This is a genomic window from Legionella longbeachae (genome assembly GCF_004283175.1).
Classification (GTDB): Bacteria; Pseudomonadota; Gammaproteobacteria; order Legionellales; family Legionellaceae; genus Legionella; species Legionella longbeachae.
On sequence record NZ_RXNW01000001.1, the window covers coordinates 1 to 115,343 of the forward strand.

The following is a 115,343-nucleotide window of genomic DNA, read 5'->3' on the forward strand; positions in this document are numbered from 1 at the left end:
TTTTCCTGGCGACTATAGCGGTTTGGAACCACCTGAATCCATCTCGAACTCAGAAGTGAAACGAACATGCGCCAATGATAGTGTGAGGCTTCCTCATGTGAAAGTAGGTCATCGCCAGGGTCTTTTTACCAAAGCGGCTTCTTAGCCGCTTTTTTTTAAAAAAAATGCCTAGGTTCAGAGCTTGCTTTTTGCCAAAGGCTTTCGTAAGTTAACCACGATTGTGTGATGGTTAACTTGCCCGTCTATTATGCTTTTTTACTGGGGCATATTTGCAATTTTGACAGCGTTAACTACTTCCCTTATCGCAGCGCATGCCTCCTCTCCGTTCTGAAAAGTAAATTCTGTCCCATTTCCAACCAGTATAGTGCAAGGTTGATTTGCGCCATTGATAGGATCCTCTTCAACTTTTCCTATGTATTCTCTCAACGCTAAAATACCAGCATTGAGCTGTGATAATTCCTTTTCGCCAAGCTGTAACATAGAGCATCCACCATTGCAACAACTGATGACTGATTGAATTGCAGCTTTTACTGTGTCCTGGGAATAGTGTCTTAAATGATATAACACGGAGCCCACATCAAAAACTCGGTTAGTATTGAAGGTTTTTTTCATATACTTAAGGCATTCTACTTCCTCTGCAGATTTGCTTAAATCACCTATTCGTGAATCCAGACCTCTATTAAATTTCGCAATAAATTGCTCATTATCTCGATTACTAGTAATCACAAGATTAATAGTTTCTGCAACCTTGTTTGCAAATTTAAAGAAACTGACTTGTTGTTCTGGACCTATGGATTCAAAAAACTTATTTCGTACATTTTTAAACATTCTATCTCCTATTTTTTTGTGGTTTCTTGAAGCAGGCAAGTGCATCATCTTTAATTAATTAAAGACAATCTTTTTTGCTTCAATTTCGGTTTTTAAAAAGAGATTTTACCAAGGTACTATTATGGAAATCTGTTGGGAAAGAATCATATATTGCAGGGGATATGCAAAAAATGTACAGGTATGTTCATGCTTTCTTAAGCTTTATGTTGGTAATCATAAATGTTCTAGTCGATAAAAGAGACGGAGATTAAGGGATGATCGTGCTCTTGATTTATACAATAGCAATAAAAATACGTCATAAATCATGAGCAGTGAAACGAATCCCAGATTATTTTTCCAAAGAATAAAGAGCATATTTTATAGATTTTCGATTTGACAAGATAACCGCAAATTTAAAACAGTTTGGGAATAAACGTTTTTTAGGAGGCCAACTCGCCTTTTCGGGATGATTAATTTATCAGATAAATTTCTATACGCTCTTTGTTTTTGCCTATATTCAGTCTTTTTAAAGTAATATAACCTACTTCAGATGTTGATTTTACATGGGTCCCACCACACAAAACTCTAGAAAAACCGTCAATTTCCCAGTATCGTTTTTGGCGATTTATATCAGAAAATCCGGTAATAATACGTTTATCTGTTGCAATAATTTTATTATATTCATGCAAAATCTTTTCAAATATGGCCGAGATATTGTGTTGATAACTAAAATCGATTCTAGCCTTATTTTCAGCAATATGGGCACCAATTTTTCTAGCAGTAATGGTTCTTTGAACCAACTCTAAAATCAATTCAGCAGCAAAATGTAATCGCATCAATTTATAGCGGCGAGTAAAATCGATTACCATTAGGACAGCATCCCCCTTAGCGATTCCGTGCCCTGAAGGCAGGGTGTAATAAATCAAGTCCCCTTCTAGTTCAGAATGAGTTACCTCAAGACCATTGACAGTTACCCGATCGCTTTCTTGCCCACCCGAAAACGAAAATCCAATCGTCTCCTCAAAAAGCAGTCGACTCTCGTTTACTGATACCACTTTTGTCATCAATTGATGTTGATATGGATTATCCCAAAATATTTTTTTCATCGTACATACTCTTGTTTTTTAATTTATCGCTACAAAGAGCACTTTCGTTTTAGCTCGGTCACCACACTCCAATCTCCAAACAAGACAATGTCATAATATGTCACTTCATTCGCTTTGACTTGATCCGTTTTTTCAATTTGTTTCTTGATAAGTCCCCACAGTCATTGTGTCTGTAAAATCATTAGAAATGACATTTTTTGATAAAGAATTTTTCCGTAACTTACTAATTTAATTTGAATTTTAACAAAGTATAATAAACGGTATTTCGGAAATATGGGGATGAGATTGTTCATCTGCGCCAATTACAGCTCCTAAACCAATACACATATGAGCAAGGGCATTCATTACCTTACCATGCTCGATACGTTTGTTGAGAACAGCAACTAATTTATTTTTAAATAAAATCGCTGTCATAATAATCTCCTAAACTTACTTAACAATTCGTGCGTTATAACGCATAATAGCCCAGTATAGACTTGTGCGTTAAAACGCACAATCATTTCGAGAGAAATAATGCAAGAAATTTCAAAACGTATTGCAAAAACATTAAAATCATTACGACAGGAGCGAGGCTGGAGTTTGGATAGAACTGCCTTGGAAACAGGTGTCTCTAAAGCGATGTTGGGGCAAATAGAGCGGGAGGAATCAAGTCCAACCATTGCTACCTTATGGAAAATTGCCAGTGGTTTTCAAACATCCTTTTCTTCGTTTATTGAAGACACTTTGGATAGTTCAGCCAATCCCATACATCGTATAGGAAACGCGCAAACTTTACATCCCGCGGATCAAAAAATACGGGTATTTCCTTTATTTCCTTTTGATGAACAATTGTATTTTGAATTATTTGTTATTGAATTGTTACCCGGATGCGAACATTTTTCACCACCTCATAAATATGGAGTTATTGAGCATGTCATTGTTATAGAGGGAGTTATTGATGTATGGCTTAATGGATGTTGGAAAACACTTTGCCAAGGAGAGGGTTTTCGTTTTAATGCGAGTCAAACACATGGCTATCGGAATACAACCCATCATGTATCGCGAATTCATGATATTATTCATTATCCACCACAATGAGTAGCTCAATTTTAACAGTCCATCACAGCATATTGGGCGTAGTTTTACCATAGGGAATTGCCCTGAAAGATGCAGGGCTTTGTTCTTTGCCATATCCGCAGTTAACTCTGGAACGTAAAGTGATTCGGCAGCATTACTGATTGATAAATTTTTCAGCGAAAAAGGCTTTTGCTCCTCCCGTCTATTTTATGGCTTAACAGTCCCCAAAATTAGCTTATTTTAAATGTATTCCCATGTGGATTTTCAAATACATGTGCTATTGTTTCAAGAGAGATAATAGTGTCTGCTTCTTCGCATAATTGTAATATATCTTCATTTCTCTTTATAAATAGATAAGCTTCTTCAACAATCGATTTTTCAGGATCAAAATCAGTCTTCGCTGCAGGACGTGAGTGGTAATTAATGATTCCACATAGTAAATCCTGAACTTTTTCTTTATCAAGATTAGGGTGGTTTTTAACTATTTTTTCTATTGCTCTTTGCATTTTCATTCAAATTTCCTCATGTTAATGAAAAGTTAGTTGAGTTTGAATTTTGTTTACTTTTACTGGTTTCAAATTTTTCCTTAAAATCCTTGAAATTACTAACTATTGATGTACTAATTAATTTGCTTATAAGTTTTTCGTCATTATGTTCGAGTGCTTCAATCAAATTATTCACTAGGGTTATTTTGGAGTTATCTTTGCTATTATCCGCTAGGTTTTTTTTAGCTGAATCTGCTACGCTTATCAACTTTTCTATTTGTTCTATTGTTAGTTTCTTTTCAGTCGTTGCATGAATCAAGAGATATTTTTCAATAGCCACTCGTATTGCTATTACTGGATCTAGGCGAGATAATGTAGTGAATTTATTCTTCCATATTGCTTTGAGTATTAATTCACTTTTATTGAGTGGGATTATTGATTCTATCTGTTGTAAGTTATTTGGACTAGGCCTGCGAATAGGTGATTGGCCGTTCTTATACTGCCAATTGTATAAAAATAAATTTATCTGATCCTTTTCTGAAAGATCTTGGCATTTTATTCCGGATACAATATTCGCTACATTCTCCTTAAAAAAATTCTTCTCAGGAATTATCTCATTAATTTTATTTTGTATTTCTTTTCTTATTTGGAACTTATCTTCTACAGTTAACTCATTTGCTTGCTCTTTTATTGTGTTTTTAAATGTATCAGCGTACCTAATTGCCCGTGTAAGGGGCTGCTTTAAATCTTCCGTTTGCTTGATTAGATTCGCTAATGAAATAACTTGATTTAAATCTTCGAAAGCTTGCAACAACTTATGTTGCGAGGGAATTTTTAAATAGAATTCGTCAATTATTTCTTCGCGTCCGGGTATATACCTTTTTAGGGCATCTTTAGTTTTTTCCAACAAGAAGTGCGAAAACATGTCAGTTCCTAATTGCTCTGGAGTTATATTTTTGCAGGCCTCTCGAAAATTAATTGTAGTTTTTTGTAATCCTATTAAGACAATTTTTTCCATTATTTTATCGAATTGTGTGTTTTCGAGCCGATTTGAAGCTATTTCGTTTGCTTTTTCAAAGAGGACTGGGCTGGGAAAGTAATTACATTTTATTAGAAGATTCTCTATGACTTCCAAATTTCCTAAGGCAACTTGTTTGATAAAAAAATTGTCCTTTTGTTCGATTGATAAATTATCAAAGTGCTCAGGATCAGAAATTTGCTCCATTTCTGCATACACTCCTCCTGGCACACTTAGGTTTTCCAGGAATTTATCTATTTTTATAGAATCGTCACTGATTAAATGGGTGCTATCTATTGTGAGTCTATCTTTAATGGGAAGGTTAGTATTTGTACTTAAAGATACAACAAATCCACATTTCTCCAATAATTGTTTGATTAATTCATTTTGTAGTTCTTTATCTTTTTGGACAGAAATCTCTGGGCCATTTTTTTCTTTTTTGATAGTAACAAAGCTATCATCATAAGGTAATTGATGTTTTCGTACTTTTTGTATTACTTCTTGCAGATCATCGCGTATCATCTTTTCAGTGTAAATTTTGGGGCATGAAGGATCCTTTGGATCCAAAATTATAAGAGGTACGGTAATGTTATAGTTTTCTTTAATCTGTAATGCTTGTGTTGCTAGATTTAATCGATCAAATAAAGTGTTTTTGGGAGCCACTAAAGCTCGGATTGCTTCCTTTGTACCACGCAGTAATAATTCATTTTGTTTTTCAAAAGCATCCCCATTTTTTTGTTGTTTTTTTAATTCCTCTAAGCTAATTCCTTCTTTGAAAAGAGGGTGCTTATCAGCACCTAACCATCGTTTTTCCCAACTGGTAGCATTCTCTTTCCATATAAATTTTTCACCTCCCTTGTGCATATAATTCACATCAGATAATATTCCAATAGGGAAGTATAAGTGTCGTTTGTTCCTTGCTCCCAAAAATAATTCTGTTTTGCCTTCAGGATTTAACAGGGTATAAGCCGTTTTTCCAAGAAAGCGAGTGTTTTTTGCTCCACCTTGTTTGAAATAAACAGCGTTTGCGGCAAGATCAGGATGATCAAGCTCAATTAGAGCAGGTTGCTGGTAACGGGGATCAGGTGGGGAAGCTTCTAAATATTCTTTACGTACCTGATGGATTCCAGTTAGGGGAACTCGGATGTTTTTTCGCTCTTCGTATTGTTCTTTTTCAGTGAGCGTGGCGAAATGAGTTCGAGTAGCCGCAACATACCGAGAAGTGCCGGGATTGTTCATCGCGGTTAATTCAGAATCATAAGCACGTTTACCTTCATTATCCAGGATTGTATTATGTAATCGTACAACGGCTGATTGTTTTGAAATTAATTGCAAAGCACTATATTCACCGGTATTAGGATCAATTAAATTTTCTTCTTCACTATGTTTTTCGGGTATGGTTTCTAATTGAAACTTGAGATAGCGATTATCGCGTAAATATTTATAGCGCTCTAAAGGAATGACTACATTCAAACCATCACTCTGAAAATCTGAAGATTTTTTGTTTACTTCTTTATATAGATCTTGAAACTTTATTGCCTCTTCCTCGGTTGCAAAAACGAGGAGCATCTTTTTTTCTTTAGAATCATAACTCAAAGATTTAATTTCTGGCAGATCACTGGTTTTCAATGCCTCTTTTGGTTTGGGCACACTATCAATTAAACGTGCACAATTTGTCGCCTCAGCAAGATAATCTCTCTGCCTAATTCCCTCTGGAGTTTCAGCAAAGATACGAAAAGCTTGATTATTATAATTCTGCTTATTTGTTCCGTCGTAAAGCTTAGAGAGCATGTGAGCAGTAAATTTTTCGACGAATAATTGAGGATTTTTTTGATATTCACTAAAAAGTTTTTCTGTTTCAGGTAAATTAACAAAGTTTTTTAAAAAATCTTCTTTAGGGTATAGTTTAAAGTTTATACGCTCACCTGTTCTTATATGCATTTCCTGAATACTATTAAAAAAATCATAAAGTTTATCCATTTCATTCTTAAAATTATCCCAATTACCGCCACTCCTCGAAAAAATTAGGCCGACCATGCTTTGAACATTACCGAAATATTGTGATTTATGAGGTAATTGACCTGCTTTATCAGCAATAGCTAATAACAATTGACTCATCTGAAGTGTTTTAGGGGCAGTTGTTTGATTTAATAAGTCGATTAAGCTTGGGTTTTTATTTTTGTTTATTTCAGAAAATCGAATTTCTCCTCGGGAATCAAGGTGTCGAATATAAAATAAATCGTTTGCGCTTTTTATAATCACAAGGCCTTCATTTTTATCCATATCTTTTAATAAATTTTGATGCTTTTTATTTAATTCTGCTGATAAGGCACTCTCCCAATTTAAGGATCCAGGTTTAATACCTGGTGGCATAGGAATCACTTTTACGGCATATTTAGCCTCTAAAGGGTAGCATCTGGATAAGTCTAAACCATGAGCCCAATTCATGATTTCCAATTCATAATTGATTGCTTGCGTTGCATCATTAGGGAATAGAAATGGCAAAATTTGTTTGCATTTATCCTCTTCAGATAAAATTTTAGGAATTAGTGTTTTGATTACCTTTGTTTTATTTGGGGCTTGTTCAATTGCCTTGAACATATCTTTGGGAATGGCGAGTTTTTTGTAATTTTCCTCAATAAAGCGTACTAAAACTCCTGGAATTGCATCCCCAAGTATGTATCGTTCTTGCCTTGGATCCATAATCTTATTTATCAAATCTTCTACTGCTTTATCTTTATTTGGGGCTTTATTAATTTGATCTGCTTCTTCTGGGGTTAAGGTTCCCATCTCCACCAATCTTTTAGTATCTTTAAGTATCCGGTCTTTTAAACGATCTTTGTTGGTAATGGAACTTACTTTACCTGCGCTTAGCGCATGATTAATCTTAGCGAATCCCATTAATTCCACTGTCAGAGCATTACGATAATCGAGATAACGGGCTTTTTCATCAGATGTATAGATACCTTCTTTCGCTTGACAATAATCTAAATAAGCTAAGCCAGAGGTAGTACGAAATCTTTGATACGTTTCTTTTCCTATACCCCATTCCCCTGTCTCACGAAAACCAGTTTCATCTTCTCTACCCACAACGCTAAATAGCATCATAAGTTGTAATTTTTCTATTTGGGATGCTGTTTGGTTTTCTCCTAAAAATCCCAAGATTGTCGGTACCGAAGCAGCTACACGAAGGGAGTGGTGTAATCCATGATTAGGCCGATGAATCACATGATTTACAATAAGTCCTTGTTTTTCTAATGCCTCAACATTAGGCTCTACTTTGACTTTTCCTTGATTGCATGCCTTTAAAAAGGCTTCTCGTTTTTTTGGCCATTCCTTTTCTTTATTTTTATACGTAGAGGGTACGCTCAGAGGATGAAATATAGCAAAATCAGCTTCTTCATAAGTAATAGAATAGAGCAAAGGATCAGAGGGCCGCCTCACGCTTATTTTATAAATTAAGTTACCCTGCCCATATTTTGAATCTTGACCCGAATTTGTTAATTCATTCCCCAACTCATCGGTAAAAAAGGGTCCATTAGTATAGATTTTATGTCCATTGAGTGTTAACTCAAGTAAAAATCTTTGATTGAGCAAACGTTCTGGAATTGAAGTACAGCCGTAGGGGGTTCCTAAAAATTGTTTATTAACAAAGGCGGCTGCCGTAATTAAGCGTCCACTGTGTGAACGTAGTAATGAGAAATCATCTTGTGGTTCATAAGGCATTTTATTCTCCACCATATGTGTCTATTTCTTATTTTATATGGGTGAGATTAACGAGAGTTGATATAGGTATGAATATCAGGAATGACGGATTCCCTGATTAATATCTTTTTGAGGAAATTACTTGCCTATCCTTATGAAAATTAAGATAATCCTGCAAGTAAATCACGCATGGACTCATTTCAGATAGCCACTAAGACTTACTGCAGCTTATTAAGATCAGTTGCACATAATACTTCATTTTATTAAACGAAGTTTGGGATTATTTTACAGGATTTATGATTATGATTAAATTTAAGTTAATACCCTTACCTTTTCTTGTGTACTCCAATTTAATTTTTGCAGGTACAGTGGGATCTATATCTCAGTCTGAAATGCTCCCGTCGTTTCTTTTTATTGGACTTGGTGGAAGTTATAATTCGGTTAAGCTCGATCAATATCTAGATCCACTCATTGGAACTACAGATATTTATTCTGGTACTACTTTAGTGGCGTCCGGTTCTGCTAATGGCCCTGCTACTCCTTTTCACGATACACAAACTACATTTGCTCCAGAGGCACAGATAGGCTATGCTAGATTTTTTTCTAATACAGACTGGCTCTGGGGAACTAAATTTTCCTATAGATATTTATCGATAACTGCTACAGATGCAAACATTGTTGCGCCCCAGGTGGGTTCAGTTACTTCAGTGGATGGTACTACAATTGATTTTACTGGCCGTGCTACTATTGATTCAGTACAAACCCAAGTGAATCATGAATTAGATTTAATTCCATTTATTGGGCATTCATTTAAAAAGAGTTATGCCTATTTGGGTATTGGGCCATCGCTATTTGGTACAAGAACCAATATCTATAATATTACAGGATATGCAGATATCGACGGTGAACATATAAATGTTTCAGGCGCGCCCGTTAGTTTTTCAAGTTCCAAGTGGATGTGGGGTGGAGTGGCTCAAATTGGCCTGACTTATTTTATCCATCCCACCTGGTTCTTAGATATCAATTATACTTATGCGATTACACCTCATAATGAGACCAATTATTTAGCCCCATTTTCCGGGACATTATCTAATGGGGATACTAAATCAGGTACTTTATTTGGTACGTCAACTCAATATATAACAGTACAAGCGATATCCGTTTCAATGAACAAGACTTTTGCAATATAAAACTTTTATCTTCCTGGTAAGCAACTGTTTCGAGCTTAAATTTCAAGAGCGGTTGCGTCCAATTGATGCCTCAGAATTAAATTTAAGTAATGATCACTTTTATTAGAGCTCTGACATAACATCAGGAATTGAGTAATTTTTTTGAATTTTTTACAAGAATATTAAGGCGAGTTGACCATTCATCCCCACCGCGTAGATACCGCGACTTGTTCCTGAGAGATCCTCACAAAATTTAATCACAGCTCAGGGGCTCCGTGTTGTGCTTGAATAGCGCCTTGGTAAAGCATCATTAACAAATTCTGAATTGGTATTGGATATTGACCTACCTAAACCCGTTCAATAAAGTTTGTTAGTGCTAACCGCTACTTCGCTGGTACTCATTAAACTCTTTAATCTATTTTTATGAACTTGGGATAGTTGCTCTGCGAATGTTGTATGTATTAATTCAATCAAGTGCATGCTGGTGAACCTTATAAGGACGGAAACACTATTGGATCACATATCTTCATGCACTTCAAAAAGTTATGATCACTTTTTGTGACCATCTCTCAGGAACAAGTCGTGGTATCTACGCGGTGGGGATGAAAAGTCAACATGCCTGAATTGAAAATAAAGGAAAATAATCCGTATGGCCATTAAGATAGTCTTCAGCTAATGAATTTATTTCCTCCCAGGAATAGATCTTCTGTTGCGGTTCAAGAGGTGGCAGCCAGGCATTTTGTTCTGCGTAGCGAATGGCATCGTAAGCATCTGTTAAAGAGGCATAGTGAGTATGAATATAGGCATGCCATTGCATGCATGCAAGTGCACGTAAATAGGATACGTGCATACCTTCTTTCCAGCCAGCCGTAGTGAGAACTCCCGGGCGAGATAATGCTTTAATAGTTGCTTTTAATATGGGCTCACCAATAAGATCTACAAATACCGAGACTCCATAGCCATTAGTATATTCCTTGACTAGTTGTAAGAATGATTTTTCGGCTTGCACGTATTCTTCACTGAACTTTTTAGATGATGGATCCCACTCTAAATGGCTGTTTAAACGAAGAAAAGAATTTCTATCAATAGCTGTGATTCCTAATTGCTCAATGAGATTTAAACGAGAGGAATTAGATGCGATGAGAGCTGTTTTATAACCTGCAGCTTTTGCCAATTGCAGAATAGCTAATGAAACACCACCTCCCCAGCCCCAAACGGAAGGATTAGGTTCTTCTTTCTCACTAACCATAGCCCTATAGGTCTGGCTGGCCACCTTCCAATTGCCCCAGGCTGTAATATAACGTAAAGAAAAGGCGGCCCATTGAAGTAATGAAAAGCGTGTGTTTTCGGGAATAGGTAATAGTTGTTTATAATGGACTATAGTTTGTTTTGCTAATAACCCAACCGTTCCATGGCTATCATAGCCATGTGCTTTAAGAGGATAATTAAAACGAGGTAAAGAACCCGTGTCGCCACTAAATAAGATATAGATCTCTCCAGGAATAATCGAAGAAGCACTATTTCCAGTTTTTAAGGCACGTACTACACCAGCATTGCCAATAACAACCCTATCTTCATTGCGCGCGGCACAAATATCAATAGGGTTGCGTTTTAATGCATGTCCCATATTGCCTTCCCAGCAACCATATAAAGGTTCAACCAGCACAGAATCAGCATTTAAAGAAGCTAATTCAATAGTACCTTTTTTTAATAGGGCGGGTTTAGGGGCTCGTTCTAGTATCCAAGCTTCAACTTTCATTATGAGAATCCTTTTATTTTATTTATTAATAGTTTTGATAATTGGTCCACTATCGGATTTTTCAGAATGGAGTAATGATCTCCCTCTAAATCAATGCGTTGATAATCATTTAAATAAGATTCCCAACCCAAATCCGAATTAGCGCAACTCTTAATTATTCCTTCACTTGCTGAAAACAACGTGGTAGGGCAATTTAAAGCAGTATGATCTGATAATGTAGTAAAGTAGCGTTTGGTTGTGTGCACATGATTTGTAAAAATAGCCAGCAATGACTCGAATTCAGGATCTTGCTCATTAACAGGGCGCTGTACTACTTGTTCTAAATCCATTAAAAAGCGTGCTTTAGTTTCTTCTTCACTCAATTTGAACTGTGGATTGGTTGGAGATGGGATGGCCATATCAATAATAAACAAATGAGCTACAGTTTTTTGATTGGCTATGATCTGGCGAGCCATTTCATAGGCAATTAAGCCACCAAAAGACCATCCGGCAATAAAATAGGGTCCTTGTGGTTGTTGTCTATATAAACTTTGAATATAGCGCGAAGCGATTGCCGGAATTGTTTCATGATAATCAAGCGCATTACTTAGTTGAGGTGATTGTAGCGCATAAAAATTGAGGTGTTTTTCTACTTTTTTAGCTAATTCTATAAAAGAAAAAACGGTGCCCATTACGGCATGTACACAAAAAAGATTCTGCGTATGTGAAGAGTTCGTTAAGGGTACCAAAATATTATCTTTGGACTCAGGAGCTGTTTGGCTGTTTTTCAATAAAGCATCAATAGTTTGAGAACGCATAAAAACATCCAGTGTTAATTCTATCCCCAAGATTTTTTCAGTCTCAGATTTCATCTCTAAAGCTGTTAAGGAGTCACCACCCAATTCGAAAAAATTATCATCCAAACCGATTTGCTCAATCCCTAAATGGCGTTGCCAGATAAGACTTAATTGTTTTTCTAAATCTTGCTTTGGGGGGCGATAAGACGAGGACAGTATAGGTCTTGGTGTTTGAAAAGCTGGTGATGGGGGTGCTTTTTTTACAGTTAGTGCTTGCTGCAAATGATTTTGATAACGTATTTTTAATTCAGTTAGTGGATAGGGGATGGCTGCCAATTGCGGGAGGGTTGACTTTACGGCTTGATCAAATAAATTCAACGCTTCACAAATCGTTAACTCTTCCTGTGGATGGTTTGTAAGGAGGTTTTGACGCATACCTAATTTGGCCCACGCGCCCCAATTAATAGAAAGCACTTGTTGGGAGGCCGTGTTGTTTTCTAATGCGAAACAATCCATATAGTGATTGGCTGCGCAATATTCTAATTCACCTATTCCTCCTAATAAGGAACTGGCTGATGAAAACAATATAAGTTTAGGAATATTATAATGTTGCGACATTGCAGCCAGATGGCGAGTACCTTGAGTTTTGGGAGTAAGCGCTTTTTTTACTAAATGGTGATCTTTACGAATAAAGAGTTTTTCCGCTGCCTGGCCTGCTAAATGGATGATCGCTTCAATAGGTCCTGCAATGCAGGCAAAAGTTTGTTGCACTTGCTCTAAATCAGTGACATCACAGTGCATCATTTGTATGGTGCTTTGCTGAGGTAGTTTTTTGGTGCGTGATAAACACACTACTTTGCATTGGTAATTGGTCACGATATGAGTAGCAAGTGCTTGTGCAATTCCACCGCTGCCGCCACTGATGACCACAGTACTTTGTGGTGCAATCCCTGTTTTTTCGCTAACAGGATTATATGCTTGCCAAGTATAAAGCCAGAAACAACCAAACCGAAGCGCTAGCTTTTGTGTTGCTGTATTAAAATAAACTTTGCCTTGCAACCAATCCACTAATAATTGTTTATCCATTAGTGTCATATTAGCAGGTAAATCTAAAGCTTGAATAGAAATCGAAGGTATCTCTTGGGGTACGGTGAGAATGATTCCTTCTAACAATCCTGCGTCGGCTTTTATGCTATCTGTTGGTACTACTTTAGCTGAATAAGAACGGCATACCAGCAATATAATAGGATTAGTATAATGATGAATTAATGTTTGTAATAAAGACATGGGTGACAATAAACAATCGTATTCCCATTCGGCAGCATTTTTTTCACAGTTCCTACTGTAACTCCAGGCATAGACTATACGTTGAATTACTCCATAATGGTTTTTTATGTCGCGCCATAATGTTTCATAATCATTATTTTGTGCAGGATTAAGTACATAATGGGTTGGGCTTAATTTATTATATTTTGGGCCTGCATAAATAGTTATGGTGCGTGGCGATAGGGCTTGATTGAATAAATGATCGCTATTAGGTGGCATAAAAATTACGTCTATTTCGTGCGCCATAGAACTAAATTCTCGCGTTACTTGTTGCCAAGCAGGTGCATATAATTGTGCCTGTTTCTTGGGTTGATGTGCGGAAGCAGGATGCCAAAAAGAAGTGCGTGCAAAAGAGTAGTTTGGTAAAGAAATAATCTTTAAACCGGTTTTTTTTCCTTGAGTTATGATCTGTGCTTGTAACTGCTCATAGTGTTCTAATGGTTGTGTCGCTGTACTTTGAAGCTGTAGTATCAGCTCTTCTTTAGTTGCCCCCTGCACAAGCAAACGATGCTCCCAATGGGCACGAGTCAAAGCCAATGTGTATTCGACTGCGACTAAATCAATAATATTATTTTGCATAAAAGCCGCCAAACGTGTCGCATTGTCTTTTAAGGCTTGCTCTGTTTTAGCAGATAATAGAAGGTGATAGGTCTTGGCCTGAGTTAAGGTGGGTTTAGGATCTGATGAATATTCTTGTACTATCATATGTGCATTAGTACCGCCAATACCAAAACTACTTACTGCTGCAGTGCGTTTTGTGGCAATCCAGGGAGTTAATTGCTGTGGGACAGTAAAAGCTGCTTGATAAGAACACTGGTCTGGAAAACGTTCAAAATGAATTAACGGAGGAAGCATTTTATGTTGCAGTGTCATAATTACTTTAACTAAACCACATACTCCTGCCGCTGCGTCCAAATGGCCTAAATTAGCTTTGAGTGCCCCTAAAAACTTGGGATGATGTTCGTTGCCATAAGCGGTATGTAGAGCAGCTAATTCAATAGCGTCTCCTAATTGCGTTGCTGTGCCATGTGTTTCTACATAACTAATGCTGTCCTTATCTAATCCTGCATCTTGTAATGCGAGTTGAATGACTTGAGTTTGTCCGCTAATACCAGGTGCAACAAAGCCGACTTTTTCTGCCCCATCATTGTTAATTGCACTGCCTTTAATCACAGCGTAAATTCGATCGTTATCGGCAATAGCCGCTTCTAGATTTTTTAAAACAACCAGCGCCCCACCATTTCCTGCCACGGTTCCGGACGCCTTATGATCAAAAGGCTTGCAATGTCCATCTTTAGACCCAATACCGCCTTCTTCATAAAAATAGCCTTCCAGCTTTGGATTGATGCTAATACCGCCAGCGATGGCCATAGTACATTCCTGGGAGCGTATGCTTTGTATCGCTTGGTGTACGGCGACTAAAGAAGAGGAGCATGCAGTTTGAACATTGAGCGCTGGTCCTTGTAAATTTAATTTATAAGCAATACGACTAGCCGAAAAATCTTTGTCATTCCCCAATAAAAAGAGCATGGGATGGGTGTTGGCTTGTAACGTGGTGTTATTTAACAAATGAAATAATAAATAGCGATTTAGAGAAGTACTAACAAATATTCCTGTATTTTGCCTCTGCGTTATCGCGCTATAGCCTGCATCTTCTAAAGCATGGTAAGCCAGTTCTAATAAAATACGTTGTTGCGGATCAATTAATTGGGCTTCTTTAGCAGAAATATTGAAAAATTGCGCATCAAATTTATCAATGTCCTCTATCCAGGCTGTGCGAGCAATATAGGGTGCATCGGATTTGTAAGTATTTTCAGGACATTCAGGATCTGGAATATCACGTATATTTTCTTTTCCTTGAGATAAATTATCCCAGAACTGTTGCGGCGTATTTGCATCAGGTAGACGGCAGGCCATCCCAATCACCGCTACTGAGTTACTTCTAGTTGTTTTTAGAGTACTAATAACGGTGGCCTGGGTGGATGTACCCTGTAGAAATTGCGCCAGCTTTTTTATGTTTGGGTATTCAAAAAATAAAGTAATAGGCAAATCGCGTTGCAATTGTTCTTTAAGGCGCTGATGGGCTTGTACTAACAATAAAGAATGGGCGCCTACTTCAAAGAAGTTATCTTCTAAAGCTATTTTTTTATTCAGTAATTGCTCCATCACCCCAAGCAATAAGGTTTCCATTGCATTGGGTAATTGTTCCTGGTCTTGTGGCGAGGGTAAGGCTTTTTGTAAGCTATGTAAGCGTGCGTGATTTACTTTGCCATTGATAGTCAATGGCAGTGTCTCGAGAAAATAATAATGGCTTGGTACCATGTATTGAGGAAGGTGTTTACTTAATTCATAACGTAAGACTTGTTCTGATAATTGAGTATTAGGTGCTGGAACAAGATAAGCAGATAAAGAGTGGCTATTGGATAAAACGACTACTTCTTGGACTTGATCAAGATTTAGCAATGCCGTTTCAATTTCCCCTAATTCAATTCTATAACCACGAATTTTAACTTGCTTATCTATTCGACCTAGATATTCCAAGCTACCATCAGGTAATTGACGTACTAGATCTCCTGAGCGGTAGGCTAGACTATTTAATTGTGCTAGTTTTATAAACCGTTGAGCGCTTAATAGGGGATTGGCCAAATAACCTTGCGAGACTCCAGGCCCTGTAATTACCAGTTCGCCGGGGAAACCCTGTGGTAGAGGATATTGATGTTCATCAAGTATAAGTAGTTTTAGATCATCCATAGGTAGGCCTATGGGACTGTAGGAACCACTTTCTACATTCGCTTTGGTAATGTGTTGAAAGCTAACAAAAACAGTAGTCTCAGTAATACCATAGCCATTGAATAAGCGGCTTTGAGGATTACTGGCAAGCCAATTTTTTAATCCTCGAGTATTAATTGCCTCGCCTGCCAAGATAACATAGCGTAGATTAGGCTTTTTAATAAGTAAAGAGGGGGTAAGCGCGGCAAAGGCTGAGGGCGTTTGATTTAAAACAGTGACTTGTTCCTCGCATAACAACTGTGTGAAGACATCAGGATCTACTGCTGTCTCTGGCGGCACGATGACTAGAGTACCGCCATAAACTAAAGCCCCCCACAGTTCCCACACTGAAAAATCAAAAGCGTACGAATGAAATAAAGTCCACACATCTGCTGCTGTAAAATTAAAAAGGCGTTTGGTGCTATGAAAAAGGCGAACTAAATTACCGTGGGTTATGGGCACCCCATTAGGCATTCCAGTAGAACCTGAGGTATAAATGACATAGGCACAGTTTGATGCATTTAAAGGGCTTAAAATTATTTCTTGCTGGTAAGCAATGCCTTTTAAATCAGTTAGGGTAATTTTATGCTTAACAGTGAGCTCCAAGTGTGGTTCCGTAATAAGAAACTGCAGTTGAGCATTATTCAGAATATTATTGAGGCGTTCTTTGGGTGCATGGACATCGAGAGGTAGATAAGCGGCACCGATTTTAAGAAGCGCGATAAGAAGGGGAACTAAGTCTAAATTTCGTTCTAAAGCGACACCTACGAGCTGACCAGTATGTATTCCTTTAGTTTGTAAAGCATGTGCCAATCGATTAGAGTATTCATGCAATTGTCTGTAACTTAGCTTTTCTTGCCTCCATTTGAGGGCAATTTGATCAGGTTGTTCTATGACTCTTTGTTGAAAAAGTTCTACAACTGTCGGTGTCAAGGGGTAGCTTTGGTAGGTTAGGGATGAAATAAAACACGATTCCCAAGATGGATGATGGATAAAGCGTAGTTGCTGTACAGAGGTTTCTAAAGGTAAGGTATCGAGCAAAAATAAAAAGGCATTTAAAATACTTTTAGCGCTATGCGGGTGCACTATTTTTTGATGAAATTCTAAACTTAATTCTAATTCGCCCGTAGCGAAAGGAATCGCTGATAAGCATAAATCAAATTTAGCGTTGGTTGTAGCATAGGGATATAACTTAACCTTATTTTGTTCAATTTCATCAACCCGCATAGGGGTGTTTTGCATTACAAATACATGTTGGAATAATGGATTGTGTGTTGCGTTGTGGTGATGGGGAACAAAACGTACCATGTGATCAAAAGGAAATTTTTTGTGTTCCCAATCACAAAGCAGTAGTTCTTTCTGCTGTAGAATAAATTCTTTTAGCGTACAGTGCTGATCCACTTTAACGCGAAAGGGTAGCATATTAATCAAGTTACCAAAAACGGATTCGTCTTTTTGTTGCTCCCGTCCTGATATAGGGTAACCTATCACAACTTCTTCTTGTCTTGCGTATTTATGCAGCACTAAAGCAAACAAGGTACTAAGGAATTGAAAGGGAGAAACACCCAGTTGCTTAAAACACTTATTTATTTTATCCCATACTATCGCAGATAACCGCTCATGAATGGTAGCCCCTTGGTTATTTGCTTGATTATCGCTAGGTATATTTAAACGTTCCGGACAGCCTGCTAATCTCTGTTGCCAATAATCGGCATCATTTTTAAACTGAGAGTCCGATTTATAGTACCTATAATCGGCAGCAAAATCACTAAATTGATAAGCTGGTTGTTCAACCTCAACACTTAGTCCTTGGGATAATTGCCAATAATTAAAGGCTAAGTCTTTGGCCAAAATGCCGCAAGACCAAGCGTCAGCAATTAAGTGTTGAAGCACTATATGTAAATAAAATAATTCTGATTTCTCACTAATTTGATTAATAAACACTTTGGCTAAAGGCGCTGATTGAACGTCAAAAGCAGTATTCAATTGTTCTTGTAATGTGATATCTAAATTACGAGCAGCAAGTTGGTGAACCTGCAGTGGAATAGGTGTTTGGCAGTCCTCAATAAAGAATAAATCGTCATTTAGCCAAGCCGCAGAGCAGCGGAGTAATTCATGTTTTAATTGCAGTGTCGCCAGACTTTGTTGCAAGGCCTGAATATTGAGCTCTCCTTTGATTTCGTAACAACCGGCAATATTATAGGTTGCAGCCTCAGGTGCTAATTGTTGTAACAACCAAATACCCTTTTGCGAATCTAGGGAGGGGATATATTTTTGATGTGCTCGCTTTAAATGAGCAATTAATTGTTTTTTATTCGTTCGAATACGCTCTTTGGTAGGCTCATCAAGTGATTTAGGCGGCGCCTTAATGTGCAATTGATCACCAGAAACCTGGAGTTGCACCCCTAAGGCTTTTAATGTCTGTATTAATTCATGTAATTCGTTATTGATCTTCATTAGAAAGTGAGCTCCTCCCAGGCTTCAGATTGTTCTTCAGTAATTAATGTACCGACTTCTAGGGCATGTAGAAATTGATAGCGCGAATTCAATTGAGCTAATGTTTTTATTAAATCGATATTGACCTGGCCAATAGAACAGATGCCTATTTTTAGAGTGCTTGCATGCATTCGCAACAATTGTGTCATTGCACCTGCTTCAATAAGACCATATTGCAATGAGGATTCAGCATATAAAGGCTCTATAGCATCTAAGGAATTGAAAAAAAACAAAGAACAGCAGGATTGCTCACCAATGGGAATATTCATTGCCAAGTGAACTTGATCCGCTCTGGCAGTTTGTGTGTTGAGTTTAATTAGCTGGTTTTCAAGAGGATGAAAATAATAAACTCCTTGGTCAATGTCTTCTACGCTATTCTTTTTAATCATAAGATAGGTTTGTACCGGGAAGAGAGAGCCTGCGGAAGGGTAATGAGCCTTAAATTCTTGCCCCTGTTGGCTTTGACTTAAAATAGCTAATAGCTGCGTTAATTGTTGCTTGGATAAAGGTTTGCCTGCGAATTGGCGTGATGATTGAGTCTTAATCGGATGTACGGCTCCCTCAGGGTGAAGAGTAATCTGTTCGCCTACCAAAGCCCGTATCCATTTTTTACTTAATTTAAATTGCTCTCTTTCTTTACCTGCTAATAGAGACCTGTGTATGGTTTTGTTTCTGCCTTGATGTTCTTGATAATATTGAGTTAATAACTCCAAATTTTTGAGACGAAACATCTCAGACATTCCAGGAGAAAAACCAAATTGCTCTTGCAATCTATTGCTGATAAGCACTAAATCTATTGAATTAGCCCCTAGAGTTAAAAATTCTTTTTCATCTTCTAAGTCATTTATTTTCAGGATAGATTGAATAATCGTTCTTAATTGCTCTTTAACTGCCGTTTCTTTTATGGGTTGTTTAATGATAGAAGTGGTTTGAGGTTCAGGAAGTTGTTTTCTATCAATTTTTCCATTGCTATTTAAAGGCCAATATTCTTGTTTGATAAAACAACGAGGAATCATGTAAAAAGGTAAATAATGAGTCAAATACTCTGCTAAATTTAGTTCCTCCAGGTTTTGTTGCACATCATAGCATTCTATATAAGCGACCAGTGTTTTTTCTTCGCGCGGCTTACCTGAGGCTAAAACAATCGCTTCCTTAATAGCGGGACTCATTTTTAGTTGATGTTCAATTTCGCCTAATTCAATACGATATCCTTGGATTTTAACTTGGTTATCCCTTCGGCCTAAAAACTCTACAGAGAAGTCAGGTAGGTATCTCCCTCTGTCACCTGTATCGTATAAACGAATACCTTGGTGCTCAATAAATTTTTTAGAATTCATGGTAGGGTCATTAGTATATCCTAAAGACAATCCCACTCCAGCTATATACAAATTACCACTGACCAAAGGAGGGCAGAGTTCCATTTGGTTGTTGTATACCAAGACCTGCTGCCCTGGTAATGCTGTGCCATAGGGGATGCTTTGCCAGTGGGGATCTACCTTATCAATTGGGTAATAAATAGACCAGATGGATGCTTCTGTAGCCCCTCCTAAACTGATTAGACGAACATAAGGAAGCTGTGAACGAACTTGTTGGCACATTTTGACGCAGAGCCAATCACCGCTGAGCAGTACACAACGCAGGCTTGGTATTTCATATTGTTTTTGTTTTGTAGCTAACCCAAAATACATATGAAATAGGGTCGGGACTGAATTCCAAATGCTCACGGAGGCACGGCGAGCAAAAGAGGCTAATTCATCAATATTTTTGTTTTCTATCGCTTCGGGAATGGCGGTTCGAGCTTTAGCTAAAAAAGCCCCAAAAATATCATAAATAGCAAGATCAAAGCTTAAATCGGCACTGTATAAAATAGTATCTTTGGTATTCAGCTTTACTAGTTCATTGACGGCTAATAAAGTAGGCACCACGGCTTGGTGTTGTATTTGTACACCCTTGGGCATTCCGGTCGAGCCTGAAGTAAAGATAATATAGGCCAGAGATTTGGGATTAGACGAGGCTCTTGGTGTTGTACAGGGTTGGGCTTGGCTTAATTCTTTGGTCCAGTAAATAGTAATTAATTTTTCTTGCAGCGCATGTTCTTCGTGGACTAAAAGAAATCTAGCTTGCGCTTGTTTTAAAATATGATCCATTCGATGATTTGGTTGATTGAGTCCGAGAGGGACAAAACAAGCGCCTTCTGCCAAAATAGCTAATACAGCTGCAATTTGCTCTATAGACTTGGGGAGGCATAGTGCTACTTTATCACCGATTTGTATTCCATAGTGTTGCAATACAGTTCGCCCTTGTTTTACTAAATCATGCAATTTTTTATAGGTGATAGACTGAGTTGGTGTAATAAGCGCTTCTGCATCATCGTGTTCATGACGTTCAAATAGGGAATATAAATCCATATTGCTTGCTGGGACAGGAGTAAGATGAGTGGCTTGTTGTAGAGATTGACGTAACTTAGGATGGCCTATATCGAGTTTTTCCCTCTCCCATAAAGCAGCATTCTCAGCTAAACGCTCTAATAGATCGCAATAAGCCAGAAACAAATCTTCTATGGTTTTTTTGGCAAATAAAGGGGCGTTATAATCCCAGTTAAAATGTAACTCGCCTTGATATTCCGATACCTGATGGTCAAGCCATACTTGTGGGGTTTGGGTTAAGCTGTATGCTATGGTACCAAAAGGAGTTGCCTGAGTATCAAAGTCTTCACTGAGAAATGAGGTAAAGACTACCGGAAAAGGGCCTTTTCCTTGTTTATGCAACTCTCTGAGTATCCATATGCCTCCCACATCACTATGTTCTAAATTATCTAGTACTGTATCTTGAATTTCTTTCGCATACTGGATGAATGGTTGGTGGTAACTTACTGACGTACTAAAAGGTAATACAGTCGTGAAATCGCCAACTATTGAAGAAACTTCAGGATGAACCATGCGTCGATTAAACACCGTAAGCATCAAGGTAAACTCAGGGTGCTCGCTCCACCGAGCTAGAACGGTGCTAAAGGCGGTAAGTAAAACAGTCGAAGGGGATAAGTGGTGGTTTTTAGCTTGTTCTTTCAAAGCGCCCCAAATGTTTGCAGGAACGATTTTGGATTTTCGCTTAAAAACAGGCTGAGATACCACTTTATTTAAGAGCGGTAATTGGGGCGCTTGAGCAATATATGAAAGACGTTTTAACCAGTACTGCTTAGATTCTTCTTTAGGAGGTAACTGCGTTATAGTATAGATTAGATAATCTCTAAAGCTTAAGCTCAAAGGTATCAATGACTTTCCCTGATAGAGATTCCATAAATCATCTAACAATATCTTTAAGCTATGTGCATCAGCGATTAATCCATCGATATTAAAATGAATGCGGTAAAATTGCTGATAATCCGTAGAAATACTTAACCTAAATAAAGGCCATTGATTGGCGTTAAAATAATGATGTGATAAATGGTTACGTTGCTCTAAAAGCCAATTTGGGGATTGGCTAAGGTCATGAGTCTCTATAACATAGCCAGGCACTTTTTCTAAGGTATATTGTAATCCTTCGTCATTGATCAAGGTGCGCAGCATGGCATGTCGAGCAATTAAGCCATTAACTGCCTGTTGTAGATACTTTATATCTAAAGTGTGAGCGTCAATTTCTAAATAGATTTGCGCCGACACTCCACCGCCTGCGAGATCACTACGGCGGCCAATCCAATAGGCCTGCTGAATATCCGTCAATGGAAACGGTACATAGTGCTGTTCAGGGTCAGGAATCAATGCTGGGATGCGTGTTTTTTGCCTGGCCTCAATGATTTGCGCCATTTGATGCAAATTGGGGTTTGCAAATAGTTCTTTAACTGAAAGTTCAATATGAAAATGTTGCTGGATTAAGGCAATAAATTGCATTGCTAAAATAGAATTTCCACCATAAGCAAAAAAATGGCTGTCTGGAGTGATTTTTTCGTTCTTAAGTACTGTTTTTAACAAAGTTAATAAGCGATTAACAATGGTATTATTAGGATCAATGACTGATTTTTCTATGGGACATGTTTGTAAAGCCAAACGTTTTCTATCTATTTTTCCATTGGCGGTTACCGGCATTTTTTCCAATACCTGAATTAGACCAGGAACTTTATAAGGACCGAGTTGCTGTTTTATTGCTGCTTTAACATGATTAGGAATCTCTGTTATTGGCGGTGTACCAGGATGTTCTTTTAGTGTAATAAAGCAAGCTAGTTGCTTCTCTTCTAATACCAATAATTCTACTTGTTGTATATAAGGAAGAGTACTGATAATCAATTCAATTTCCGCAAGCTCAATTCGTACCCCATTAATTTTTATTTGCTGATCTCTGCGGCCCAGAAACTCAAAAAAACCATACTTGTCCTGACGTGCGAAATCACCTGTCTTATATAAAATGCCAGAACCAAAAAGATTAGGTATAAAGCTATGATTTTTATCTGGGGTGCGATAGCCTAAGCCGACACTTGGACCGGCTATATATATTTCTCCTATAAAGCCGGGAGGAACAGGTTGCTGCGCCGCATTTAATAAAAGCAAGACGTTATAGCCTATAGCTTTGCCTATCCCTGGATGAGTTGCTGTGGGCTTTTTCTTTTCAGTGAGATTTAAAGAGGAGCTGACAACAGTACATTCCGCGGGCCCATAATGATTAATTACTTGGCATGGCCAATTACTGTTTGGCCAAATACGTAGGCGATCACCACCAGTAAATACATACTCTAAATTGGATTGTCGCCAATCTAAATCACTACATAATTCGAACAAAGGAGTAGGTAAAAAGCAATGGCTAATTTGCTTTTCATGTATCCATTGATGTAAATGATGTAAATCGTGTTTTATTTCAGGATTAGGAATATGGAGTGTACTGCCTGCACTTAATGCGGTCCAAATTTCCCACAACGAGGCATCAAAACTAATTCCAGCCAACTGGCTGCATTGAGAATGCGAGGTGTTTTTATAAGTCTCAAGATGCCAGTTAACCAGATGGGCCAAAGAAGCATGCGTTATTTCTATAACCTTGGGTGTACCCGTGGTTCCCGAGGTAAGCATCAGGTAAGCTTTGTCTTCGGGAATAATTTTGCTCAATAAAAGAGGGGATTTATTCTTCGTTGCTTTTATTTTATCCCAAGAAAGCGCCGGTATCTTTACATCAGGGCATTCTGTTTGATAAATGATACAATCTGCTTTGGTAGAAGTTAAAATCTGATTAATTTGGGTAGAAGATAAATTGGGATCAATGCTAACGAAGCATGCATTGATTAACCACGAGGCCCATTGTACCGCAATAAGCTCAAGACCCGCTGGCATACATAAGGCAATTGTATGCGCTTTAATAGATGATTGTTGCAATTGATACGCACATCGCTCTGCCATTTGCTGCAGCTCATTATAAGTCCAAGAGTCAGTATCATTACTTATGGCAATAGCATCAGGGCATTGAGCTATTTGATAAGAAACATGTTGGGTAACCAAAATAGGGCAGTAATGGCTTTTGCCAGCTAATTCTTTTTTAATCGTTTGAATTCTGTGCTCTAACTTGAGCGGATCTTCTAGTGGCAAACTATCTATAGTGTATTCTGTTACTGAATTTAAAATAGCATGCAATACATTGTGAAATGCGATAAGCCAATGCTCTACTGTCGTTTGAGTAAACAAATCAGTATTATATTCTATTACGCCTTCAAGCGTTTCTTCTTTCTCAATAAAAGAAAACGAGACATCAAATTTAGCTGTTTTTAAATCAAGATCAATTAAATGTGCGGTTAACGTCGCAAATTGCTGTAAAGGAACTGGTGCATGAAAAGCAACTACTACTTGAAACAAGGGGGAATGGCTTAGACGTCTAGGAACCTCAAGAGCCTCCAATATTTTTTCTAATGGTATTTCTTGATGGGCTAATGCATTAACCACTTCTTGATTGACCAGGTTAAGTAAAGAGCTTACCGGTTCCTGAGGCTCAAATTGGAGCCTTAATGGAATCATGTTAAGCAAACAACCCACCAACTGTTCCGTTCCTGGCTCTTGTCTCCCTGCCACAGGAGTTCCTAACACTATATCGGTATGGCCTGTAGTTCTATACAGCAAAATACCAACCAAAGTAGTAAGCAACATAAAGGGTGTTATCCCTTGTGCGGTACAAAAAGCATCAATATTCTTTTTTTCTTGCTGAGTGATAATGAAAACACGTCGTTCTCCATTAAAACTTTGTTGTTCAGGGCGTGGTTCATCAAGCGCAAAACTACTTTCTATAGGGCAATTTTCTAAACGTTCTTGCCAATAATTTAATTGGTTTTCCCAGGCACCTTGTTGCCATTGTTGCTTTTGCCAAAAAGCATAATCTGAAAATTGAAAGGGAAGCGGTTTTGGAGGCGGAGTGTTCTGGTTGAGCTGATGGTTATATAAAAGAGTAAGATCATGCAGCAAAACTTTTAATCCCCAACCATCGGCAACTAAATGATGAATGGTTAAGATTAAAGTATGTCTATCTGGGTTTGTCATTAGAGTAAAGACGTGAACTCGAAGAAGCGCTTGATTGGCGTAATTAAATGGTTTTATGGCGCATTCATAAAGAGTTCTAGTTAATTCTTCTTCATTAGAAAAATCAAGCTGCTGATGATGAAAATCAAAATCAGATTGTGGCACTACTACTGCGTTAAATTGACCCTGATCTTTTTGATAAACGGTACGTAGTATTTGGTGTCTGGCTAACAAGCCTGCGAATGCTTGTTTTAAGGCTTCTATATTCAATTGACCTGTGAGTTCTATTCTAATAGGAATGTGATAAACATAAGGCTTGTCTATTAGTTGTTGTATAAATAATAGTCGTTCTTGCCCAAAAGAAAGAAGCACATTTGTTTGGTTGGGTTGCTTGGTGATTCTCAGGGCAGTTGGGGTTTCTAATAGTTTCGTTAGCACTTCTTGGGCAATATTTTTTAAACTCGGCCCACTTAGAAAAAAGGCTATAGGCATGGTAACGCCGAAATCATTTTTCAACCTATTATATAAATCCATACCAATTAATGATCCTATGCCTAGGTCTTTTAATGATTGGTCTAGTTGAATATTGGTTTGTGGAATTTTTAAAGCCTGTGCCAGTTTGTTGCTTAAGTACTCTTCAAGCCATAGAGTTTGCTTTAATTTTTCCCTTAAAGAGAGAACTGTCTGCCTTAAAGGATAATCACTATAAGAAGCACTATCTTGCTCCTGGACAGCAACTTGTGTCTTAGGCTGTTCTTTCCAATAAGAATGATGATTCCAGGGATACATAGGCAGAGCAAGCGAAGGATCTTGATAACAGGGTGGATATAGAATCTCCCAGTTAATAGAAGAATTGGCTTTATAAAGCTGGCCAAGACAATTGAGAAACGTAACTTCGTCTGTATCTTCTCGTGTTAAACAAGGAAGTAGCTCTACCTCTTCGCGAGCACCTTGAACTATAGCTAATGTGTTGGCAATTAATACAGGATGAGGACTTAATTCAATATAAATGGGCTGTTGTTCTTTTTCTAGGGAACTAATGGCTTCTAAATAATGAATAGGTCCGCTGAGGTTTTTCCACCAGTATTCTTGGTCCAGGCTATCTTGATATTTAGCCCCAGTCACTGTGGAATAAAAAGAAGTATGTGGTGTTTGAGTCGTTAATGAGCTTAGTAAATGGAAGAAATCTTTTTTAATGGGATTAATTAAAGGTGTATGTGATGGTGCTGAGCCTCCTTTAAGTTTCTTGGCATTGATTTTTTCATTTTCTAGGCGGGCAAGCAACTGATCTATGGAATTTATATCGCCAGCAATAAGCACTTGATTGGGGGCATTATGAGCTGCTAGCCATAGTTTAGGAAATTGAACTACCCACTCACTGGCTTCTTGTGGTGATAAAAAAACTACCGCTATTGCCCCTGTATCAATACGGCTTACTAATAATCGAATGCGTGTAACAAAAAGGTGCGCTGCGGTTTTTAAATCAAAATACCCGGCTGCATAGGCTGCCGCTACTTCGCCCATACTACTGCCCACAACGGCAGTGGGTTTTACCCCGAAGCATTTAAATGTTTCAAATAACGCGATTTGTATCGAAAAAATAAGGACTTGTGCTACTTCCGGATTATCTTCCGGATTCATGGAACTGTTGCCCTTAAGAATGGAATATAAAGACCAATTTAATAGTTCTTTTAGTACCTTATCGCATTGTATAATCGCCTCTCTAAAGGGGTGAATAGTTAATAAAACACGCCCCATGGCTAGTGATTGAGAACCCATCCCGGAAAATATAAAGGCAACCTTGGGTTGTGATCTCCTTTTTTTCTGCACTGCGGATGGGAGCAGTTGTTGAAGTTCTTCTTTATTGCGAAACACATAGGCGTTACGATAATTCATTTCATCATAACTCCGAACACCATTGGCAATTTGATGATGCCATTGTGACACTGGTATTTGATTCAGTGTTTGTTTCCAGCTTTCTAACCCAACCGATAAACCAGGGTTATTTTTAGCAGAAATAGGCAAAATATAACTTTTTAAAGGATAGGATTGAAAGGGTTTTTCTTGAGCTGGGGATGCTCTATCTGCTAAAGCAATGATATGAACATTAGTACCGCCAAAACCAAAGGAGCTAACACCTGCACAATAGGTGTCGCTAACCCAGGCTTCATTTTGTGTTTGAACCGCTAATTTGTATTCAGTAAAGGGAATGTAGGGGTTAGGATTAGCGAAATGTAAACTGGCTACCAGTTGTTTTTTATAAATACATAATGCTGCTTTTATGAATCCAAAAAGACCTGCAGCTGCTTCTAAATGTCCTAAGTTCGTTTTGACAGAGCCTATTTTAAGGACTTGTCCTTGAGGTCTTAGCTCACTATATACCTCAGCTAAAGCTTTAGCTTCTACAGGATCGCCAAGTAACGTCCCTGTACCATGAGTTTCAACATAGTCTATTTGGTGAGGTTTGATACCTGCTGCATTTAATGCTGCTTGAATTGCGCGCTTTTGCCCTAGAGGGTTAGGTGCGGTTAAGCCATTGGTTTGACCATCTTGTGCAACGCCCGTCCCAGCAATTACACAATAAATTCTATCTCCATCTGCTTTCGCATCCTCTAAACGTTTTAAATATACAGCAGCAACTCCTTCACCGCGCACTACACCATTAGCTCCAGCATCAAAGGCACGACACAAGCCTTCAGGCGATAATGCGGCTGCTTGTGCGTATCCTGTTTGCACATGAGGGGTTAGAATTAAATTGGCTCCAGCGACTAACGCCGCATTAGCTTCGCCATTTAATAGACTTGTTCTTGCCAGATGAAGTGCTGTTAATGAAGAAGAGCAGGCTGTGTCTATGGTTAATGCAGGACCATGCCAATCAAAAAAATAAGCGATACGATTGGAACAGATGCTGGGAGATATGCCTGTTAGGGCATAAGCATCTATCAGACTAGGGTTGGCAAAAGTGATGGCAGAATAATCGGCATTAGAAATTCCAACAAAAACGCCGATTTTTTTTCCTTTGGTGGATGATGGTTTTATGTGGGCATCATGTAGTGCTTCGACACTTACTTCCAACAGCAAACGTTGCTGAGGATCCATCGCTTGTGCTTCATTGGCAGGGATGTTAAAAAAATCTGCGTCAAATTGATCAATATTTTCTAATAAAGAATAATATTCCGCTTGCATTAATCCCGGACGAGATTTTTTGTTTACGGTGCAGATTTCCTTCGTGAGTAACTCCCAAAACGCTTCAGGATGTTTGGCTCCTGGAAGCCTTAAACCGATTCCTACTAAAGCGAGCAAATCATTGTTTGTTGAATATTTCATAAAACATCCATAAAAAACTATACTTTTTTCAATGTGTTAGCAATAATGCGCAGGGTGTGAAAAATATAAGAATTTCTTATGAACTACAAGCAAAATTATTTAAATTTAGGAGCTATACTGGCAGAGGCGGTATCTAAGGCCCCAAATCATTTATACGCTCGTTATTTAAAAGACGGAGAGCGGGAAGAAGTTTGTTTGTATTTTGAACAAATCTACAGTAAAGCTCAGGGTCTTGCCGCCTATTTGCAATCACAAATTAAACAAGGCGCAAGAGTAATATTACTTTTTAATAGTGGTTTAGAATTCCTCATTGCTTTTTGGGGCTGTATTTTAGGGGGCTTTATTGCTGTGCCCGCCAATACTCCTCGCGATGAAAGATCTTGGCGACGTATAGTCAACTTGATAAAAGACGCTCAAGCCGAGTTGGTTTTAACCACAGAAGATTTTGCGGAGAACCCTTATCTTTCTATTGTGCGTATATCGCTTGTTAACTACCATGATTCTTATCTCGGCTATTCTTTCACGCGACCCAATCTTCATTCAGACCATATTGCTTTTTTGCAATATACATCGGGTTCAACAGCTGATCCAAAAGGGGTGATTATCACGCATGATAATGTAATACATAATGCAAAAATGATTGCCACTGCTCTTAATGCAGTGCATGAAGGCCTTAATTTGGTTAGCTGGTTGCCTCATTATCATGATATGGGGCTATTGGGATGCATTATTACGCCTGCGTTGTATCAATCTACTTTAACCTTTATGTCGCCTTTGCATTTTTTACAGCGCCCAGCTCGCTGGCTAAAGGCTATTTCTCGTTATCAGGCGCGAGTCAGTGTAGGACCAAATTTTGCTTATAGGCTATGTACTAAAAAAATTAAGGCTCATGAACTAGAGGGTATTGATTTAAGTACATGGACTATTGCCTTGAATGGTGCTGAGCCAGTTTATGAAAAAACTTTAGAGCAATTTGCTGATGCTTTTGCTGCGTATGGTTTTCGTAAGCAAAGTTTTTTCCCAACATATGGTTTAGCCGAAGCTACTTTATTTGTCTCGGGAGGTCCCACAACTGAAACCCCTAAAACAATGAGCATGGTTGTAGATAATCATTCAAAAACATATGTCAGTTGTGGTAAGCCTGGCCTTGGTTTATCTCTAGCTATAATTGATCCTGAGACAAATCAATCACTAGTGGATAATCAGGTGGGTGAAATTTGCATTAGTGGTACTAATGTGACACAGGGATATTGGCGTAGGCCTGAATTAAATCATAATTTATTTATAGATTTGGCAGGTAGAGTTTTTCTCAAAACCGGCGATTTGGGTTTTATTAAAGAAGGCGAGTTATATGTATGTGGAAGAAGTAAAGACTTAATCATTATACGTGGACGGAATATCCATGCTCATGATTTAGAGCAATCTGTAATAGATTGCCATAGTTTGCTTAAAGCAGGTATTGTTGCTTTTGGTGTTACCAGGGATGAATTGGAAGAAGTTGTTTTATTAGTTGAAATGAGACCTAACACCCATCACAATGATCTTTGCGAGGTCAGAAAGGTTGTGTTGGAAACGTTGCTTAGCGAGCACGGTATAGAAGCTCAGGTAGTATTTATCGCGAAAGGCTCCTTATTAAAAACCAGTAGTGGCAAGTTAAAAAGAGCTCAATGCAAACAGCTTTATCTTGCTGGTGCTTTAGATGTGATAGGAAAATAAATGTACGACACACCATTTTTTGAAGACTGGCTAATAACGCATATTGCAGATGAGTTAGAGGTTAACCCAGATGAAATTCTCATAGATGTTCCTTTAGCCCAGTTAGGTTTAGATTCGCAAACGGCAATTACTATTTCAGGTAACTTGGAGATTTTATTAGAAACCAGGCTTGAGCCCACTCTTTTATTCGAATATCCCACCATTCAGGACTTAGCTCGGTATCTAGCAACTATCAAGCCAATTACTCCTGGAAAAAAACAAGCTTTGGATTTCACTTTATTTTTCTTTGCTTTGCAAGATCCAGTTGAAGGCAAATATGAATTAATCAAAAAAGCAGTGCAATTTGCCGATCAGCATGGCTTTAAAGCCGTCTGGATTCCTGAGCGTCATTTCAATGCAATGGGAGGAAATTTTCCCAATCCCTCAGTTATTTCTGCTGCTTTGGCGACTATGACGAAACAATTAAGTTTAAGGGCGGGGAGTGTCGTACTTCCTTTACACGATCCTTTAAGAGTAGTGGAAGAATGGTCGGTAGTGGATCAATTATCCCAAGGACGAGTGGAGCTATCTTTTGCCTCAGGTTGGCATGTGGATGATTTTGTACTGGCACCAGAAAATTATGAGCAAAGAAAGGAATATTTATTATCTCAAATTCCCATAGTGCGACAATTATGGAAAGGAGATGCAATTACACGGGTTAATGGACATGGAAATTCTATTCAAGTGCGTTCGTTTCCAAGACCCATACAAAGAGAATTGCCTGTATGGCTTACTGCTATTGGTAACCCTGATACCTTCAGACAGGCTGCCGAAATCGATGCCCACATTTTGACCTGCTTATTAACTCAGGATTTAACAGAACTAGCCAGCAAAATTAAATTATATAGAAACACCTTGGCGAGACATCATTTTAAACCCAAAAAGGTTTCTTTGTTCTTACATACTTTTGTAGGTGAATCAGTTGTTGAAGCGCGGACTTCAGTTTTAGAGCCTTTTCGGACCTACCTACGAGGTACTATTGAGTTGCTCGCTAATTACAGCCAACATGGCGATGTTGCTCTAGATGTAAATCAATTTAGTGACGAGCAAAAAGAAGAGTTATTTGATTTTGCCTTTGAACGTTACTTACAAGAACGTAGTCTGATTGGCGATATGGAGCAATGCCAAACAATGTTGAATAAGGTAAAAGAAGCGGATGTTAATGAAGTAGCGTGTATTATCGATTTTGGTTTAAGTTCTGAATCAGTGTTGGCGAGTTTAGAGCGATTGAATCAACTGCGAGAAGCAAATGCTTAGGTGTGTTTTTTTTCTATTAATTATTAGCCTAATGAATTGTTCCTGTTCTAGACAACCTTTAAAGCAGGTGAATGGGTATGTTGAAGGGCGTTATACTTATATCGCAACCAGTGTTTCAGGTCGTTTAATTAGACTTAATGTGACAAGAGGTACTCCTGTTAAACGGGGGCAGTTATTGTTCAACCTAGAGGTGGAGCCTGAATTAAAAGAAGAGCAAATCGCCCATGCGCGTGTCAAACAAGCGCAGAATGCCCGAGATGCAATAATTGCTAAACTAGCTTATGCAAAAGTTACCTATGAAAGGAACAAGAAATTAATAGAGATAAAAGCCATACAACAATCTTTACTCGATCAAGAAAAATCAAAATATGATGTTTTATTAGCACAACTTGCGCAAGCAGAGGATGATTTGTCAGCACTTAGCCTGAATTTAAAGCAGGCGCAATGGCGCCTCCAACAAAATAATAGCGTGGCACCTATAGATGGAATGGTTTTTGATATTTATTATCGAATTGGTGAATATACTCATGCCAATCAAGCAGTGCTTTCTTTATTGGCTCCAGAAGATGTAAAAGCAATTTTTTATGTTAATGGGCTTGACGTTAGTGCGCTACAATTAGGGCAGCAAATATCCGTTTTTAATGCTGGCCATAAAGAGTCATACAAGGCTCAAATCGATTATATCTCACCTTCTGTGGAGTTCACTCCACCGGTCATTTATAGTGATCAAACCCATGAGAAACTAACCTATCGTATTGAAGCCAAGTTTAGAACCCAGGATGCGTTTCATGTTCATCCAGGGCAACCTGTGACTATAAATTATGCAAGTCATGAATGAGCAATGGATTATAGATGTTTATGGTTTAAGCAAGCAATTTAACGGCAAAATGGCTGTTAATGAGCTTTCTTTACAAATAAAACAAGGTGAAATCTTTGGTTTTCTCGGGTCTAATGGAAGCGGAAAAACGACTACTATTCGTATGCTTTGCGGTTTAATTCAGCCCGATAAAGGACGCGGCACTTGTTTGGGCTATGATGTGATTTCTCAGGCTGCATTAATTAAATCCTCTTTAGGGTATGTTCCCCAGACCTTTAGTCTTTATCAAGATTTAACAGTTGAGGAAAATCTTAAATTTATTGCGCGTGCTAATAATGAAAAAAACTACCTTAATCGTATCAATGAGATCATAGGCGATCTTAACCTACATCCTTATCGCAACGTCTTGGCAGGAAATTTATCTGGTGGTTGGAAGCAGCAGGTGTCTTTAGCTGCGGCATTAATACATCAACCTAGATTATTGTTATTGGATGAACCCACTTCTGGCGTAGATCCAAAAACCAGACAAGCATTTTGGTCATACATCTCTTATTTAACCACTACGGGGATTACTGTTTTAGTGAGTACTCATTATATGGATGAGGCAGAAAAATGTAATAGATTGGCCTATATTGTCAATGGCGAATTAATGATTCAAGGTACTTTAGATCAAATGATGCAGCAAGTGAAACTATTTGCATTTTTGGTAGAGGGAAGTAACCTTGCTCATTTGGCTAATGAACTGCAAAATAAATCTCAAGTGGAGCAGGTTGTACATTGGGGTAATAGCTTAAGAGTATGCGATAGCAATGCTTTTTTATTAAAGGAATTAATAGACGCATATCCTAATTATCAATGGAATGCGGTAACAGCAAATTTAGAGGAAGTTTTTATTCACTTGGTTCACTCTAAAATAAGCAAAGGTCGGTGAATGGCTAGATTTTCATTATTTCGTCTGCATGGTTTAGTTGTTAAGGAATTTGTGCAACTTAAACGCGATCGATTTACTATGGCCCTGATTATTGGTTTACCCATTATTCAATTACTATTATTTGGATTGGCTATTAATGTAAATCCTAAACATTTGCCTACCGCTTTAATGAATTATGATCAAGGTCCTTTCGCACGTACTTTAATTCATGGATTGGAAAATACGAATTATTTTAAATTTGTTTATTTTCCACACACTGAAAAAGAAGCACAGTATTTACTTTCCACTAATCAAGTGAAATTTATCTTAACTATTCCTAGTGATTTTTCACGTAAATTGATAAGGAAAGAACACCCTGCGGCGTTGTTAGAAGCTGATGGCACGGATCCAGTATCTGTAGTTTACGCTTTATCTGCATCTAATAATTTAATGAGTACAGTATTTAATAATGATCTGATAGGTTCAATACATGAACCGATTCAACATCAAACTCCAGCAGAGTTGCGTACTCATATTAATTATAATGCCAGTGCAATCACTCAATATAATATAGTTCCAGGCTTATTAGGATTAGTTTTGAGTATGACTTTTGTCATGGTTTCAGCCATGGCATTAGCAAGAGAACGCGAAAGAGGGAATTGGGAATGTTTATTAGCTACTTCATTAAAACCTCTTGAAGTAATGATAGGCAAATCTTTGCCTTTGATTGTAATTGGATATCTGCAAGTATTTATCATCTTGATAATTGCCGTTTCGTTTTTTAGAATCCCGTTTTTGGGCAGTTTATGGTTATTCCTCCTTATCATTCTTCCTTTTATTTTAGCTAATTTATTTGTGGGTATCCTTTTTTCGACTTTTGCTAAAAATCAGCTTGAGGCGAGTCAGCTAAGTACCCTATTCATGATGCCTTCTTTATTGTTATCGGGTTTCGCTTTTCCCTTTAAGGGGATGCCCTATTGGGCTCAATTTATAGGTAATCTTTTGCCGCTGACTCATTTTAATAATATTGTTCGTGGCATGATGCTAAAAGGTATAGGTTTTCATGAGGTAATGATTGATTTAGGACCCATATTACTCTTTATGTGTGTTTCATTATTTTTAGCACTACGATTTTACAAGCAAACTTTGGATTAAAAACAAAGCCGAGCTGATAAACTATCAGCTATATGCTCTGTATAAGCCGTTCTTCTTTGGCGATACGCTGTTCGCTGCCTTCGTCCAGTAATTGAATATCTAATTGTAGGGTATGCTGATATGTATCTAATTCATCCAGTGCCTCTCTATTAAACAAATCTTGCAATGCTGCGGTAGTCTTATCACAACCATCAGCGTGATTGATTTCATCCCCATAACTAATTGGAACCAGGAGATGAACTTTGTTTGTTTGAGGGTTGATATGGATATATCGTGGTGCAGTTGGTTCGTTTGAAGAAATATACATCGTGTTCTTTTATAACTCATGCGTGGTTATGATAACTCAGATTTACTTTTAATTTCAATGCGATAAATGAATTCAAAGTATTCAAACAGTAAGCTGCAACAACGCCGAACAAGTCGCGGTACGTAAGGGGGGAGATTATCAACACGCCTTAATAAAGTTTGAACAATTGTTTATTTTTTAAAATCATAATCATTTTATGGACTTATAGATCACTCTGAAAAATAATCTTAATTATGATTGTGTTGATGAAGTAATAAAACGATAACGGATTATTCAATGAATGATAGATACAAATGACTAAATAATATTTCATAGATATTGTTAGTGGTAGTTATAAAATAGCTATAATATTTTCTTTAATTGAACCTTTGGGGAGAAGGCGTGCTGATTATGATTTTGATGAACTTTGGTGACTTAAGATGCTGATAAAACCTGATCTCAAAGACGAAGAAATCGTTAGATGTTTACGGAATGTATATGGATTGGATGTGGACAAAATCTTCTTTCTTCCTCTCGGCGCTGATCTTAATACGGCTGTATATCGTGTTACAACGAGCACGGAACGGGATTATTTTCTAAAGTTAAGGAGCGGGGAATTTAATGAAGCTTCGGTGTTGGTTCCGAAGTACCTTGCTGACTTAGGTTTCAGACAAGTGATTCCGCCTCTTACAACAACGGATGGGCAATTTTGGACAAGCTTGGCATCGTTCAAGGTAGTTATATATCCTTACGTGAAGGGACGTAACGGTGTGGAAGTGAATTTGTCAGATAAGCAGTGGATTGAATTTGGTGCAACCATGAAAAGATTTCACAGCGCTGATATTCCCCAAACAATAACAACTGGTGTACAAACGGAAACATTTTCTTCCAAATGGCACCAGACGGTAAGGGTATTCCTTGGACGCATCGATAATGAGGTTTTTGAAGAACCAATTGCAACTAAAATGGCATTGTTTTTGAAATCTCAAAAAGGGGAAATTCTTGAACTGATCAGGTGTGCCGAACATCTTGCAAGCAAGCTACAAAAACAACCTCATGAAAATATTTTATGCCACGCGGACATTCATGGATGGAACTTGTTCATTGACGAAGGAGGTGCACTGTATGTGGTTGACTGGGATACACTCCTTTTTGCTCCTAAAGAACGTGATCTAATGTTTATTGGTTCTGGTCTTGGTGATAGTGGGCGCACACCGTTTGAGGATGAGGCATTGTTTTATAATGGATATGGTCCAACGAATATAAACGATGATGCTATAGCCTACTATCGCTGCCAGCGTGTCATTGAAGATATAGGTGTGTATTGCGAACAAATTTTTCTGTCAGATGAAGGCGGGGAAGATCGGTTACAGTCTTTTAAATATTTGCAATCCAATTTTCTGCCTAATGGCACAATAGAGAGGGCTTTTCAGTCCTGCAAGTCAAGGGAAAATCAAAAATGAAAATGCATCCTGGGTATAGTCAATATATTAAAAATTTTTTGTATGATCGTTTCTTTTTTTATTAATGTTTTATTCTATGAAGTGCTTATCAGTTAGCATTTTTAATAATTTTTATCCTTTCTTTTGGGCAACCCATACTGTTGCTTCCCCGCATTCTGGATCTCTCACTTTGTGTATAAGTACTTTAAAATGACAATCTAAAAGGATTTGAGTATATTCTTCGGCAGAAAGAGATGCATGATATAAATCATGTCCTCCGTTATCACCCCAGACTTCCCCATATTCGGGGCCTGAAGTAAATAGTAATAAACCATTTTGTTCGACCAGAGATGAAAGGGATTTTAATACCATTCGCTGATCATCATGAGGTAAGTGAAATAAGCTGTGCCAAGCAATTACAGCATGAAATTTATCTTGTAAATTTAGAGTGCGCATATCAGAAAGCAACCATTTTCCATTCGGAAATCGTTTATTACATAAATCAATCATTTTTTTACTTGCATCTACACCTGTGACTTTATAACCTCTTTTAATTAAAAATTGTGCTATTGGTTCACCAGTCCCACAGCCTACGTCTAATACACTGCCTTCTGATGGAATATGATTTTGTAAAAAATCCAAATAGAATTTTTCCAAATCAAGTTCCTTATTACGATGGCTATCAAACCAGTCAATTATTTCATCATAAAGGAGGTAGACCTTATTCTTATTTTTTTCTTTATAGCTTTGGTATCTGCAATAGGATGCATGCGGTATTTCAGTTGAGTAAAACCACCGCCAATACATTTGGTTTCAAGATGTTCAAGTTCAATATCATGTACCAATCGCCCAAATAGCGAACGACCAGATCCCAGTAATACCGGAGCGATTGTTATCGTTAAATCACTGATCAGATTATCAGCAATAAAATTTTGGATGGTAATACCTCCATCAATATATAGGCGTTTAAAACCTCGTTTTGTTAACCGCTTAACTAAATCAGTTGGAGTTTCAGATGACGCGGAAACATTAGTTTTTAAGCGGTCAGGTATTTCTATGGGTTGGCTACTTAATACGATTATTGGGAGATCACCATATGGCCAAGATTCAAACGATAATACCATTTCGAAGGAATGCCGCCCCATTATCAGTCCGTCAACTGTCGATATGAATTCTTTATAGCCTCCATCCTCACCAGGCGGCACAAGAGTATTTGCTTTCATCAACCAATCAATAGACCCATTATTTCGGGCAATAAAACCATCAAGACTGGTAGCAATAAAAACAGAACATTTGGCTAGCATAATAAATTACCTTTTTCTTTCATCTGGCAACCCTAGGGGGTTGTCTCTATCTAATGAATTCACTTGATTGCTGTGTCCAATAATTATAATAAGCCTCCTTAACTGCTAACAACTCATTATGTGATCCTGATTCTACAATAGGACCATTTTCGAGCACTAAAATTTTATCCATTGCTTTTAGCGTCGATAGTCGATGTGCAATAATAAGGGCGGTTTTGTCTTTGAGTAAGGTTTCCAATGCCTCTTGTATCGCTTGCTCTGTAGCAGAGTCCAATGCAGAGGTAGCTTCGTCAAACAATAAAATAGGGGCGTTTTTTAAAATTGCGCGCGCAATCGCGATACGTTGTCGTTGACCTCCTGATAATTTTACACCTTGCTCACCGATAATTGTCTCATATTGGTGCTCTAGTGAGGTAATAAAATCATGGCATTTGGCTTTTTTGGCAGCTGCAATGACTTCCTCTTTACTCACGTGCCTACAGCCATAAGCGATATTTTCAAAAATACTGCGATGAAATAAGTTTAAGTGTTGTGGAACAATAGCAATCTGGCTGCGTAACGAATCTTTAGTAAAACAAGTAAGGTTTATGTCGTCTATCTCAACATTTCCTTTGGATATTGTATGGCTAGAAGCGCTTTTATTGTCCGCTACATCGGGTTGATGCTTCAATAAATTTAACCCATCTTGTAATAAGCCAATGTTATAAACGAACGCTAAAAAGCAATTGCCAAGGCTGCTGGTTAGGCCTGCAATGGCTGTTAACGCTGCCATTACGAATACTAGTTCGCCAATGCTCACCGGATGGTTTACGTATCAAATAATGGAACCGATAAGATAAAATGCAACGAGAGCATTCATCGCAAGATACTGTAAAAACATAACCTTATTGGAATGACGATTACGAAGGCGTTCTTTGTCAATTAAGTCATTCATATTTTTTTTGAGTAATTTTATCTCGTATTCAAAAGTGGCATTATGAATAACAGATTGAATATTCCCAATAATATCAACAATGGCTGTTATAAAAGAGTGCTATTTTATGGGCGCTGTTTTGTGCCAATAGTACTGTGGTGTATATGCCAGTTCGTTTTTTATCAGGGTTTAGTCTGTTGTGACGAATAGTATCTATAATTCGAAGAACAGTATCATCATTGTGAATTAAAGAGCCATTAGCGGCGAGTATCTCTAATGCTGGGAATACTAATAACGCACAACCAGCTAATTCTTCCATGAGTTGCCATTGGGTAGAGGAGGGAATGGGAAAACCAATGAGCGATTGAAAATATTCTTGTCGATTAAAAGGCATGGCCATGTAGTATTTTGTAAGGCTAACATGGCTTTAAAACTTGGATGATATTTTTCCTGGTGGACATGAGCTGGAATATTGGCTGAAAAAAACTCATTGCACAAAGCGCATCGTAACTTCTCAATCCAGTATTTATCAACAGATGCTAGATTTTTCCCTTTGATGTTAACGAGGATGATGTAGGCGCTATGTGGAAGGCGTCCAAGTCCTCTTGGATCTTTGGGCTCATGGCTCTCATCATTAGAAGGGCTGGTTTCGGATTCCTCTGCAGCAGTGTTATTCTGTTCTGCCTTTGGAGATTTGTCTTGTTGTTGCTTCGTGGCCTTATCTCCTTTGCTAAAGATAAGCTGCTTTAAATTGGATGCAGTGATTTTATGTTCGACCAGTGCGCGCGGGATCCAAGAGGCCAGGTGAATACAGCCAATGACAAAAGTTTTTATTCCCTCAGGTAGGTTTGATGAGTACACCAATGCAACGATCTGCTCAACTTCTTCCTGTGATTTTTCAATGACAATGGGCTATTCTTTTGCTGGTGTCATTAGCAACACAGCTCCTCTTAAGGGCAGCAAGATTATCTAGCAGTCGTAATAAAATTAATAGGTTGTGCTGAAAATAATGAATCAATGCTTTTTTGCTGCAAAGTCACAGTTGAGTAGCAAAGAAATTAGTTTGCTTCAGAACATTTTCGACAGAGCCCGAATGTTATTGCTAAATTATTTCTAATAATTCTTTATTTATTGATTTAATATTAGGAGTAGGCGAGCAGGCATGCAATCATTATTGGTACATAGCTCGTACCTCTAGGGAATTGTATTTTAAACCATATTTCACAACCATTTAATTGATTGCAGTCATATTTATTGATATGCAACGCTGTAGTTCTGTAAATTGATTACTTATGTAAGAGGAACAGGAAACAACTTGTGGGCATAATCGATCAGAAGGGACTTTATAAGTGACTCCTGAAATAGGTTTTGAAACCCGAAGCTCATCTGAAGCATCATCGATGATGCATTGCCATAGGGATGTGCTTATTTCTTCGGAAAACCTACGCAAATCTGTTTAAATCAATAAATTCTTTTGTCGATTTATTCTTTATAAAATTTGAAACCATCTTTTAGAAGCCCAAAAAGCGGAGATAAAGCTAAACAAATATTTGCGAGTAAGTAGCAATTGTATTTACCGACTGAAGAGCAACTTGAGAAGGAAATTAGAAGAGAAGTTTTAATTCTAAAACAACAATAGGGAAGAGTACCGACGTCATATTTTGATGGAACTCAATAAGGGTGAAAGTTGCCACAGTTTAGCACGCACTCTATAGGGAAAACGTGATCAAATTCATGAAAAATACCGAGAAGGATAAGAAGACTCGCTCAATGCATTGGGGTTAGCAACTAATGCTATTGTATTGTGGAATACAGTGTACATGCAGGCTGCAGTAGATTATTTACGCGCACAAGGTGAGGTGATAAATGAAGAAGATGAAAAAAGGCTATCACCATTAGGGCTGAAGTATGTTAATCTCTTGGGATACTTTTCATTTATGTTGCCTAAAGTTGTAGCAGAAGGTCAATTGAGACCACTCAATGTTGCTGAAAAGCTAGGGCTGGCGTAATGATTATTGCTTAGAGTACCTTTTCGTTCTAATGATTGTCACACCCCAATCGCTATTAACCATCAAGTTTATGTTGTTAGGATAGTGAATCTGAACCAACAATTCAACATCATTTTTTCAGTAAAAACTCGCGCTATATTATCAAAATATTTGATATGACATATAAGTAGAATTAATTGGATTGATTTGTTCAATTTGAATAAAATTTGAATAATTTGTAACTTATTGAATATACATTGAAAATAACATGTGACCTTATTTTGTCCCTTGATCGAACTGAATTGTCACCATATTTTAACTTAGAAAAACAGCAATGAGAGGCTATTAATGCTAAAAAAAAGACTGAAATCCATAACGTATTCGGAAATAATGCCAGTAACCAATGTAAGGTTATTAATGCTAAAAAAAAGACTGGAGTCCATACCTTATTCGAAAATAATACCATTAATCAATGAAGTTATCGATCAAGGTAATAAAGATGATATAGAGTTATTAAAAAAAGCAACTTTTTCTGTCAATCTTGAAACAAACACCGGTGACTTAGTGTTAGGCGGAGCCACTTTTCTCATTTATGTGGTCGCTATGAATGATGCTAAAACTCTGGAGAAAATGATAAATCATGGCTTTGATTATAATCAGGCTTTAACCCAATGGAACGGAAAAAAGGGACACATTAGTCCATTGATGCTTGCTTGCCCTTGTAATTATTTAGAGATAGTAGATATTCTTTTAAAGAATAACGCCAATTTATCAGGATATTATCCAGATAATATAGGCTTATTTGGAATAGCAGCACGAGTTTCTAGTAGAGGAATACTCGACTTATTATTGAATCATGCTAAAAACAAAGGAACAATTAAAGAGTTTTTATCAAATACAGTTATGAAAAATAACGTACTTGAAACAATCTTTGTTCCAGAGGAGGGTATGCTTAATTTAATTCAAATTATTTTAAACCCCAAATTTAATTCGGCTCTGACCCTCAAAGACTTAAGGTTTTTTTCGCCCCTAATTAAAGACTATTATCAATCTGAATATAAATCACTCCCACTGAGTACGGATAAAGCAAGTTGCAATCAAAGTTCATCTCCCTCATTTTTTCACCCTAAGGCAGCGAAGGAGCAAATCACCAAAGAAATGGCAATTACTAACACGCTCGCGGCCTATAAAAAAATCCTGGCAGATCCATTAACATGCTTCACTCTTCTACGAGAATTAGAAAATGCCATTACTTTAAAGGTACAAAATACATTCCATACACCTAATTTAAACGAGCTTGTCAGCACTGAATATACAGTCGAATCTCATTTAGCCATGCAATGGCCTATTCCTAAACGCACTTATCAGCCCTTAAAGTTGGATAGCCTATTAAGTCTCTCCATCATAGACGAGTTACAAAAATTTGGTTGTGGTCAGTCCTCTTATAAATGGTATGGATTTGTTAATGATACAACAGCAAGTTCTCATATCATTGATGGGGCGCATACCACGGAAAATACTTTGGATATCAGTGCCCTACTGCATGGAAAATATTCTCACTCCATTCAATTGCTGGTTTTAATGTACGCCATTGAAGATAATTTAATAGATGTTTCCTATGGAGATGATCAAAAACTAGAAATTCGCGATCTTTTGCGAGGACTCGTCACTCCAGCAGAGGATGGAGAAAAGCCCTGGGCAACAATCAATGATCACATTTATTTTGACCATGCATCCTTTAGTGGACCTCATTTTTTACATAGCACTCTAATGAGCGAGAGCCATAAATATGGCCTACCCAATTTAGAGCAAGCTTTGAAAAACAGTTTTTGCAAGGCATTATTGCGCTCCATGGAGTTTTACAACAAAAACCATCATGGTGAGTTTTTATCACCAAGCGATTTATGGAATAATTTGATTTCGTTACATAATCCAAGACTCTTTTTCTCATCTATAGAGAGGAAAACTCACTTTTTTAGACCTGCTAAAAACTCGATCCGGGATGAAGAACAATTAGAATCTGGAAAAGGTCTACATGTCGAAGAAACATACATAGTATCAAAAAAATTTTTAGCTCGATAATCACAAAATGGCTACTGGAGTTGTTATTCAAAATATCAACTCTATAAAAACATGTTATAGCCTCGCTTATATAAACTCCTACTTGACTGTTGGGCTATGTGCTTGCTAGCCCAACTTTTGATTACTGGGGGGTGTTTCTGTTATTGATGAATGTATTCTTCCTGGTCTTCAAACTCTTCTTTTTCTTCAGGAATAGTAGGTAACACCGTACATGCATTAGAACTACTTGGTTCAAAAATACTAAATTGAACAAGATTAGAGTTATTAGATGGATTCTCACATGATGTTACTCGATTTCCTGAGTGAGTGAGCATATCGATTTCTTTTTGAATTTGTTGTTGTCCACTGTTCATTGCCTTAATTTTGGGCGCCAATTCAGAAATTTTCGAAAGGAGATCACTTTGCTCTTCTTGCAAGGGATCAAGTTGCTTACCTAATTTTTTTTTCGCTTTCTTTTTAAGGGAATGATCTTGTTGCACTTCTTTTATAGCATCAATTTGTGCTTTTATCATGGATGCTTGCAACATATAACTTTTCATTGGGGTAGTAACCGATTTTCTGGAAGCTTCTTTCATATGTTCCAGCTGTTCACGTAAAGAATACCTTGTGTTTTCTAAATGATCTAATTTGTCTGCATGGTATTTCTTAAAATCACAGTCCCATTTTGTTTCTGCAATGTAATTTTCTAAGACAGGGGTTAGTTGACTGACATAGCTTGTCAAATCTAACAGGTTGTTGCCAGTATACAGGCTTAATTCATTAGTAAGGCCAGGTGCTATAATAATGGCAAGATTATTATAAGTCATAAAATTAATTTCCTGGTATTTACCTACTTGATGCATTAAATGGAAATAATGATAAAGAATTTCTCCTGCACGTTGATGATCTATTCTCTTTGAAAGAAGAAGATCACTAATGAAGTTATCCAATAATTGAGCCGCTATAGTGTTTTTAATGTCTTCCTCTTGATGAGATTCTAATAATGATTTCAATTTTTTAGAAAAAGATACAAGTAGATCATCTGTGGAAGCTAATATTTGACTCTCTTTTAGCATTGCAGAGATCATCCCTAAAACATTATGGAGATGTTCGTTATTAACTGTATTTTCATTCATTATGTAGTTACTCAATACTTCTACATTAAAATGATCTCCAATAAGTTGTTCAAGTAAACGCTCTATTTCCTCTTTCGAGCCTGGGATCCGAAAAATTCCTTGTGTATGTAATAACTCTTGATATTGCGATATTAACTGAACAATTGAGCGGAACACATTAACTATAGTATGTGTATTGTAAGGTCCTGCCATTAATTTTCTCCTGAATAATTAGTAACAGGTGAAATGTTAGCATGACATTATATTTTGATTGATATTTTTAAATATAGAGCAATTGAGAATCATTTTTTGGTTTTCTTGTAGTATAAACTCTCTGATAACTCACAAAATTTTGCATTTTTTATAAGAATTAAATCCGACTTTGTTCTTTAATTGTCTTCTATCGTAGCCTTGATATTACGGTATCAAGTAACTAATATTATACTAAATGATTAAAAATATACCCTAATGGTCATCGTTTTATTTCTATGACCCTGCTAAAAACGATATAGGAGATTTATATGGATACAAACATCGAGTTAAATGCAATGAATCCTTCTGAAAGCAGATCAAATGAGGAAATTGGTACAACAGATGAGGTAGTTAATGCTACGTCTGAGGATGTTTATAAATATCAAAAAATAAGCCTGCTCATACCTAAGCTAATTACAACAATAGAACAAATCGAAATGTTAGATCAAAATACTGAAATGAATATTGAATTAAAAAAATCAAGAAAAAGGCTGGCATCAATAGTTATCGATAATACAAGTCCAAATGCTGAGGATATAAAAGAGTTTACCGATTCTCTTTCAAGCGCACTTTACGGATTAAGTACAGGAATGAGTTTAATTGATATGAGAGGCATGATACCAGAAAAGAAAAATCGTGCTGTAGATTTGTTCGCTGATATTTCCTTAATCCAGGAGGATATTGTTAAGCTCGCTAGCTAAGCATGAACTATGTTGCTTTTCTTGTTATAAATTAATGGTAACTACATACCATTGTTTATCAAGCCCACGTGACGGGCAGATAACGAGCTCTCCAATATAGAACACATAAAAAATTTTTATGCATACTATTGCAAACTGTAGGTTAGGTCACTCACCACGGTGCGAAGCAATTGATTCTAGTCTATGGGAGATACAGCATGCCAACCACTAGAAAACTTGATTGGAACAAAGTGGCACTAGCTGCTAAAAAATTAGGCAAAGAAATTGGCACAGCATTGATGGGAGTTATAACCACCCCTCTCAATGCGATAGGTGCTACCGCTGAATTCGCTAAGGAAACGGGCTGGCCAGCAGTCAAAAGCGGCGCTGAAACGGCATACACAAGCACCAAAAATGCACTGGTCCAGGCAGGTAACTGGATCCAAAACACAGGCTGGCCTGCAGTCAAAAGCGGCGCTGAAACGGCATACACAAGCACCAAAAATGCACTGGTCCAGGCAGGCAACTGGATCCAAAACACGGGCTGGCCTGCAGTCAAAAGCGGCGCTGAAACGGCATACACAAGCACCAAAAATGCGCTGGTCCAGGCAGGCAACTGGATCCAAAACACGGGCTGGCCAGCAGTCAAAAGCGGCGCTGAAACGGCATACACAAGCACCAAAAATGCGCTGGTCCAGGCAGGCAACTGGCTCCAAAACACGGGCTGGCCAGCAGTCAAAAGCGGCGCTGAAACCGCATACACAAGCACCAAAAATGGGCTGGTCCAGGCAGGTAACTGGATCCAAAACACAGGCTGGCCAGCAGTCAAAAGCGGCGCTGAAACGGCATACACAAGCACCAAAAATGCGCTGGTCCAGGCAGGTAACTGGATCCAAAACACGGGCTGGCCTGCAGTTAAAAGCGGCGCTGAAACGGCATACACAAGCACCAAAAATGCGCTGGTCCAGGCAGGCAACTGGATCCAAAACACAGGCTGGCCTGATGTCAAAAGTGCAGCTCAAAATGCATTTAAGGCTGCACGTGATTTTTGCAGTAGTAAAATTTCTCAACTAAGCGATAAGGTAGCCGAGTTGCATGATAAAGCAGTCGAAAAAATAGACAAGTATTTAGATGATTATTTAGCAGATGATGGTGGTGGATTATTGTTATCTTCCCCCAAGTCAAGTTCCAGCGTAACGAATATTCTTTCGGATGATGCATATACAAGCCCAGGAACATCAAGAGACAACGTGAGTGAAAAGGATAATGACAAGGGAAACACGATAGAAAGACGACTTGGTTAAAATTCTGTTTTTATATTAACAATGGCTATCTTGATTGAATTATAATCCCCTTCAATTTTGCTGAACATTTTTATATCAGTTTCTAAACTCATTTGTTGAGCGATCATTTTTCAGCGACAGTTATAAATGTTTTTACTCCTCATTATTACGGTTACTTCAGGTCTGTTTAAACGAATAACATAATCAAAATATTATCCATGAAAGTAATTATTTTAATGAAGACATTTTTGGATAGCTAATTAAGATGGGGGTATCACTAGTATTGCACTTGGGCTATCATAGGGCTGTTTGCTAAGATGCTTTGGATAAACATGAGTAATGATAAGACCCTGAATGTAAAAGCTACTGGAACCGTAGCCCTCGCTATTATGGTTAGCCGTGTATTAGGTCTTATTCGAGAGGTTTTGTTTAATGCCTTATTTGGTAGTGCTGCTATGGGAATTTTTCTTATTGCCTTCCGTGCGCCAAACCTTTTGAGGGATTTGTTTGCAGAGGGAGCACTCTCTGTTTCCTTTATTACTGTGTTCTCTAAGAAAATTGAAACTGAAGGTGATCAGTCAGCTTGGCAACTGGCTTCAAAAATGCTGACATTAACCAGTATTTTTATGAGTGTTTTGTGTCTTTTGGGAATTATTTTTGCCAAATACATTATTTTCATATTGGCTCCTGGTTTTTCAGCAAATGATATTGAAACAACTGTTTTCCTCACTCAATTAATGTTTCCTTTTATTTTATTGGTGTCTCTTGCTGCTATTGTAATGGGGATGCTTAATTCGAAAAATGTCTTTGGTGTACCTGCATTAGCCTCGAGCTTTTTTAATATGGGTTCAATACTTGGTGGTGCTTTGTGTGGATGGCTGATTGATCCTTCTTTTGGAGAGCGGGCGTTGATTGGTTTGTCTGTTGGAACAGTGATAGGGGGACTTTTACAGCTTGGCGTTCAATTCCCAAGCCTAAGAAAGGTTGGTTTTCGTTTTAGACCCAATTTTCATTGGTATGATTCCGGGATTCGAAAAACTTTGATTTTAACTATTCCTGCTGTGATTGCTGCAAGTGCTGTACAAGTGAATGTACTTATTAATTCCGGATTTGCATCATACCTTGGTAAAGAAGCAGTAACATGGCTAAATAGCGCATTTAGACTCATGCAATTTCCACTGGGAATGTTAGGAGTGGCTATTGCTACGATTACACTACCAGTAGTATCTCGTCTTGCGGCAACAAGCAATCACTCACAACTTGGTCCCACCTTGGCGCGAGCGATTCGTTTAGCAATTTTTTTGACCATGCCAGCAGCTGTTGGACTTTGGTTTTTTGCAAACCCGATTATAAGTTTTATTTATGGGCATGGAAAATTTCATGCATCAGATTCTTTGCAAACTGCATATGCATTGCAATTTTATGCTCTTGGGCTTGTGGCATATTCCTGTATCAAGGTACTTTCACCGGCCTTTTATGCTATTGATAAAAAATGGTCTCCTATGATAGTCAGTTTTGCCACCATCATCTTAAATATTATTTTGAATTATTATTTAATTTTCAAATTGAATATGGGGCATTGTGGACTTGCATTATCAACAACAGTCTCTGCTACTGTGAACTTTTTGATTCTATATATTCTTATGAGTCGCTTGCATAATATGCAAAATCGATATCTATGCAGCACTACATTACGTTGTATTCTAGCAGCTGCAACATTAGGTTTTGTGTGTCAATTTATCTTTGCGTATGGGACTGATTTTCTTTACCATCCTTCATTTTGGGTACGCGGGGTCTCTCTTGTCATTTCTATTTCTTTTGCCGCCTCAGTCTATTTCGCTATATGTGTCCTTCTTCGAGTGGATGAGGCAAAGAGTATTTTTATAATCATTTATCAGCGATTTGGAAGCCCAGTGGACTTAAAATCAAAACAAGTTTAAAAGAAAGTTAAAAGAACTTTCTTTTTCTATTTTGATATTTGTTAAAAAAATTGCCCACCATATTTTGATTAATAAATCCTTAATAATTTATCTATAGAATATCAATAATCGATCAAATAGTGTTTATTTTGCATGGCAATCAGTAAGCGTGAATCTAAAAAAAACCTAACCCACTTTGTTGTATTTGGTGATAGCCTTTCTGACGGTAAAAACATGGGGGAAAAGTTTTCTTTTCTAGGCTCATGGGTAAAAAGTTTATGGCTCAAAGCATTAGGATTGGATAAGTCTCCTAAAGAGCGCTTTACTAATGGGTATACATGGGCTGATTCGTTTAGAGCAACTCTTATCAGTAAGTTTCTTAATGACGACAAAATAAAAAATGATTCTGATCACCGTTTTGGAAAATATAATCTGAATAATGCGGATATTAGTGATGAAGTTCTCTCCCAGTCTCCATTCATCCGAAAAAGATATACTTTGGATGACGTTATCGCTGAATCAAGAAAAGTAAAACGTAAGCAACGCGTAGAAGATAGAGAAGAAGGTCATCTATTTACTGCAAAGCAAGAAGGTACTCCGGAGGATATAATTAATCCAGGACATATAGTTGATAGCACGGATATAGCCGATGCTGCAATCGCACATCGGTATAAAACGAATGCTCAACGTGCAACTCTTCGCAACAAAATGCGGCTTCTGAACGCTTCAACTCTTCAAGAATCTTCTGATGATATATCAGATCAGATAATTACAGATCCTCGTTACAGCAAATACGTTCAAGAGTATTATTCGCTCGATGATGGGCGTACTGCTCAATATAATGGGCAAAATTTCTTCGCGAATTACAGCCAGGGTGGGGCTACATCTTATGATTACAGCTGGAAGGGTCTTTTTCTTTCTCTATTTGCCCCATTTACTTCGATAAAGCTTTTTTTTACTCGTTTAATTGTATCTAATTTGTCAAAGCAGGTGGATCAATTTCTAGTCGACCTCGAGAAACAAGAAGATTATGAGGATAAAGAAAGGACATTGATTACTGTATTTTCTGGTGCCAATGATTTAATTACGGTTAATTCAGAACCCACAAAAGAGGCAGCAAATCTTGCGGTACAAAGTAATATCGATAACATTGAGAAATTGCTTCAACAGGGCTTTAAAAATATTATGCTTTGTAATTTGCCCGATTTATCACTAACACCACGTTTTCAAGGTACATCAAGAGAAGGCCAGGCTCACGAAATAACAGAATATTTTAATACCCAACTCGAAGAGAAATATAAAAAATTAAAAGAAAAATATCCTTCCTGTTCTATTGATTTTTTCAATATTAATTCTATTTTTACTAAAATATATACTGATGTGCGAGATAACCCTCAATCAGAATATGCTCAATATTTTGATAGTAAAAAACTCAAAGAAGCTTATAAAGATTCAACAGACTATACCATGACTCCAGAGAGAACCTCTCCAGGTTCTAAACATATGTTTTGGGATGATGTGCATCCAACTGCTACAATGCACGCTTTGTTGATGTCTGAGTTTTATAAAAATATAGACGCATTAGGTAAATATAAAATCACTGCGCCAGCAGAACAAAGTCCTGAACAATTGTGTAAAAAATTCAGACAAAAATATCATGAAAAACTAGAAAACTCTTGGTTTGGATTTTTGAGTTCAAATAAAGAACTTCCCATTAATTATAAAGAACCAGCCAAAGCGCTGAATAGTATATTACGCTTTGCACTCGATAAAAATAACAAGAAAGCGGACTACATACGCAGGGCTATGATTGATTTAGGTTGGTGGGTAAATAATGAGCCAAATATGTGTATTCCTGCTCTGGCTGATGCGATGTGGGTTTTAGATCCTACTTTAGCTCGAAAGTTAGAGGCAAAATTGGATCCTCATTTAGAACAACCGCACTCTAATTCCCCTCGAATGATGATGGGGGCCTTAAATGCAGGGGTGTCTCGCCACAAAACAGTTCCTCCAGAACTTGCTTTGTCGCCAGAGGTTGAGAAAAAATTAAAAATGATGCAAAAGCTCCCTAATAAAAATAAGGAGTCAACTTTGTCTCAAGCAAAAGGAAATACAACATTTGAAACACCAAAATTATCTTCAAAGGATAATGTTTTGACTTTTGCTTAAGTATTTATTGGCCTGGGGTAAACCAACGCATATAGTATTTGACAAAGAATTACACATTTTCACTCTTATAACAAAAACGCAAGGCTTTGATTTTTTTAGTGCTGGCAATAGGAAAATATAGAAAAAATAAACAGTCTAAAGAAAATCAAAATTTAATATCATAAATCGCATTTCTTTACTCGCAATAAAAATCTATTAATACTAATAACTATTAAGGCGAGTTGACCATTCATCCCCACCGCGTAGGTATCGAAACTTGTTCCTGAGAGATCCTCACAAAATATAATCACATCTGAGGGGCTGCATGTTGTGCTTGAATAGCGCATTGATAAAGCATCATTAGCAAATTCTGAAAGTTTTCTTGAGTCAAAAGAAGCGTTTTTTTCAACACGTGTTTTCCGAGGAACACGATGAATAAAGCGAAAGCGGATTTAGCAGAATGCGCTTGAAAATCAGAAACTTTGCCTATTGATTGAATATGAAGCCCTGCAATCCATGCAGCAAAAGTAGCAATAGCAGCCACCAGTCATAAGATATTTATTTTTGTAAAACAAGTCTCGTTCCACGTGTAAATGTTCATTGCCCAATAGTCTATCTACTTTTTGAAGAGTGCTATTTTCCGTTGGTATTGGATATTAACCTACCTAAACCCGTTCAATAAAGTTTGTTAGTGCTAACCGCTACTTTGCTGGTACCCATTAAACTCTTTAATCTATTTTTATGAACTTGGGGGAGTTGCTCTGCGAATGTTTTATGTAATAATTCAATCAAGTGCATGATGGTGAACCTTAATAAGGTCGGAAACACTATTGGATCACATATCTTCATGTACTTCAAAAAATATTCATCATTCTTTTCAGAAAGTTATGCTCACTTTTTGTGACCATCTCTCAGGAGCAAGTCGCGGCACCTACGCGGCGAGGATGGATTGGCAATAGGCCTTAATTAAATGCAGGTAAAATTTAATGTATCTTGAATCGAATCAAATTGTATTCTCACCATCAGATTTAGCTCAGTTTATGGATAGCCCTTTTGCTTCATGGATGGATCATTTGGCAGTAACAAATCCTGAGTATCTTCCCTCTCCTGATGAAAACAATGAGTTGCTTAGTGTGTTGCATGATATGGGAAATCAACATGAGTCAGAAGTATTAGCCTCTTTTGAGGCAAAGGGATTAACAATTGCTAATTTGCGTAATCGGACGGATTCATACCAAGCTACCATAGATGCTATGAAAAATGGGGTAGATGTAATTTATCAGGCGCATTTGGAATTGCTTCCGTTTAAAGGATATGCTGATTTTTTGATTAAAGTCCAGGGGAAAAGTATTTTTGGAGATTATTGTTATGAAGTTTGGGATACTAAATTAGCTAAGTATGTCAAGCCGAATTTTTTGGTGCAATTGAGTTGTTATGCTGAAATGCTGGATGTGATGCAACAAGCAAGAGCGGATCATATCACCATCATCCTGGGCAACAAGGAGCAAAAACGATTCAGGCTCAATGATTATTTTTATTTCTACCAAAATCTGAAGCATCAATTTTTGTTACTACATCAACAGTTCGAGCCCTTTAAAAGCCCAGATCCCGCCTTGTCTAAAAGTTGGGGAAGATGGAGCACACATGCAAAGAATCTTCTATTAAAGGCAGATCACCTGATACAGGTTGCTACTATCACCTCGGGACAAATCAAGAAATTAAATCAAGCAGGCATCTATACTATGACTGCTTTAGCTAATTCTGATTATAAAACTGTAAAAGGAATAAAATATGAATTATTCGAGCAATTAAAAGCCCAGGCTAAAATTCAAAAAGACAGCATTGGCAAGGATGTTCCTGCTTATCAATTAATTAATCATGAAAATGGAAGAAAACAGGGGCTGGCTCTGCTACCTCCTAAATCAAAAAATGATATCTTTTTTGATATCGAGGGATTTCCTTTAGAAGACGGGGGATTGGAATATCTTTGGGGTGTGACATATTTTGATGAAAATGATCAACGCCGATATATGGATTTTTGGGCACATGACAAAGATCAGGAAAAAGAAAGCTTTAGATCGTTTGTTGAATGGGTCTATAAAAGATGGCAGCAAGATCTTTCCATGCACATTTACCATTATGCAAGCTATGAAGTTACTGCTTGCCGAAAGTTAATGAGCAGGTATGGGGTATGTGAGTATGAAATAGATCAATTGTTACGCAATGGAGTTTTTGTTGATTTATATAAAATCGTAAAATCCGCGCTCTTGATAGGGGAGCCTCGTTACTCAATTAAAAATGTGGAACATTTATACCGCGCTAAACGAGACACAGAAGTAGGATCTGGTGGCGATTCAGTAGTTGTTTATGAGCGTTGGCGGGAAAATCCTGATGGTGATACTTGGCAAACCTCAAAAATATTAAACGATATTCGCTCTTATAATATTGATGATTGTAATTCTACTCAGGAATTGGTGAGGTGGTTAAGAGAAAAACAAGAAGCCTGTGGTATTTCTTTTCTTGGCCAAACAGAGTTGATTGAACCTGAAATTAAAGAAGAAGTTAATGAGCGCATTAAACTTCGCGATAGATTACTTAAACGAGCGTTGCAATTACACAGCGAGGGCCATGAGCTGCTGTCTAAACTTCATTCCGTTATGGCTTGGTCCATCGAATTTCATAGACGTGAAGCCAAGCCTGTTTTTTGGCGGTTATTTGATAGATTAGGGTTAAGCGAAGAAGAGTTATTTGAGGATATGGATTGCCTTGCTTATTGTCAGCGAACTGAAAAACCACCTTATAAATCCACTCCAAAAGCACGAAATTTAGTTTACGAATATTCGTTTGATCCTGATCAGGAATTCAAAGCTAATGCAAAAGAATATTATCTTTTAGGGAATGAGACGCCTGATGGTAAAAACATAAAGGCAATTTGCCATAATGAAGGCAGTGATTTGGATCATGGGATTATTGCTCTGCAAATAAAAAATGAACCTGATAGTCTTATTACCTTAATTCCAAATGAATATATTGATCCCGATCCAATACCCCAGGCAATTACAAAACAGGCGGAATCCTTTGCAAATGGAATGCTCGCTCAAACTGCTATAGTTGATTTTTTAGGCAAATCTATTCCGAGAATCAAGGATCATACATCGGGTCAGGCGATAGCGCCCAGTCATGATCCAGAAAGAAGGCTGAATGAGATTATCAAGGCGGTTGTTAATTTGGATAATAGTTATCTGACTATTCAAGGTCCACCCGGCGCTGGCAAGACCTATACAGGTAAGCACTTGATTGCCGAATTGATAAAAAAAGGAAAGAAAGTAGGTGTATCTTCCAATAGCCATAAGGCCATCAATAATTTATTGATTAATACAGCCAAATATTGCCAAAAAATGGGAATTGCCGGGCATTTTTCCTGTAAAAGCAAAACGGATTCAGTTATTGATGATTTAAATATTAATGTTTTGGAAAATAAGGATATTAGTAGCTTTTTGCAGCCGGGATGCGTTGTAGGAACTACGGCTTGGGGCTTTTCCAGAGATGATCTTGAACATGCATTTGATTATCTTTTTATTGATGAGGCAGGGCAAGTGAGTGTTGCAAACTTAATTGCCATGAGCAGGTCAACATCGAATATTATTTTAATGGGGGATCAGATGCAATTGGGACAACCTTCCCAAGGGAGCCATCCTGATGATAGTGGATTGTCCATTCTAGATTACCTGTTACATTCAACTCCGACTATTCCTGATTCAATGGGCATATTTTTGGGAACAACTTATCGTATGCACTCAGCGGTCAATCAATTTATTAGTGAGGCCATATATGAAGGTAAACTTGAAACCGCGCCGGAAAATGATGAGCAATTGATAACGGTTCCCGTTGGTTATAATGGCATTTTGAACAAGGAAGCTGGAATAATCCCTGTACCAGTGATTCATGAAGGTAATACTCAGGGGAGTGATGAAGAGGTAGCGCAAATTTTTTCTTTAGCCCATGAATTGTTGGGACGTACTTTTAATGACAAAAGAGGCAGGCAAAGAACGATAGATTGGGACGATATACTTTTTGTTGCCCCTTATAATTTCCAGGTTAATAAATTTAAAGCAGCCCTTGGAGATAAAGCAAGGGTAGGGAGTGTTGACAAATTCCAGGGACAAGAAGCGCCGATTGTATTTTTAAGTATGTGCGCAAGTAGTGCTAATGAGTCACCTCGGGGGGTAAACTTTCTTTTTGATAAGAATCGTATTAATGTTGCAATCTCAAGAGCACAATGTATGGCTGTTATAGTGTATTCTCCAGCATTGTTGGATTCTGTACCAAATAATATAGAGCAAATCGCTATGATGAATATGTTTTGTCAACTAGTGAAAAATCGTTAGAAAGTGTCGTCTTATGAAAAAGGGTCAAACATTTATTTTAATTCACGGTGCCTGGCATGCTTCCTGGTGCTGGAAGCCTATTGCAAAAGAACTTATTGCGAAAGGGCATAAAGTTTTGATGCCTGATTTGCCTGGTCATGGTCAAAAAAAGCAAATAAGCAGCTCCATAGGTTTTACTGATTATGTGAATAGTGTTATTCAATTAGTACAACATCAACAAGAACAGGTTATCCTTGTCGGACATAGTATGGCTGGATTAATTATTTCCGCGGTTGCAGAAAGGATTCCCGAAGCCATTGGCGAACTTGTTTTTGTCGCAGGTTATGTTCCGCACGATCAGAAGTCTTTGTTTTCATTGGCACTCGAATCTGAATCGAATAACCTCACACCTTTTTTGATTATCGATGAACTTTTACAAGAAATTCGTCTTCAGATTTCAGCAGATTTAATCAATATTTTTTTCAATTGTTGTAAAAGGGCGGATGCTCAAAAGGCGATGTCTCGATTACAAGCGCAGCCTATTCGACCTTTTAATGAACCAGTTCAAATCGGTGAAAAATATACTCGTACTCCTAAACGCTCTTTAGTATGCCGCTATGATAAAGCGCTACTTTTAAGTGATCAATTGCGTATGAGTAGAGAAGTTACCGATAATATTATATATTTAGATGCTGACCATGCTGTCTATTATTCTGGTGCCAAACTGATTGTAGATGAGTTATTAAAATAAGAGAATTGTTTTTATGCGTGAAAAAATTTTAAAAGATCATAACGTTGCTACGACTTCTTTATTAGCAAACTATTGGAAAAATGAGGCTAAATCTAAAGAAAATTGGCTTTCATTAACCCAAATGCAAGGTACAAGAGAAAACGACTTATTTAAAGATCCTCTTATGCAGAACTTTGTTAATGAGCAAGTAAAAGAAGAGGCGGAGCAAAGACTCGACAAGAGAATGTGGTTGCCCTTAGCTACCAGAACGCGTTTTTTTAGACAGACTGTATCAGATGCCGTAAAAAATAAAGAAGTAAAGCAAGTTATCATTTTAGGTAGTGGTTTTGATACTTTGCCTGCACGCAAAATAAAGTATACGCAACAATTTGGAGTACGTTTTTTTGAGATTGACCAGCCACAAATTTTAAAATGTAAAGAACAGATTTACGCAGAACAATGTATTCATAAGAATGCTACTTACATTCCGCTCGATTATGTGAATGGTGATTTAATTGCCGCATTAACAAACAATGATATTGATTTTACAAAGCCAACCTTAATCCTATGGGAAGGTAATACATTCTATCTTGAAAAAGAAGATGTGCTGAGAATTTTACGTGATTTATCAAGTAAGTTTAGTCACATGGTTATTACGTTCGATTATATGCACACTCTGATGCAAACAAGTACGCAGCAATTAGACTCATCCGCCAAGGAAAAATGCCTCGAAAAAACTTTAGATGAGTTTGCCAGTAAAAAATCTCCTTTTAAAGCATTTTTTGAGCCAGGCGAAATAGTTTCTTTATGCACCAAGCTGGGAATACAGTGCGTTGATCATAAAACAGCAGCACAATTAGCTAAAGAATATGAAGTGGATCAGGAGCCCTACTATACAGCTGAAACTTATTCCATGGTAACGTTTGAGCATAAATAAGTACCTAAAAAAAGTGTAGATGCTGCTTTTATAGCAATAATTTTTTGCTTTAAAAGCGGCATGCTGTACTAGTCCTATGAAACCGATACAAATACTCAATAGATGAAGTATGCATACCCTAATCAAACGTTCTGTATCTGATTAAGCCCTCTTTAAGTACAAAACTCAATCGTAATTCTTAAAAAAGTACCAATTTTGCCCCATGTTCCCAATAACTTATGAGCGTTAAATAGATTACGTATACATGCTTCATATATTGCATAATACGTGTAAGTATAATTTAACTCAAATTGTTCATAATTTAATCATGTTGTTTTGTAGGAGATTCTATTATGGGCCTTGAAATTTATACTTGGAAAAGCAGTCGCAAAGGATTAGGTTTTACGACACCAGTCAAGTCTACGCTTCTCGGTGGTAATGTAGGGCATGCTGCTGTTGAATTAACCTTTCCTGCTGATGAAAAGGGAGATGAATTAGCAAAAAAATACCAGGATATCCGGGGCCTTGCGATAAGTAAACGGACAGAAATAGTTCCAGAACAACAAGCAGATGGCAATTACAAGCCCAAGGAACAGATTAATTATTTTGTCTATTTTAGTTGGTGGCCCGGAAATAGTAATGGTCATCACATTAATAGTCATAGGGATGATTTAGAAGCTGAATGGCGTCACGAACCAAGCCATAAGATTAAATCCTATACAAAAGGATATTTATATGGCGAAAATGTACCTGAAGATAATAAAACCAATGTTAAAGGAAGTTTAGTACGTGAAAAAACGATCACCAAAGTAAAAGAGTTTTCACATGCGCACCTAAAACATGACATTGAAAATGATCCTGCTTATAAGGAGTTAACAGCACGAAAAGACGCATTGCTGGCTGAGAATAAACTTTTGACAGATAAGTTAACGAACTATATGCAAGAAGTAAAACAGGCTCGAATTGAAAACAGGGAACCAAATAAAGCGCTTGATTTAACTGAAGCCGAAAATGCTCAATGTAGTATGATTCCCAAGGAAATAAGCCGAATATCTGCACAAATCGACTTGTGTAAGAGGGACTTTGAAGAAAGGCATCTTAGTGTTGGAGAGGCACCTGCAGCGATCGTTAGAATACCAACTACTTATGATCATAATGCACCGGATTTTGCACTTGATGCTGAAAAAATTCTTGAAGAGATGGCCAGTTTATCACAAAGCGCGGTCGCTTATAATTATACTAAATTTAATTGTTCCACTACTGCAACACAAGTTGTCAAGGCAGGCATCGATGATGAACTAAAGATGACAATGGAAGCTGGTGGATTTGATGTTGAAAAGGCGTCTAAAGCATATATTTCCACGCCCACATCATTTTGTGCATTTAGTAAAAAAATTCAATCAGAATTGCTTCATCTTAATACGAAACAAGATATTGTGGAACAACGCCAAAACGATGCTCCAGATAGATCACCTGCAATCGAAATCGACTTTAAAGCGCGGCTTAGAGACATAACGCAAGAATCAAGAAAAGTAGAAGAACGAAACGAAGTCGATACCGGTTTTGTCAGGAGAAGATAACATTGTTCTTTATAGAGTATTTGTTCTCTGTTTGATACTCATTTACCATCGTGATGTATCAAACAGAGACATTTTTACAGCGCAGGAAAATTGTGTCTATAAAATGCTATAAATAGAACAATTTGTGGCGTTTATCTTTGTCCACGTTTCGTTAAGTTTTTTAATAGCCAATGAAAAAAATCTCGGGCCAGTTGTCTCACTAATGTATTCTTACTCATTGTTACCAATAATGAAGGCTCTGTTGTTGCGGCTTTGTCATGTGTGGCTTGGGGGGTATCCAGTGCTGCATTTTGCTTTTTTTCAGCAAGCATTTCTGCTGCGGAATGGGAATTTTGCGGACGAAAATAGCGTTGGTACAAATGAGATGTGTTAAGAATTTGTTGTATTTCACTATCAGTTAATACACCCATTCTTGATTCTGGTGGTCTAATCAGACAGTGAATTAACGGTGTTGGTTCTCCTTCAGCATCAAGAGCACTCAAAAGAGCTTCACCAATACTTAAAGTAGTTAACATTTTTTCTGTATCATAATAAGTTGATGGCGGAAAGTTTTGTGCTACTAATTTCATTGCTTGGCGATCTTTTGCTGTAAATGCGCGTAGGGCATGTTGAATTTTTAATCCGAGCTGTCCTAAAACTGCTTCAGGGATATCGTTTGGTGTTTGAGTGCAAAAAATCAAGCCTACACCTTTGGAACGAATTAATTTAACAATAGTTTCAAGTGTATTTAATAAGGCTTTGCTGGCATTTTTGAAAATTAAATGGGCTTCGTCAATAAATAAAACTAATTTTGGTTTGTCAGGATCGCCTAATTCTGGTAATTGGCGATAAATATCGGTAAGCAACTTTAACATAAAGGTTGAAAACAATTGGGGTCGATCTTGCATGTCCATTAAACGGACAATGGAGATAATTCCCTGATCGTTTTCGTTATATCGTAATAAATCATCAATTTTAAAAGCAGGTTCACCAAAAAATTGCTGGCCACCTTGAGATTCTAATTCGACAATTTTGCGCATAATAGAACCTATTGAGGCTGAAGCAACGCTACCATATTGAGACTCTATTTCTGAGTTACCTTTTTTGCTTTGTATGTATTGCAATAGGGCCTTGAAATCCTGTAAATCAATTAGTGGCATCGAGTTATCTTTGGCATATTCAAAAATAATAGTTATAACTCCAGCCTGAGTTTCATTAATTCCTAACATTCTTGAAAATAAAAGGGCACCAAAATCAGCAACAGTGGTGCGTAAAGGAACTCCTGCAACACTGCTTAGAGTGAGTAACTCTACGGGATATCCACGAGGATTATAGGAGACTTGCAGGGATTGACATCGTGCTTCAAGATCGGGAGTAGCATCTCCTGACATTGCCAAACCTGAAATATCTCCTTTTATATCCATCACCAGGCAAGGTACCCCGGCCAGAGATAATTGCTCAGAAAGCACTTGCATGGTTTTTGTTTTTCCACTACCGGTAGCACCTGCAATTAAGCCATGCCGGTTAAATGATTTGAGTACGAGATTAACAGGAGCATTTTTTAATATTTTATCATCAATAAGAATACCTCCCAGTTGCAAGGAAGCAATGCTTTTGGGTACTTGGTAAGGGGTGCTCAGATCTTCATACATAAAAACATCCTTGTTGCAGTTCATATGCATTAATTATACTCATTAATTCAGATTATTGCTGGGCATGTGGATTAGGCGTTACGTTTTAAGAACTTCTTTAGTTTGAGGCTCAAGCTGGTGCTGAAACAGAGTGTAAACATGAGAAGCTTTTTTTTGTGCGTTTCCCGCGAAGTCTTAATCTACATGTATTTTTATCTCTGCTGTCGCACTGCTTTTTCCCCAAGATTTTTAACTTGTGACTAAAAAACAGTGCTTTCGCAGAAGGTAGGGTGATGAGATTTCTATCTTTAAGATTCAGGTTGCAAGTTGAGCTGTATTTTTTTTGCCATGTCTAAATGTTGTACTACTGTCGCACGAGTATGACTCAGAAAGCTCTTGATTGATTCAGTTTTAGCTTTTTTCATTAATTGAGTATCAATCAAGTCTAAAGCAGCTTGATGTCCATTTATCATGGCATCAATGTAAGCTTTATCAAATTGTTTGCCTTGTAAGCGCCCCAATTTCATCATTGCCTCATTACCTTCAGTGGTTAGCTTATTTGCCTGATCACTGTTTAAAGAATGGAGATGAAGGTTGTTTGCAATTTCAAGGACTTGATTCAGGTTGCTACCATGATGTTCACTCAGAAATTTAGCGAAGTCCATTACCTCTGCACTTACTTTTTTGTTGGATGCAACAGCGGCCAATATAATTTATGTTTTATCAATAACAGCAACATCTGCCAAAATGTTCATTTCATCGGATGTAATTTCAACTTGTTTGACATTTTCTGAAGCTGCAAAACAATTGGTACTGAAAAAAAATTTACCAAGGCTGCAATGAATCCTATTATGAATAAATTTTTTGATAATTTCATATGAATTTCCTTTTCAAGTGATTCAATCAAAAATATTACTCTATACTTTAACTTAAATAAAAAGGGAGGTAATGAATATGGCATCAGGAAGAACTGGCAGCGAAAAAATTGATGATACTATTATAAAAATTTTAAATACCTTATTAGAACTCGAAATGGCAGGCGTAGTGCGTTATACCCATTACTCCTTTATGATCTTTGGTTTTAATCGAATTCCTATCTGTAAATGGATGCGCGATCAAGCTCAAGAGTGTCTTAATCATGCTCACATGATAGGTGAACTTATCACTCATTTTGCGCATCACCCAACACTTAAAATTGGTAAATTATTAGAGACCCATGAACATAATATTAGCCATATTTTAGAAGAGTCACTTGAGCATGAAAAAGAAGGTTTGAATTTATATCATCAACTCCTACAACATGCGGAAAAAAAATCAGTGTTAGTTGAAGAATTTGCAAGAAAAATGATCCAGGAAGAAGAAATGCACCTTGGTGAAATCTATAAAATGCTTAACCCCCACGGGGTTTTTAAAGATTAAAAAACATAATCTGGGTAATTGATGGGATGCGGTGTGGAACTTTGTTCCCCTTTAATTTTATAATCATTCTCTGATTATTACCGATGTACTGGTGCAAAGGAGCTAGTGGGTTCGTTAATGCCTTTTGAAGATCAAAAGGGTAGGTTTTACTTGAATAGGTCGTTTATATCTATGTTACGGTTATACCGGTTGAAGTTTTTCCAGGGATTTGGTTTTTTCTCTAAGCGCTGAAAAATATTTTTTAAATGATAAGATCGAGGGGTTAATGAATTATCATTCAACTCTTCCCATTCCAAAGGGGTTGCTATAGGCGCTCCTTTTCTGGCTCGTAAAGAATAGGGTGTGATTGCTGTCATGGCATAATCATTGCGTAAAAAATCAATAAACACTTTATTGCCACGTTTGTCTTTTCTATGTTCTAGGGTGGTTATTTTAGGACATTTCTGATGTAGTCTTTCTGCAATTTTTCGTGATATAGATTTAATCTTATCGAATTTGTAGTGCGTTTTTAGTGGCAAATGAATATGAAGCCCACGAGAACCAGATGTTTTGACAAAAGCAGTGAGATCATATTCTTCAAATATTTTTTTTAAAGTAAATGCTGCCTCACGCACTTTTTCAAAATCATCATCTTGGGGATCAAAGTCAAAGATAATTTGATCAGGCTTTTCAATTGAAGATATTGTTGATAATGAAATATGTAATTCAAGAACATCTTGACCTGCCAGATAGACTAATGCTTTTTTGGAACTAATTCCCACCATGTTCATTTCAGAATTATCTTTCAGGGTGGGTACAGTATATTCTTTAATGAAATCAGGAAAATAATCGGGACGATGCTTGTTATAAAAACCATTTTCGTTGATCCCCTCAGGATATCGTTTCAGAGTAATTAGTCTTTTTTGTACAAAAGGCAAAAGGTAATCCGAGATTTTATAAAAATATTCTGCAACTTCCCCTTTTGAAATTTTGTCATCTGGATAAAGTAATTTATCTGCATGCGAGATATCAATACCAGCAATTTTCATAGTACCCTCTCCTAAATGGTTTGTCGCTATTTTGATTTATCCTCTCAGTGCACCTCTTTTGCATCCTTGTCTTTACGAAGACTTAAAAAACGGGGATGCCTTAATTTTCCATGTTGCGTCCATTACGTAAAACCGATTTCATCTAAAGAACGGCCAGTTAATACTAAATTTAGTTCTGAGCTGATTTAATTCCTTTTTTTAAAACTTTATGCATTTAGTATGTCCTAACTATAAATCTATTACTCTATTTGAGTGAATTCAATGAAAATGGTTGAAAATAGATACTGTTTTAGAGAGGGGGTATTGGCAATTAGTGAAAAATTATTTTTACATTTTTGAGACCTTACAAGCGTGGTGAAATTATGGTTTATAAAAAGTAAATCTCTTTTAATCCAGATTTATTCTGTTGCCTATAAAAAAAATAAACAAATATTCTTCAATTTAATTTTTTCTTAACAATATCGGCTTAAAATAGCGTATTTAAAATGCTTTTAAATTGATCATTATGTTTGTTTTATATTAATGATCGTTTTTTTAGAGTAGAGATTATGCCAAAACCGAAAATTTCCCCAGGACAAGCAATTTTGTTAGTTTTACAGGAGAATAAATTAACGACTAAAGAAAAATTACGTTTAGAAGCGCTTTATATTACTGGTTGTGAAAATGACGATGATATAGTTTTTTTATCTACAATTATTTCAGCTGCAATGAAGACTAACTCTTATTTACAGGCTGTAGATATTTCATTTGATACCAATATTATTGATACTGATGCGAGTCGGCGTTATTTTGAAACGCATTTAGCCTACCATACGACAATTACCGAAATAGAAAAACTTGATCCGGAGCAAATACAGGATCATTATTCTGATATTTTGGAGTTAATCAACAATTGTGACCCAGTACTTGGTGATAGCCTAAAAGATATTGCTGATGGAACGTTAACTTCGCCGTGGAATGATTTAGGTAAAATTAAAGAATATTTAGGTGCAGATGTAGCAGAATATTTGCAGGCTATCGGGGAAGCAAAAAAGAAATTTACCGCAGAAGAGTATGGAAAGATTAAATATGTTATTAGCGCAACCCTGTTAGGACTGATATGTACCCGTCTTTATGCTGATAAAGCAAAAGAGAACCCGGAATCATTTAAGGAGCTGCCTCTTAACATTTATGGTAAGGGGCTTTATGCACCTTCTTATCGCGGACGGCAAACACGTGATGGACTCCATTTTTTCTCAACCACGGGAATTTTGAAAAGTAATGCACCAGCTCCTTACCATAATGATCCTGTTCGTTATGCAGATACAGACAAACAGCATAGTTTCAATTTCAAACCAACGGAGAATAGCCAATACGTACTAGGTCAGAGCGAGAAAAATTGGAGCGATAATACTTTTGCAAAATTATTGCAACCTTTTGTAAATTCAATATCTGGAACGATGCTTTCTCAATTGAGGGCTTGTAGTTTGTTGTTGTCTGATAACAAATTTCAATTTAATGAAATAGGACCGTTTTCCAATTATATTAAGTGCCTCATTTCTTCCATGTTGTATCTTTCTGGAGGGCATACATTTTATGAGTTTACCTATCCTTTCAAGATTAAAGAAATTCAAGATGTTTATCGTGAAATTTTAGGTTTTGAAGAGCAAATGACTTTAAAAAACTTATTTTATCAGACTAACTCTGAGGCATTTGGAAAAGCGTTAAAAAGTGCGGGTGAATATAACTTGCAGATAGTGAAGCGTGCATTGGTGCATGAAGAATTAATAGATACAGTGAATACACGCTTGAGTAAATAATAAATCTATTTTTAAATCGAGTCTATATCCCATAAAATGTGTTCCATAAATATGAGATCCAGTTCTAAATGAAATCAGTCTGATATAAAAAATTTTTAATTTTTATATCAGAAGGACTCACATTGATTCATAGGGAGTCTTTGGTAAATAAGATCATGTCCAAGACTTTTATGAGCAGATCTTAATTGTAAGTGTTATTTATTTCGGGTTCAGTACGACTGTTTCCAAAAGTAGGGGGTCTGGATAAAAAACCATACTGAAGCATGTTTGATATAGACCATTGTACCTGCTGATGTTCTATTACTTGGCCATTACATGAGCTTAAAATAAGTTGTCCATTATTATTAAAAATAGAAAAATTTTTGTCATCCGCTAAATTTTGTATTGCATCAATGGATAACGATGTAGTTCTAGGATTAGTAATAATTGCCTTATAGATAGAATCCATACGGCTTTCCAGGGATTCATGATCCAATGATGCAAAATATTTTTGGATACAAAAAGATAATGATGCTGCACTTCCAGCAAGGGTTTTTACAAAGCCTTTTTCTCCGGTAGGTAATATACCTTCTTTAATCAAAAAATTACCCTCATTATCCGCCAGATAGAAACTATTTTGATCTTTACGAATATCAAGAACCCCTAGTTTATATACTCCATCATCACAACCTGTAGGTCCTAAGGCATCGGTTACAAGAATGATTTTGTTTTTAACTGTTTTTTGTATGAGAGAAATAAATGAGGATGACAAGTGTACACCATCAATAATAAGTTCTACGCCAGGGGGGCATTGTTCAGGGTTTTCAAGTATCCATTGTACAACATGGCTTTGAGCATCATTTACAGTAAGTTTTCGTATTTCCCTGCTACAGGTTTCTTGGCAACCATTACCTAAATGAGTAAATCCGCAAGCACCTGCTGCAACTGCCCTGCTAATCGCTTCTTTATCATCTGGATTACAGTGGCCAATAAATACTTTTACAAAGATTCCTTCTTGCTCAAGCACTTTTGTCTGTTTAATAAAATCTTCTGCGCCTGATAAATCAGGAGCAAGTGTTATTTTCCAATGTTTAATATCAGGAGCAACATCAATAATATCCCGAAATTTTTCCATTGAAATATGTTCTTGTAGTGCCTCTTCCGCATGAGCCCCTTTACATTTTTTGGCGATAAATGGGCCTTCTAGATGCACCCCAATGATTTGAGTACAACCTGGAACAGGATTTTGTTCTTTTTTCTTTATAAATTCATTAAGCTTGACTAATGATTTTTTTAAGTCGGATATTGGCATAGAGACGAGGGTCGCTAATGCATAAGAAAGGCCTGTTTTACCTAGTGTTTTGACGATGTGCTCCAATCCTTCATCACCCACCTCATCACCTAAAACGGAGAAATCAATACCTCCTTGACCATGGACATGAGTGTCTAACATTCCGGGCATTAGAAAATAGCTGCCTTTGGAATCAATAATTTTGTTATCCTGAAGATATGATAAATCATCCTCAATATTGAAAACTACCCTAAAACCACTTTCTGTAACCTGAACATGCTTTAATTCTTTAATTCCTGCATCGTTATAAACATAAATATTTTTAATGAGCATTTAATATTCCCACCCTGGATAATTTTATAATTATTACATATTCATCATTTTTTGACCCAATTAAAATTGAAAATATTTATTCTGAATGAGATGGTGCTTTTGTTATCTATGGAATCAATTAATGAAATTAACTCGATTAAATGATTAGTAATTTATCTTTTGCATTATTTTATATTATAATTGCCAAAATTTTGTTACAAGAGAAATATAATGCCTTCAAATCAACTTTCTTCATTATGCGAACAAATTGAAAAGCAAAATACGGATCATTTCGGTAAATTTTATATGTATGTTGCTTTGTTAAATACAGTGGCGGTGAGAAATAAAACTTTTGCTCATAGCTTACCCAGGTATTCTAGAGGACTGGCATTTTGGAGAGAAAATCATCTTGATATTGGCGATATACCAGTTGAGTTTACCAAGCAGCTTAATAGTTATGCGCAAGAGTTCATTAATCCACAGCCTCATTGGTCGAATACTGTCTATAATATTGCTATGGCTTATGTGCGTAGAGGGAAAATTTCAGATCTCACCTATATCATTGATCAAATGCTTAACCATCTAGTTGCAATACAAGGACATCAAAGCCATAACAATAATATTTATAATCACATTCATTTTGATGAAAAAAAAGAAGGCTTGATTGCATTTATTCAACAAGTTTCGATGCTTAATCAACAATTACTGTCCACAGTAGATAGTGGGTGTAATGCCGCCTTATCGTTATCGATGGTTACTATCGGAGCAGTGTTGATTTTAGCTTCTATTTTTTCTCTTGTCCCTACTGTGATAGGCTTGGGGCTTGTATTGGGTGGAGCATATGGTGCTTATCATTTTATGGAGCAAGCAACGGAACAAACCAAGCTGTTGGAAAAGCAAATGGATCAAGTAGTCCAAAAATTAAAGGAACTACCAAGAGATGAGAGCTTATTTGGTGATGAAAATTACAATGCTTTTTATGCCGCAGCAATTAAACCCTTGCCTTATGCAGCATTAACCGCAGCGGAACAATTAATGTTTGAGGATTCCCATAAGGAAAAATTAAAAGAACAACGCGAGACACTGGATCAAATGTGCGCCATTTTTTCGTATTGATTGAGCAAAATTTTGGTCATTGGAAGTATCTGAATCAAATATTCAGGTTAAACTCACAATAAACGGGAGTATGTGAGTCTTGCTATTTTAAAATGCACAACCCATCATAACTGAGGAAAATCAAAACAGGTCAAGATAATTGAAGCATATTTTGAGAATCCTCATTTTGAATAGGTGCAACTTTTTTATTCTCGAAAAAAGTAGTACGAAAAAAATCGTAACCTGATTTTGTAATCTTACTTCCTAATAAACTTGTGCCTATAGCAGTACCTATACTCATAGATGTTCCAATAAAACTCATTGGTGTTGTTAACAAATTAATACCCAATGTAACCCCTGTAGTTATATGATTTGAAATTTCTTTACTTAATCCCAAATGTTTATTGAGTATATATCCAGCTACAGGTGTTGCAATTGCTTGAATGGGTGAAGTACCTAGAGCAATAAGCAAAAGCGCTCGGACGGCCTGGTTAATCCAATATATAGAGTCAGGATGATAATGAAAACTCTGCAAATAATCAGTTACTCCTTCGTTGGTCAAAGTGATTAATACGGATAGTAAAAAGCCTTGCCGCGCTGCATCGGTAATTAATTGAATGAGTTCAGGAGAAAATAGCTCTGATAGCTTAAGGGAGTTAATAGCCTCACTGATCGTATTATTAAACTCAGTATGAGGGAATACTTGTGATGTTATTAAATTTGTACTGGAAAATGTTTGGGGGCTATTATGCATAAAACATTGGTCTGGAGTACAGTAAGGTACATTAGGTTCTGCATGACTCTGACTATTAAAAAGCCCATAAAACCATCTTTCTTCAGACTTTTTCTCTTCTTTTTGTTTTTTATTATCCATCATGGCTTTCCACTTTAATGTTGTTTCTATGGTAAGAAAAGAACTCGATTGATATTTTTGCTGTAAGCTCTATGCACAGATGATGGGAAAAGGTTCGCCAGGTTATTTGCTTGATTTTCCAACAAGATAACCGAGTAAGGCAGAGATTATTGCAGTAATCACCAAAGTGGCCCATTTTCTGTCTTCATCAAAACTTCTTATATTGAAAAATACGGAAACACAATAGCAAAAAACACCTAAAATCATAATAAGAACAATGACGAAAAGAAGGCAGTCTTTTATTCGTCTGATTTTGGCATCAGTTGGATGTTCTTTATGAAATGAGTTTTTTTCAGGATTAAATTTTTTCTCGTCTTCAGATGAGCTCTTTTTTTGCCCCATGTCCATGGCTAAAACCTAATTGAAAATAACAACCTATGTTTATAGTATCATAACAAATATCTGGAAACATAAGGGATGATTCATGTTTCTGCATATATTTTATAGTCTGAATTAGGTATGATTAGCCTACCAGAAAAATATGGGGCAATTATGAAAAAATTAGTTCTTCTTTTTATTGTGTTACTTCCATTCAATGTGCTTGCTAATGATGAAGTAAACCCTAATTCTTATTTCAATAATAACTGTGAGAATTTAAAAGATCCTGATGAGAGAAAAGATTGTTTAAATATTGAAAAAGGAAATCAAGCAGAACAAAACTTTAGAAATTTTGAGCAAGATAACCAAATGCCCTATCAACAAGATTTTTGAAAAAATATCACAATTGTAAGCCAATTTTGATTGAAATGATGGTTGTAACTATTGCTGTATTTCGAATTGCAAAAACATAAGGATTGATTATTCAATAATGGGGGGAATTAAAATCTTATTTCACCCTAAAGTATATTTCTCTAAAGATTTACTGGAAATGATCTATTTATGAACTATATATACATATAGAAGTCATTTTTGTGGATTCAAGGAGGAGTATGATGAAAAAATATATAATCACATCGCCAGCTTTATTGATGACCTTAAGTTTGGTTGGTTGCAATACAATGAATGACGTTAGCCAATACAGTAATTCAACTGTAGGTACTGGTGTAAAATATGGAGCTACTGCCGTGGGTACTGGTGTTGGTTACATAGCAGATACTGGTGCTTTTATAGGTAGTGGTGTTGGTAAAGTAGTAGGGACAGGAGTTGGTGTTATATCGGGTCAACCAGCTACTTATCACAATGTTGGTACCTATCATAATAATCAAGTTATTTATCACAACGGACATCACTATATGTTGAAAAATGGCCGTTATGTTCTTGTTCAGTAAATCTGATTTAGCTTCTGCTTAAATTCATTTAAATGATTTAATTTAAGCAGAAGCCGTGCCTCGAATTATATCCATCAATTTGAAGATCTCCATTCACAAGCTTCAAGTCCATCGACTATGTTTTTAGTGGGTACGAATACCTCTTGAGATTCAATAGGTTTGACAAGATCTTTCGCTACGAGAACTGTATCAGGGGGGGCATGTTTTTGCATGTGACCGGCAATGTCTATAACTCTGTCACTAAATTCCTCTAAGGGAGTTGATAAATCATAATAAACGAAACCAGTATTTATCCCACAACGAACATGAAAGTCTTGTTTCATCATTTTAGTCGATTTATTAAAATCAGGAAGGCTTGAGAGAATATCTTTTGCAGCTTCGAAGGCTTGTTCTGTCGTATTAAAACAACTCATCACCCCATCAGGTGTCCAAGCTGCTTTAATATACCCATGTTCCTTAAATTTACATACAATGAAATCGTGATATTGATTAAAATCATTCTCAACTATCACTGGATCTTCGCCAATTTTCATATTAGTGGAATCGACCACGTCGATTGCTAAAAATGATAGGTTTCTTCCTGTTTTTTCAAGTTCTTTTTTAAGTTGGATAAATTCTTTCAATAACGTTTGCCTGTTTTTTTCCTTGAGTTTACCTGGTTTATCTATGGTTTCTTCCATTTTTTTCACCAAGGTTTGTTGTTCTTTGGTTATTGCTCGATTTTTAAATTCCTCTAAATTAACTTTCATTTTAATTTTTTGGAGGGAAAGTATGTAACCAGAAATAATGGATGAAATAAATAATAAGCCAACTATGGGAATCACCCTGGAAAGATCCCAATTCGCTATTCGTGTAGGTACATAGTGTTTTATAGTAGTATTAAGTACCTTGTCTGTTTGAATTACAGGTTTTAAATAGGGATATGAAGATAAATTACCGACATAGGGGGCAACTATCCCCAAAAATATCGTGAGTATTAAGCACCATACCAGGAGCTTTAGCCCCCTTAAAATAAAAAGACCAAAGAGATAAATTGCTTTCATTTTTAGGCTTAACTTATCTTTAATTGATCTAATTATAGTTGATTTTTTTTAAAGTAATCTATTTCTCCACGAATTTCTCTTGCTTATAAATGTATAAAAAGCCATTATTGGAATTTAATAAATTTAAATTTTTAATTTATAAACCAAATGATTAGATGATCCTATAACTTTCAATAAGTTCTTAATGTTGGCTCTATGGAAATAAATGGTGCAATATGATAAGATTTGCATTAGACTAAACATGTTGAAATACTCAAACAATGCCTAATACAGATACCCGTCGCGTAAGAGAAGATTACTGGTACACGTCTGCACAAATTGTAGATGTTGGAAATGCTTGGCAACTTGAAAGTCCCGAACGACTTTTTTTATACTCATCCAGAGAAACTTTAAACTGTACATCCTTTGAAGCATACCATGTCCCACGCTGGGAGGACTTGCCCAAAAAAATACTTTTGCCTTTAAATCTAAATGGTAATCATTGGACAGCAATTGCTCTTAACGTAAGTCAAGGGGCTGATCATCAAGTAAACGTTAATCTCGGGTATACCGATTCGTTGAACGCTGACACAAATTTTGCAAACCATTCCCCTTTAATTCGACAAGAGATTGCAAGAATCGAAGGTATTTTTCGTCAAGCTTATGGTCCGGGTCAATTGAACATGAGATCAGCAGTTTATCCACATACCTGGACACAACCAGATGGTTCTTCTTGTGGTCCATACTCGCTTATCAATGGTGCTCGATGCCTCGATAATCGAGGGCGAGAAGCTAACCCAGGAAGAAAAATAGTTCGAGAGCAACAACTTAACATGATGGCTCAAGGAACAGCAATGAGAAGTTGTTCTACATGTAATGCAGTTGATGAAATATTGTTAGATTGGATTATTGATCGTGCTCAAAACGGTGAATCGTTGCGTGTCATAACCGAAGATAATGTTTTGGATATTTGTTTTTATTATGCACATAAACATCATCGCGATCCTGTTGAAATTGGACAAATATTTAATAATGAGTACGGTTCTAGTAGTGTAAACGTGTCGTTGTCTCCTAACCAGGTCAATGTACGTGTCAGGGAAATTATTGGTGAACTGGGAATTCAACCCGCTCATTATGTTACCCCCCCCATTCAAAAACATCCTGTTTCCAATGGGTATGAAGAAGATTTCTCAGACCTAAGTATTGAGGAATTGATTGAGATATATCAATTAAATGAACCGGTGCAACACGTTGCTGCTTTGATTGCTCAAGAAAATATTACCCAAAAAATAGACAGCATTCGTAAAACTTTATCTGAAAGTATAGAGGATGATGTGTTTGTATTTGAATTAATGCAACAGATCACACTGCAAATGTATAGAGGTCATCAGCTAGAAGCTGAAAACTTAATTAAAGACATTTTAGGTAAGGGACAACATAAGGAGCTTCTAGATGAATGTCTTGGCGTGATCTCTGATGTGGTTGGAATGAGAAACTTTTCTCAAGATAATGACGAGAAATTTATTTATCTGGCGAGTGCCTATAAATCTCTAGCCGATGCGATGAGTCAGGTTAAAACAGTTGATCTTAAAACGCCTAATAATATTCTAGATGCACATGTTTCTTTATTGCAGGGAGCTATTGACAGGAATAATGCATCTTTGCTAAGGCAAGTGTACTTTGCTATTAAAGATTTTAGTTCAGCATTGCTAGAATATATCACTGGTGGTATATGGCAATCTGATATCAAACGTATCACAGTTATTAGTGAGCGCTTGAAAACGACTGAGGGTAATATCAGTACAGATCAACTTCAACAAGAACGAACTGCAATTGAAACAATTTTAAATGCAAAAGCCAGTTTAGAAAGAGAGCTGGGCGACGATTTAACGTTTCAAAAACCAGGACTAACAATCTCTGCTCAATAAGCAGAGATAGATTAAATGATGAACACAGTTTAAAAATTAGAAATATCAACAGCTCCTGAAAATCAAAAATGAAATTATTATATAAATCAGCTTGTTTTAGCTTAATCAGTGTGAGTTATTAATATTTGCTTAATAATTATTCTTTATAATTTAGTATTCAGCCTAAATCTAAACACAATTGTTTTGGTGAATCTATGTACGATAAAAAAGATGAAAATATTAAAGTTCGAGTAAAAAATGCAGTTGATGTTTCTGGAAGTTTTGATAATTGTTTTTTTCATAACTATGCACTTTATTTACTAACTAACCATCAAGCTCTTCCTGAAGACTTATTTAACTTCAAATCGATTTTGGAAAATAGTAAAGCAACGCAACTACTCCATTATTTTCCTAATCAAAAATCGTTGAATCAAATTTCATTATTAGACACTTCAAAAGATAATGCTTCAAATTATCTTTTTGAAAAAACTTTGATATTGGGTTTCTTATTTAGAGAGTGGTTTCCTACTCAATTAATGGAACATCCTGAATTAGGTAATGAAATGCTAGAGGGGGAGCATGGTGTATTCTCTGGTTTCGAAAATTATAAGGAATACAGAAAATTTATGTCCAAGGAAGAATTATATACTTCGGAATTTAGTGTTTTATACGAAGCTAACCAAGAATTTTTAGAATATTATTATAATCGTTCATTAGGAAAAATAGATAAGAACTCAGCTTTTGAAGAATATTTTGCTCATGCATCTTCAAATGAAGAGGCAATTAGAAATTATTGGAATATAGAAGGGTATGCTTCTTATTGTAAATATATGGCTCAACCGCAAGTGAAATTATCCCACATCGAAATTATGGCAATGATGAAGCTTGTAAATCAACCCTTGACTATTTACGATCGTAGCACTGCCGCCGTTGTGGATGAGTACCGTAACCTAAATGCAACTTCACCCAAGTTTGAAGTGGCTCTTCATGCTTCAGAAGGTCATTATTTTCTTTTAAAAACGGATGAAACAAAAGAAGATTTAGAAGAGTATGTACAAAGTCAGCGACAATATAAAAAAGATAGAAGTGAACTTCTTTCTCACTCAGAGAGGCCTGTTTCTTCTTTATTTGTTAGAGCAACTTGTCCTAAAGGACATTTAGATGATGAGCCTTTCGATGCATTAATTGAAAGAGTTTCTGAATTAGAGAATTTGCGAAAAGTAGAGGATAAAAAACCAGTGGGTCAAAAATCAACTACTGCAAGTCAGAACACAAATCATAACTTCCTTTTAAATCTTGGTTCATCAATCGTTGGAACATCGGCTGCATTAGTTACTCTTGTGGGAATTGCCATATTAACCGGACAATATGATCCAGGACCTAGTTTGGTAGAGGAGGCAGTAGCAACTACTGTTATATCGAGCGTTGCTGGATTAGGTTATAGTTTATATAATTTTTTCACATCTAATGCTCAATCTAACTCTTCAAAAGAGCCAGAACAAGTATCCAATTTATCTCAAAAACAAAAGTTGAATTAACTCATGTAAAATAGGCATCAAAAGCGTGATAAATGTTTTTGATGCCACTAATCGCCTTTTATCCTATTCAGCATAATCCTGCTTTATTTTCAGTAAAACTTATATCTTGCCTGCTTTCGTATCACCAATGTTTGCTTTGCATGCGTTTTTATGTAGAGTTGAATTCTGTATCAATACGATGCATCTTTGTTTATGCAAGTAACATGTTTTATGGAATAAGTTTTGTTTAACGATATTAAAATGAATTTAATGTTTTTGATGTTGAACTCACGTTACTTATTTATGGAGAATAAACCATGCCAAAGCTTCATCATAATTTTGAACTCATAGAAGTAAACAACACCTTACCTGAGAAAATTGCTTCTTCTTTATTAAAAGGGATTACTGAAAAAAGGATATTAAAAGATCATTATGGTGCTTATTATTTGATTAAAAAGCCCGATGCATTAAATCTAAACGATGTGTTTAAAGGGTATCTTTCGGAAGAGCAATTGCAAAACCCTGATTTTGATCCCAAAGAACATATTTTCTCAATTCAGCTTGAAGGAGCTTTTTTAGAAATAGTAATCCCTCGTATGGCAAAGAAAATGTTTGAAGGAGTTTTAATTGTTCCTGAAAACTACCTGCATGTAGAAAAAGACAAATCTATTGGAGTCATCTCCAAATTTATTAATAATTTTTCGGAGTTTTTATCCCAAAAGGATGCAATAAAAATAGAATCTTTATTTGATCGAGAGCATTTACCTAGACGCAAAGATTTATCTCTTACTCCTGAAGAAGCAATTATCATTGGCCAATTATATGCTGTGGCTTTGGTATTTAATTTGTGGGATTTATTAAACTCCAAATTACTTAATTCAGGATATTGCCTCAAAGAGGGTAGAAAGCAAGCTGCGATCGTTGATTTTGGTTGTGGGGCTACCCTGAGTTATAAAGGAAGGCATGCTGATACCCTTGCTATGGATGATCCTAATTTTTCACCTGCTAAAAAAATCGATTATTCATTTTTCGGACAATATTATCGGGATCATTACCGTCATGGCCATGCTTTACCTTTCGATCAATTGGTTGGCCCTCTTTTACCTCATACGATAATTTCTGATTTATTTAATATGTCAGAAAAAGATACTATTAGCCAAGCGATGCTACAAGGATTTTGTCAGGCAATTACTACTGCTGAAAAAAATATGGCTCAAAACCCTGATTTATTCGAGGAAGGATTAACAGAGTCTTATACCGCGATTACCTTAGATTCCTTTGTTCAAGCAAACGAATTGCAATCTCATTTAAATAGTGAGTTTTATAGCATAAAACCCAGAAAAGACTCCCACTCTTTAATTAATTTGCTTCAACAACGTCTCAATAGCGCTAAAATGTTAATTTCTCAATTCCAGGCAGGGATATCTGCAACTTCGATTCAAGAGGAAATACGGGATTATTATTATCATTCGCAATATATAGGTAAATATTAATTACTTGGTTCGATGGCAATTTTTTGATTTTTGTTATGCTTATTTTTAGAATAGTTAACCTTTTAATTCTAAGGAGTAGGGTAATGGGCTTTAAATTTAATTTAGGATTCGTCTTTCTATTTAGTGTGCCATCACTGTTATTTGCTGATGATACTTTAATTTTTGCTATTGATATTATTCGTCATGGTGATAGGACACCAATTATTTCTATACCTGCTGTTAACTATCAATGGAAAGAGGGGAATGGTCAGTTAACCGCAGAGGGTATGCGACAAGAATATAATATGGGTAAGGAGTTTCGTAAAAAGTATGTTGAACAGTCCCATCTGTTGCCAGAAAACTATGAATATGGAACAATGTATGTTCGCTCCACTGCATACGATCGAACCTTGATGAGCGCAGAGTCATTGTTAATGGGGCTATATCCTCTTGGAACAGGGCCAATGATCGAGCATTCATCACCTGCTTTACCGCAGGGATTCCAGCCTATCCCTATTTTTAGCGCTCCTGCAAAATATGATGAAATTATTGTTCAACAAGTTAGTTCTGAAGAGCGTACAAAACTCTTTGAACAATATGTTTATTCAACGAAAGAATGGCAACAAAAGAATAATGAGTTAAAAGATAAATACCCGCTGTGGAGTCGTCTGACAGGTATCCCAATCAACAGTTTAGCGGAATTGCAATTATTAGGTGATACCTTATATGTGCATCAAACTCATAATGTACCACTACCAGAAGGACTTACTGAGGATGATGTCGAAACAATTATCAAAGCAAGTAACTGGGCTTTTATGGCGCAAGAAAGGCCAAAGCAAGTAGCAAATGCTTATAGCACTAAGCTAATGAAAAATATAGCGAATTATCTTTACAGCGGGAGTCAGAAAAAATCCAGCTTGAAGTATGTTTTATTATCTGCTCACGATACCACTATTGCGGGTGCTTTGAGTTTTATGGGAGCTCCTTTAGAGACAGCCCCACCTTATGCTTCAAATCTCAATTTCTCACTTTACGAAAGTGACTCCGTTGGTTATAAAGTAAAAGTCACTTATAATGGTAATCCCGTTCTGATTCCCAGTTGTGGTAGTTATATATGTGAATTGCAACAATTCATGAAATTAACGAATACTGTGCAAAATAAATCTTAACTGTTCCTGCAAATGGGGCTCTCTGTCGAATATTTAGATTTTCGCTAACATCTGTGAAAGTATAGGGGGCCGGAACAATGTATTTTGCGCTAAATTTTACCTTCTAGATTGTTTTTTATCAATTACCTGCTGTTGATAGTGACGTTTTCAATTATTTCGTTCTAAATACCCGTCACCCTCGGCGAAAGTGGGGCTGGTTAAGGTTATACTGTAAGGTTGAATTTCTGTCTATTTGTTCTATTTTAGACCACCCTGCTTTTTGCGGAAGGCGGTATTCGTTCGAATGTACTTATAAGTATCTTTCTTTGATATGAGTAAAATAATACTGTGGGTTCAACTCTTCGCCTGTTGCCTGGCGTAATAGCTCTTGATAGGGATATAATCTACCTTTATGGTGTAAATGTTCTCTAAGCCAACCTAATAAAACCTTGAAATTGCCTGCCTGTATATGATCTTTAATGTTGGGAATTGATTTTTTTAAAGCAGCAAAAAGTTGCGCAGCGATTAATGCGCCTAACGTATAAGCAGGAAAATAGCCAAAAATTCCTGATGGCCAATGAACATCCTGCATCACTCCATTTTTATCATCCCCTAGAGTTGATAAGCCTAAATATTTTTGCATATAGGCATCCCATACCGTGGGTAAATCATCAATCGTAATTTCAGAAGTAAAGAGTAATTGTTCTATCTCATAGCGAAGAATTACATGTAAAGGATAAGTAACTTCATCTGCATCAACACGAATAAATCCCGGTTTGACCTGTGTATAATGATAGAGCAGATTTTCTACAGTTAAATTTTGGGTCTCTGGAAAATACTTTTGTGCAAGGGGGGCTATAAAATGGATGAATGATAAACTTCTACAGATTTGCATTTCGATAAACAATGATTGGCTTTCATGAACTGACATTCCCAGGGAATGGCCTACAGGTTGGGTGCTCCATTCTTGCAACAACCCTTGTTCATATAGGGCATGGCCAGTTTCATGAGTAATTGCCATCAAAGAGGATAGGAAGTCTTGTTCGTTATACCGAGTGGTGATGCGCACATCACTTGAAATACCGCCACAGAATGGATGATGGCTGATGTCTAATCGACCATGATTAAAATCAAATCCCAAATGAGCCATAATCTCCATTCCGAATTGTTTTTGCTGTTCAATAGGGAAATGGCCTGTAATTGGTTTTATTTCACGTTGGGTTTGTTTTTCGAGAATCATGGAAAGAAGGGTAGGTATTTCTTGTTTTAGAGAGTTAAAAATAGGCGTGATCGATTTACAATCTAAATCCGGCGAATATTCGTCAATTAAAACATCTAAAGAAGATTTCTGAAATACTTGAGATTTGATATCGGCTATGGTTTTTACCTTTTTAAATAGTTTTTTTAAATATGGTTTAAATGCCCGCCAATCATTTTTTACGCGTAACTCCCTCCATGTTTGGGCACAAATTAAAGATTCATTAGTATATTCCTCGACTAATTTTGCAGGAATACAGGTTGATTGCTGATACTTTTTTTCTATCCAATACAAATTTCTCTGCTGCCACAGTGACAATCCATTTATATCTTTTGCTTGTTTGATTAGCTCAGCTACTTTTTTATGTGTTAACCAGCCATGTTGAACTGCGCTTAAGGTAGCTAAAGCTTCGGCACGTGCTTGTCCTCCACCGATAGGCATCATTGCTGCTTCATCCCAAGAAACAATAGCAGTTAGATTTTCAAAATCATAATACTTCTTTAGATGTTGTTCTAATTTTTGATATGCGTTCATTAATAGGCCTCCCCCTGGATTTTTAAAACATCCCAATAATTTAGTTGATTAACGCAACAATTAACATGCCAAGTTACTTGAACGTATTTCTTCAGTTGGTGCTTCAAACTGTACCACACGTTGATGAAATTTCATTACTGTTGAGCGATGTGCAATACTTATTACAGTTGTTTGGGGTAGTTTTTCTTTTAAAAGGTTATAAAGTTGATCTTCACTTTCTTCATCCAATGAAGCAGTAGCTTCGTCTAAAAAAAGCCAATCGGGTTTCTTTAATAACGCTCTTGCAAAAGATATTCGTTGTTGTTGGCCAAGGGATAATCTTTTTGACCAGGTATCTTTTTTATCTAATTCTGGAACAAACCGTTCCATTTTTCCGCCAACAGCAAGTAAAGCTGTTTTATATTGTTCCTCAGTATAGGTGCTAACGGGATCAGGATAGGCAAGTATGGCTCTTAAAGAGTCATATGGAATTAATGGTTTTTGAGGCAGGAAATAGGTTTTTTGCTGTTGGGGGATACTAATTTCTCCTTTACCATGTCTCCATGTATTGCGAATTGCTTTGAAAAAGGTACTTTTACCAAAACCTGAAGGTGCTTTGATTAAGGTGTTCTCTCCCGGCTTAAATTCTAAATTTAAATGGCGCATAATATATCCGGGATTGGATGGTTGTGGATAGGCAATATTTAAATTTTTTATGATTAATGCATTTGATGGAGAGTTCTGGATGCGAATATCCTTTTGATTCACTTTGCTGTTTTCATTATCGAGTTCTTCCTCAAGTTCGATGATTCGTTCGATACTCGTTTGATATTTTTTTAGGGAAGTATAGGAGTCAACGAACCAATTTAAGGCTTTACTGACCTCACTAAAAGCAACCCCAACTTGCATAATTTGATTAAAATTGATTAAGCCTGTGAAGTAAGCAGGGGCAGTAAAAAAATAGGGCAATATTTCGGCAATATAGTTATAGCTTGTTTGAAAAGCGGAAACCTTGAGTTTAACCCACAGTTTTTGAAATGCATTTTGAGAGATTTGCTCTAAATCCTTTGCTAATCTTTTTTGGTGATATTGCTCTCCGGCTTCCAGAGCTATATTTTCAGATTCATTATGGACAAACTCCAAATCCTTCCTAAATTTTGCCTCTAAACGTTCCTCTTTTTGATTCATTGTTGCCAATGACTTGCCTAACATATGAGTAATTACGCTATTGATTAATGCAACAAACAACGAAGTCCAGACTAGATATCCAGGGATAATAATAGTAGCGCCAAATACTACTATAGGTAAGGAGCTCCCCAGGATCCATAGGGTGCCTATAAAAGCGACTAAAGTTAATGAAGACCTTAGAAAATCAGTACTTAATGAAAGAGTGCGTTCCACGAAGTTATCAATATTATCTTGAATACGTTGATCTGGATTATCGATATGCGGTGAAACACGGGCTAAATCTAAATAATTTTTTTTACCAAAGAGGTATTTATTAATGAGTTTTGTGGTTAACCAAGAGCGCCATTGAATAGATAATGTTGTAGTTAAATAATCCATTAGTGTACCAACACCAACTATAGCCGCACTGGTTAAAGCAATTATGCCGCTATAAAATAGAAATCCAGTGAGTTCTTTTGCTGTAAGCGCAGCCCAAAATCCTAAAAATCCCCAGGGGAGGCTGGCGGCAAGTCCAACAAGAGCAATGATGCAGAGTATCATGCTACCGAGCAAAAGCCATGCGATTGATTTTTGGTCGGATCGAATAAAATAATCACTAAATAACTGAAATGCTTTTTTAAGATAAGAAGGTTTGATTGATTTTTTTTTCATTTTATTGTTTTTATAATGAATTATTTGGGCAAAATATATTATTTATTTCTCCTTCTATCATACTTTTTTGATTTTCGAAAGCAATAAAAAAAACAAAATTTGTCTATTTACTCTACCAAAATTTGTAAGTTAATTGTAAACTTGCCCCTGAAAAAAACATTTTACTAATTAAATGCTCTTTTTTCATATCTTTGGATTTTGTTTTATATAGTTTAACTTTAAGGAGATTTTGTATGCGCGAGCGTATAGAGGTTAATTCAGAAGAGAAGGTGGAAAAACATACTGAAGAAACTGTAGAGCAAAAAGTGGAGCAAAGCTCCGAAGAAGTCAAAGAAACCATTTCTCAAAGTTCAGAATCTACAGAAGAACAAAACACAACTTCTGAATCAACCGAGCAACAGCCAAACACACAAGCAAGAAATACAAATAGCTTTTTTGGCCGAAGACTTTACCTCCCATGCCCAGAAGGTGCAACAGATCACCTACATATCATAGGCTTAGGTGATGATGGATTAGTTATGGGTATTGTCCATGGTGATGAGCGTGTTCTGGCAATGCTTGCGCTAAGAACAATGATGGAAGTTCTGAGTGCTGCAAACGAAGAAGAAAACGAAGAAGAAAGCGAAGAAGAAAGCGAAGAAGAAAATAGCAAATCTTGCAGCATGTAATTAAAATTCCACGGTTTAACATCCTAGACCGTGGAGTATCCCTGGATTATGTCTATACTAATATCATTACAAGGCACGTGATGCTGCTATTTAAAATGATTAAAAGACTTTATTTTGTTTTTCCATTATTTGCCTTATTGTTTGTTTGCAAAGTAAGCTTTGCAAATAGCTCCTATGAAATTGCTTATCCCGAGTTAAATAAATTAGCACAAATTGATACACATGGGGAAAAAGTAAGCCTATCCCAGTTGCCAAATCCCTATAATGTTTTATTGACGCAACCTCTAATGACCAAAGCCATTGAAAAATATTATGATCGCTCAGCAATTATAAAAACGATCGAGGCACACATAGAACAATCAGGCAATATTTATCATCGCTCCATTATCATGTTGGTGGATAGGAATAAAGCACGAAATAAACCAGATATTGCACAGACAAAAAAAGAAGCGATTGTTGCTGAATTAGCATTTATTACAATCAATTTTGATGAGCTGCCAAAGGAGCTTGTAAATGATGTATTACATACTAATATTCCTTTTGGTAAGTTATTGACCCAGTATCAAGTCCAGGTACTGACTCAAGATCGAAGTTATTTTAAAGTAAGCTGTAGTGAAACTTTAGCGGCATTAATTTCTTGTCCTCTAAATAACCCTGTTTATGGCAGGACAAATACTATAATTAGAGCGGATAACAAAAAATGGCTTGCACATGTCATAGAGATCCTGCCTAATCCCGTGCACGGGCAGGCAAATCATAAATAGTTGAGTAATAACTAAATTATTCATATTATTTTGAGAATATGATGAATGTTTATGATAATATCTTCATTTTTCGAGCAGCCTCAGCTCGTAATTCACATTGATTTTGATCCATTTATTTTATTGGCAAAAACTAAAAATCATTACCTGGAATTCGTTATTTAAAATAAGGCGATGTTGGCTAATTGAATTTCACTGTCTAAGTCGTTTTGCTTTATACAGCATCGAGCTTAGTAAGAACTTAATATTGGTTCAGGAAGATTCACACCATTTTGCTTCCATAAGGCGCAGGACGCAGGAAATTCGAATGAATTGTCAACAAACCTTCAGGAAAAGGGAGTTTTTTATGTGGAATGAAAAAGTAACAAAACCATTCCTGATTTTTTATCTAATTTTCTTGTTCATAGCCACTTTTTTCTTAACTCCTACAATTACCAGCTTTTACTATTATGCTTGGGGGAAACATTTAGCTTGGTCCTATTTTGATGGTCCTCCTATGATTGCGTATTTGTTCTCTATTTCCAACGCAATTTTTGGTAATACATTTTTTTCGGTTAACATTGTTGGTTTTGTGTGTTTATCTGTAAGTGCTTATTATATATATAAAATTGGTTGTCTCTTCGATCAGCGGGTGGGGTTAATTAGTGCCTTGATTTGGATTGTTTTACCGACTACGACTGAAAGTATTTTTGTTCGTGTCTTATATGATGCTCCTTTAAACCTGTTCACCATTCTCTCCTTTTATTATTTTGCACGCTATATTTCACTAAAACGTATTTTAGATCTTTATCTAAGTGCGTTTTTTACAGGTGCAATGATTTTATCGAAATATACTGCTGTTGTGAGTATTATTGGACTGTTAGTTTTTATTTTGTTTTCAAAAAACAGGCAATTGTTTAAAAGTAAGCATTTTTATTTGGCAAGCATGATTATTCTTATAATGGCAATGCCAGTGATCTATTGGAATGCAAGTCATCAGTGGATTTCCATTACTTATTTATTAAATTTTCACAGTCATGCTCAAAGTAATACTTCAGTAACCCATTATTTCTGGGAATTATTATTTGTATTACTTATTAACTTTTCAGTATTTTTATTTTTGGCTGTATTTGGATGGTTTAAATACCAGAAGTGTAAAAAAATAGAGGGTAACGAAGTTTTAGAATTAACATATGCGGTCTTGTTTGTTGGACTTGCTTTTTGGGTAGGGGTAGCCTTGTTAGGAGGGGATGCACGCGCGATATATTTAACTCCTCTCGGGATGAATTTTGCTCTAATTGCTGCTTATCATATTTCTCAATTCCAATATCAGCGTATTTTTATAATCATTTATTCTTTCTTTTTGCTGTTTAGTATTATTCTGATTTTTGTAAATTCTTGGCCTATAGCAAGTTATCTAAAAAAAGGAAGGACATATTCCATATTGCAAGAAGCGTTATCTAAACCTGAAATCATTAAGCGTGAACAGCCAATTGTTAGTAGTTATTTTTCAAATGCTGCTGCATTAAGTTTTTTTAGACCCAATGCTTCTGTTTATGCAATTCCTTGTGGTGATATCAATCAATACCAATATTGGGGGGCTGAATTTTTGAATGATTTATCTAAAGGAAAAATTGATAAAATATCTTATGTAGACTTTTGGGATAGTAAACAATGTGCAGAACGTTTTTTTAATAAATGCCAGGCAGTAGCAACCTTGTCCCATCATAAAATGATTCCTATAATCCATAAATTAACCAAACCTGTTTATTTGTTTGTGTATGAATGTTCTTTCCCCCGCAAGCAAGTCTAATAGAGATTGTTATTGTTTCTGTATCACATATTTACCTGCTATTTTGAAAGCCTTTTATTCTAAAATAGGATGCAGAACTAATAATGGTTTAAATAGGAATGTTGCACTGCTCATTTTATAAAGTAATAATAGCTCGGGTTTAGTTACAAACAGGACATGTTTGTATTTTAATTTTTTAATTTTTAAGGGAACCAAATGAAAGGAAAGTTATATATAGGATATATGATTATTGCACTCTCTTTGACAAACGCTGCTTATGCTGATTTTACTTTTTACTCGAGTACCAATAATTGTAACAATGTCTCCGGGAATTGGAAGGGATCAGGTACAGCCTCTAATTGGTTAATAGAGTGTGCTTATGAAGGTTCGGGAACAATAAGTGGGTTAGCCCACGACGGTGGTTTTAAACTCGATGTAGAAGCGCATAAGCTTTCGGGCTCAGGTCTTTGTCCCCAGCATACAAAACATTCATTAACCGGGGTATGTGTTAATGGGGTAGTTACAGTAAAGACAGAATATGGTAATTTATCAGGGTATTTTTCAACAGATTCAGGTAGTTCAAATGGTACTTTAACAGTTGCCCCAGGTATCGAGGTGGACGTTGCAATTCAATTCCATCGACAAGGTAAATGATAATGAGATATAACCTGGCCAGCAAGGTAGCACCAGGTTTTATTCTATTTTATGGGTTCGCATAAAATCACTTTTCTTTGAGAGACTTTTTTAGTGTAACTATGTGTTGATATGCTTCGTTGATTCTTTCTTGACTTATCTCGCCCGAATTGACTTTCGCTTCGATGAGGTCAATAACTTGTTTGGGATCTTGTGGTGGTGCAGGTAAGTTATTACCAAATATTAACATATCCGCACCTGCATTTATTGCTAATACTAATGCCTGTTCAAGCCCATAATTATCACTAATCGCTTTCATTTGCATATCGTCAGTAATAATAACCCCATTAAAATGAAGTTGCTTACGTAAAAGATCAGTTAGAATTTTATGGGATAAGGTTGCTGGTAATCCAGAAGAGTCCAATTGCCGATTTACAAGATGTGCTGTCATTACCATACCGCATGAGGCAGATGAGTTTAGTAATTGCTGAAAGGGCTCTAATTCATAAGTTTGCCAGGTATCAGTCACATCCACAAATCCCTGGTGTGAATCTTTGGTTGAACTCCCATGGCCCGGGAAATGTTTATAAGCGCATTGAATTCTTTGATTTAAGAATTGTTGTGTATAAATGCTGGCATAACGAATGATCTGTTTGGGGTCACTGGAAAAACTTCTATCCTTTTTGCCTATAATTGGGTTGTCTGGATTGACGTTTACATCGAGCTCTGGAGCAAAATTTAAATTAAATCCTGTATTTTTTAACGTTTGAGTCATTGTTCCAGCAGTAAACTCTGCTTCATTAAGTGGTTTTTTTCCTATTTCTGCTGCTGACAAAACGGAAGGAAATCCGTATTGCTCACCTAATCGAGTTACCTGGCCTCCTTCATAATCTACGGAAATGAGTAGTGGTAGTTGAGGGCGATGATGCTTTAAATTTGCTTGTTGGGTATAATACTGCAAATGGTTATTCAATTGCCGAACTTGTTCTGGGGTTTCAATATTTTTGTCAAAATTCCTGGAGTGATAATTATAATCAAATAAAATAACTCCACCAATGTTATCTTTTTCAATAGTTTTTACTATAGGTGATTGAGAGTTGACTTCCTTTCCTTCAAAACCAATAAGAAGCATTTGGCCAATTTTATCACGTAAGCTTATTTCAGATGTAGCATGAGCAATACAACTAACAGAAATACCTAAAAGCAGCAATAGAGAGATTATGGAGTTCATGTATGGCCTTTATACCGCCCGAATGGATTAAATTTTATCATTTGGTATCATTTTGCGCAACGTAGCCTCTACGCACATTGTTGTTGGACATGAAGTAATTCATATTCGTTTACGTAAATAATTGTGCCTTTAGTGCGTTAATGTACATCTTATCAATAACTTCTATAATTAGAGAAGCAGGCCCTCCTGCAGTAGATGATGTAGGGCCAACACATTCCGCATAAAAATGGACTGAACTTTTTGCTGCCAAAAAAGGATCTTTGATGACACTATGAAAAGAGCTGATTATTCCTGAAAGTAAATTACCTATTCCTGCCACTTTCTGTACAAGCTCAGAGTCAAAATTAAATTGGGTCATTTGATGTGGATCAACTACGATATGTCTTTTGCCACTGACTACTATAGTCATATTATATTTTTTTGATAAAGATTTTGTATGTTCTATTATGATTTTCTCATCAATAAAATGCATGTTGTCCTGGATTGCAAGTTTTCCTGTAAGAATGCTTGCAATTTCATTGGGGTAACCACGAAGGATAGAAATGCGATGATCCTTAATCAGATTGATTATCGCATCTGTTCTGTATCGGCTTGCGCCTGCGCCTACAGGATCCAGGATAATAGGTACATCCAGTTGTTTTGCCATTTTACAGATATGATTACATAGATTAATAAAAGAGTCGTCTAATTTTCCTACATTTATCACTACTGATCCGGTGATTTTCATTAATTCTTCAAGCTCTTGTTCTGCATTGCACATTATAGGGAAGCCCCCAATACTGCGTATGCCGCTTGCTACATACCCCATGGGAAAATAATTAGTGATTGTTAATATAAATGGCTTTTGTTGCCTAATTTTCCTTAGCGCTTCATTCACTTCCGGGGTCATAAAAAATCCATTTTAAAATTGTTTTAATTGAAATGACTGCAAATAGTAGAGGTTTTTAGAAATGCCTTGCCAGATAAAGGCAAGGCCAGGTAAGTCAGTATCAATAACAGCGCAATTGCCCCCAGCCATTTCGCCAGCATCCTGGATGATATGGGGCTGGTGTCGAATTGGGTCCTGGGTGGTTGAGAACGCATCCACCATAAGCGTTTTTATGCCAGCCATGTCCGCATCCCTGAGCCGCATCTGCAATCGATGTGTAACTTACAGCAAAGAGTAAAGAGGCAACAATAATACCTGAGCGTAATACTTTTGAAATGCAAGAATTCATTACATCCTCCTTGTTTTACTTTTTCTCTCAATTTAATTATAGAGTTTATTTTTTAAATTGATTTGTTTTTAAGCAAAAAAAATATTGGTACAACTTATTGTTAAAACTTTAAAATTGGGGTATGAAAAACTTCAGAACGGCTGCCTTATATAAAAATTCCTGGCTGTATAATTACCATTCCTTATCCCATAAACTTAATTGTATACCTGGTGAGTTTTTAATTTTACAAAATTTCTGGGTATTCAGGTAAAGCTCTGGTTCACTATTTAACCCAAAACGTTTACAGGCGAGCTGGAATCGAGTTTTAAGAAGATCGGCATATTCTCCCTCACCACGCATACGAGTACCAAAGTGTGCATCATATTCTTTTCCTCCGCGCATTTGGCGTATTAGACTCATTACATGGCCTGCTCTTTGGGGGAAATGTTTAACAAGCCATTCTTTGAATAATTCCTTAACTTCGTGGGGTAATCTTATTAAGACGTAACTGGCATATTTTGCTCCAGCTTGGGCAGCTGTTTTTATAATTTTTTCCATTTCTGTGTCGTTAATCATTGGAGTAACAGGAGCAACCATAATGCGTACAGGTATCTGATTTTCTGTTAAATGCTGGATGATTTTTATTCGACCGGCTGGTGCGGTAGTTCGTGGCTCCATAATCCGTTTTAAATCAGTTGAAAGGGTTGTGATACTTATTGCAATTTTGATCAGGTTTTGTTTGGCCATATGAAACAAAATGTCAGTGTCTCGTTCTATAAGCGAATTTTTAGTGATAATAATTGCTGGATGATTGTGACTTTCTAATACTTTTAAAAGACTGCGAGTAATTCCAAGTTTTGCTTCTACAGGTTGGTATGGATCTGTATTGGCTCCCAAGACAATTGGCTTACATTGATAATTAGATTTGTTTATCTCCTTTTCTAAAATTTTGGCTGCATCAACCTTATAAAATATTTTAGTTTCAAAATCGATTCCGGGAGATAAGTTCATATACGAATGGCTTGGTCGGGCATAACAATAAATACATCCATGTTCACAACCTCGATAAGGGTTAATTGATTGGTCAAAACCAAGATCGGGTGAGTCATTACGACTAATTATTGACTTAGGGTGCTCTGCGAATAATGAAGTTTCCAAGGGGGGCAAAATTTCTTCTTCGATATTCCAGCCGTCCTCTAAATTTTCGCGGGTTTGGGGTTCAAAACGTCCATCGGGATTACTCAGAGCACCTCTATTTTTAATGGTTTGATTGGACTTCATTATCGCTTTTATTTAATACAAGGCATGCCATTATATCATACGCTTTAAACCTAAAAAGCATGATTGAATCTGAAGTAAGGTGGCATATGAGCGGATAGATTCATTCTCACTTTTCAGGTGAAACGCGATGGGAAAATTGCTCTAGGAGGGTCGGTTGATCACCGCTGCAGTCATTCTTGAAATACATGTTTGTTTTCCATCCTCGTTAAAAATCTGTATGTCCCAAACCTGAGTGGAGCGGCCAAGATGGATTGGCGAAGTGATTGCAGTGACTAAGCCCTCTTTAACGGAATGAAGATGGTTGGCATTAATTTCCAAACCAACACAAAAAAATAACGATAAGTCAATTACAGAATTTGCCGCAGTACTCGCTACGGTTTCCGCTAATGCCAAATTGGCGCCTCCATGAAGAATTCCTATAGGTTGCTTTGTTCGTTCATTGACAGGCATAGTTGCTTTTAAATAATCATCACCAATTTCTATAAATTGGATATCAAGATATTCGGACATAGTGTTTTTTCCGAATTGATTAAGGTCTTTTAATGAAATTTCTTTAAACCATATAGCCATATTTTTTCTCCATTTCTCTTAAAATTAAGATAAACTTTATTTATTCAAAAACCAAATAATAAATTTTTATGACAAATCAAATATGCATCCGCTGTTATGTTTCTGGAAAAGTCCAAGGAGTATGGTACAGGGCTTCAGCCCAATCGGAGGCAAGGAAGTTAGGTATTAGTGGCTGGGCAAGAAATCTTGAGGATGGACGTGTTGAGGTTTTTGCTTGTGGTACTGTTGACAATTTGCAAATATTTTATAAATGGCTAAAAGAGGGACCCTCGCTTGCTGTCGTAAAAGAATGTACTTATGAAGAACATATCTGGCAAGAGTATGGTGATTTTGATACGTTTTAGGTGCTCAGCCTTCATGAGTTAGTTAAATTGAGTGATTTGATAAAACTTCCTATAGACGCAACTAACTGAGCAACTTGATCTGGCACAAAAAGTTCTAATTGAGCAAAAATATGGATCATTCCCTTAAATTCTTCTAATTGGACAACAACACCTAGAGCTTCAATTTTTTTTGCAAAGGTAATAGCCTCATCAAATAAAGGATCGTACTCAGCTGCGGCAATATAGCATGGTGGTAATAATTCTAAGTGTTTGAAATAAATTGGCGAAGCTTGGATCCGATCATCCCCATTTCGAAAATAATTATCGAAATACCATTTAATTTTTTCACGAGTTAATAAAAATCCTGTTCCATTGCGTTGATATGAATCATAATTCATCGAAAAATCAACGGAAGGGTAGATTAGGGCTAGTCCTTTAATCGCAGTATCGCCGCGCTCCTTCATTTTATGGCCTACTGAGATTGCTAAATTGCCTCCCGCACTATCACCCACTAAAAATACGTGCTCTGTATTCACTTGAAAATCTTTTAATAGTGGTTCTCTTTGTTCGAAGACAGCAATACAATCAAGTAGTCCGGCTGGGTAAGGGAATTCAGGGGCTAACCTATATCCAACTGAAACAACCACTGAATTGCTAGCTACAGCGATGCGCCGACAAAGGGCATCATGGGTTTTAATACTTCCTGATAAATGCCCACCTCCATGAAAATAAAAGGTCAAGGGTAATTTTTTTTGTGGGGCAGGGTGGTAAATTCGAGTTGCTATTTGATGGCGAACGAGCTTCACTTCTTGATCGCTTATTAATGGCACAAATGTTTTGGGTTGTACCACAAAAGCTTCAGATGTTTTTTCAGCAAGATCACGTACTTCTTCAGGTGTATAGATAAATGATTTGGTATTCACTAAATCTAAAAAATTTTGTAAGGAACGTGGAATATCATTATGAGACATCTTTATGCTCCAAATAATAAAAAATATTTCAAGCTTTGTTTTTAGTGCCTTTCACGATCAACAATGTAACAATAAGTACCCAGATTGCACTTAGGATAATAATAAAACTCGCCAAAGGATTTACTTGTAAATAGCCCATGATGATGACGCTCAGGGTTGCAAAACACATATTGACGAAACTCATCATGGCTGCCGCACTGGCTTTATCCGTAAGGGCATTTGATGCGATTAAAGAACCTCCGGAAAATAATAATCCACTAAATAAATATAAACTGGCTGTGGTTAGGAAAAACCATAATGACGATTGGTTGTCGAGGATCCACATGATTAATAAATTACCTATTCCAAATGCGACCCCCAAAAAACCAATAGTAATGACTTGTCTTGCAGATAAACGGGCAAGCAATTGTTTCGCAGATAAACCACCTAAAAGCATGCCAACAATATTAAGAGCATTCCAATAACCATACTCCGCGGCAGACAATTTTAATAACTTTTCAGCTATTTGGGGGCCTGCTGCTGAAAAACAGTAGGAGATTGCGGAACAGCATCCAACGACTAAAGAAAAAATTACAAGTTGATCACAAGCAAGAGCACTATAATAATCACAAATAATAGTTTTGATACGAATCTGTTTAGGATGAGTGAGTGTTTCACTAAAGACAGCGGTCCCTAAAAGCATGATGATGCCGTGTGCAAGTAAAAACCAGAAGCAGCCGTACCAATGTAAGTATTCTGTTATTATTCCGCCAATTACTACAGCAATTCCTATACCCAGAGCAAAGGATAATACTGAATAGGCCATAGCTGTTTTTCGTTGAGATTCAGGTAACCACTCATTGATGAGCATGAAGGTACAAGCAAGCCCGCTTGCTGAGCCAAGTGCGGTAATGAGTCGACCACTAACGAGTATCCAATAGTTTTCTTGAGAAATGGCGAACAGGCAGATAAAAATTCCGATTAAATTAATTGTTAGGCCTGTGCGCAATGCTTTCAAACGTCCAAATTGATTGGCAAGGGGGGCATAAAATAGTTGGCCTGCAACATAGCCAATCAAAAAAGCGGAAACAATCCATTCAATAGTGCCGGGACTTAAAAAATATTGGGTTTGAATCCGAGGTAACGCAGGAGTAATAATCGCAGCTGAGACAGATGCAATAGAAATATAATTGAGCAACCAAAATAGATTAAATAAGGATGGTTTTTTCGGCTCTGACATGATTATCCTTAACTATTGCTTTTTAAACGGGGGCGTAAATTTTATAAGTTTATTGATTTTTGTCAATAATTTTTTAAAAATTTTTGAGAGGTCGGTAAAAGATACTCACACTATGAATCAATTTATTCCATAGACGCTTTGCGGAAAGTTCTAACTATTTCATTGGATTGATTATCAATGATTTCACCATGTATGTCATAAAAATTTCCATTGACTTGAGTCAGCATCCAAGTATAAAGTTTTTCGAGATCATTTCCAGTTTGGGTCGCAATTTTTTCTTCTTTACAGTATACAGATGCAGTAAATTGCTCTTTCATTTTCAGAATCCTTGATCCAAACCCTATATGATTAAGTTTAGTTGTTTTTCTTCTATTCATCACGTTTTAAAGATAAGTATTGAACTATAATTTAAATAGGGGAGTTGTAATTCAGGAGATTGAGATGAATACCAATTTTTTAGCTATTGTGATCGGTTGGTATTTTGTGATTATGAGCCTGCTTTTACTTTTAAGACGAGACATTGTAGTAACGGCAATGAGAGAATTAATGGGACAACGATCAGTGATGTTGGTTGTTGGGATTATCACATTAATTGTTGGTTTACTAATGGTTACAAGCCATAATATTTGGGTTCTTGGATGGCCTGTTATAGTGACTATTATCTCATGGTTAATACTTATTGGTGGCTTATTCAGACTCTATTGTCCAGATACCGTTTATAAAATTTGGAATAGAACTATAGATAAATCGGAAAAATTGACAGCTTGTGCTGCAATTACATTAATTATTGGTTTGTTTTTATTGTATAAAGCTTATTTTGGGTAATAAAAATTATCTCAAAACAACTTGGAAAATACATAAGGATTATAGGTGCTATTATTGTGTTTGAGGAATCCGTTCCTTGAATGTTACAGATAAATTTGTATAAAAAACAGTTGTAGTGCTTTCATAACCTGAGTCAGTTCCCAGCACCAACCAAACTTCCCCATTATTATTCGTAGTGACAGAGTATTTGGAAAGTTTGGTTTGCATTTCTTCATTAGGTAAATAAGGTAATGTTTTTAGTCTGTAAATATTGTCTTGGGTATCTACTCCGAGCGTTCCGATAAGGAGCATGTCTTTACCATCACGCTCTTGATTTCCTTTATCCAAATTGATTTGATAGTAATTATTATCCAGATACCTCTGGGGTTCTTTGGATACAGCTCCAATTTTTACATAAACTGAATCACCAGGAGAGCCGCCCACCCCGGAAGATCCGACAGGCGCATTGGAAGCAAACTCCAGGGAAAAACTGACATGATAATTTGTATTGGGTTTTAAACCTTTTACCTTCTTATAAGCATACATGAATAAATCATCACTATGGTTATTACCTGATATTTTTAACCCATGAAGTTGGGACTTAATTTCGTAAGGTAATGTTGCATTGTTCTTAAATTGAAGCTCAAAAAATTGTTCCTGGCCTTTAGGATAATCTGCATATGAAACTTTAAAATTTTCTGCCTTGGAAAAAGTATATTTATAAGTTTTTATATCAGGGGTATTCCAAGCAAATGTAGGATAATTACTGACTATAAAGAATAGAAATAAAGAACACTTCTTGATCATTTTATCTAATTTATTGTTCAATGAATAATCATTTTAGAATTAAAAAGATCATAGAGCAAGAAAATTTTATCTGCTGTTAATGGGTTATTGCCAATTGGTTCCCGCAAAAAAAGCCGATTAATAAATCAGCTTTAATAAGTTAATCCCTGACTGGATTTGGTTTCTTGATAGTATTCATTATAGAAATATTTTAAATCTTCAAGAAGTTCTTTTAACGCTTCAACTTGATAAAGCGGTGCTTGATAATGTTTATCTAACTGATGATATGTTTCTTCAAAATTTTCATATGCATATTCAGTTTCTAGATTATCTTTATCTCTAACTTTTTGAATTTCAACAAATAAATCATCAACTTGAGTTTTGATATTCTCATAATCTTCCTTATTTCCAGGGATAGGGGTACTTGGTTCAGAGTCATTTCGTGATCGAGATATCAAATAAAGAGCAAGAAGACCAATGGGAACTAAAGCCAGTAGTCCCCAATAATAATTACTAGGAGGCTCACATTGTTGGATTTTACACTCCTGAACAATAGGGTTTTCTGAACCAGAGTTAAAGGTTAGTGGCAGATAGCTTGTTCTATATACTGGATTTTCATAGGGTTTGGATATGAAGCACATGTCGCTTTCAGAGCGTTTTTGTGGAGATTCTTGAAAAAAGGAAGGGTTTGATTTCGATTGCAAAGGAGCGTGGGAAGAAGATGAGGAGGGTGATAGTTGTTTAATTTCTTGAGGTTTTTTAGGAGGCTGCAATCCTTTAAGTTCATGTTGAACTTTTACCCATTGATGCATTGAGCTTATCAAAGTATTTAATTCCAGTGTTTTTCCAGCAATTGTCTCGAAATTGGTTGTTTTTGCTTTTGGTGTATTTAAATGAAGAATAACCTGACGCACATGCTCTTTTAATGCTTGATTTGTTTTAACGAGATCGGTAGTTGTTGATGGGAATTGTGCTAGAGTATCTTGATTCTGAATGAAAGTATTTAGTTTCTCTCGTTCATTGGTCAACCATTTTTTTAAAAATGATAAGTTTTGTTCGTGCTGAATGGCATGATGATACGCTTGTGTATTTGCTTGAATAATTTCATCAATATGTATTGAAGAGCTATCAATAAAGAGTTCGATTTGTTCGAGCAAAGAAAATAATTGTTCTTTAAATTGATAAACCGTATACACCTCTCCAGCTTGCCCTAGTAGTTCTATGGTTTGCGAAATTACTTTTTGGAACTGATCAAGTTCATGCAAATCAGATACTGCTTTTGCATAATGATCTAAAATTTTATCTTCCATATCAATAAGTTTAAAATTTGGACAGTTTTTAAGTTGTTCAATAGTTAATTTCAATGTTGATATAGGGCTTTCTACAAGAGCTGTAGTGCTTTTACCGCATTCTTTCACTGCTTGGGTGGGATAGGCTTTTAAATCCTTGGGTTGATCAATTGAGAAAGTATAGGGATGGGGGTTAACTGGATTAATATTAAGCGCAAAATGCAATATTCGATTACGGTCTGTAGATAATTGCTTGATGGTTTTTGAGAGTTCTCCAAGGCGATCTCTTAATAATTGCGAGTCAAGCATTTGTGTTAATTGAGGTTGGATTTTGGTTTCAATTGCATCGCGAAAGTTAGCTAAAAATAATCTATCAGATCCAATAAAAGGCGAAATATTTTTTTCTACAGTGCGAACATACCGGGTTAGGTATTCTAATTGTTCTTGGGTTTGCTTGATGTTGGGATTTTGACTTATCCCTTTCAAGATATTGTTCAGATCGAGTAAGAAGAAATTTATGGGTTGATTGAGGTGATCTTGACTTAGCTCTTTATTTCTTAATAACAAGTAATCCCCCGTTTTTTGCATTAAATCGTACAACGCAGACCATTGTATCCGTTGACTATCAATAGGCTGGACATGAAAGTCATCTCTGGTTAAAACATGTCTTGTTTTATAAGCATTAGAATAAAACCAAGAATGCTCATATACATTAATTAATGCTTGTGAGTCATCGGCAAACCATGAACTAGGGTTCGCTAAATAATCCGCATAAATACCTGAATTAGCACGTGTTTTCAGTATCCATGCTCTTTGATTAAGTTCTGTTTCTGTATAACAAGCCTCGGAATGCAGCCAAAAGCGGGCTTGATTGCTAAGGGGTAAATAAGATGCTTGGTACGGAAGTTTTTCTTTAGCCATACTTCTCACTCCTTGAGATAGCTCAATAAATCATAATTATTGTGCGGCTGATAACTAGTTAGAGTATTTTTAAACCAATTAATTTGATAACATTCTTTTTGACAAGATGCAATATAAAAAGAATAGGGTTCATAATTGTGGTGCAGAATAATGTTTTTTGTTAAATTATATTTTTTACTTAAATGAGTTGATTATGCCTTCTTTTGATATAGTCTCTGAAATCGATAAAGTTGAATTACGTCATGCTGTTGATAATGCAGTACGGGAGATGAATACCCGCTTTGATTTTCGTGGAGTAGAAGCAAGTATTCAACTCAATGATCTTACAGTTACTTTACGCGCAGAATCGGATTTTCAAGTCAGACAATTAGAGGACTTATTCCGCAATCACTGCAGTAAAAGAAATGTTGATGCTTCGGGTGTTGAAATAGAAGATGAACCTGTACACAGCGGCAAGTTTTTTTCTTTAAATATGACTTTTAAACAAGGTATCGATCAACCTACTGCTAAAGAAATTGTGAAATGTATTAAAGACTCCAAGGCCAAAGTTCAATCATCTATCCAAGGAGATAAGGTACGGGTTACAGGGAAAAAACGTGATGATTTGCAAGAAACGATTGCTCTTTTAAAAAAATCTGACATCAAGTTGCCACTGCAATATGAGAACTTTCGGGATTAACTTTAGGAATGGCTAGACTAAAAAACTCTCATTTTTGGATCCTCTGCGTTTGCACTGTATCTTGATCACCTCTTTGATTGTGCTCCGAGGTTTGTTCCTGAGAGCGGGGTTGGTTTTTTTATAGATGTGTATCATATTCAAGCTCTTGCAGAGGATGACACTTTTTTAATAGGTCTAGGTTTATTCCTCAATTCACAATTTCATCAATTTTAGCTGAGATTCTTGCTAATAAATATGGATCGTTTTTCGCAAGGCTACGCGCTACTTTTAATTGGGCGACTGCGGCTCTTTTTTGGCCTTCAAGAAGCAAGCATTGGGCTTGAGTAAAATAGGCATATCCCTTTTTATGGGCTTGAGCTTGCGCTTGGGCTAACTGACGACAAAGAGGTAGATCTTGTTTATATTTCCTACTTCCTTTCAGTAAGATTGCAGTCGCTTTTTCATTTTGATTCGCAGCCAGTAAACCGTCAGCATAAGCCATAAGTGCAGCATAATTATCGGGGTAATTTTTTTGTATTTCTTCCAATCGGGACAGCGCTGATTTATATCGCGTTAATCCAGTTTCAGTTTGTGCCATGGCAATTTGAAAATAAAGATTGTTGTGTTGCTCTAATAAAGGAGCCAGAATTGCCGCGGCTTGTGTATAGTTGTTGGTATTAATTAATGCAAGTGCATGCCCATATTGACAGGCATGAGCAGGGGTTTTTTTGTTACATTGATGTTCATAATAATCAAGTAAGCGCTTGGGATCGTGTATGACTGAGGTACGAATTATCTCTTTGACCAAGGCATAATCATTAGAGTCCGGATATTTTTTGCGGGCAAATGAAGCAGTGCGGCTGTCTGCTTCAGCGATTCTGTCTCCATCCAAAGGATGGGAACGCAAAATAGCTGGTACATTTGCAGTATAATAATAGCGAGAGTTTTCCTGCATTTTTTTAAAAAATGCAGCCATACTATGGGGATTATATCCAGCCTTAATCAGCATATCGATTCCGATTCTATCGGCTTCTTTTTCTTTGGAGCGGGCAAAGTTGATATTATCTTGTGAAAATCCTGACAGAGCACCCATCATTCCGGCCATTCCAACAGTGGGATTTATGACGCCTAATGCAGCAGAGGCCAACACCGTAGCAAGCATGGGAATACGCATTTGTTTTTGATGTTCTATCATGCTGTAGAGATGATGCAAACGCACATGCGCGATTTCATGGGCCATGACCCCAGCAAGTTCGCTTTCACTGGTAGTGGTTAGAATTAATTGAGAATTAATACCTATGTGTCCGCCAGGACCCGCAAAGGCATTGATTTCATTTGATTTTACAATAAAAAAATCAGGCGGCTTAATATGGCCTGCTTCAGCAAGATTTTTTCCAATGTGATTTATATACTGGAATGCCAATGGATTTCGTTCCACACTTTCTGACTGATTAATTTGTTGGATAAACTCTTTTTCTAATTGGTCCAATTCGCTTGTTGAATAGGGGGATAATCTTTCAACAGCGAAAGAAGACTGGGTTAAAATACTGATTAACAATATCCAGTGGATGTTTTTCTTAATGTTCAATTTAATCATTAGGCTACTCAAAAATTGAATAATTTGTTATCATTCACGCATTGTAACTACTCATTCTCCCTTCGTTATCTGAGATTGCTTTCTGAAATAACGAACTATTAAAAGCGTGAGCAGTTACTCGCATTTTATAAAGGTACTAAATAATGCACAAAAAGTTTTTGCTTGCAGCACTGGAACAAGCCCGTCTTGGGCAAGGTCATTGCGCCCCTAATCCCTGCGTTGGTGCTGTTGCTGTGCAAAATGGAACTATTATAGCACAAGCACATCATCGAGGTGCAGGGACTCCGCATGCGGAACAATTATTGTTAACACAAATTCCTCCTAAAACACCAGGGATTTGTTTGTATATTTCTCTTGAGCCATGTAACCACTGGGGAAGAACCCCCCCCTGTGTGGATGCAATTATTAATCATGGTGTCGAAGAGGTGGTTTTTGGGTATTTAGATCCTAATCCTATTGTTGCGCAAAATAATTCTTCAGAAAAGTTGCGTTCACGAGGAATTAAGGTGACGCATTACCCCGTAGCAGAAATTACAGAATTTTATAAAAGCTATACTTATTGGACCTTAACACAAAAACCTAGGATTACTGTTAAAATAGCACAAACATTAAATGGTAAAATTGGTCAAGCTGAAGGAGAACGTGTTATCCTATCCAATGCTTTATGTGAACAATTTACTCACCAAATGAGAGCTGCTGCTGATGTAGTTCTTACTACGGCTAAAACAGTGCAGTTGGATAATCCTAGAATGAATGTTCGCTTGAACAATGAAGAGCAGAAAAAGACTATAGCAATTATTGACAGACAATTAGTTCTTAATCAAGAAGCTAGAATTTTTTCAACAGCGGCTCATTGCCATATCTTTCATTGTAATGAGCAGAAAATTTTTTATCCCAATAGTACCTTTCATCCAGTGCCTGAAAAGAATGGTGTTATGGATTTAAATGTCGTAATAAAGCATTTAGGGGCATTGGGATATCATGATGTTTGGGTGGAGGCAGGTGGTGCTCTTTTTAGTGCATTACATCGGGAAGGATTAGTTCATCGAACATATTTATATATTGTTCCCACTAGTTTGGACCACAGTGCAATTTCAGCGTATCAACAAAGTGGGGTATTTAGCCGAGCGCATACTGTTTCTTGGCATGCTATGGAGGACAACATGATAGCATGTTTGGATTGGCGGGAGGATGAAACAAATGGGGTCGCGTTATGAAGCATTCATTAGTTACAATAGAACATGCAGTGGAAACACTCAAAGCCGGTAAAATGATTATTTTAATGGATGATGAAGATAGGGAAAATGAAGGAGATTTGGTTGTAGCTGCAGAATATGCAACTTCAGAGGCAATTAATTTTATGTCTCGCCATGGTTGTGGTTTGATCTGCTTGTCTATGGCTGATGAACTCATTGATAAACTGCAATTGCCAATGATGGCACAAAATAACAAATCGCCTTATGGTACGGCATTCACTGTATCAATTGAAGCGGCAGAAGGTGTCTCAACGGGTATTTCAGCCAAAGATAGGGCTCAAACCATTAAGATAGCAATTGATCCTGAAAGCGGTCCGGCAGATGTTATCTCTCCAGGACATGTTTTTCCTTTACGGGCTAAGAAAAAAGGCGTGCTGGAAAGACCGGGCCAAACAGAGGGTAGTGTTGATTTAACCAGGTTAGCAGGTTTGACCCCCGCCGCGGTGATTTGTGAAATTATTAATGAAGATGGTACCATGAGTCGGCGTGATGAGTTAATTGCATTTTCTAAAAAGCATGATATCCCAATGGTTACCATCAAGGATTTGATTGAGTACAGGATTCGTCATGAAATGTTAATTAACGCTGCGGCATCAACACGCATTCCTTTGCAGAATAAAGGTGATTTTATGATGACCGTATTTACAAATGAGCTGGATCAAGCAGAACATTTTGCTTTGGTTAAACCGCCTTTATTTGCAAATCGAGTCCCTTTGGTTCGCATCCACTCAGAGTGTATTACCGGAGATGTTTTTGGCTCCTGTAAATGTGATTGTGGTAAACAACTTGAGCAATCGCTTTCTATGATTGCTGAAGAAGGAGGAATATTAATTTATTTACGCCAGGAAGGCCGAGGAATTGGTTTGGCAAATAAACTAAAGGCCTATGCTTTGCAAGAGCAAGGTTTGGATACAGTTGATGCGAATCACCAATTGGGCTTACCCGTTGACAGTAGAGATTATGCTATTGCTTATCAAATGCTTAAATATTTTGGCATTGAAGCAATAAGATTATTAACTAATAACCCATCAAAGATTGCTGCTGTTGACCGTTATGGAGTCAAGGTAACTGAGAGAGTACCTTTAGAGATAGAGCCTACTAAGGAAAGTCACAGATATTTAAAAACTAAAAAAGAAAAAATGGGGCATTTGTTGGCAATCAATTAGCAGGATACAAGGTCAATTATGACAAATTTTATTTTTATTACAGGTGGAGTAGTATCTTCCCTGGGAAAAGGTATTGCAGCTGCGTCACTCGCTGCTGTTCTTGAGGCACGTGGTCTTAAAGTGACGCTGATTAAGCTTGATCCCTACATTAATGTTGATCCAGGGACAATGAGCCCGTTTCAACATGGTGAAGTTTTTGTGACCCATGATGGCGCAGAGACAGATTTAGACTTGGGACATTATGAACGTTTTGTAAATACAACTATGACAAAGCGTAATAATTTTACTTCAGGAAAGATTTACGAAACGGTTATTAAAAAAGAAAGGCGGGGTGACTATTTAGGTGGTACGGTACAGGTAATTCCACATATCACTAACGAAATTAAACGGTGTATCAAATTAGGTGCTGATGATTTTGATGTAGCGATGGTAGAAATCGGTGGGACTGTAGGGGATATAGAATCACTGCCTTTTCTTGAGGCTATTCGCCAAATGCGTATTGAATTAGGTTCACAACGAACTTTGTTTATACACCTTACTTTAGTCCCTTATATTGCTACGTCAGGTGAGACAAAAACAAAGCCCACCCAACATTCGGTGAAAGAATTACGCTCTATAGGGATTCAGCCTGATATTTTGATTTGCCGATCTGAAAAAATATTACCTATGGCTGATCGTGCTAAAATTGCATTATTTACAAACGTCGAAAAAGAAGGAGTTATTCCTCTTGAAGACGCTCCAAGTATTTATCAAATTCCAAGAATATTATCCGAACATGGCTTAGATGATATTGTGGTCAAAAAATTGGGGCTTGATGCAAAACCAGCTGATTTAAGCGAATGGGATCGTGTTGTTGCAATGCAGGCTATTCAAACTATGACTGTAAAAATTGCAATGGTTGGTAAATACATCGAATTAAACGATGCTTATAAATCAATTAATGAAGCATTAGTGCATGCTGGAATTCATACCCAAACAAAAGTTGAAATTGTTTATTTGGATGCGGAGCTTATCGAAAAACATGGAGCATCTCTTTTAGAAAGTGTCGATGCGATTCTTGTTCCAGGTGGATTTGGTGAGCGAGGCATTGAAGGAAAAATTAAAGCGATTCAATATGCTCGTGAAAATAAAGTCCCATTTTTAGGAATTTGTTTAGGAATGCAAACCGCCGTAATTGAATTTTGTAGGAATGTTATTGGCTTAAAAGACGCAAATTCCACTGAGTTTAATAAAGATACTCCATATCCGGTGCTTGGCTTAATTAGTGAATGGATGGATGCAGATGGCTCAAAGCAGCTTCGTGACGAAAATGCTAATTTAGGCGGAACCATGCGCTTAGGGGCGCAATTATGTCAATTGGAAGAAGGTACATTGGCCCGTAAGGTATATGGAAAACCTCAAATTATAGAACGTCATCGACATCGTTATGAAGTCAACAACAAGTATGTTGAAAGTTTAGTGGAGCATGGCCTGGTTATCTCTGGTCGCTCAGCAGATAATTCTTTAGTGGAGATGGTAGAGCTAGCGGATCATCCGTGGTTTTTGGCATGCCAATTTCATCCTGAATTTACATCAACTCCGAGAGCAAGTCATCCATTGTTTAAACAATTTGTACTGGCTGCCCGAGAGAAACATCAAGGAAAAAATAAAGAATGAAATTATGTGGATTTGAAGTGGGGTTAAGTAAACCTTTATTTTTGATAGCTGGTCCTTGTGTCATTGAAAGTGAGGAATTAGCGTTAGAAACAGCAGGTTATTTAAAGGAAATATGTAGTGAATTACAAATTCCCTTTATTTATAAATCCTCATTTGATAAAGCAAATCGTTCTTCTATATCCAGCTATAGAGGTCCTGGTTTTGAAAAGGGATTGTCTATTTTGGAAAAAGTAAAAAAGCAAGTTGATGTTCCTGTTTTAACAGATGTTCATGAAGATACGCCTTTGCTGGAAGTGTCTAGCGTTGTTGATGTATTACAAACTCCTGCTTTTTTATGCAGACAAACTAATTTTATCCAAAAAGTAGCTGCCATGAATAAGCCTGTTAATATCAAAAAAGGCCAATTTCTTGCTCCTTGGGAGATGAAACATGTAATTGCTAAAGCAAAAGCTACAGGAAATGACCAGATTATGGCCTGCGAGCGTGGTGTGAGTTTTGGTTATAATAATTTAGTATCCGATATGCGTTCTTTAGCCATTATGCGGGAAACGGGTTGTCCTGTTGTTTATGATGCAACTCATTCAGTGCAATTGCCAGGTGGAAATAATGGGGCTTCTGGCGGACAACGGGAATTTGTTCCCATTCTTGCTCGTGCTGCAGTAGCTGCTGGGATTTCAGGCTTGTTTATGGAAACTCATCCTGATCCGGATAAGGCATTAAGTGATGGTCCAAACAGTTGGCCATTGGCTCAAATGAAACCGCTATTAGAATCACTGAAGGCGTTGGATTCTGTGTATAAAAAACATGGAGAAATTGAAGCTTTTGTTTAGAGTATTCGTTTCATACTGAATTTCTTTTTTTATGCGGCGGTGTTTATGCTGCCGTTAAAACCTGAATGCTTAAGGATAAGAGCAATTCTTATATGGAAAGTTTTTTGTGGGACTAAATGAGCTATAATATGATTAAGTAATTTTTTTGAGGTTGATTATGTCTAATTCTAAATGGGATGAGATTCACAGAAGGTCACAAATTGAAAATCCGAAATCAGAGCTGGAAAAAGAACTTGAAAATAAATCTGATGCAATAGATACAGAGGTTGAGTTGCGTACCGATATTCTTAATACTCGGATAGGTGCAATGGATACACCCGAAAAAGTAAAGGCTCAGAAAGATAACTTAGGTCCTAAAGATACTCTCATCGAAAATGATGAGCTAAAAACACCTAAGCCTTAGATTAGAAGTTTATTAGCCTTGATGTTTAATTGAGATAGTTTTAAATCCAATAAATCCTTCATTCAAATGTTTAAGCTCTATTCCAATTATAGGTAACTTCTCAACAAGCTCGATTATAAATGCCAACTCATGATGACAGTTTCCTTTTTTGAGAAAATTTTAATATAGGACTATCCCATTAAAATTTAAAAAGTTTTCATAGGTGATTAACGTGCGTTAAGGGCTGATTGGTGTGAAGTAAAATTTTTGTACTAAACTTTACATAAGAGTCACTCCTGTACAGAGACAGCGTTATGGATTCAGAAATTAAAAAGAAATTAGTACGACTTTATTTACAAACTCATTATGCAGAAAAATTTCAGGAAACCTGGCTTGATAATATGGAACGTTTTGAATGGATTGGTAAAGCCATTGAGTACATTGATACTAATTTATTCAAAGTGGCTAATCTCGAATCTAATGATTCAGAATACAAAGATTTTGTTCGATTAGTAGGACAGGCGGTCGATTTCAATGATGCTATTCCACCAGAGATTGTTGTTTACGATGGGGACGCTCTTGAGGATGAAGTTCAGTTGTTGAAGTTTAAGTCGCTGACTGATTACACCAGCAGAACCACAGAGTCGCGACCTATCAGTCAGGATAAGTATCTTGATGATTTAAAAAATAAAGCAATTGCAACCTTAAAAAATATAGCAGGCACTGTTTTACCGAACGCAGATATATCCTCTTCAAAAAAACTCAAAGAAGCCATCGATTGGTTTGAAAAAAAGCACAAAGGAGAAGAAAATAGTGATGAAAAAGCGAAATTAAAGAGCATTCTATCACTTCTAAAAAATATCGATAAAATTTCAAAGCTTGAAGTGATTGATATCCCTAATGAACAAGGAACACTTTCTCGATTTTGCACAATGGCGGAATCTGCAGGTGGGGTCACTGAAAAAATATCGGTTACGCCTCGCGAGGAGGTCGCAAAAAAACTGCAAAATATTGTGGATGATGGCGGTAATTTTATTCTTAGTACAAAGAAAGGCGGAAATTTTATTCAAGGTAGTAAATTTCCTTATAATGCTTTTAAGGAATATACATCAGATTGTGAACTAAAAACAAAAGGGATCCTAAAGTTACCCAAACATGGTAAGACCATTGAGGTGCAACGCGAAGCAATAGCATTAAATATTGCCCGGATTCTTGGTTTTGAAACTACCCAGTCCACGATGGTGAATCATAACGGCAAAGCAGCACTCTACGTTCCTTTTGATAATATCCAATTAATGAAAGAATTTGCACAAGGTGAAACACAAAGAATTATTGTACCCAGTGGCATAACAAAAATTGGAACTATTGGCGATCCTTATTTACATCATTCCACCATTACGCCGGTAGGAAATGGGTTACATTGTGACACAACGCTCAATGATTTTGGCGACAAAGCAGCATTTTCTTTTCTTTGTAATGATACGGATTTTGTAGGTGCTTATAATCAAAACAAAGCCATCATTAGAGGTAAAGATCTCTATATCTTTGACCAGGTGATTATGAGTAGCGATAAAATGGATTTTGATACCCGCCTCAGTATGATTCCCACTGGGGTAAAACGCCATTCGCGTCATAACCAGGGCAGAAATCGGAGTCTTATAGAAGACTCCTCTTTTGATACTAAATTTGAGGGAGTGATTCATCTTCTGAATAATCAAGAAAGAATCAATACGATGATGGATAAGATTATCGAAACCCATGCTTCAAATCTCAAAGATACTCAACAAAAGATTGATAGTCTCAGACAAAATAATTCATTAGATACCATGAAAAAGAAAGAATTAAGCTTCTTAACCGATCAGCAAAGTGAATTATTAAAATTAAAAGCGGATGCTGAGACCATTAAGGGCACTATAAACAATCGGTTTGACTCGATGTTTAAAAATTTTCCTAGTATACATAAATCACCCATGACTCCTGCGCTCTTTTTAAAGCATAAGGATCAGATAAAACCGGCCTTGGAGTTAGAAAAGCTGGTTAATAATCCAGTACTATTTTCTGATGATGGCCGTCCTTATCGCCACCCATGGACTACAAGAAATACAACCCGGATTACTGCTATTGAAGAGAGTGGCGAGAATATGCGTTTAACCTTTAGTGAGTTTAATCGCGAACACATTATTAATACTCTTAGAGCCGCAGGTGCTAAACCAGAATTATGCAAAAGACATGGAAATACATTAATTATTCCAAAAGAAGAATTAAAAAAAATCAATGAAAACAGTATCTATCCTGAACGCACACCGTTTATCGCGGATAGTGAAAAGAAAAACTATCTTGATATGAATAGTATAAAGCTTATGAGTGCAGGTTATTCTGGCAATAATTTAAAATCCGCTAATAAACTGATTGAACATTATCAAATTCAAATAAATCTTAATGACAAGAATCCTGCACGACAAGTCGAAGTGATGTATGACACGCTCCATGCAATCAAAGGAAGTTCCGGATTTGCGAAACACCTTGAGCTTAAATTACAACTTGATATACAACAAAAGTTACGACCAATGATATTGAACTTGATCACTGTTGAAGAGTTGCAAGTAGGCATGAAAGATAAACTTGCTCAAGCTTATGAGGCTGCGGTTAAATTGGATAGACTGAATGATCTCAATCATGTATTGATGCGATTTGTGAAAAATCCAGTAAACACCAATCAAAAAGCATTAATTGAATATTTGGATAATTGTATAAAACATGGGGCTTCAGCAACTGATTACAATACGGCTAAAGTTGAGAGTTTAGCTATGCTCAAGGAATCGCATCAAGCATATGATTTAATGCCAACGCGCGATCATAAACCGATGCTCAAACTGAGAGCACCAGTGCTGAAGCAAGATTGGGAAGAGGTAGATGTTTTGACACTACAGGAGCAACAATTAGAGGAAGAAAGACAGGATGTTTTAAGCTTTTCTGATTCCATGGTAAAAAGTCAAGACGCAGTAGAAAGTTTGTCTAAAAATAATGTTGTTGAAATAGAAACTAATAAAACACCACCAGACAGTGAAATAACATTTAAGATTTGATCTATTCACTGCTGAAAAAATAATCGCTTGATGCCAGTACAAAATAAAAGGTATCCTGAGAGTGAATAAGCATCTCATTGTTGATAGGAATGCTTTTTTATGGTACATTTTGTCCGAATATTGATAATTGGTATTTTATGACAAATAATCAAACTGTTACATTATTATTGCTAAAAACGCAGATAGAAAATTTTGTTGAAGACCCAAATGAGTTGAATCGAGAAGATATCCTATCTCGCTTAAACACATTGAAACTCACTGAATTAAATGAGTTTTGTCAGCAACATCCAACGATTCGCAAAATATTAGCTTTATCCGAGTTTGATGCATTTTGGAAAACGCAGCGTGAGGCCATTCGCGTAAAAGATCTGCCCCAATTTCGTTTTAGAAACTCCCCACGATTAAGTGATATGAATATCACCCTTGGTTATCTGAATTATTACTTATCATTGAGATATCCTGAAAATAAGAGCCATTATTTACAACGTGCAATTTTTTTTCATTCATATCATGCTTTCAATGTGTATGCACATGATTGTTTTATGAAAATGTCTTCTAAAGAGGAAGGGACATTTTTTGAGTTGCTTAGTTTGTTGCCCTCTTTTGAAAAAGAGGCAGCTTGGTTGGGTACTCCGGCGTATCTAATTACTGCTAACTTATATTTTAAAGCGGCTCTTCATTTAGTCAAAAAGGATAAAGCACTAGAAGCTTCAGCAGCTTTCCAATTCGTCATTAAATATTTGTGTCTTGCCGATCGAATTGAGTCAGAATCCGAAAATGACATACATAATGCTTATTTTTCACAGGGCTTAGCGCAAAGCAACCCATTTAAACTTTCTACTATCAGGGAAATGCTCCAGGCATGTATTCAAAGTGCTGGAAAATACTTGGATCAAAATACAATTGATATTGCAATGAGTTCTGCTAAGTTAACCCCTTTATCTCATAACGTAGTGCCTTGCCATATAAAAGAGCCCCATTCAGATATTCAACAGGCAATTTTAAAAGATTCTCCTGAATTAATTCAACTCGCTATGCTTACGGAAGAAAACTCAGGAGAGGTTAAATTGTTAAATGACTCACATCTCCTTTTTGCTGTACGACATGGTAAAATGAATAGCGTTCGTTATTTACTATCCGTAGGCTTGAACCCAAAAGCAATGGATGAAGATCAAAACACCTCCTTACATCTTGCTGCGATAACAAAAAACATGGGTATTTATCGCTTAATACAAACTGCTTCTTCAGAACTCATCAAAGTGAAAAACGCATTTCAAATGACTCCAATTGATATACTTAGTGAAACAAATCAATTATCATGTTTTTCAAACCAGGAGCAACTTCAAGCAAGATTAGAAACTGCTATTTTAACTGAGGCAATGGAAGATTTAGACAAGTGTTTGCAACTTGGGGCATGTCCTGATGTGATTTTATCCTCTGGTATTTCCCCACTGTCTCATATGCTAAACGAATTAAATATTAAAGGGATTCAATTACTACAAAATTTTGGTGCTTCTTTGGCATTAGAGGATGCTAAGGGGGAAACGCCTTTTTTTCATCTTCTTAAAAAGGACTGTTCTTTTGAGGAAAGAAAAAATCGTCATATCTATTTTCGTCATTTACTAAATCTTGGTATTAACGGGAATCACCAAAATAAAGAAGGCGAGACATTGCTAATCCAAGCAGTTCGTCGGGATGATTATCATAGTGTTATGTTTTTGTTAGATCAGCCAGAAATTAATACTAAAATAACTGACATATATGGTCTAAGTGCTATGGATTACGCCAAAAAAGCGCCAGATTCGAAAATTGCGTGTTATTTTGAATTATTAGGGCTTAATCAAGATCCACAAGAAACTCAGGAGAACTCATTATCTTCTAAATTGATGCATAGTGATCCGCGCTTTTTCAAAACTTCAGGGGCAGCTCCTGTTACTCTAGATGCAGAGAACTCTCCACGTCTAAGATGATTTTACTTATAAGAGCTGAATTCCATCCTTTTCCCAAAGGACAATCACCTTCCCTGAACAGATACTTTTGATTAACGCCGGGATTTGAAAATCATTTTCCTGGTTGCAAGCAACCAGGCTTCAAATAAGGCAATTTAATGTTTAGATTAACTGATTTCACTCATAGTAGACACTGCATGATAGCCTGCATCAACATGCACCACCTCACCGGTAATTCCTGAGGCGAGGTTAGAGCATAAAAATGCAGCTGTGTTACCGACTTCTTCAATAGTTACGTTTCTTTGAAGTGGGGTAATTTGGGCATAAGCATTTTGAATTTTACGGAAGTCTTTAATGCCCGCTGCCGCAAGAGTTTTAATTGGTCCTGCTGAGATAGCATTAACTCGAACTCCTTTACGGCCCAGGCTTGCCGCCAGGTAGCGTACTGAAGCTTCTAAACTCGCTTTCGCAACTCCCATTACATTATAATTAGGTACTGCTTTTTCCGCACCATAGTAAGACAGGGTTAAAAGAGAACCTTGAGTTTCTTCCATCATGGGTAATGCTGATTTTGCAAGACCAATAAGGCTATATGCGCTGATGTCATGGGCAATTCTAAATCCTTCGCGTGTACAAGACTCAACGAAGTCCCCGCTAATTTGATCGGCCGGGGCGTAAGCAACTGAGTGAATTAGGATATCTAATTGATTCCAATGCTTACGTAAATTGGAGAACAGGGCTTCAATTTCTGTATCATGGGCTACATCACAAGGGAATGTTAGCGTGGAATTGAATTCAGCTGCCATGCTTTCTACACGATCTTGTAACCGTTCATTTTGGTAGGTAAACGCCAGCTCAGCTCCTTGCTCATGAAATGCTTTGGCAATACCGTATGCAATTGAGCGATTACTTGCTAAACCAATAATGAGTGCTTTTTTACCCGCTAAAAATCCCACCATTTTCTCCCATAATTCTAATTAGTGTGTGATGCTAATAATTCCCGCATTTTAGCTTGAATCATTTCAATAGCAATTCTGTTTTCTCCACCACGAGGAACAATGATATCTGCATAACGGCTTGAAGGCTCAATAAATTGCAAATACATAGGGCGTACGGTTGTTTCATATTGATGTACAACTGATTCAAAAGTTCGATGCCGTTCAACAACATCCCTTTTTAAACGTCGGGTCAAACATACGTCCAGGGGAGTAGACATAAAAATTCGAATATCCATTATGTCACGCAACTCTTTATCACTAAAGAGTAAAATTCCCTCAAGAACAATGATGGCGTGTTGACCAATAGTTCTCGTTTCAGGTAAGCGAAGATGTTGGGAGTGAGAGTAAATGGGAATTTCTACTGATTTACCTTGTCTTAAATGACGCAGATGCTCACAAAGTAAGGCATGGTCAAATGAATCTGGATGATCGTAGTTTATTTTTTCCCTTTCAACAAAAGGTAAATGACCATGATCCTTGTAATAGGCATCTTCAGAAATAACTACTACTTGTTCTGAACCTAACTCACTAACAATAGTATTCGCTAAAAGACTTTTTCCTGATGCAGAGGGGCCTGAAATCCCAATAATTATTGCTTGTTTGTTCATGGATTATATCGCTAAAAATTTCGTGCAAATAGTAAATGTTTTTCAGGCCAAATTCAATCTTTAATTAGGTTCTCTCCTCGTAAATTAACGTGAGCTCAATCTATAAATAATTAAATTTTTATATTGCGTTACTTATACGTGAAACGGGTTCCCATATATCCCCTGTTTTTGCGAGGAACAAGCTTTTCGATATAGGTTTATTTGAATCGTCATAAAAGTCGATTTTATACTTTTATGACGTACTCGCATTAATTAAAAGCCTGCGTTACTTCAGGCAAGGGTTGTCCTACTGCTGCGGAAGGATATTTGATCATCAACAATGCTGATAAAGTTGGGGCTATATCTGTTGTGTAGGTTGGCCGAAAAATGCGCTGTGGTTTAAAAGAAGGATGTACAAATAATAAAGGTACATAACTATCGTATTGCCAAGGGCTCCCATGGGCAACTCGGTCTTTACTTTTTAAACCATATGATTGATTGGGTGGTTGGACAATATATACATCTCCAGATCGATAGGGATAATACATTTTATTTACTTTAGCACTAAGCCAATCTTTTTCGATATCTGAAACAGGTAATGCATATGCTTTAAATATTCCAGGTTTTAGAGTTAAAGTTTGCGCCAGGAAATTTTTTACATCATTTGGATTGAGTTTGTGTTGGGCAATTAGTTTATTGTTAAGATAAATATAAGGAGGCGCGATGGACATCAGCGCTTGTTCCGGAAGTTTATATTGATTTTTTAAGGCGTTGCGGATGTCTTGTTCCATTTCAGGAATATTAATGGGGTTAATTTCTTCAAAATGATGCGCTTTTAGGTATGTCGGCCCGTCATTTACCCCATGATCAGCAGTCAGTACAATGAGCGTATTATTTAAGCCGACTTGTTTGTCTATGGTTGCGAAAAGATGGGCTAGTGTTTTATCCAAAGTCAGTAAATTGTCTTCTGCTTCCAGGCTGTTGGGACCAAATTGATGCCCAATTGCATCAACCGCGGAGAAACTAATCGCAAGGTAATCAGTTTTATCAGGAGATTTACCCAATTGTTCTTCGATTAAAAGATGCTCTGCAAAATCAGCGGTTAATTGATCTGCCTTAGGGGTTCTTGATAAAGACTTAAAATATTCAGAGCTTGGTGCTTGAGTTATATGATGTGGAAAAGTTTGTCCAAAAAGCTCATCTTCATGATGAAACTTTGGGGAATTTTTATTGCGATATTCTGATTCAGGTTGACTCAAATTCCAATCGAAATCCTGGGCATGATAGTTTTTATTCCAATTTTTGACCCATTCAGGATATTGGGTGTAGTAATAGTCACTAGTAACAAAACCTCCGTTAGTTGTATCAAACCAAAATGCCTTACCGGCATGGCCAGCCAGGGTAATTGCTGAACGATCCTTTAATGAGACTCCAAAAGCACGTCCTTTTTGAGACAATATGATTTCATCACTCAAAGTAGAAGTATATAAATTTTTAGGTGAGCGTCCAGGTACGGCAATATGGGTATAGGGCGTATGGAGTATGTTTGCTTTTAAATCTTCCATACAATAGACCATTTGTTGTGTTTTTCGATCGTACCATTCATTATTAATAATGCCGTGCAATGCAGGAAAACTTCCTGTAGCAACTGTAGCATGGCCAGCACACGTCGTTGTATTGGCATGCGGATGGTGTGTATTATGATAATCAAGTGCATGACTTAATAGGTAATTAAACCCATCATTACCAAATTGTTGTTGATGTTGGTTAATTAGATCACCACGTAATTGATCAACAACCAGTTGTATGATCAATTTTGGTTGATTTGTTTGAGCATAAGTCGAGATACAACCTAAAATGAAAAAAATCGCACAGATATAATTTTGCATAAATAATCCTAGCAAGGGACAAAAGAGATGAACGAGTGAATAGGGTAATCAAAAGCAGTTAAAAAACAAGATCCCATGAGTTTTTTTCCAGCAATTTGAAACTTGTCAGCTTAGCTTCAAAGCGTTTGATGATCTTTATTTTAGTTATAAATCAATGGTGATTAGCTATTGATTTATAAAGATTAAAAATTAAGTAAGCAGTAAAAAGAAAATGCATGACTGTATGTATGAATTGGTTTACACTTCGGTCGTTGGAGTAAATTTTACTAATTCCCGATTCATGGAGTTTAAGGAGAGCAGAAATGGGTTTTCAGTATGTAGAGCATAAATTATTGGAAAAATATATTAAGGAAAGCATAACAACCGAATTAAAACATCATAGAATTTATGAGAAAGATTTAAAAACCGCATTAAGAACTCTTTATAAAACTCATCCGGAAAGAGCCACTCAGTGTAAGTATCTTCTTGCTGTTATGGGAGGGCTTAATCGATCTGAAATTGAAAATAAAACCTGCATCCTTAATGCAGCTGCATTTTATATTTGGAATCAAATTGATGAAAGCTATCAAGGTGTTGTTACTCCTGTTTTTTTGCGTCCAACGAATAGTAATTTATATAATTCATTAACAACATCCCTGAGTCTCACTAAAGAAAATATGCCAGACTCAAAAGATTTAAAGGGGATGTATGGTGCACTAAACCAATTTATGCGTGAGCATGTATATTTAGATCCTAATAATCCCATAAATGGTTATTTAGAAGAACGCCAGCAGATTTTTTCAAAAAAAAGGATTAGAGGATATGATGTAGAAAAAGTACTTTCTGATTTGATAGAAAAAATCAAGGCATTAGAGTTAGAACAAGTCAAACTTGCTAAAGAAGAACAGTTAGTCAAAGAACCTGATAAAAAAACTGCGACACAGGCTTTTGGTTTATTTGCAGAGAAGATTAGCACGGCTATTGTTACACCTAGCAAAGATCCAGAAGGGCAACCTACGTATCCATGTAGTCGCTAATTGCTTTTATACCTCAAGTTTCAGATGTGAGTGCCGCAAGCCTTGGAATTGGTGTTTAGACACTGATTCCAAAGTTTGCATGATCTTCTTGTCTAAAGCGGGTTAGACATCGTGTGTTTGCTCTATAGGATAGCCAGATAAGGCCCATTCAATTATTCCTCCATCAACTGAGTAGACTTGTTGATATCCTAAAGTTGTTAAACATTGGGCTGCGTATAAAGATCTTACACCTGCTTTACAGTACAAATAGATAGCTTGATTTTTATTAGGAATTTTAGACTCAATGGTGGCAGCAACACTATCTTTGGGCATATGAATTGCGTTCGGGATATGAAACTCTACCCATTCTGTTAATTCTCGAACATCAATTAAACAAAGATCAGGGTAATTTTCCATTGTATTTTTAAGTTCATGTACATTTATTGTTTTAATATTGGGGTTTGTCATAACGAATTTCTCTTACCGGTCTAGTTAATGTTGAGTGATGCAATAACCAATAAATTGCTGCTATAAATACACCACCTATCAGGGTTGCAAATGCCCAAGTAGCAGCAGAAACAAGAACAGGCCTTTGTCCCAGTTGATTCATATTTCCGGCATCATGGGCCACAGCACCAGCAAAAATTAAATGTAAAATACCATTAATTAATGTCATGATATAAAGGAACGTTTGTACTTGTGCAGCAAATTGTTGCGCTAGTTCATTCATCATAAACAGGGGTCCTTTGATTTGTTTGTGAATTAAATTTACATAACTGCTATATATGATACCAGAAAATTAATAAAATCTTTTATTTCTATGCTAACCTCGGTAACATCGTTGAAAAAACAATAAGAGAGAAAGTATGAATGCACATGAAATTCCCGTTCCTCATTTGACTACGGCACATTCTGGACCATTGTTTCATGTGGAAAAAATTGTTCTAAATCAAATTGCTAATATTGAAACTTGGTTTAGGCATCAATGGAAGAAAACGCCTCCTCCATTAACATCATCTGTTGATTTACGGCATGCAGGTTTCAAAATAGCTCCTGTGGATACCAATTTATTTCCCGCAGGATTTAATAATTTAAATCCTGAGTTTCTTCCTTTGTGCATTCAAGCAGCACAGTCTGTGCTAATCGACTATGTACCTGATTGCACTAAAATTTTGTTGATTCCAGAAAGCCATACGCGTAATAAATTTTATTTACAAAGTCTTAATGTTTTAAAAACAATTTTTATAAAAGCTGGTTTTGTTGTTCGTATAGGAAGCTTAGATCCCGAAATATCTGAACCTAGGGAAGTTGCTCTTGAAAATGGTGAAACTTTGTTGTTGGAACCGATACAACGTGAAGGTGACCGTGTAAGCCTGGCTGGTTTTAAACCTTGTTTTCTCTTGTTAAATAATGATTTGTCTCAAGGTGTTCCCGAGGTTCTCCAAGGCATACAACAAAAAATAAGGCCCACAGCGCAGTTAGGATGGTTTTCAAGATTAAAATCCAACCATTTTAATTTTTATGATGAAGTGGCTAATGAGTTTTCTCAATTGGTAGGCATGGATTCGTGGTTAATTAATCCTTATTTTAGTGCTATAGAAGGTATTGATTTTATGGCACAGGAAGGCATTGATAAATTAGCTATAGAGGTAGATAGAATTTTAACCTTAATGAAAGATAAATACTCAACCTATGGCATCAAAGAGAGTCCTTTTGTTGTCATTAAGGCTGATAATGGCACTTATGGGATGAGTGTGATGATGGTACATGATGCTGATGAAGTTCGTTTACTAAACAGAAAGCAACGCACACGGATGTCAGCGAGTAAAGGCGGCCGTAAAGTAGACAGAGTCATTGTTCAAGAGGGTGTTTATACTTTTGAAACGATGCCAAATGGTTCTGTTGCTGAGCCTGTAGTTTATATGATTGGCCAGTTTGTAGTAGGTGGATTTTATAGGGTTCATAAAGAACGCGGTATTGATGAAAACCTGAATGCACCTGGAATGCATTTTGAACCTTTGGCCTTTGCTCAAGCTTGCAATATGCCTTCTGATGATTTGACTGAAGTGGACTATCCAAATCGTTTTTATGTTTATGGGGTTATTGCTCGTTTAGCTGCCCTTGCTGCTGCAAAAGAAATTGCGGCAATTGGGGGTGAGTAATGCATCTAGGGATATTACTCGATCCGATAGACCAATTAAAACCTTATAAAGATACTACTCTTGCTTTTCTTAAAAAAGCACAAAATATGGGGTGGTCTTGTGTTGTTTTTACCCAGGAAGATTTATTCTGCAAAGAAGGTCGTGCGTTTGCGCAAGTCTATGATTTAAGTATGGGTGATTTGTATCGTAACGATTGGGCTAAAATAACCAATCTCGGGGAAAGGCCTTTAGGTTCATTAGATATTATTTTGATGCGAAAAGATCCTCCTTTCAACACAGAATATATTTACACTACTTATATTTTGGATCTTGCTGAACGCGAGGGTGTTTTAGTAGCAAATAATCCACAAGCTTTACGTGATGCTAATGAAAAATTTTTTACTTTAAATTTTCCACAATGTTGTCCTACAACACTGGTTTCTAAGAATATAAAACGATTGAAGGCGTTTTGGGAGGAGCATAAGCAGGTAATTTTTAAGCCCTTGGAAGGAATGGGAGGAAACTCTGTATTTCATGTTGAAGAACAAGGGAAAAATTTGGCAGTAATTTTGGAAGTGTTAACAAAAAATCAGACGCAAACGATCATTGCCCAGCGCTATGTTGATGAAATAAAAACAGCAGGAGACAAGCGTATTTTGTTAATTAATGGTCAACCGATTCCATATGCTCTGGCACGTATTCCTGCAGAAGGAGACTTACGAGGTAATCTGGCAGCAGGAGCCCGTGGAGAAGTTGTGCCTATCACCACTAGAGATCAGTGGATTTGTGATCAAATTGCTCCCACGCTTAAGGCAAAAGGGTTGTATTTTGTGGGTATCGATGTGATAGGGGATTATTTAACAGAGATTAATGTTACAAGTCCGACTTGCTTACGTGAAATAGAAGCTGAAACCAAGTTAGATGTTGCTGGTGATTTTTTAAGATGTCTTGAAACGGTTTGCCGTAGTAGAAAAAACAAATAAAGATTTAGCATTTCTTGATTGAACTTACTGTTTAGCTATTCATCGTTTTCGCGTTAAAAGCTTGAGGGCGGGAATTTCGAAAATCTGGAGTTTGTCCAAAAACTGTAACTTCTCTCAGGATGCCTTGAGTTGGCACCCTGTGATTGAGTTTTTGGGGACTCTCTGATTTTCGATCAATTAGATAATTGCTGAGTAGTTATTCATCAACATAATCACTCCCAGCCTCTGCTGCAGCGTCTTGCTCTGCTTTTTTATCTGCTGAATACAGAGCTCCATTATCTGCTTCGGCACCAGTAATCAGATGGTTTCTATATTGTAAATAGGCATCACGCATAAATGCGTATTTATCTAAAGCTTCGTCCATTATGCGATCCGTATCAAATAATTGAGAACGTAAATCAATATAACGAAGTGCCAACAAGCTGTAGACGAGTGTATCATCATTAATATAAACATAAGGACTGTATAGCGCAAATTGGAAAAGCCATCCGGCACCATCTCGAAGGGTGCTTGGGCCCAAGAAGGGTATAACAAGATAAGGAGAATTCTTATCCCCCCATTTAGCGAGTGTCAGACCTAAATCATTTGAGTGGGGTGGTAAACCAAAAGTTTTCGCTACATCAAATAATCCACCCACGCCTAAAGAAGAGTTTATGATGAAACGCCAAGAGTCACGTATTGCCCACTTTCCTTGTGCTTGTAAGAGGTCATTTCCTACGGTAGGAATAAGATCCAGATTATTGTAAAAATTATTAATACTTTTACGAACAGGAGCAGGAATAACAGCCCTGTATACTTTTGCTGGAGGCTTTAAAAGTAAATTGTCGAGAGCGGTATTAAATTTATATACTTTGCGGTTAAAAGGTTCAAAGGGATCAGCAGGGTTCGTTCCTTTACAAACACAACCAGATAAAATGAGACTACTCGTAAAACCGATAACTGATAAGAAGGATCGCATGATTTTTTTTATTATTTATTGTATTGGAGATGTTACACGAGTTTAATGTTCTTGCAAACTATCCAGATGAGGATTGCTTTCCAGTTAATTCATTTATTTCCCGATATTTACTCTTATTGCACGTTAAAATTTTAATATAAAGGTCACAGGACCATCATTACATAAATGAACTTGCATGTTGGCGCCAAAACATCCACTTTGGATCTTGGGAAAGAGTTGTGCAGCACGAGTGAGCAAATTATCAAATAATTGCCGCCCAAGTTCCGGCGGCGCTGCATTTGAAAAGCTGGGACGCAAGCCTTTTTGTGTTTCTGCCATTAAAGTAAATTGTGGTACTAGTAATAAATCACCATTGACTTCGTTAAGGCTTAAATTCATTTTGCCTTGCCCATCGTCAAAAATACGGTAATTGATACATTTATCTAACATTTTATTAATATTATGTTCTGTATCATTAGGTTCAAAACCACAGAGTATCAGTAAACCTTTCTCAATTTTGGCTACAGTTTCATCCGCAATGTCTACGCGGGCATGGGATACTCTTTGAATTACAACTAACATGCGTCGAGTCCCTGTTTGGAGATTTCTTTACTTGCGTAAATTAAAGCATCAATAATTCCAGATTCCCTATCTGAGTGCCCTGCATCACGAACTATTCTTAAATTAGAGGCGGGTATCGCTTGATGTAATTCAAATGCTCCGGCTAAAGGAGAAATTAAATCAAAGCGCCCATGAACAATGTATGTTGGAATATGTCTTATTTTATGGACGTTAGCTAAAACCTGATTTTCTTCAATGAAAAAATGATTTTTCATATAATTAGATTCTAAGGTTGCAAGGGTTAAAGCAAAATGAGGATCACTGAACTGGTCAATAACATATAAATGAGGTTGTAAACTGCTGCATCGGGCCTCCCATAATGCCCAGGATTTTGCCGCACTCATGCGGGCTAATTCGTTTGTTCCTTGTAAACAATTGGCATAGTATACTGGAATTTCATTCAGCATGTTTTCTGGAACACTGCTGATGAATTCTTGCCAATAATCGGGATAAAATAAATTGGTACCCTGCTTATAAAACCAATCGCAATCCCTTTGCCGCCCCAGGAAAATTTGATGAAGTTGTAATGCTTTAATTTGCTGAGGGAATTTTTGCGCATAAAGTAACGCAAGTAATGAGCCCCAACCTCCACCAGATAAAACAAATTCAGGCAATCCCAAAAAATCTCTAATGGCATCG

General features: G+C 36.8%; 88 protein-coding genes, 1 rRNA gene and 1 pseudogene (1 of these 90 running past the window's edge). 45 read left to right on the forward strand and 45 right to left on the reverse strand.

The genetic code is table 11. The features are described 5' to 3' along the window. Positions 1–4 precede the first annotated feature (4 nt). Positions 5–120: ribosomal RNA gene (gene rrf, locus EKG34_RS00005) — 5S ribosomal RNA — on the forward strand. A 135-nt stretch (positions 121–255) separates the two neighbouring features. Here the strand turns inward: rrf and EKG34_RS00010 are convergent. The 3 genes from EKG34_RS00010 to EKG34_RS00020 form a co-directional block, all read right to left on the reverse strand. Continuing rightward, the gene (locus EKG34_RS00010) at positions 256–828 is read right to left on the reverse strand and encodes a hypothetical protein (protein ID WP_003632383.1); all 573 of its coding nucleotides are present in this window, start codon (positions 826–828) and stop codon (positions 256–258) included. A 449-nt stretch (positions 829–1,277) separates the two neighbouring features. Next, positions 1,278–1,913: an alanyl-tRNA editing protein gene (locus EKG34_RS00015; RefSeq protein ID WP_003632382.1), complete on the reverse strand. Its 636-nt coding sequence runs from the start codon at positions 1,911–1,913 to the stop codon at positions 1,278–1,280. 240 nt (positions 1,914–2,153) lie between these two features. Continuing rightward, positions 2,154–2,327: a DUF2000 family protein gene (locus EKG34_RS00020; RefSeq protein WP_003632381.1), complete on the reverse strand. Its 174-nt coding sequence runs from the start codon at positions 2,325–2,327 to the stop codon at positions 2,154–2,156. A gap of 99 nt (positions 2,328–2,426) precedes the next feature. Here EKG34_RS00020 and EKG34_RS00025 point away from each other — a divergent pair, with 99 nt between their 5' ends. Beyond that, positions 2,427–2,990 carry a helix-turn-helix domain-containing protein gene (locus tag EKG34_RS00025; RefSeq protein WP_003632380.1) on the forward strand — a complete coding sequence of 188 codons (564 nt, stop codon included), beginning with the start codon at positions 2,427–2,429 and terminating at the stop codon, positions 2,988–2,990. Positions 2,991–3,199: 209 nt separating this feature from the next. On the opposite strand, the gene EKG34_RS00030 is transcribed toward EKG34_RS00025, so the two are convergent. Together EKG34_RS00030 and EKG34_RS00035 are read right to left on the reverse strand one after the other, a co-directional pair. Continuing rightward, complete coding sequence (locus EKG34_RS00030) at positions 3,200–3,481, reverse strand: RNA-binding protein (RefSeq protein ID WP_003632379.1); 282 nt, start codon at positions 3,479–3,481, stop codon at positions 3,200–3,202. A gap of 10 nt (positions 3,482–3,491) precedes the next feature. Beyond that, positions 3,492–8,198 carry a SidE phosphodiesterase domain-containing protein gene (locus tag EKG34_RS00035; protein WP_003632378.1) on the reverse strand — a complete coding sequence of 1,569 codons (4,707 nt, stop codon included), beginning with the start codon at positions 8,196–8,198 and terminating at the stop codon, positions 3,492–3,494. Positions 8,199–8,479: 281 nt separating this feature from the next. On the opposite strand from EKG34_RS00035, the gene EKG34_RS00040 reads away from it, so the two are divergent. Continuing rightward, entirely contained in the window at positions 8,480–9,367 is an 888-nt protein-coding gene (locus tag EKG34_RS00040) for a hypothetical protein (RefSeq protein WP_003632377.1), read from the forward strand. A gap of 589 nt (positions 9,368–9,956) precedes the next feature. Here the strand turns inward: EKG34_RS00040 and EKG34_RS00045 are convergent. Genes EKG34_RS00045 through EKG34_RS00055 form a run of 3 tightly spaced genes read right to left on the reverse strand, consistent with a single transcriptional unit; the run spans position 9,957 to position 28,281 of the window. Beyond that, entirely contained in the window at positions 9,957–11,105 is a 1,149-nt protein-coding gene (locus EKG34_RS00045) for a quinone oxidoreductase family protein (protein WP_003632373.1), read from the reverse strand. Further along, a complete protein-coding gene (locus tag EKG34_RS00050) occupies positions 11,105–18,433 on the reverse strand; it encodes a non-ribosomal peptide synthetase (protein WP_003632372.1) in 7,329 nt (2,442 codons plus the stop codon). The genes EKG34_RS00045 and EKG34_RS00050 overlap by 1 nt, the downstream gene beginning before the upstream one ends. After that, entirely contained in the window at positions 18,433–28,281 is a 9,849-nt protein-coding gene (locus EKG34_RS00055) for a hybrid non-ribosomal peptide synthetase/type I polyketide synthase (RefSeq protein WP_003632371.1), read from the reverse strand. The genes EKG34_RS00050 and EKG34_RS00055 overlap by 1 nt, the downstream gene beginning before the upstream one ends. A gap of 78 nt (positions 28,282–28,359) precedes the next feature. Between EKG34_RS00055 and EKG34_RS00060 the strand changes: the two genes are divergently transcribed. Genes EKG34_RS00060 through EKG34_RS00080 form a run of 5 tightly spaced genes read left to right on the forward strand, consistent with a single transcriptional unit; the run spans position 28,360 to position 34,175 of the window. Next, positions 28,360–29,997: a fatty acyl-AMP ligase gene (locus tag EKG34_RS00060; RefSeq protein WP_003632370.1), complete on the forward strand. Its 1,638-nt coding sequence runs from the start codon at positions 28,360–28,362 to the stop codon at positions 29,995–29,997. Then, entirely contained in the window at positions 29,998–31,293 is a 1,296-nt protein-coding gene (locus EKG34_RS00065; protein ID WP_003632369.1) for a MupA/Atu3671 family FMN-dependent luciferase-like monooxygenase, read from the forward strand. Continuing rightward, complete coding sequence (locus tag EKG34_RS00070; RefSeq protein ID WP_012978947.1) at positions 31,286–32,131, forward strand: HlyD family secretion protein; 846 nt, start codon at positions 31,286–31,288, stop codon at positions 32,129–32,131. The genes EKG34_RS00065 and EKG34_RS00070 overlap by 8 nt, the downstream gene beginning before the upstream one ends. Then, positions 32,115–33,041 (forward strand): ABC transporter ATP-binding protein, encoded by a 927-nt coding sequence (locus EKG34_RS00075; protein ID WP_012978948.1) that lies wholly within the window; start codon positions 32,115–32,117, stop codon positions 33,039–33,041. Before EKG34_RS00070 ends, EKG34_RS00075 begins: the two co-directional genes overlap by 17 nt. Beyond that, complete coding sequence (locus EKG34_RS00080; RefSeq protein ID WP_003632366.1) at positions 33,042–34,175, forward strand: ABC transporter permease; 1,134 nt, start codon at positions 33,042–33,044, stop codon at positions 34,173–34,175. A 28-nt stretch (positions 34,176–34,203) separates the two neighbouring features. Here the strand turns inward: EKG34_RS00080 and EKG34_RS00085 are convergent, their stop codons facing one another. Next, positions 34,204–34,482, reverse strand: coding sequence for a hypothetical protein (locus tag EKG34_RS00085; protein WP_003632365.1), 279 nt, complete (start codon positions 34,480–34,482; stop codon positions 34,204–34,206). A gap of 488 nt (positions 34,483–34,970) precedes the next feature. Here EKG34_RS00085 and EKG34_RS00090 point away from each other — a divergent pair, with 488 nt between their 5' ends. Beyond that, complete coding sequence (locus EKG34_RS00090) at positions 34,971–35,924, forward strand: phosphotransferase enzyme family protein (protein ID WP_223800107.1); 954 nt, start codon at positions 34,971–34,973, stop codon at positions 35,922–35,924. Positions 35,925–36,035: 111 nt separating this feature from the next. Here EKG34_RS00090 and EKG34_RS18450 read toward each other — a convergent pair whose 3' ends face one another. From EKG34_RS18450 to EKG34_RS00115, 6 genes are all read right to left on the reverse strand, one after another. Next, positions 36,036–36,560, reverse strand: coding sequence for a class I SAM-dependent methyltransferase (locus EKG34_RS18450; RefSeq protein WP_003632363.1), 525 nt, complete (start codon positions 36,558–36,560; stop codon positions 36,036–36,038). 38 nt (positions 36,561–36,598) lie between these two features. Continuing rightward, entirely contained in the window at positions 36,599–37,207 is a 609-nt protein-coding gene (locus tag EKG34_RS18455; protein WP_003632362.1) for a dihydrofolate reductase family protein, read from the reverse strand. Between the two features lie 46 nt (positions 37,208–37,253). Continuing rightward, a complete protein-coding gene (locus EKG34_RS00100) occupies positions 37,254–37,979 on the reverse strand; it encodes an ABC transporter ATP-binding protein (RefSeq protein ID WP_003632361.1) in 726 nt (241 codons plus the stop codon). A gap of 235 nt (positions 37,980–38,214) precedes the next feature. Next, the gene (locus EKG34_RS00105; protein ID WP_338033830.1) at positions 38,215–38,520 is read right to left on the reverse strand and encodes a hypothetical protein; all 306 of its coding nucleotides are present in this window, start codon (positions 38,518–38,520) and stop codon (positions 38,215–38,217) included. Then, the gene (locus tag EKG34_RS18460) at positions 38,427–38,981 is read right to left on the reverse strand and encodes a hypothetical protein (RefSeq protein ID WP_223800108.1); all 555 of its coding nucleotides are present in this window, start codon (positions 38,979–38,981) and stop codon (positions 38,427–38,429) included. The genes EKG34_RS00105 and EKG34_RS18460 overlap by 94 nt, the downstream gene beginning before the upstream one ends. Before the next feature lie 370 nt (positions 38,982–39,351). Then, the gene (locus tag EKG34_RS00115) at positions 39,352–39,570 is read right to left on the reverse strand and encodes a hypothetical protein (protein WP_125461277.1); all 219 of its coding nucleotides are present in this window, start codon (positions 39,568–39,570) and stop codon (positions 39,352–39,354) included. 319 nt (positions 39,571–39,889) lie between these two features. On the opposite strand from EKG34_RS00115, the pseudogene EKG34_RS00120 reads away from it, so the two are divergent. Both EKG34_RS00120 and EKG34_RS00125 read left to right on the forward strand, forming a co-directional pair. Beyond that, a pseudogene (locus EKG34_RS00120) lies at positions 39,890–40,129 on the forward strand (Tn3 family transposase); the annotation flags it as partial. Positions 40,130–40,525: 396 nt separating this feature from the next. Beyond that, entirely contained in the window at positions 40,526–42,190 is a 1,665-nt protein-coding gene (locus EKG34_RS00125) for an ankyrin repeat domain-containing protein (RefSeq protein WP_105166093.1), read from the forward strand. Between the two features lie 140 nt (positions 42,191–42,330). Here EKG34_RS00125 and EKG34_RS00130 read toward each other — a convergent pair whose 3' ends face one another. Further along, positions 42,331–43,497, reverse strand: coding sequence for a Rho GTPase-activating protein (locus EKG34_RS00130; RefSeq protein ID WP_003632354.1), 1,167 nt, complete (start codon positions 43,495–43,497; stop codon positions 42,331–42,333). A gap of 308 nt (positions 43,498–43,805) precedes the next feature. Between EKG34_RS00130 and EKG34_RS00135 the strand changes: the two genes are divergently transcribed. From EKG34_RS00135 to EKG34_RS00150, 4 genes are all read left to right on the forward strand, one after another. Further along, the gene (locus tag EKG34_RS00135; protein ID WP_003632353.1) at positions 43,806–44,237 is read left to right on the forward strand and encodes a hypothetical protein; all 432 of its coding nucleotides are present in this window, start codon (positions 43,806–43,808) and stop codon (positions 44,235–44,237) included. A gap of 197 nt (positions 44,238–44,434) precedes the next feature. After that, on the forward strand, positions 44,435–45,520 hold the full coding sequence (locus EKG34_RS00140; RefSeq protein WP_130560085.1) for a hypothetical protein: 1,086 nt from the start codon (positions 44,435–44,437) through the stop codon (positions 45,518–45,520). Between the two features lie 311 nt (positions 45,521–45,831). After that, positions 45,832–47,439 carry a murein biosynthesis integral membrane protein MurJ gene (gene murJ, locus EKG34_RS00145; RefSeq protein ID WP_012978952.1) on the forward strand — a complete coding sequence of 536 codons (1,608 nt, stop codon included), beginning with the start codon at positions 45,832–45,834 and terminating at the stop codon, positions 47,437–47,439. 132 nt (positions 47,440–47,571) lie between these two features. Continuing rightward, positions 47,572–49,587 (forward strand): SGNH/GDSL hydrolase family protein, encoded by a 2,016-nt coding sequence (locus tag EKG34_RS00150; protein WP_003632351.1) that lies wholly within the window; start codon positions 47,572–47,574, stop codon positions 49,585–49,587. 286 nt (positions 49,588–49,873) lie between these two features. Here EKG34_RS00150 and EKG34_RS00155 read toward each other — a convergent pair whose 3' ends face one another. After that, entirely contained in the window at positions 49,874–50,110 is a 237-nt protein-coding gene (locus EKG34_RS00155) for a hypothetical protein (RefSeq protein WP_003632349.1), read from the reverse strand. Positions 50,111–50,552: 442 nt separating this feature from the next. Between EKG34_RS00155 and EKG34_RS00160 the strand changes: the two genes are divergently transcribed. The 4 genes from EKG34_RS00160 to EKG34_RS00175 all read left to right on the forward strand — a co-directional run bounded on the left by EKG34_RS00160 (position 50,553) and on the right by EKG34_RS00175 (position 57,159). Next, complete coding sequence (locus EKG34_RS00160; protein ID WP_003632346.1) at positions 50,553–53,954, forward strand: TM0106 family RecB-like putative nuclease; 3,402 nt, start codon at positions 50,553–50,555, stop codon at positions 53,952–53,954. A gap of 13 nt (positions 53,955–53,967) precedes the next feature. Next, entirely contained in the window at positions 53,968–54,684 is a 717-nt protein-coding gene (locus EKG34_RS00165; protein ID WP_003632345.1) for an alpha/beta hydrolase, read from the forward strand. Between the two features lie 13 nt (positions 54,685–54,697). Continuing rightward, positions 54,698–55,600: a class I SAM-dependent methyltransferase gene (locus tag EKG34_RS00170; protein ID WP_003632344.1), complete on the forward strand. Its 903-nt coding sequence runs from the start codon at positions 54,698–54,700 to the stop codon at positions 55,598–55,600. Positions 55,601–55,932: 332 nt separating this feature from the next. Then, positions 55,933–57,159 (forward strand): hypothetical protein, encoded by a 1,227-nt coding sequence (locus tag EKG34_RS00175; protein ID WP_003632342.1) that lies wholly within the window; start codon positions 55,933–55,935, stop codon positions 57,157–57,159. 131 nt (positions 57,160–57,290) lie between these two features. On the opposite strand, the gene EKG34_RS00180 is transcribed toward EKG34_RS00175, so the two are convergent. Both EKG34_RS00180 and EKG34_RS00185 read right to left on the reverse strand, forming a co-directional pair. Beyond that, complete coding sequence (locus EKG34_RS00180; RefSeq protein ID WP_003632341.1) at positions 57,291–58,790, reverse strand: helicase HerA-like domain-containing protein; 1,500 nt, start codon at positions 58,788–58,790, stop codon at positions 57,291–57,293. Between the two features lie 287 nt (positions 58,791–59,077). Then, on the reverse strand, positions 59,078–59,476 hold the full coding sequence (locus tag EKG34_RS00185; protein WP_003632340.1) for a DUF4142 domain-containing protein: 399 nt from the start codon (positions 59,474–59,476) through the stop codon (positions 59,078–59,080). Positions 59,477–59,723: 247 nt separating this feature from the next. Here EKG34_RS00185 and EKG34_RS00190 point away from each other — a divergent pair, with 247 nt between their 5' ends. Continuing rightward, on the forward strand, positions 59,724–60,188 hold the full coding sequence (locus tag EKG34_RS00190) for a ferritin-like domain-containing protein (RefSeq protein WP_003632338.1): 465 nt from the start codon (positions 59,724–59,726) through the stop codon (positions 60,186–60,188). Positions 60,189–60,334: 146 nt separating this feature from the next. Here the strand turns inward: EKG34_RS00190 and ligD are convergent, their stop codons facing one another. After that, positions 60,335–61,216, reverse strand: a complete 882-nt coding sequence (ligD, locus tag EKG34_RS00195) for a non-homologous end-joining DNA ligase (RefSeq protein WP_012978955.1) — start codon at positions 61,214–61,216, stop codon at positions 60,335–60,337. Positions 61,217–61,764: 548 nt separating this feature from the next. Between ligD and EKG34_RS00200 the strand changes: the two genes are divergently transcribed. Continuing rightward, positions 61,765–63,015 carry a hypothetical protein gene (locus EKG34_RS00200; RefSeq protein ID WP_003632336.1) on the forward strand — a complete coding sequence of 417 codons (1,251 nt, stop codon included), beginning with the start codon at positions 61,765–61,767 and terminating at the stop codon, positions 63,013–63,015. A gap of 181 nt (positions 63,016–63,196) precedes the next feature. On the opposite strand, the gene EKG34_RS00205 is transcribed toward EKG34_RS00200, so the two are convergent. Beyond that, positions 63,197–64,618, reverse strand: a complete 1,422-nt coding sequence (locus EKG34_RS00205) for a hypothetical protein (protein WP_003632335.1) — start codon at positions 64,616–64,618, stop codon at positions 63,197–63,199. Between the two features lie 210 nt (positions 64,619–64,828). Here EKG34_RS00205 and EKG34_RS00210 point away from each other — a divergent pair, with 210 nt between their 5' ends. Further along, complete coding sequence (locus EKG34_RS00210; protein ID WP_003632334.1) at positions 64,829–65,713, forward strand: hypothetical protein; 885 nt, start codon at positions 64,829–64,831, stop codon at positions 65,711–65,713. A 130-nt stretch (positions 65,714–65,843) separates the two neighbouring features. On the opposite strand, the gene EKG34_RS00215 is transcribed toward EKG34_RS00210, so the two are convergent. After that, on the reverse strand, positions 65,844–66,569 hold the full coding sequence (locus EKG34_RS00215; protein WP_003632333.1) for a hypothetical protein: 726 nt from the start codon (positions 66,567–66,569) through the stop codon (positions 65,844–65,846). 99 nt (positions 66,570–66,668) lie between these two features. Continuing rightward, positions 66,669–66,953: a hypothetical protein gene (locus tag EKG34_RS00220; protein WP_003632332.1), complete on the reverse strand. Its 285-nt coding sequence runs from the start codon at positions 66,951–66,953 to the stop codon at positions 66,669–66,671. A 144-nt stretch (positions 66,954–67,097) separates the two neighbouring features. Between EKG34_RS00220 and EKG34_RS00225 the strand changes: the two genes are divergently transcribed. Further along, complete coding sequence (locus tag EKG34_RS00225; RefSeq protein ID WP_223799999.1) at positions 67,098–67,316, forward strand: hypothetical protein; 219 nt, start codon at positions 67,098–67,100, stop codon at positions 67,314–67,316. A 287-nt stretch (positions 67,317–67,603) separates the two neighbouring features. Continuing rightward, positions 67,604–67,873, forward strand: coding sequence for a hypothetical protein (locus tag EKG34_RS00230; RefSeq protein ID WP_231852883.1), 270 nt, complete (start codon positions 67,604–67,606; stop codon positions 67,871–67,873). 74 nt (positions 67,874–67,947) lie between these two features. Here EKG34_RS00230 and EKG34_RS00235 read toward each other — a convergent pair whose 3' ends face one another. After that, complete coding sequence (locus tag EKG34_RS00235) at positions 67,948–68,916, reverse strand: hypothetical protein (protein WP_003632328.1); 969 nt, start codon at positions 68,914–68,916, stop codon at positions 67,948–67,950. A gap of 260 nt (positions 68,917–69,176) precedes the next feature. On the opposite strand from EKG34_RS00235, the gene EKG34_RS00240 reads away from it, so the two are divergent. The 4 genes from EKG34_RS00240 to EKG34_RS00255 all read left to right on the forward strand — a co-directional run bounded on the left by EKG34_RS00240 (position 69,177) and on the right by EKG34_RS00255 (position 74,960). Further along, on the forward strand, positions 69,177–70,823 hold the full coding sequence (locus EKG34_RS00240) for a Ulp1 family isopeptidase (RefSeq protein ID WP_003632327.1): 1,647 nt from the start codon (positions 69,177–69,179) through the stop codon (positions 70,821–70,823). A 194-nt stretch (positions 70,824–71,017) separates the two neighbouring features. Beyond that, a complete protein-coding gene (ceg23, locus tag EKG34_RS00245) occupies positions 71,018–72,340 on the forward strand; it encodes a Dot/Icm T4SS effector Ceg23 (protein ID WP_003632326.1) in 1,323 nt (440 codons plus the stop codon). Between the two features lie 296 nt (positions 72,341–72,636). Next, positions 72,637–73,812 (forward strand): hypothetical protein, encoded by a 1,176-nt coding sequence (locus EKG34_RS00250; RefSeq protein WP_003632325.1) that lies wholly within the window; start codon positions 72,637–72,639, stop codon positions 73,810–73,812. A gap of 83 nt (positions 73,813–73,895) precedes the next feature. After that, a complete protein-coding gene (locus EKG34_RS00255) occupies positions 73,896–74,960 on the forward strand; it encodes a histidine phosphatase family protein (RefSeq protein WP_012978956.1) in 1,065 nt (354 codons plus the stop codon). Between the two features lie 289 nt (positions 74,961–75,249). Here EKG34_RS00255 and EKG34_RS00260 read toward each other — a convergent pair whose 3' ends face one another. Next, entirely contained in the window at positions 75,250–76,731 is a 1,482-nt protein-coding gene (locus EKG34_RS00260; RefSeq protein ID WP_012978957.1) for a carboxypeptidase M32, read from the reverse strand. 60 nt (positions 76,732–76,791) lie between these two features. Continuing rightward, positions 76,792–78,549, reverse strand: a complete 1,758-nt coding sequence (locus EKG34_RS00265) for an ABC transporter ATP-binding protein/permease (RefSeq protein WP_003632322.1) — start codon at positions 78,547–78,549, stop codon at positions 76,792–76,794. A 233-nt stretch (positions 78,550–78,782) separates the two neighbouring features. On the opposite strand from EKG34_RS00265, the gene EKG34_RS00270 reads away from it, so the two are divergent. From EKG34_RS00270 to EKG34_RS00285, 4 genes are all read left to right on the forward strand, one after another. After that, positions 78,783–79,217, forward strand: coding sequence for a hypothetical protein (locus tag EKG34_RS00270; RefSeq protein ID WP_012978958.1), 435 nt, complete (start codon positions 78,783–78,785; stop codon positions 79,215–79,217). Between the two features lie 80 nt (positions 79,218–79,297). Next, positions 79,298–79,981 carry a hypothetical protein gene (locus tag EKG34_RS00275; RefSeq protein ID WP_003632319.1) on the forward strand — a complete coding sequence of 228 codons (684 nt, stop codon included), beginning with the start codon at positions 79,298–79,300 and terminating at the stop codon, positions 79,979–79,981. Positions 79,982–80,324: 343 nt separating this feature from the next. After that, positions 80,325–81,770 (forward strand): glycosyltransferase family 39 protein, encoded by a 1,446-nt coding sequence (locus tag EKG34_RS00280; protein ID WP_003632317.1) that lies wholly within the window; start codon positions 80,325–80,327, stop codon positions 81,768–81,770. Between the two features lie 195 nt (positions 81,771–81,965). After that, positions 81,966–82,403 (forward strand): hypothetical protein, encoded by a 438-nt coding sequence (locus EKG34_RS00285; RefSeq protein WP_003632316.1) that lies wholly within the window; start codon positions 81,966–81,968, stop codon positions 82,401–82,403. Positions 82,404–82,470: 67 nt separating this feature from the next. On the opposite strand, the gene EKG34_RS00290 is transcribed toward EKG34_RS00285, so the two are convergent. From EKG34_RS00290 to EKG34_RS00310, 5 genes are all read right to left on the reverse strand, one after another. Beyond that, complete coding sequence (locus tag EKG34_RS00290; protein WP_003632315.1) at positions 82,471–83,613, reverse strand: glycoside hydrolase family 3 protein; 1,143 nt, start codon at positions 83,611–83,613, stop codon at positions 82,471–82,473. A 109-nt stretch (positions 83,614–83,722) separates the two neighbouring features. Next, the gene (thiM, locus tag EKG34_RS00295) at positions 83,723–84,502 is read right to left on the reverse strand and encodes a hydroxyethylthiazole kinase (RefSeq protein WP_012978961.1); all 780 of its coding nucleotides are present in this window, start codon (positions 84,500–84,502) and stop codon (positions 83,723–83,725) included. 100 nt (positions 84,503–84,602) lie between these two features. After that, on the reverse strand, positions 84,603–84,830 hold the full coding sequence (locus tag EKG34_RS00300) for a GCG_CRPN prefix-to-repeats domain-containing protein (protein WP_003632312.1): 228 nt from the start codon (positions 84,828–84,830) through the stop codon (positions 84,603–84,605). Positions 84,831–85,001: 171 nt separating this feature from the next. After that, the gene (locus EKG34_RS00305) at positions 85,002–86,090 is read right to left on the reverse strand and encodes a PA0069 family radical SAM protein (protein WP_012978962.1); all 1,089 of its coding nucleotides are present in this window, start codon (positions 86,088–86,090) and stop codon (positions 85,002–85,004) included. 141 nt (positions 86,091–86,231) lie between these two features. Further along, the gene (locus EKG34_RS00310; RefSeq protein WP_012978963.1) at positions 86,232–86,660 is read right to left on the reverse strand and encodes a hotdog fold thioesterase; all 429 of its coding nucleotides are present in this window, start codon (positions 86,658–86,660) and stop codon (positions 86,232–86,234) included. A gap of 68 nt (positions 86,661–86,728) precedes the next feature. Between EKG34_RS00310 and EKG34_RS00315 the strand changes: the two genes are divergently transcribed. Further along, positions 86,729–87,004 (forward strand): acylphosphatase, encoded by a 276-nt coding sequence (locus EKG34_RS00315; protein ID WP_003632308.1) that lies wholly within the window; start codon positions 86,729–86,731, stop codon positions 87,002–87,004. 11 nt (positions 87,005–87,015) lie between these two features. On the opposite strand, the gene EKG34_RS00320 is transcribed toward EKG34_RS00315, so the two are convergent. The 3 genes from EKG34_RS00320 to EKG34_RS00330 all read right to left on the reverse strand — a co-directional run bounded on the left by EKG34_RS00320 (position 87,016) and on the right by EKG34_RS00330 (position 89,490). Next, positions 87,016–87,954: an alpha/beta hydrolase gene (locus EKG34_RS00320; protein ID WP_003632307.1), complete on the reverse strand. Its 939-nt coding sequence runs from the start codon at positions 87,952–87,954 to the stop codon at positions 87,016–87,018. Positions 87,955–87,982: 28 nt separating this feature from the next. Next, positions 87,983–89,173: an MFS transporter gene (locus tag EKG34_RS00325; protein ID WP_003632305.1), complete on the reverse strand. Its 1,191-nt coding sequence runs from the start codon at positions 89,171–89,173 to the stop codon at positions 87,983–87,985. Positions 89,174–89,295: 122 nt separating this feature from the next. Next, complete coding sequence (locus EKG34_RS00330) at positions 89,296–89,490, reverse strand: hypothetical protein (protein ID WP_003632303.1); 195 nt, start codon at positions 89,488–89,490, stop codon at positions 89,296–89,298. Positions 89,491–89,614: 124 nt separating this feature from the next. Here EKG34_RS00330 and EKG34_RS00335 point away from each other — a divergent pair, with 124 nt between their 5' ends. After that, a complete protein-coding gene (locus EKG34_RS00335) occupies positions 89,615–89,998 on the forward strand; it encodes a hypothetical protein (RefSeq protein ID WP_003632301.1) in 384 nt (127 codons plus the stop codon). A 51-nt stretch (positions 89,999–90,049) separates the two neighbouring features. On the opposite strand, the gene EKG34_RS00340 is transcribed toward EKG34_RS00335, so the two are convergent. After that, positions 90,050–90,805 carry a hypothetical protein gene (locus EKG34_RS00340; RefSeq protein WP_003632300.1) on the reverse strand — a complete coding sequence of 252 codons (756 nt, stop codon included), beginning with the start codon at positions 90,803–90,805 and terminating at the stop codon, positions 90,050–90,052. Between the two features lie 110 nt (positions 90,806–90,915). Further along, complete coding sequence (locus EKG34_RS00345) at positions 90,916–92,973, reverse strand: hypothetical protein (protein ID WP_003632299.1); 2,058 nt, start codon at positions 92,971–92,973, stop codon at positions 90,916–90,918. Between the two features lie 193 nt (positions 92,974–93,166). Between EKG34_RS00345 and EKG34_RS00350 the strand changes: the two genes are divergently transcribed. After that, entirely contained in the window at positions 93,167–93,652 is a 486-nt protein-coding gene (locus EKG34_RS00350; protein WP_003632298.1) for a YajQ family cyclic di-GMP-binding protein, read from the forward strand. Between the two features lie 187 nt (positions 93,653–93,839). Here the strand turns inward: EKG34_RS00350 and EKG34_RS00355 are convergent, their stop codons facing one another. Next, positions 93,840–95,228: a M48 family metalloprotease gene (locus EKG34_RS00355; protein WP_003632297.1), complete on the reverse strand. Its 1,389-nt coding sequence runs from the start codon at positions 95,226–95,228 to the stop codon at positions 93,840–93,842. Positions 95,229–95,371: 143 nt separating this feature from the next. Between EKG34_RS00355 and ribD the strand changes: the two genes are divergently transcribed. The 7 genes from ribD to EKG34_RS00390 all read left to right on the forward strand — a co-directional run bounded on the left by ribD (position 95,372) and on the right by EKG34_RS00390 (position 105,574). Continuing rightward, entirely contained in the window at positions 95,372–96,445 is a 1,074-nt protein-coding gene (gene ribD / locus EKG34_RS00360; protein ID WP_003632296.1) for a bifunctional diaminohydroxyphosphoribosylaminopyrimidine deaminase/5-amino-6-(5-phosphoribosylamino)uracil reductase RibD, read from the forward strand. Next, positions 96,442–97,650: a bifunctional 3,4-dihydroxy-2-butanone-4-phosphate synthase/GTP cyclohydrolase II gene (locus tag EKG34_RS00365; protein WP_012978966.1), complete on the forward strand. Its 1,209-nt coding sequence runs from the start codon at positions 96,442–96,444 to the stop codon at positions 97,648–97,650. Before ribD ends, EKG34_RS00365 begins: the two co-directional genes overlap by 4 nt. An 18-nt stretch (positions 97,651–97,668) precedes the next feature. Beyond that, positions 97,669–99,306 carry a CTP synthase gene (locus EKG34_RS00370; RefSeq protein WP_003632294.1) on the forward strand — a complete coding sequence of 546 codons (1,638 nt, stop codon included), beginning with the start codon at positions 97,669–97,671 and terminating at the stop codon, positions 99,304–99,306. Continuing rightward, positions 99,303–100,136 carry a 3-deoxy-8-phosphooctulonate synthase gene (gene kdsA / locus EKG34_RS00375; protein WP_003632293.1) on the forward strand — a complete coding sequence of 278 codons (834 nt, stop codon included), beginning with the start codon at positions 99,303–99,305 and terminating at the stop codon, positions 100,134–100,136. Before EKG34_RS00370 ends, kdsA begins: the two co-directional genes overlap by 4 nt. Before the next feature lie 157 nt (positions 100,137–100,293). Beyond that, the gene (locus EKG34_RS00380; RefSeq protein WP_003632291.1) at positions 100,294–100,539 is read left to right on the forward strand and encodes a hypothetical protein; all 246 of its coding nucleotides are present in this window, start codon (positions 100,294–100,296) and stop codon (positions 100,537–100,539) included. Between the two features lie 293 nt (positions 100,540–100,832). Next, entirely contained in the window at positions 100,833–103,604 is a 2,772-nt protein-coding gene (locus EKG34_RS00385) for a hypothetical protein (protein WP_003632289.1), read from the forward strand. 137 nt (positions 103,605–103,741) lie between these two features. Further along, complete coding sequence (locus EKG34_RS00390; RefSeq protein WP_223800000.1) at positions 103,742–105,574, forward strand: DUF5630 domain-containing protein; 1,833 nt, start codon at positions 103,742–103,744, stop codon at positions 105,572–105,574. Between the two features lie 146 nt (positions 105,575–105,720). On the opposite strand, the gene EKG34_RS00395 is transcribed toward EKG34_RS00390, so the two are convergent. The 3 genes from EKG34_RS00395 to EKG34_RS00405 all read right to left on the reverse strand — a co-directional run bounded on the left by EKG34_RS00395 (position 105,721) and on the right by EKG34_RS00405 (position 109,027). Continuing rightward, positions 105,721–106,512 (reverse strand): enoyl-ACP reductase FabI, encoded by a 792-nt coding sequence (locus EKG34_RS00395; protein ID WP_003632287.1) that lies wholly within the window; start codon positions 106,510–106,512, stop codon positions 105,721–105,723. Positions 106,513–106,526: 14 nt separating this feature from the next. Next, complete coding sequence (udk, locus tag EKG34_RS00400) at positions 106,527–107,159, reverse strand: uridine kinase (protein WP_003632286.1); 633 nt, start codon at positions 107,157–107,159, stop codon at positions 106,527–106,529. Positions 107,160–107,407: 248 nt separating this feature from the next. Beyond that, complete coding sequence (locus EKG34_RS00405; RefSeq protein WP_003632285.1) at positions 107,408–109,027, reverse strand: alkaline phosphatase family protein; 1,620 nt, start codon at positions 109,025–109,027, stop codon at positions 107,408–107,410. 302 nt (positions 109,028–109,329) lie between these two features. Here EKG34_RS00405 and EKG34_RS00410 point away from each other — a divergent pair, with 302 nt between their 5' ends. After that, positions 109,330–110,043 carry a hypothetical protein gene (locus tag EKG34_RS00410; RefSeq protein WP_003632284.1) on the forward strand — a complete coding sequence of 238 codons (714 nt, stop codon included), beginning with the start codon at positions 109,330–109,332 and terminating at the stop codon, positions 110,041–110,043. Positions 110,044–110,145: 102 nt separating this feature from the next. Here EKG34_RS00410 and EKG34_RS00415 read toward each other — a convergent pair whose 3' ends face one another. Next, a complete protein-coding gene (locus EKG34_RS00415) occupies positions 110,146–110,490 on the reverse strand; it encodes a rhodanese-like domain-containing protein (protein ID WP_003632283.1) in 345 nt (114 codons plus the stop codon). Further along, positions 110,471–110,755 carry a hypothetical protein gene (locus tag EKG34_RS00420; protein WP_003632281.1) on the reverse strand — a complete coding sequence of 95 codons (285 nt, stop codon included), beginning with the start codon at positions 110,753–110,755 and terminating at the stop codon, positions 110,471–110,473. Before EKG34_RS00420 ends, EKG34_RS00415 begins: the two co-directional genes overlap by 20 nt. Before the next feature lie 133 nt (positions 110,756–110,888). Between EKG34_RS00420 and gshA the strand changes: the two genes are divergently transcribed. After that, positions 110,889–112,184, forward strand: coding sequence for a glutamate--cysteine ligase (gene gshA / locus EKG34_RS00425; protein WP_003632280.1), 1,296 nt, complete (start codon positions 110,889–110,891; stop codon positions 112,182–112,184). Beyond that, the gene (gshB, locus tag EKG34_RS00430; protein WP_003632279.1) at positions 112,184–113,146 is read left to right on the forward strand and encodes a glutathione synthase; all 963 of its coding nucleotides are present in this window, start codon (positions 112,184–112,186) and stop codon (positions 113,144–113,146) included. Before gshA ends, gshB begins: the two co-directional genes overlap by 1 nt. Before the next feature lie 196 nt (positions 113,147–113,342). Here gshB and EKG34_RS00435 read toward each other — a convergent pair whose 3' ends face one another. From EKG34_RS00435 to pip, 3 genes are all read right to left on the reverse strand, one after another. Then, positions 113,343–114,104: an MlaA family lipoprotein gene (locus tag EKG34_RS00435; RefSeq protein ID WP_003632278.1), complete on the reverse strand. Its 762-nt coding sequence runs from the start codon at positions 114,102–114,104 to the stop codon at positions 113,343–113,345. A 123-nt stretch (positions 114,105–114,227) separates the two neighbouring features. After that, on the reverse strand, positions 114,228–114,665 hold the full coding sequence (dtd, locus tag EKG34_RS00440; RefSeq protein ID WP_003632277.1) for a D-aminoacyl-tRNA deacylase: 438 nt from the start codon (positions 114,663–114,665) through the stop codon (positions 114,228–114,230). After that, positions 114,659–115,343: the 3' portion of a prolyl aminopeptidase gene (gene pip / locus EKG34_RS00445; RefSeq protein WP_012978968.1), read on the reverse strand. The gene runs 278 nt beyond the window's last position; only the last 685 of its 963 coding nucleotides appear in the window; its start codon lies beyond the right edge, outside the window; it ends in the stop codon at positions 114,659–114,661. The genes dtd and pip overlap by 7 nt, the downstream gene beginning before the upstream one ends.

Bases quoted from the DNA above. Each gene is read 5' to 3' on its own strand.
- EKG34_RS00010 (WP_003632383.1), bottom strand. From the start codon at position 828: ATGTTTAAAAATGTACGAAATAAGTTTTTTGAATCCATAGGTCCAGAA.
- EKG34_RS00015 (WP_003632382.1), bottom strand. From the start codon at position 1,913: ATGAAAAAAATATTTTGGGATAATCCATATCAACATCAATTGATGACA.
- EKG34_RS00020 (WP_003632381.1), bottom strand. From the start codon at position 2,327: ATGACAGCGATTTTATTTAAAAATAAATTAGTTGCTGTTCTCAACAAA.
- EKG34_RS00025 (WP_003632380.1), top strand. From the start codon at position 2,427: ATGCAAGAAATTTCAAAACGTATTGCAAAAACATTAAAATCATTACGA.
- EKG34_RS00030 (WP_003632379.1), bottom strand. From the start codon at position 3,481: ATGAAAATGCAAAGAGCAATAGAAAAAATAGTTAAAAACCACCCTAAT.
- EKG34_RS00035 (WP_003632378.1), bottom strand. From the start codon at position 8,198: ATGCCTTATGAACCACAAGATGATTTCTCATTACTACGTTCACACAGT.
- EKG34_RS00040 (WP_003632377.1), top strand. From the start codon at position 8,480: ATGATTAAATTTAAGTTAATACCCTTACCTTTTCTTGTGTACTCCAAT.
- EKG34_RS00045 (WP_003632373.1), bottom strand. From the start codon at position 11,105: ATGAAAGTTGAAGCTTGGATACTAGAACGAGCCCCTAAACCCGCCCTA.
- EKG34_RS00050 (WP_003632372.1), bottom strand. From the start codon at position 18,433: ATGAAGATCAATAACGAATTACATGAATTAATACAGACATTAAAAGCC.
- EKG34_RS00055 (WP_003632371.1), bottom strand. From the start codon at position 28,281: ATGAAATATTCAACAAACAATGATTTGCTCGCTTTAGTAGGAATCGGT.
- EKG34_RS00060 (WP_003632370.1), top strand. From the start codon at position 28,360: ATGAACTACAAGCAAAATTATTTAAATTTAGGAGCTATACTGGCAGAG.
- EKG34_RS00065 (WP_003632369.1), top strand. From the start codon at position 29,998: ATGTACGACACACCATTTTTTGAAGACTGGCTAATAACGCATATTGCA.
- EKG34_RS00070 (WP_012978947.1), top strand. From the start codon at position 31,286: ATGCTTAGGTGTGTTTTTTTTCTATTAATTATTAGCCTAATGAATTGT.
- EKG34_RS00075 (WP_012978948.1), top strand. From the start codon at position 32,115: ATGCAAGTCATGAATGAGCAATGGATTATAGATGTTTATGGTTTAAGC.
- EKG34_RS00080 (WP_003632366.1), top strand. From the start codon at position 33,042: ATGGCTAGATTTTCATTATTTCGTCTGCATGGTTTAGTTGTTAAGGAA.
- EKG34_RS00085 (WP_003632365.1), bottom strand. From the start codon at position 34,482: ATGTATATTTCTTCAAACGAACCAACTGCACCACGATATATCCATATC.
- EKG34_RS18455 (WP_003632362.1), bottom strand. From the start codon at position 37,207: ATGCTAGCCAAATGTTCTGTTTTTATTGCTACCAGTCTTGATGGTTTT.
- EKG34_RS00100 (WP_003632361.1), bottom strand. From the start codon at position 37,979: ATGGCAGCGTTAACAGCCATTGCAGGCCTAACCAGCAGCCTTGGCAAT.
- EKG34_RS00105 (WP_338033830.1), bottom strand. From the start codon at position 38,520: ATGGCCATGCCTTTTAATCGACAAGAATATTTTCAATCGCTCATTGGT.
- EKG34_RS00125 (WP_105166093.1), top strand. From the start codon at position 40,526: ATGCTAAAAAAAAGACTGGAGTCCATACCTTATTCGAAAATAATACCA.
- EKG34_RS00130 (WP_003632354.1), bottom strand. From the start codon at position 43,497: ATGGCAGGACCTTACAATACACATACTATAGTTAATGTGTTCCGCTCA.
- EKG34_RS00135 (WP_003632353.1), top strand. From the start codon at position 43,806: ATGGATACAAACATCGAGTTAAATGCAATGAATCCTTCTGAAAGCAGA.
- EKG34_RS00140 (WP_130560085.1), top strand. From the start codon at position 44,435: ATGCCAACCACTAGAAAACTTGATTGGAACAAAGTGGCACTAGCTGCT.
- murJ (WP_012978952.1), top strand. From the start codon at position 45,832: ATGAGTAATGATAAGACCCTGAATGTAAAAGCTACTGGAACCGTAGCC.
- EKG34_RS00150 (WP_003632351.1), top strand. From the start codon at position 47,572: ATGGCAATCAGTAAGCGTGAATCTAAAAAAAACCTAACCCACTTTGTT.
- EKG34_RS00160 (WP_003632346.1), top strand. From the start codon at position 50,553: ATGTATCTTGAATCGAATCAAATTGTATTCTCACCATCAGATTTAGCT.
- EKG34_RS00165 (WP_003632345.1), top strand. From the start codon at position 53,968: ATGAAAAAGGGTCAAACATTTATTTTAATTCACGGTGCCTGGCATGCT.
- EKG34_RS00170 (WP_003632344.1), top strand. From the start codon at position 54,698: ATGCGTGAAAAAATTTTAAAAGATCATAACGTTGCTACGACTTCTTTA.
- EKG34_RS00175 (WP_003632342.1), top strand. From the start codon at position 55,933: ATGGGCCTTGAAATTTATACTTGGAAAAGCAGTCGCAAAGGATTAGGT.
- EKG34_RS00180 (WP_003632341.1), bottom strand. From the start codon at position 58,790: ATGTATGAAGATCTGAGCACCCCTTACCAAGTACCCAAAAGCATTGCT.
- EKG34_RS00190 (WP_003632338.1), top strand. From the start codon at position 59,724: ATGGCATCAGGAAGAACTGGCAGCGAAAAAATTGATGATACTATTATA.
- ligD (WP_012978955.1), bottom strand. From the start codon at position 61,216: ATGAAAATTGCTGGTATTGATATCTCGCATGCAGATAAATTACTTTAT.
- EKG34_RS00200 (WP_003632336.1), top strand. From the start codon at position 61,765: ATGCCAAAACCGAAAATTTCCCCAGGACAAGCAATTTTGTTAGTTTTA.
- EKG34_RS00205 (WP_003632335.1), bottom strand. From the start codon at position 64,618: ATGCTCATTAAAAATATTTATGTTTATAACGATGCAGGAATTAAAGAA.
- EKG34_RS00210 (WP_003632334.1), top strand. From the start codon at position 64,829: ATGCCTTCAAATCAACTTTCTTCATTATGCGAACAAATTGAAAAGCAA.
- EKG34_RS00215 (WP_003632333.1), bottom strand. From the start codon at position 66,569: ATGATGGATAATAAAAAACAAAAAGAAGAGAAAAAGTCTGAAGAAAGA.
- EKG34_RS00220 (WP_003632332.1), bottom strand. From the start codon at position 66,953: ATGGACATGGGGCAAAAAAAGAGCTCATCTGAAGACGAGAAAAAATTT.
- EKG34_RS00225 (WP_223799999.1), top strand. From the start codon at position 67,098: ATGAAAAAATTAGTTCTTCTTTTTATTGTGTTACTTCCATTCAATGTG.
- EKG34_RS00230 (WP_231852883.1), top strand. From the start codon at position 67,604: ATGAATGACGTTAGCCAATACAGTAATTCAACTGTAGGTACTGGTGTA.
- EKG34_RS00235 (WP_003632328.1), bottom strand. From the start codon at position 68,916: ATGAAAGCAATTTATCTCTTTGGTCTTTTTATTTTAAGGGGGCTAAAG.
- EKG34_RS00240 (WP_003632327.1), top strand. From the start codon at position 69,177: ATGCCTAATACAGATACCCGTCGCGTAAGAGAAGATTACTGGTACACG.
- ceg23 (WP_003632326.1), top strand. From the start codon at position 71,018: ATGTACGATAAAAAAGATGAAAATATTAAAGTTCGAGTAAAAAATGCA.
- EKG34_RS00250 (WP_003632325.1), top strand. From the start codon at position 72,637: ATGCCAAAGCTTCATCATAATTTTGAACTCATAGAAGTAAACAACACC.
- EKG34_RS00255 (WP_012978956.1), top strand. From the start codon at position 73,896: ATGGGCTTTAAATTTAATTTAGGATTCGTCTTTCTATTTAGTGTGCCA.
- EKG34_RS00260 (WP_012978957.1), bottom strand. From the start codon at position 76,731: ATGAACGCATATCAAAAATTAGAACAACATCTAAAGAAGTATTATGAT.
- EKG34_RS00265 (WP_003632322.1), bottom strand. From the start codon at position 78,549: ATGAAAAAAAAATCAATCAAACCTTCTTATCTTAAAAAAGCATTTCAG.
- EKG34_RS00270 (WP_012978958.1), top strand. From the start codon at position 78,783: ATGCGCGAGCGTATAGAGGTTAATTCAGAAGAGAAGGTGGAAAAACAT.
- EKG34_RS00275 (WP_003632319.1), top strand. From the start codon at position 79,298: ATGCTGCTATTTAAAATGATTAAAAGACTTTATTTTGTTTTTCCATTA.
- EKG34_RS00280 (WP_003632317.1), top strand. From the start codon at position 80,325: ATGTGGAATGAAAAAGTAACAAAACCATTCCTGATTTTTTATCTAATT.
- EKG34_RS00285 (WP_003632316.1), top strand. From the start codon at position 81,966: ATGAAAGGAAAGTTATATATAGGATATATGATTATTGCACTCTCTTTG.
- EKG34_RS00290 (WP_003632315.1), bottom strand. From the start codon at position 83,613: ATGAACTCCATAATCTCTCTATTGCTGCTTTTAGGTATTTCTGTTAGT.
- thiM (WP_012978961.1), bottom strand. From the start codon at position 84,502: ATGACCCCGGAAGTGAATGAAGCGCTAAGGAAAATTAGGCAACAAAAG.
- EKG34_RS00300 (WP_003632312.1), bottom strand. From the start codon at position 84,830: ATGAATTCTTGCATTTCAAAAGTATTACGCTCAGGTATTATTGTTGCC.
- EKG34_RS00305 (WP_012978962.1), bottom strand. From the start codon at position 86,090: ATGAAGTCCAATCAAACCATTAAAAATAGAGGTGCTCTGAGTAATCCC.
- EKG34_RS00310 (WP_012978963.1), bottom strand. From the start codon at position 86,660: ATGGCTATATGGTTTAAAGAAATTTCATTAAAAGACCTTAATCAATTC.
- EKG34_RS00315 (WP_003632308.1), top strand. From the start codon at position 86,729: ATGACAAATCAAATATGCATCCGCTGTTATGTTTCTGGAAAAGTCCAA.
- EKG34_RS00320 (WP_003632307.1), bottom strand. From the start codon at position 87,954: ATGTCTCATAATGATATTCCACGTTCCTTACAAAATTTTTTAGATTTA.
- EKG34_RS00325 (WP_003632305.1), bottom strand. From the start codon at position 89,173: ATGTCAGAGCCGAAAAAACCATCCTTATTTAATCTATTTTGGTTGCTC.
- EKG34_RS00330 (WP_003632303.1), bottom strand. From the start codon at position 89,490: ATGAAAGAGCAATTTACTGCATCTGTATACTGTAAAGAAGAAAAAATT.
- EKG34_RS00335 (WP_003632301.1), top strand. From the start codon at position 89,615: ATGAATACCAATTTTTTAGCTATTGTGATCGGTTGGTATTTTGTGATT.
- EKG34_RS00345 (WP_003632299.1), bottom strand. From the start codon at position 92,973: ATGGCTAAAGAAAAACTTCCGTACCAAGCATCTTATTTACCCCTTAGC.
- EKG34_RS00350 (WP_003632298.1), top strand. From the start codon at position 93,167: ATGCCTTCTTTTGATATAGTCTCTGAAATCGATAAAGTTGAATTACGT.
- EKG34_RS00355 (WP_003632297.1), bottom strand. From the start codon at position 95,228: ATGATTAAATTGAACATTAAGAAAAACATCCACTGGATATTGTTAATC.
- ribD (WP_003632296.1), top strand. From the start codon at position 95,372: ATGCACAAAAAGTTTTTGCTTGCAGCACTGGAACAAGCCCGTCTTGGG.
- EKG34_RS00365 (WP_012978966.1), top strand. From the start codon at position 96,442: ATGAAGCATTCATTAGTTACAATAGAACATGCAGTGGAAACACTCAAA.
- EKG34_RS00370 (WP_003632294.1), top strand. From the start codon at position 97,669: ATGACAAATTTTATTTTTATTACAGGTGGAGTAGTATCTTCCCTGGGA.
- kdsA (WP_003632293.1), top strand. From the start codon at position 99,303: ATGAAATTATGTGGATTTGAAGTGGGGTTAAGTAAACCTTTATTTTTG.
- EKG34_RS00380 (WP_003632291.1), top strand. From the start codon at position 100,294: ATGTCTAATTCTAAATGGGATGAGATTCACAGAAGGTCACAAATTGAA.
- EKG34_RS00385 (WP_003632289.1), top strand. From the start codon at position 100,833: ATGGATTCAGAAATTAAAAAGAAATTAGTACGACTTTATTTACAAACT.
- EKG34_RS00390 (WP_223800000.1), top strand. From the start codon at position 103,742: ATGACAAATAATCAAACTGTTACATTATTATTGCTAAAAACGCAGATA.
- EKG34_RS00395 (WP_003632287.1), bottom strand. From the start codon at position 106,512: ATGGTGGGATTTTTAGCGGGTAAAAAAGCACTCATTATTGGTTTAGCA.
- udk (WP_003632286.1), bottom strand. From the start codon at position 107,159: ATGAACAAACAAGCAATAATTATTGGGATTTCAGGCCCCTCTGCATCA.
- EKG34_RS00405 (WP_003632285.1), bottom strand. From the start codon at position 109,027: ATGCAAAATTATATCTGTGCGATTTTTTTCATTTTAGGTTGTATCTCG.
- EKG34_RS00410 (WP_003632284.1), top strand. From the start codon at position 109,330: ATGGGTTTTCAGTATGTAGAGCATAAATTATTGGAAAAATATATTAAG.
- EKG34_RS00415 (WP_003632283.1), bottom strand. From the start codon at position 110,490: ATGACAAACCCCAATATTAAAACAATAAATGTACATGAACTTAAAAAT.
- EKG34_RS00420 (WP_003632281.1), bottom strand. From the start codon at position 110,755: ATGATGAATGAACTAGCGCAACAATTTGCTGCACAAGTACAAACGTTC.
- gshA (WP_003632280.1), top strand. From the start codon at position 110,889: ATGAATGCACATGAAATTCCCGTTCCTCATTTGACTACGGCACATTCT.
- gshB (WP_003632279.1), top strand. From the start codon at position 112,184: ATGCATCTAGGGATATTACTCGATCCGATAGACCAATTAAAACCTTAT.
- EKG34_RS00435 (WP_003632278.1), bottom strand. From the start codon at position 114,104: ATGCGATCCTTCTTATCAGTTATCGGTTTTACGAGTAGTCTCATTTTA.
- dtd (WP_003632277.1), bottom strand. From the start codon at position 114,665: ATGTTAGTTGTAATTCAAAGAGTATCCCATGCCCGCGTAGACATTGCG.